The following is a 115,343-nucleotide window of genomic DNA, read 5'->3' as shown; positions in this document are numbered from 1 at the left end:
AGCGTAACCAGGAATCGAAGAACAATGAACCTGATGAGATCAAGATGCCAATGAGGAAACAGATACCCAAGTAACGAGCGGCTTGCTGCTGATGCTCGCTTTTCGACTTGTGAACCGTCAGATACTGAATCGCCGTAAATGCCCGTGAACCGATATATCCAACGAAGAAGGACAGGTAGTATTGGTCAAAATGAGTAGAAAGGCTCGCCGTCATGACCATAACGGACAGAAGCTGAAGGATGAGGAATATTCGATGGATCAGGATGTCTTGACCATAGCGGTTAATAAACAAGGTCTGACCGACCCATGCCCACCAAACAGGGATAAAAATAAGCACAAACTTCATTAAATATTCAAACGTAATTACTCCGTGTTCGGCATGCAATAAGACATGACCCGCTTTGGCGACCGCTGCTACAAAGAGCAGATCGTAAAACAGCTCCAGCCAGGTAACCTTTTTCTCCATCATCCTTCGTTGCTCCTTTAGGTTTTTCTCATAATCTAACGTCAGCTATATAAGTTGAACTAAAGATGATTCACACATACACTTCGATGACAGAATAACCCTCCAATCGCTGTTATCCCCAGATTTTTCGATTCCCTTTTCCCAAGGGAAAATCCGGGGATAGCATATGCTTCCGATGTAGCTTTCTTTCAGAAAGCTTTTAGGCGAACGCTTCGCTTTTTCAGGTTTTTTCTTAATTCGCAGCTGTAGCAGGTACGAGTGTTCTGACTTCGATCGGTTGCAGATTGTCCTCAATTTGAGGGCGGTATTTCTCAAACCACTCTGGCAGCATCAATTTTTGTCCAAGCGAATCAGCAGGTTCATCTTTGGCAAAGCCCGGAGGATCTGTAGCAATTTCAAACAGAATGCCGCCAGCTTCTCTGAAGTAGATTGCATTAAAGTACTGACGATCCCGAACTGGAGTCGGTTGGTAGCCATACTCGCGTACAGCTTCACTCCACTGTGCATGCTCCTCATCATCTTTGGCGCGCCATGCAATATGGTGCACGGTTCCTGCGCCGCCCATACCCAGAGCCATACGGGTTACTGGAACATCTACGACATTACCGATATCCCCACTGGACCGGAAACGAGCATACTCTTCATTTTCACTCACTCTGACAAATCCCATGATTTTCTCAAGAGCATCCATCGTTCTTTGCGGGTTAACACTGAACAGGACAGCACCACCGAAGCCTTTGATTGCTTTATCTGTTGGAATGCCTTCGTGCGCCCAAGTGCTGGTTGCTCCCTCTTCCCGTTCAACAAGCTCAAGCCGCAGGCCTTCGCCATCTTCGAATTGAAGCAGGTCTTCATTGAAGCGACTTGTTTTGGTTACCTCAATGTTATACTGTTCCAGCCGATTCTGCCAGAAGCCGATCGACCCAGGAGGAATGACATAGGATGTGATGCCGACCTGACCTCCGCCAATTTTGCCCCGTGGTGATCCAGCGGATGGGAAGAAGGTAATGATGGTACCTGGGCTTCCGTGTTCATCGCCAAAATACAGATGATATACATCAGGAGCATCGAAGTTGATTGTTTTTTTCACGAGACGAAGTCCCAGAACTCCGGCATAAAAATCAACGTTGGCCTGTGGATCTCCTGCGAAAGCTGTAATATGGTGAATACCTGCTGTTTGAATAGTCATGATTAATTCCTCCTTGGTTTGGTAAGCATGTTTTGAATTGAGTAGGTGTTTTAGATATTTGAGTTAGTTAAAGAGTCAGTTAATTGATTTATAGTAAGTTTGTATTATCTTTAAATTAAGATATATGATCTAGCGAATTATATTCTAGTTGTTATTTTGATTGGCCTGTTCTTGTTTCAATTTATCAGGAGTCACGTCATCGCCGTTTGGATCATAGATGGTTGCATTCAGCAGAATGTCGTTGACCGAACCGCGAAAAGTTTGCAGATATTCCTGGCGAAGACGAACCTGTTCCTCTTTCTCCATCTCCGTCAATCCGCCCTCTTTGGCTTTTCTTGAAAGTTCATTTATTCTGGTCAATGTTGGGATCATCATCTTGATCTCTCCTTGTGTAATGGATTAAAGATATTTGTTTTGGTTGTTATTTATATTTAAATTAAATATCTTAAGTTAAAGATAAGTGATTTGTGATCGGTTGTCAACACTTTTATCAAAATTAAATAATGAATCCAAACAAAAAAGGGCTAGCTCCGCAATAACTCAACCACTGCTGGACTAGCCCTACATGTATTTATTTGATTAGCCCAGTTTTTGACCACAATTCGGACAGAAGTTGGCTCCTTCATTTTTGGCTCCACAGTTCGGGCAGAAGTTTGGCTTCTTGTTGCCTTCTGTAGATGAAGAGTTACCTGAATCACCGTTGCTATTTCCCGCTGGTTTCTGGTCGTTATTTTGATTCTGAGACGAATTGGAATTATTGTTCTGGTTTTGGCCTTGATTCTGGTTCATGTTTTTCATCATTTCATTGGCCATGTTCATCCCCATCATCATACCAGCCATATCTGAGGCCGCGCCGCCGCCCTGTACTTTACCGGATGAGATACCGTCTGTCATACTCACCTGCTGATACTTTTGCAGATTACCAATCATCTCATGTGAGGCGGTCTTTGTAATCATATCCTGAATCTCTTTTGGATAATTGAAGCTCATCACCTGGAAACCGGTAATTCCAATGCCGATGTCCATCATCTGCATATCCAGATCTTCCTGAATCCCTTTGGCAATATCCGATGCATTGGCCTGCAGGTTGAACATATCCTTCCCTTCGCGGCTAATCCACTTCATTAGAAGCTGATCCAGCACAGAAGTGATTCGGATTTTGACATCCTCCACCAGATAACTCTGCTTGATGCCTGCAATCTTATCAATCAGGGTTACATAGTCACTTACTTTAAAATTAAATGTACCGTTGGCCCGAATCGGCATCCCGCCCGGGAGCTGTGGTGTTGGAATTAACACCGGACTTTGTGTGCCCCAGCGCACGGTGAACTCTTTAGTATTTACAAACAATACTTCGACCCGCATACCACTGTTGAATCCGAATTTGAATCCTTTTAGTGTAGAAAGGAATGGAATGATCTCGGAATCGATATTAAATGAGCCTTCGTCCTCGAAAATGCCTTCCACTTTACCGTTATTCAGGAAAATGGCGTCCTGACCCGAACGGATGATCAATTTACTCCCCTTCTTGATCTCCCGGTTGCTCCATTTCCAAAATATCATGTCATCTCTGAATTCTTCCCATTCCACCACATTCGAAAACTGATTTCTGAAAAATCCCATACTCGTTCCCATCCCTTCTATTAGTAAGCATTGTGTGTCATCATGCCTGGTTAAGTTATTGCGAGTGTCCGTGATGCTAGAAAGATCGGCTGCTACCGCTATGGGAATGGCCACCTCCGGTGGTTCCTCCACCGCCGCCTCCGCCACCATTGTTATTGTTCTTCTCGATCTTGCGCTTGGTGACCGTTGTACGAATGTACCGATCCTGACGATCAATTACACTAGAATTACTGGAATCCTCATACGTTGCACGATTGACAGTAACTCGCCCGCCAGAACGATGGGTCATGATACCAACTACAATTCCTCCGATTGCCACGGATACAGCAAGTTGAAACCACGTATTGAAGAGGATATTATCCGGGTTTACCCCGGGTTTAAGATCCATATATTCGTAGGAGAGCTCCAAATATTTTTCAAAAGCCAATCTATAATTTCCATCCGATACATCTGGGGCAATTTTGGCCGTAATTTTATCAGCTCTGCCATTATCGATGTACTCTTCCCCTTTGTAAAAACCAGCCAGATACATCTTCCGATTGTACATGTCTATTGTAAGAATAACTGCGTTGCCATGCGTTTTATCGTAACCAAATCCCTGATCGTCATAAAAGTCTTCGGTAAGCAGTATTTCACTTTTTTGCTCCTCGTTATTGGAGGTATAGATAACAAAGTCTGTCTGCCGTTCCGCGCCATACTGATTCGCAAGTAGATTCAATTCACTTTTCTCCTGCTCACTCAGCAGGTTGGCCTCATCGTAGATGAGATTTTTGCTCTCCGCTGCGGATGCCGATGACATGGGAATCAACGGAGCGACAAGGGTTATCATAAGTAAAATGAGCGCAGCCATCACGGCCAGAGGGGTTCTTTTTCTCATAAGAATCCACCTCCCATCATCCAGGAAACCAGCTTCAGTGACAACAACGAGACCGCAGAGACTCCTGCGAACCATCCTGCCACTTTGGCTTTGCTGATCGGTGGTTTGCCGACCACTTTACCTGTCTGACCATTCATGGCAAAGGTATACTGTGCCCGATTGTAGTCATAGTTGACCATCCACACCGGGAGCAGCACATAGTCTGCATTTTTGAGCGTGGTATCAATCTGTTTGTCCGTGTAGCTCACACTGCTATAACCAGATACGGTTGAAGCAATATAAGAATCAATGTAAGATCTCGTTTTATCCTTGGCTCTTGGAAAAAGTTCCTCGTCTGTATAACTGTATTTTTCCGCAATGTACCCTGCCAGATACGGGGTCTTGAACAATTTCAACTGATTATATGGAAAAGGCTCGAGCTTATCCATCAGTTCATCCTTCATTTTCTCCGATGCATCGATGGGCAGGTTCACGTAATTCAGCCGAATTCGGCGGTATATATCGAAATGCTGTGTTTCCGTGTAATGGTAGTCGCCCTGGGTGTAGGATCTGACCTTGGTGCCACGCCCATGCACTTCGATTTTGTTATGTAACTCATACAACCAGAACGGCACGTACATGCCGGTAATGCTTTGAATCCGATCGGCGGACATGAAGCCACTTGGCGTTAAGAGGCCATTTTTGCACCACTTTTTGAAAGCCTGCTTGGCTTGATCCTTGTTGATCGAAAAGGGAATCACCATCGCGGGGGCCAGATTGCCCGTCAGCCGATCACTGAGTACAACCGCTGCACCGCAGAAACTGCATGTCGTCGCACTAGTCTCCGGCTCCGTCACGATGTCAGCTCCACAGCTGTTACAGTGGTATTCCTTGACCTCATTTTCGGTGAATACTTGTCTCTTCAAGGGATCGGGGATCTGCTCTATGTTGTCCTGACGGCCGCAGCTGGGACAGGATAATGCACCTGACACACTGTCAAAGATCATGCCACTGCCGCAGTTTGGACATTTATATTCAATAACCGGCATCTGCTCACCTCAATGTTAACGAAATGGTATAACGTATTACTTATTCTTCAGCTTCTCCTGAATCGCTGCGAGTTCTTCCTCCGCATTTGGCGACACATTCTCATTATTACCCGCATCTGCGTTCATGTCCCTCTCCAACTGGGCAATTAATTCGTCCAAATCATCTTCCTGTGTCCCAGCACGAAGTTCTGCCAAAGCCTCTGCTTCGTTCAGCGCCTGATTCGCCTTGTCTTCCATGGCCTTAAATGCAGCATCAGCTCTGCCCGCAGATGCATTCCGTTCATTAGCCTGTTGCTGCGCCTTTGCATCTGCCATGCGACCTTTCAGTTCTGCATGCCGCGCTTCCAGTTGTCCCAGATCTGCAACCAATTTATCATTCATATGCTTCATCATCTTCGCTTTGGCAGAAGCACGTTCATAGGCAACCTGTAATTCGTTCAATTTGTCAGCCAGCTTCACTTTCTTCTCCAGAAAACCGCGTGCCTTATCTTCGTCTCCCGACTCCGCTGATTTTTCCGCATACCGCTGTAACTTCTTAACCTCGGCGCTGCACTCATCGAATGCTCGCTTCGCACGGCTCTCATCTGACAGCAACGCTGCCGTCTCAGCCTTCACCTGGCCCAGATCACTGCTCAGGCTGCGCATATATTCATTCACACTCTTCTCCGGGTCTTCCGCCCGCGACAACATGTGGTTCACATTCGCCTTCATCACGTCTCTAAACCTCGATAAGATTCCCATTACTTGTTCCTCCTCCGAAAAGTTCATATGTATACTATAATACATGAATACGCCCACATACGTTTCACATTTCACGATGGCATGTGGGAGATACAACAATCCAAATCCGTACTATAACAACGCAATATAAGAAAAGACGAGCACTTATAGTGTCGCCTCATGATCCAAAAATTTTCTCATAATTATCAGTATCATTCTTCCTCAATCACAGTTCATTAATGAATTGCATACTTCATCTGTGATCCGATCTCGATCGGTATTAAGGTTTTAATTTTGCTCCCATTCTACAAATCCCTAACTAACTACGGTTCAACCGGAAGGCTCTCCATCGCTGTAAAAAACACATCCAATAGCTCAACGTTGTATGTGATGCGGACGTATTCGGTTATTAATGCCATATCCTCTTCCCTCTGATACTCCAGACATGGACGGCCCTCACTCCAGAGCACCCTGCACGGGTACTTCCCGACAACATCCTTAATGATCTGATCCGGCTCAGCTACTTTATGAATGTCTCCCATATGAAATCTCCTCATTTCTCTACACTTATCGTGTGCAATTATGCATTAATTTTGAAATACATAACGATTGGATTCAGTGTACTTCATCACATTCCACTCGGAGAGTTATGGATGCATATCACACGGGCATTTTGCAGACACAACAGGGCTGCTTCCCCCATAGGTGCCATTCCTTCGCAAGTTGGCTATAATAAGGGGATCAAAGTTTTCTATAAAGGCAGGAAAAATATGCGTACACGAGTTCACTTTATTGCTCCCTACGAATCAATGATTCCTATTATACAAGAGTGCATTCCTCGCTTTCCCCAGTTAGCCATTCAGACGGACGTGGGCGACTTGGCGAACGGTGTGGAATTAGCAACCCAAGCTGAGAAAAACGGTGCAGAGATTATCATCAGCCGCGGCGGAACCGCCCAACTCATTAAAAAAGCAGTGACCATTCCCGTCATTGATGTGCAGTTATCGGGCTATGATATGATTCGTTCACTTACACTGGCAAGCCAGTTTAACGGCCAGACAGCCATTGTTGGCTTCTCCAACATCACCTCTGGTGCACAATCGATTATTGATCTGTTGGATCTGCCCCTCAAGGTCTATACCATACATAGCTCGGAAGATGTCGCCCGATTACTCTTGGAGTTGAAAGCTTCCGGGTACCGACAGATTGTCGGAGATGTGATCACCGTCAACACCGCGAAGACCTATGGTCTGGAGGGGTTGTTAATCCAATCCGGCCAGGAATCCATCCTTAGAGCGATGGAGGATGCACAGCTGGTCTACCGTTATTTGAGCAAAAATCATGCGATATCGATCATCCTGAATGACCTGGTTACACGGGAACATCCCAATTTACTTATTTTAAATGAACGGAATGAAGTTGTATTCGAGAATCTGACCGATTTTGAGAAAAATCCGCTGACCGATAATCACATATATCTGACCAACACCAGTCTGGAATTCCATCAATCCCAGATCCAAAATGTGTTCATGGTGGACGATTACCAGCTCACGGTTAACGCCTATGAAACGACCCTGGACAACAAGAACTACAAGGTGTATATGCTGGAAAAAGGACAACCCTATGCCTTTGCACAATTCGGCATAACAACGTTCACGGACGCATCGATGGAGCCCATTGTTGCTGATTCCCCTGCCATGCAGGCGGTATTGAAGAACATTCGAGCACTTTACGAGAATCATGAACCGATCTATTTGCAGGGTGAAGCGGATTCCGGTAAATCTTTTCTGGTCAAACACATTCATCAGATGTACTCCGGTGGCGGACTGTTATTACAGATGAATCTCCCGCAAGTTCCGCCCGGTCATTTGCACAAGATACCACTCACCAAGGTTAGAAATGTAGAGATTAACCACATGGAAACACGTATGGAAGATCCGGAGTTGCTCGCCTTTATCCAGAGTTGCCTTCAAAACCAGATAGGGGTGTTTATACTCGGAGAACAGATATTAAACCCGCATTGGTCACTTGATCTGGAGCTTAATACAATCATGATGCCAAATCTTGCAGATAGATCGGAGGATCTGGCTCCATTGATGCAGCACTTCCTGACAGATTACTACCAGAAATATGGAACTACTGCGGTGAGGATAAAAGAAGATGCACTACAGCTGATCCGGGATCAGATCACGAATATGAACGTCAACCAGTTGAAACATCTGATCAAGCAGGCTGCACTCAATGAACAGGATTATGTAATTACCACGGCTACCTTGTCCCGCTTGCTGGATCAGCAACCTTCTTCAAGCCCAATGAAGTTGAACGGTACGCTGAAGGAGATTGAGAAAGAAGTTATTCAGTTCGTGCTTCAGGAGGAAAATAACAATCAATCGAAGGCAGCAGAGCGTCTGGGGATTAACCGGGCCACATTATGGCGTAAACTTAAAGATTAACTTTAAGTTTGCGTCTTTTTTATCGCTTCTATGTGTTGCATTTTTAAACAGTTAATCGAGTATTTAAAATTTACAATAATTTATTGTTGCTATATTAAACGATATGGGATAATATAATCCCTGCAAGCGCTTCATAAAAACGATTACTTCATAAGGAGCTACTACTATGAACATTAAAGCAACTTTAGATCGCATCCCTGGCGGTATGATGGTCGTTCCCCTGTTACTTGGTGCAACCATCAATACATTCTTCCCGAATGCCCTGCGCATCGGTGGATTCACGGAAGCTCTCTTCGTTAACAGTTCCAGTACTTTGATCGCGCTGTTCCTGTTGATTGCGGGTACACAGATTACGTTCAAAACAGCGGGTTCATCCGTCGGCAAGGGCGTCACCTTGCTGGTCGTCAAGTGGGCGATCGGTGCAGCACTCGGTCTCGTTGCCATTCTATTTGCTGATTCAAGTGGATTATTCCTGGGTCTTGCCCCACTGGCCATTATTGCAGCAATGACCAACTCGAACGGCGGTTTGTACATTGCACTCGCTGGTCAATACGGCAAAGAAGATGACAAAGCAGCCTATCCATTTCTCGCACTTAGCGATGGTCCATTCCTAACCATGGTAGCGCTCTCCATCTTCGGTGCGATGGGCTTTGCCAACGGCATGTTCTCTCCTATGGCATTCGTTGCTGTATTGCTTCCGCTCATCGTTGGTGTCATTATTGGTAATCTGGACCGCAATCTGGCGGAGTGGCTGCACAAAGGCAGCGACAAACTTGTTCCGTTCTTTGCCTTCTCACTGGGTATGGGAATCAACTTCTCGTCGATCATCCAAGGTGGACTTGGTGGAATTATGCTTGGCGTTCTGACTGTTCTTCTCACAGGTGGAATTGGATTTCTATTGTTCAAAGCTATTGGCTGGAATCCCATCGTTGGTGCTTCCGAAGGTTCAACAGCTGGGAATGCCGTAGGTACACCTGCTGCCATCGTGGCTGCTAATGCTTCATTTGGCCCGATTGCCGAGATTGCTACGGTGCAAATTGCGGCGAGCGTTGTAACAACAGCCATCCTGTTGCCAATCTTCATCGGGTTCCTCTCCAAACGACTGGAGAAATCAGGTGGAGTCGAGAAATACAATCAACGACCAACCACATAAATGGGTATCAACTGATTTAATGTGCTTAATCTGTGCTTAATGGATGATCTGAACGGACTTTTTATTAAATTGTGCTTATAAGGAGGGATGACTGCATGAAATTAGCCATTATTGCAGATGATTTGACCGGTGCCAATGACAGCGGGGTGCAGCTTGCCCGTCATGGCTTAAAGACCAGTGTTCTTTTTAATATGGATGAAGGCCCTCTTACACGTTACGATGCCGTCGTCTTTGATACAGATAGTCGTTCCATATCCTCGCAGGAAGCGTATGACCGTGTATATCAGGCTGCTGAATTGCTGACGAACAACGGATTTGAGACGATTTTCAAAAAAATGGACTCCACCATGCGCGGTAATATCGGTATCGAGATTGATGCTGTATATGATGTCGTAAAGCCGGACTTTATGATGATTGCCCCGGGTTATCCAAAAAATAACCGGACGATATTGGAAGGAATTCATTACCTGAACGGCGTTCCGCTGGCAGATACTGAAATTGCCCATGATCCGAAGACACCTGTAACAATTTCCTACCTTCCGGACTTGTTGAAACAACAGACCAAGTACGAAGTTGGCGAGATCACCGTCGCCGATCTGGAAGCCGGGCAGAATCATATTCGCACCAAGCTAGAGCAGTTGAAAACAAATAATATCCCGTATGTAATGGTGGACTCCACCGAAGAAAGACATCTGGAACTGATTCTGCAGATGACTCGCGAGTTGGAGTATACCTTTACTTGGGCAGGTTCGGCGGGCATTGCCAATTACCTCCCCGCACATTACGAGTTGGAATCCAGAGCTGCGTCACTTGATATCCCGGAGAATCCCGGTCCAATCCTAACGGTGGTTGGCAGCGTGAACAAAAACTCCCGAGAGCAGCTGCATCGCTTGATGCGCAAGTCCCGCGTAGCTTCAGTCTCCTTCCATTCTTTCAAAGCGGTATCCGCAACCGCAGACCGCGCGGAAGAGATGGAACGTGTCTATAACGAGGTTCGAGACAAAGCGCTGGAAGGACAAGATGTTGTCCTCTACTCCACCGCAGAACAAGTGGATATCGAACTGGCACGGGCGACCGGCGAAGTTCGTGGTCTCAATCACACGGAAGTCAGCAACGAGATTGTACTTGCGATGGGTGAGATCTGTGCCAGACTGCTGGAAGAGGGACTGTTCAAAGGGGTATCCATGACTGGCGGCGATACGGCAAAACAAATCTGTCTGAAATGGAATATTAGCGGCTTCGAGCTGCTGGATGAGCTTGAAATCGGCGTGCCGATCTCCAAGTTTATCGGGATTGATGATCTGCATGTGATTACCAAAGCAGGCGGATTCGGTAAACCGGATGTCTTTATCCATGCGATTCAAAAATTAAAAGGGGGTATTCTCGTATGAAACCTACAATCGGAATTACGATGGGCGACGCAGCAGGTATTGGACCGGAGATTATTATGAAAGCACTGGGTCATCAAGAAATGTACGATCAGTGCAATCCACTCGTTATCGGTGATGCAAAGATTCTGGAGCGTGTGTTGCCAGTCATCGGTTCAAGTCTGAACGTTAATGCGATTCAAGAGCCTTCTGAAGCCAAGTATGAATTCGGTACTGTGGATGTGATTGATCTGAACCTCGTTCCTGCGGATCTGGAATATGGTAAAGTATCTGCCGTGGCTGGGGATGCCGCATTCCAGTTTCTCGCCAAAGCCATTGATCTTGCTAAAAAACAGCAGATTCACTCCATCTGCACCGCGCCTTTGAACAAAGAAGCTCTGCATCAGGGCGGGCACCTGTATCCGGGGCACACCGAGATTCTGGCTGACCTGACGGATACGCAGGACTTCTCGATGATGCTGACCACGCCAAATCTGCGCGTTATTCACCTGACAACACACATGGGTCTGATCGATGCCATTGCGAGTATTAACCCGGAAAGAACCTACACCGTCGTGAAGCTTGCTCATGATACGTTGAAAAAAGCAGGCTTTGAGAATCCGCGTGTTGCCGTATGCGGAATCAACCCTCATGCCGGAGAGAACGGCTTGTTCGGTAACGGTGAAGAAGAAGAGAAACTGCAGCCCGGCATTGAGCGTGCGCAGCAGGAAGGCATTAACGTCGTTGGTCCACTGCCGGCGGACACACTCTTCTTCCGCGCTGGTCGCGGTGACTTCGATATCGTTGTAGCCTGCTACCACGACCAAGGCCATGCGCCGATCAAGGTAATGGGCATCGAGGAAGGCGTGAACATCACCGTTGGCCTGAAAGGTGGCATCATCCGTACATCCGTTGACCACGGTACGGCATTTGATATCGCCGGCAAAAATATCGCCGATGATAAAAGCATGCTGGCTGCCATCCGCTCTGCTATTGAGCTGGCACCAAAGGATCAATTTTAAGAGTAGCTTTATATAGAAGGAGAAGGCAAACCCTCTGTAACTTAGAGGGTTTGTCTTCTTTGTATATGGTCCCCAAGTTTATAATTAAGCGAAAAGTGATTGGCTTGAGCAACCCGATTACAATATGACCTTCCCAATCGCTGGTATACCGGATTTTTCAATTGGATTAACACCCATTATTAAGACAGCTGGTCTGTTTTGTAGGATGCCTATCAAACATATGCTAAACTGGTCATAGTAAACTAAAGAAGCGCAGTACTTCTTCATTAACAACACTCATCGATCGCCTGAAATTTACACATAGATTTTAAACGATAAAAAGGAAGAGATTTTATGGGAAGAAAACAATCTTTTACTGAGACAGAGCTACTGGACACAACAAAAAAATTAATACTTGAGCATGGCTACGACGGTTTTCATCTCAAGCTACTCTCACAGCATCTGTCTGGAGCCCGGAGCACGATATATCAATATTACGCTAATAAAGAAGAGATTGTTGCTGCTTGTATGAAGCGCTCCATATCAACCGTATTAGAGAATTCATTAGCCATTGATGAGACAGATCCAATGGATGCTCTCGAACAATTGCTCCTCATTTACGCAGAAGAATCTACGCTCCATCAACTTTTGGGAGATGCCAGTAAAATTAATACGACTAATTCTTCCGCAGCAGCGAGAGATATTGAATTTATTGAGAAAGCACATATGACTCTTAAAATTCAATTATCACGCTTGTTTGAACGCGCTCAGCAGGATCAAGCCCTGCGACAAGATATTCCTCTACCTGTACTTATTGGTGTTTTCTTCAACTTAATTAATACGCCTAATATGCTAAATATCCCTACGCCTGATTGGGGAAAGCTGCTCTTCCAAATGTGGATCGGAGGAGCCAAGAGCTAACTTTATTCTTGGATTAAATTTGACATATGTGTCATTTATATCGTTTAATTATACAAACCACGTTGCCACACCTCTAATTTGACACATGTGTCAATAAAAACGAAAGAAGGAGTTGAACAGATCATGTTTTTAGCTATGAAGGAATTAATGCATAGTAAAATAAAATTCCTAATGATTATTATTATTTTCGTACTAATGGCTTGGTTAGTCTTTATTTTATCCGGTCTGGGGAATGGATTATCTACGCTAGCTGCCTCAACATTCAAGACCATGAAGGCTGATTATGTCATCTTTGAAGAAGGGTCACAGTCTTCAATGAGCAAGTCGCTGCTGTCAGATCAATTGGTTGCTGAGGCAGAAAAGCTGCCAAATGTGGATGCTGCTGCACCCATGGGAAGTACGATGGCAACGGCACTGAAAGAGAATAACACCAAGAATGAAGATAAGGTAGATATAGCGATTATAGGAATTGACCCAGGAAGCTTTTTGGAACCAGCTATTGTAGAAGGTGAAAGCCTGTCTTCCGAGAACCCTACGGGTGTCGTGGTGAATTCAACCATGAAAGATGAGGGCTATCAAATTGGGGACACGTTTCAACTGGATGGAACGACTGAATCATTGACAATTATCGGATATGTGGAGAATCAGACCTATAACCACGTCGCATCCGTATTTACTCCAATGGATGAATGGCGGAAGATTACCTTCGCGGCTCCAGGTTCGGATAAAGGAGTTACAGGACCCGTGAATGCGATCATGTTACAAGGCAAGGATATCGAGCCAAATGTAATTAATAACATGCTATCAGGTACGGATACGGTTACCCGAGCGGCAGCCGTTCAAGGTATGCCAGGGTACAAAGAAGAGAACGGTACAATACTAATGATGCTTGCATTTTTGCTTGCGATCTCCGCATTTGTGCTTGGGGTATTCTTTTATGTCATCACGATGCAAAAGACCAATCAGTTCGGCATTATGAAAGCGATCGGTGCCAGTAACCGATTCTTGGGGAAAACCATTATCTCGCAAGTGTTTGTACTTTCACTGACTAGCATTGTTATTGGAATCTTGCTGACCTATGGGACAGCAGCGATCATGCCAAAAGGTATGCCATTCAAGCTGGAAACCAGTCTTGTTGTCACGTATTCTGTTATCCTGCTCATTATCGCTATGTTAAGTTCGATGGTTTCTGTTCGTAAAATTACAAAGATTGATCCGCTCAAGGCGCTCGGGAGGGTTGAATAATGGTTAAGGGATTGCACATGAATGAAGTCACCATGTATTATGCCGAAGGAAACAATCAAATCACTGCACTCGATCATGTATCCATATCAGTAGAGCCGGGAGAATTTGTTGCTGTGGTTGGACCTTCCGGTTCTGGTAAAAGTACGTTCTTATCTATTGCTGGAGCCATGCTTAAAGCCTCTGAAGGAGAGGTTCAACTAAATGGGAATAACATCTCTGCACTTACTGAGAAAGAACTGTCTAATATTAGGTTACAAGAAATTGGGTTTATTATGCAATCTTCGAATTTGGTTCCCTATTTAAATGTTCTTGATCAATTGCTCGTGGTAAAAAGAATGTCTGGCAAGGTTGGAAGGCAGGATAAGGAATTTGCCTCTAAGCTGTTAGAGGAACTGGGTCTGGGTTTGAAGTTGAACAGTTTCCCAGAAGAGCTATCAGGTGGTGAGAAGCAACGGACAGCAATAGCTCGTGCTTTAATGAATAATCCCAACATCATTTTGGCGGATGAACCGACAGCAAGTTTAGATACCAAACGAGCACATGAAGTGGTCAGTCTAATTGCACACGAGGTGAAATCACGCCAAAAAGCAGCCATTATGGTTACCCATGATGAGCGCATGCTTGAATATTGCGATAAAGTATATCGGATGAGTGATGGAGGATTATCCCTGGCAGAATCATGAATATATGGACCAAACAATATACCATTTCTCTTCTCTATTCTTTCTTTTATAAAAAGCTTCTATTCAGAAAAGAGTAACATGTTAAGTAGATTTTAGGTCTGTCCATCACTTTCCTCGTCCCTCTCACTCTAGGCTCCCAAGTGGTTCGGGTCTCTCACCCACAAGCATAACTTCACGCTCTCTCTGCGAATGTCTGCTTCGGCGATATGCACTTGGTGACATTCCGTTCTGTTTGTTGAAGATGCGATTGAACTGGGAAAAGCTTGTGAACCCACACTGTGCAGCAATATCTGTGATTTTCTCACTCGAATTCAGCAGCAATTGCTGGGCATTCCGAATACGGGTCATCTGCACATACTCCGTGAAGGTGAAGCCGGTAACCTTATTGAATTGGCGAGACAAGTGATGGGCACTTACATAAAAACGCCTGGATACCTCGTCCAAAGATAAATCCTGTTGATAATGGCTGTGAATATAAGAGGCAATGGCATACATGCGCCTGGACATCGTTGATCCAGTCTCTTCACGCACATACCCGTTCTCTGGTGAGTAACGATGAAGAGCACAGAGAAACTCCACGAACTTGCTATGAATCATAACCGATTGAAGGACAGAAGGCTGCTGCGATATAGCAAAAATATCATTGATCGGCGCGAGGACTTCCTTGCGTCTTTCTTCTGTAAATCGGAATATCGGGACCGGTTTATTAAAAATCGAAAACAGCTCTGTGTAACCGCTCTCAAGACCAGGTGTATTACGTGGCATGGCAAAGGTGATCATCAATCGTTTCGGCGGAGCACCCTTCGGATATTGCGTTTTATGCAGCAATGAAGGCCGCAACAGAACGATATCCAGAGGCTGGATCTCATATAAACTGCCTTCAATGATGTGCGCAGCCGTGCGATCGAGAAGGATACAGATTTCATAGAAATCATGGAAATGCTGAAATTCCATATTCAGTTCATGGGAGCGCTCGTCATAATCCAGATGATAAAAAAGTGAATCTCCAGGCTGGTTCACATGGATCGCATATCCTTGCTCGTATGCCAAAACCGATGGTGTCATGGACATGCCCCCTATCCTGATTCTAATGATTTTATTTTAGCATGAAATGCAATAAAAAGACGTTATTTTCAGCATACAATACATAGTTTCGCCCATTTCTCTTTTGTTATGATAGAGTTGATATGTTAGCGCTTGCAGTATTATCACTCCAACAACGACTACAGCCTGTACTTACTACAAACCAAGGTGGGAAACCAACATGAAAATGAATTCCTTGTATACTCGAATCCATACCATTGTGAAACACTTGGAACGTGCACGACTAACCTCAAAGACATATATCCCTGAGCTTTATCATAAAGAAAGTGGTTACCACTCCTGGGAACTGGTGCATGAGGACCCTTCCTCCTGGAACGTATTCCGTAAGGGTGATGGCTGGGGTGGCAAAGATGTACACAGCTGCTTTAAAACCCGCATTCGAATCCCGGATCAAATGGAAGGAAAAAAGGTCGTGTGTGCCATCGTCACCGGTGCTGACGACATCTGGAATTATGACAATCCGCAATTCTTAGCATTCCTCAATGGGGAATTGATCTGCGGTCTGGATGTTAACCATACGGAGATTGACTTGACTTCATCCGCGGTGAAGGGCGAAGAGTTTGAGTTGGCATTATATGCGTATTGCAGTACGTCTGCCGCGGATGTTTTTCTAAATGTATATATCGCCGAGCATCATCAGCAAGTCTCCGATTTGTATTATGATCTCAAGGCTGCGCTGGATGCTGCGGATCTGCTGCGTGAGGATGATCTGGAGCGGCTGAAGTTGGTCGAACATCTGAATAAAGCCGTGAATCTGCTGGATTTGCGCCAGGAAAACAGCTCAGAATTCCATGCGTCGGTACTGGAAGCCCGCCTATATCTGCAAGATCATGTCTATGGTGATATCCGCCCTGCCGGTGATCACATCCCTACCGTGCACTGTATCGGACACACGCATATCGATGTGGCATGGCTGTGGACGTTGGATCAGACTCGCGAGAAGGTCATTCGCAGCTTCGCGAGTGTATTGTATCTAATGGACAAGTTTCCAGAATACACGTTCATGTCTTCTCAGCCCCAGCTGTATGCATACCTGAAAGCAGACTACCCGTCCCTATATGAAAAAATCAAAGAAAAGGTGGCCGAAGGCCGCTGGGAAGCGGAAGGTTCAATGTGGCTGGAAGCCGATTGTAACCTGATCTCGGGTGAATCCATGATCCGTCAGATTATATATGGGAAACGTTTCTTCAAGGAAGAGTTCGGTGTGGAGAACCGTGTGCTCTGGTTGCCGGATGTATTTGGTTATAGTGCAGCGATGCCGCAGATTATGCGCAAGAGCGGCATTGATTATTTTATGACAACCAAAATTGCCTGGAATGATACAAACCAGATTCCAAACGACACGATGTACTGGCGAGGAATCGACGGATCAGAAGTCCTGACCCATTTCATCACAGCAACAGACTATGACAAACATCCTGATTTCAGGCAGCGCCGCTTCGAAACGACCTATAATGGACGATTTAATGCTTCGCAAGTGAAAGGCACGTGGCAGCGATACCAGAACAAAAACATCAATGCAGATGTCCTGCAATGTTTCGGATTTGGAGATGGCGGCGGTGGACCAACTGAAGAGATGCTGGAGCATGGCAGACGGCTTGATGTTGGATTGCCGGGTGTACCCGCGGTGAAACGTACTTTTGTACGCGAGTTTTTTGAGAAGCTGGAGCAAAATCTGGCTGATGTTCCTTCTGTTCCCCGCTGGTCGGGTGAACTGTATCTGGAGTATCACCGGGGTACCTACACGTCCATGGCGCGCAACAAACGGTACAACCGTCATAGCGAATTTGCACTGGCCGATGCCGAGCTGTATGCCATGATTCATCGTCAGGCGAATGTACAGGCGGCCTATCCAACCGATGCGCTGGAGCAGGCATGGAAGCTGACGATGCTGAACCAGTTCCATGATATTCTCCCGGGCAGCTCCATTGAGCAGGTATATGTGGATTCCAAGGAGCAATATGAAGAAGTACTGCGTGTCACAGATGAGCTAAAAGACAGTGCACTTAACGGCATCACAAGCCGAATTACATCTGATGGGGAAGCCATTGCGGTATTTAACACGACCGGATTTGTACGGACGGATGTGGTTGAGCTGCCTGCTTTTGCGAGAAAGGTAACCGTCTACGATGGAGATCACCCTGTACCAAGCCAGCGGACTCCCGAGGGAGGCCTCGTGTTCCTTGCAGAGAACGTGCCTGCATCCGGGTATAAATCTTTCCGAATCACACCAGATCTAACAGACGAGCTTGTCGCGGGAGTTTCGGTTGCACAGTGGGAAGCAGATCGGCGCCACATCCATACACCTTGGTACGATATTCACCTGAATGAAAGTGCCGAATTCACATCCGTATGGGACAAGCTGGAGGGCCGTGAGCTGCTTCAGTCTGGCAAGCGTGGTAACGTGCTGCAAGTGTTCGAGGATCGACCTGCGGAATACGAGGCATGGAACATTGACGATTATTATGAACAGCATATGTGGGAGATTAACGACCTGCAGTCGCTGGAGTGGGTTGAAAGCGGGCCGGTACGTTCCGTGCTTCAAGTGAAGCGACAGTTCCTAGATTCGGTCATTGAGCAAACAATCATCTTCTACGCGCATACACGCCGGATTGATTTCCGTACGTTTGTGAATTGGAAGCAGGAGCATTTGCTGCTGAAAGCCGCCTTCCCGCTCGATATCTGGAGTGAGAAGGCAGTCTACGAAATCCAGTACGGCAACGTTGAGCGTGCTACCCACCGTAATACGAGCTGGGATCAAGCCCGGTTTGAAGTATGCGGGCAGAAGTGGGCCGATCTGGCGGAGAACGGGTACGGTGCTGCTCTGCTGAACGACTGCAAATATGGATATGACATTCATAACTCGGTGATGCGACTGTCGCTGATCAAGAGCGCAACGTACCCGAATGAAAATGCCGACAAAGAGCAGCACGTATTCACCTACGCGCTCTATCCGCATCAGGGCGACTTCCGTGAGGGACGTGTCATCCAAGCCGCTTATGATCTCAACCGTCCGCTGGTTGCCCGTGAAGTAAGTCCGCAAACCGGTACCTTGCCGGGAACATGGTCACTTGCATCGGTCGATCAGGATAATGTCGTGCTGGAGGTTATCAAAAAAGCCGAGAACAACGATGATATGATCATCCGTCTCTATGAAGCACACGGCCGTCGCAGCCGTGCTTCCCTGCAATTGCCTGAAGGAGCAGGTGCTACGGCGTACGCTTGTGATTTGCTCGAGAACAACGAAGTAGAATGCGCCGTGGAAAATGGTCGAATTACTTTTGATATCAAACCGTATGAGATTCTAACTTTCCGGATTTCGAAAGCGTAGCGGGCACATTTCACAAGTAAATATGTTGCCGTAACCGTTCATATTATGAGTGCTTCTTGTCATTACTGACAATGGCACTCTTTTTCTTTTTTACCATGTCCTCTATTCCTCTGCACACCAAAACACCCCCGGAATATCATCGATAGAGCCTGCAGGCTTTACCATGTTTATTCACAGGGGTTTTTGATATCTTTAAAATTCTTCGTACTCGCTTGGGTCCTGATCCCACAACCGTCCATCCGGACGATTAAATGCAGAGATGAGCTGCATCTCTTCTGTGCTCAACTCAAAATCGAATATATCGATATTTTCCTGCTGATGCTGCAAGGAGCCGGCTTTCGGAATTGGAATGGAACCCAGCTGAACATGCCAGCGCAGAATGATCTGGGTTGGCGTTTTGCCATGCGTTTCCGCGATCCGAAGAATATTCTCATCCTTCAGAATATCCTGTACGGCATCATTGCCACGTCCAATCGGACTCCAGGATTCGTTCACGATGCCATGCTTCGTATCCTGTTCCCGCTGATCGGCTTGGTCGAAGAATGGATGCAGCTCAATCTGATTCAGACTCGGCGCTATCCCCGTTTCCTTAATCAGCCGTTCATTGTGTTCAGGCAGGAAGTTGCTAACTCCAATGGATCGGATATATCCACGTTTTTTGGCTTCGATCAGCGCTTGCCATGCCTCGACATACATGTCCTTCTTCGGATTGGGCCAGTGAATCAGATACAGGTCGTAATAATCCAGATCCGCTCTGTACAGGGATTCCTGGATCGCCACAAGTGCTTTATCATGAGCGTGATAACGCCCCGGCAACTTCGAGGAAATGAGTAGATCTTCTCTGACGATGGAGCTTTGTTTGATTGCTCTGCCCACCGTTGCCTCATTCTCATAGTTATACGCCGTATCAATTAATCGATAACCCGCATCCATTGCGGACGCGATTGATTTAACACCTTCTTCACCTTTTAAACTATAGGTACCAAATCCAATTGCAGGTACTTTCAAGCCATCGTTCAATGTGTATTCAGGGATTGTATGATTCATGTGGGAACTCTCCTTTGTGAAAGGTATACGAACATTATGGTAAAAATAATGCCCCTCTCCGTTTATCTACCCCTCCATACGCGCTTGAATCAATTGGAAGTTAACACTCCGTTTTAGTCGGGTGACGGCTTTCTCGTCTTGCTCTCAGGAAAGGCAGTCTCCTTTTCATTCAAACGAAGAGATGGGCGTGGCCGATAACGGTTGATTGCCTATAAAGTTCTTAATGGCCATAGCAGCCTGCTTATACCCGCCAGCATCGCGTAACGTTTTCCCAATAACCCCTGCCTGTTCCCTGTAGGAGGCATTGCCGAGCACTTCTAATACTGCGTTTCTAAGCACATCGGGTGTAAGGTTATTTTTGTCCACGATGACACCTGCTCCCAACTCCTCTACCCGACCTGCTACACGCGGCTGATCCGATGTTAACGGGAGCATGATTAATGGTACATTGTAATACAAAGCTTCGCTGGTACTGTTCATGCCTGCATGTGTCAGAAAAGCATCTACACACTGCAACACTTCCAGTTGAGGGACATAGGGTCTTATGATGAAATTGTCAGGAATGAGATCAGCAATAGGCTCTATATCGGTATCCTTCCCAGAAGATAATATAAACTGCACAGGCAAATTACGAAAGGCCGTAAAGCAAAGCTTATAAAAATCGAGATCTTTATTTAAAATGGTTCCCATCGAAATATAAACGACCTGCTTATAAAGAGCATGCAGAGATTCATTTGCAAAAGCTGGCGCATCCTTACGAGGAATAATGGACGGGCCAGTGAACACAAAGCTGTCGTCCAGCTTGTCCCCCATGGGTTGAAAATAACGACTTGTATACACAATCTTCAGTTGTCCTGAATGCCCTGAAAGTTCCGCCAGGGAAGGTACAGCCACATCGAACTGGGAAGCTATTTGCTGGGACATTTCCACGATGCTGTTATATAACTCCTTGACCTCCTCCGTATCATCTTTCAGTTGATTGTCTGATCCAAGAGGCTCCACAAAAACAAAGGTGCTGGTTGAGCATACCGTTGGTATACCTAGCTTCTCACCTAGAATTTGTCCTCCCCAGCCTATGATGGAGTCAAAAATGATATAATCGTAGGTTTCATGTTCGATCAGATTCAGAACATCTGGTATAAAGCGTTGAATCACTTTATTCAATATCATATATAAAAATTGGTAAGGATGCTTGAGTTCAAATGGCTTCATACCAGGGTTGTTGAGCAGGGTTGCCTCGTTGAAGGAGTAGGCCTTAAATTGTGCGCCTAACGCTTCAATCTTCGTCCGGTATTTTTCGGTACAACAGTAGACCACTTCATCACCGTTCTCTACCAGTTCCTTGATTAATCCAAGCGACGGATTGATATGGCCTTCTGCAGGGATCATCACAACTAATACACGTGCCACGGCACTCACCTCCATTAAATTTTCCAATGAACTCAAGTGGGGGATATGGTAACCCATTCTTCCAGACCATTGGCTTGAATAAATAAAACTCTACTACCTCATTGAGGCGGTAGAGTTCCTATTCATGAGACGGAAGCATTAAAGTCTATGATACCTAACGTTGTTTTACTCTCACGAGCTGGTCACGGCACCCAGACATCCCTTTTATAAAAGGTTACGCTGTAAGCATCGGTATCGCTGTATCGTCCATCTTTGCTTACCACTTTAAAATATACATTATTGTAGTCGACAAGAACGGTATCCGCTCCTGACGTATTCGTAGAAGAAGCAACCAAATTTCCAGCGCTGTCATAGGCGTACAAATCGTAATCATAGCCGGAAGGAGAACCAAGCACGTCTGATTTGCCATGCCCTCTGAATGTAAAGTAGTCTACATCTGTCGGGGAAGATAGATAAGACCAAGCACTTCCACCCCAGTATGCCGGACCGTAGGGAGTGGCCACCGTTTGCGTTGGGATTTTATACGCGCTGCTCAAAGTGTCATTCGACTCGTAATTATCCGCCAAGGCCGTACCCACAATCGATCCTGATAAAAGCGTCATCATAATAACAGAATACAATGTTTTCTTCATTTCATTCTCCCTCCATTTCTTTTGAAAAGTTAGCACGCCAAAGAGACTCCATGCTTTTCCCTAGTTCATAGACACACCTGATCAGAAAAAGCTCCAAATCACCCCTTTCAAAATATGGAATTAATTATAATATAATGAAAAATATATGTATTATCCACTTATATTTACAGTATCTCTGTTTTTCTAACTGCATTTGAACACGATTCCAGAACTGTGACGTGTTCTCACCCATGGCCGAATTGGAGGTGCATCCAAACGTAAAAAAGACCACCAATATGGTGGCCGTCACATCTATTTTGATAAATCTTCTTAATACTCTCGCGCATATTGCTTATCCTCTTTCAGCTGCACAATGTCATGTCCGGTTGGATTCTGGAAGGCCCGTAGTCCAAATGTTGACGCCACCGCGAAGATATGGTCAAAGATATCCGCCTGAACGTTCTCATATACACCCCAGTTGATATCATTGCTGAATGCATAGATTTCCAGAGGCAGCCCGCGATCTTCCGGTGCTAATTGTCGCACAATCATCGTCATATCTTTATTGATTTTTGGATGATTCCTCAAATATTGATGGATATATTCCCGGAATACACCGACGTTTGTCAGTTGTCTGCCATTCACGTTGCTTTCGGTATTCACCTGGTGCTCCATGTTGTAAGCCTGAATTTCTTTCAATTTCGCCGTGACATAATCAGTCAGGTAGTGGATTTTCTCAAATTCAGCCACCATCTCTTCCGTACAAAAACGGATACTGCTGATATCAATATAGATACTCCGCTTAATCCTTCTGCCACCGGACACCTGCATCCCTCTCCAGTTACGGAACGAATCCGAAATGAGGGCGTAGCTTGGAATCATCGTAATCGTTTTATCAAAATTCATAACCTTTACCGTATTCAAAGTAATGTCGATGACGTCACCGTCCGCATTATACTTTGGCATCTCGATCCAGTCACCAACACGCACCATATCGTTCGACGATAGCTGTACACCAGCCACGAGGCCCAAGATCGAGTCTTTGAATACCAGCATTAATACTGCCGATAACGCCCCCAGTCCACTGAGGATAATGAGCGGGTTCTGTCCGATCAGGCTGGAGATGACGATAATGCCCCCGATAATGAACAGGACAATCTTGGCTACCTGAATGTAACTCTTGATTGGGCGAATCTTCGACACCTCATAGGTACGATAGATATCATCGAACACATTCAGCAGAGCATTCAGAACCGTAATCATGATGACAATCATGTAGGTCATTGCTGATTTTTCAATTATGGCCTGATAGGGCGAGAAAATATAAGCAGAATAATAGATTATAATGGCTGGTACAAGATGCGACAGTTTCTGAAATAAATTTTTTTGAACCACAATATGGCCCCACTTGAAACGGTTGTTACTTACGATACGATGAACCGTCTTCAGTACCACTCGCTTAGCAATCACATTTGCCAATATCGAGATCACTGCTATAAAAATAATCATAATGATGTTTGAAAGATAACCAATGGAGGGTCCACTCATGCCGAGTTCTTCTAGTTGATTTCTGATAAAGTCCATTGTTTCCTCCTGACATAATCTAGTTTAGCCTATTATTATAAAGTAGTTTGAGAGGGCAAGCAAAGTTTGATCTCCCGCTCCGTTCTTCCTATGCATTATATATATTAAAAAAGGACCCTGTCATTCAAAGAATGATGGGCCCACTTGATTATGTCGTCTTTGCATCATGCTCACTAGAAATGTCTAACAGCTCACTCACCGTCACCATACGGTACCCTTCCGTGACCAGTTCCTCCACCAGCACACGAACCGCCTCCACCGTCTGGGAACGATCCCCGTACCCGTCATGAAATATGAGCACGCTACCAGGTTTCACCGCAGACCGGGTGTGCTCCAGAATGTGCTCAACACCGGGATTGTCCCAATCCCTCGCATCACCGTTCACCGCACCAATCGTGCGATATCCACGCTCCGCTGCCAGAGACAATATATCATCGTTTACGCCAAAATACGGCGGTCGGAAGCTGCGGGCAGGTTGCCCCGTAACTTCTTGAACAAGATTTTCTGCGCGTTGTAGCTCCTCCCCGGCTTCCTCCAGCGTCAACTTGGTCAGATCCGGATGCGTGTACGTATGGTTAGCGATCTCATGCCCTTCCCGGTGCACCTCCGCCGCAATCTCCGGGTGGTTCTCCATCTCTTGGCCAATCATGAAAAACGTCGCCCGCCCACCCGCACGGCGGAATATCTCAAGCACTTGAGGTGTATACACCGGATGTGGCCCATCATCAAACGTGAACGCCACAACTTTTTCCCGAACAGACTCCTGCACTACCATCGCGGTATTGACCATACTATAATGACCCCTCTCTGCAACTGCCTGGCTACATACCCCTTATTATTCCATGACCATAGGCTCCGGTCTAGTCCAGAGATCACACCTTGCGAAATCCCGAATCAAATCGATATCTACCAGAAAGAGAGTACAAGCGAGCGAGCATCGAGCCTTCTACCGCCACGCCCTCCAGTGCAGCCTCTAGCTAACCTTTGATCGCACCTGCAATCATACTCTTCTGCACCTGTTTGTTCAGCAGCAAATAGATGACCACCGTTGGCACCGTCGTAATCATCAGTCCCGCACCAATGATACCCCATTGCGTGATGTACGTTCCCACCATCGACATCATACCCACCGTCAACGTCTGGTAAGCCGTGTTATTGATAAACGTGACCGCAAACATCAGCTCATTCCAGCAGGACAGAAATGTGAAGATGGCTACCGTTGATATAGCCGGGGTTACCAGAGGCAGAATAATAGAGAAAAACGTCCGGTATATGCCGCAGCCGTCAATAACCGCCGACTCCTCCATTTCTCTTGGGATACCTTTGAAAAAACTGCCCAGAATGAATACCGCCATCGGAATGCCAAATGCCACATAAGGAATGATCAGAGACCAGTAGCTGTTGAGCAGGCTCAGATTCTTCAAAATAATAAACAATGGCAGCAACGCCGCATGAATCGGCACCATCATGCCCAGCAAAATGATCGTCATCGTCAACCCGCTGAGCTTCCAATTCATTCTCGTGATTGCGTATCCCGTCATGGAGGACAGGATCAGTACCAAGACAATGGAGGCCGCAGTAACCAGCACACTATTCATAAAATAGGTCAGCACATGGCCTTCGGACATTGCTTTGGTGTAGTTGCTCCACAGAAATGCTTTGGGCAACCCGGCTACATCACCGCTGAAAATCTCACTGTTATCCTTCAAGGAAAACAGCGTCAGCCAGATGAGCGGGTAGATCTGCACAATCGCGACGAGGATCAGAAACGCTTGCAGGAACACTTTCCCGATCGGTCCGGAGATGGACCTCGGCTTGGGCTTTTTTTGCAACATGACTTCTACGGTACTCATGCCTTTTGCCTCCCTCTACTCCGTTTTGAACAATGAATTAATGAGGATCGTACACACCAAACACTCCACAATGATAAAGACCGAGATCGCACTGCCATATCCGTACCGGAACGTATCAAAAATGGTAGCGTACATCAGCGTGCTCGGCACTTCAGTGGTGTAGAACGGCCCGCCTCCAGTCAGCACATAGATCAGGTCAAACACCTTGAATGCGCCGATGACCGAAAAAACAAGGCTTACCTTCAGAATGGGTTTCATCAGCGGGATCATAATGGACCACGCCGTGCGAATACGGGAAGCACCATCCATTCGAGCAGCTTCGAGCACATCCTGAGACACGGACTTCGCTCCTGCATACATCAGCAGCATGTGATACCCTACGTACTGCCACAAGGTCGGAATAAACGATGCCGCCAGCGCGGTGTCCTTCTGCCCCAGCCAGTCCTGTGCCAGGCTGGATAAGCCGATACTTTGCAGCAGCACATTCAGCAGGCCGTAATCGGCATTGTAGATTTTTGACCACAACTGGGCAATAACCACCGTTGAGATCAACACCGGGATAAAATACACGGTCCGGTAGAAACCTTCCCCCTTGACATTGGACGCCAGAATTAGTGCGAGCACCAGCGAGATCGGCAGTTGAATGAACACCGAAGCACCCGCGAATAACAGGGAGTTCTTGATCGAATTCAGCACACGGGTATCCTTAAACATCTCTACATAGTTGTCCAGACCAATAAATGTACCCCTGCCTACGCCGTTCCAGTCCAGCAGACTGTAATAACTGGAGACAAAGATTGGAATGAGCACAATGCCACAGAACAGAATCAGGGTGGGCAGTACAAAGACAGCTATCGTGCCTTTATTGGAAAATACAGAGTTCATTGTTGTTCTCCTCTCAAAGGCGTGACCGGATATTCCGGACCACGCCTTGTTTGGGTTCATCTTCATTGTTAACAGGCTTCAGCTTGGCAAGCTCACGAGCGTACACATGTAAGGATTACGGTTGCGCACATATTAACCTGCGCGACCTACAGGCTCAGCTCTGTTGGTTTGAGCTGTGCCATCTGTTTGCAGAACTCCTCCGGTGTTACATCGCCGGCAAGCAGCTGGGCAATCAGGTTTTTGTGCGCTTCGGCAGACTCCGCTGGCAGAATGTTATCCCACCACGCAATGAATGAGGTCGCCGTTTTCATAATATCTGCCGCAGACAGATCAAGGGAGGACAGGCTGGACGTGTCGAGTGCATCTGTTTTCCAGCTTGGCAGACCCGCTCCAGCCAGGAAACCTTGTGTACCAAGTTGCTCGCTCAAATACATGAGGAATTCCACGGCTTCCTTCGAATGTTTGGTATTCTGGTTGATGTAGAAACCATCGACGGCTCCGCCGAAGATTTCGGTACTTGTGCCTTTGCCATCTTCAAATACCGGGAATGGAATCACTTTCACTTTGCCTTTGACTGCGGAGGACGGGTCCTCAATTCCTGCATTTACCCAGTTGGCCTGGAACATCATTGCCCCGTTGCCTGCATTAAATGCCCCAAGCATCTCGTCATAGCTCATGCTGAACATACTGCTGTTGAACGCCCCTGCTTGCGCAAGCTGCTGCATTTTGGTCGCGGCGGCTACAAAGTCGGGCGAATCCCATTTCGACGGATCTTTAAAGGCTTCCATCACCGCAGCATTGCCTGCCTGACGCATCGCAATAACGTCGTACCAGTACATGCCCGGCCAGCGGTCCTTTTCCCCAATCACAGCCGGGGTGATCCCCGCCGCTTTCAGCTTGGAGACTGCATCCAGCAGTTCGTTATAGGTGGTCGGAATCTTGGCACCCGCCTGCTCGAACAGTTCCGTATTCACGTAAAGGTTGGCGATATGTGTGTACACGGGCAATGTGTAGATTTTGCCGTCCATATTGATCGCCTCAGCCATACCCGGACCCATTCGTTCTTTGATATCGTCCGTCAGGTAACTTGAGATTTCCAGTACATTGCCGGATTTAATATATGGCTGCATAAAGCTGCCACCACCCATGCCGTAGAACAGGTCTGGCGCTTCACCAGCTGCAATCGATGTTTTGACTTTGGTTTTGTACTGTTCTCCTGTCGTGCCCGTACGTTCAACCTGGATGTCCGGATGCTCGCTGTTCCATTTCTCAACAATCTCGGGCAGCAGTTTGGCCGAAGGATCGGTATTGCCGACCGATTGATCCCATAGCGTCAGCTTAATCTTGCCATCGCTCTCCCCCTGTGTACCACCGGACGAACCGGATGAACATGCCGCCAGACTGCTTACAATTCCCAGAGTCAGAATTAGACTTGCTGATTTTTTTAATAGCGCTTTCATCTCTATGGACCTCCCTATGTGTTTTAGTTGGTTCTAGCCCATATTTTAGGCGAACCGTGCGTTGTTCTCCATTTAGAAAACAGGCATCGATTTGTAATATTCGAGCATATGTGAAATCGGAAGTGAGGGTGCGCTCACACCTTCTCTACACTCCCGGGTTTACATCTCGTTTTTCAGGTTTTTACATTCCGATATTCGTTCATGGACCGACCGATATGTTTTTTAAACAAGACGCTGAAATAATGTGGGTCCGGGATGCCTACCTGTTGCCCGATCTCATACCCCTTTAAATCGGTCTGCTTCAGCAACGTTTCGGCCTTTCTCATACGAAGCTGCGTCATATATTCCACAAACGTCTGCCCGGTCTCTTTTTTCATCAGCCGCCCCAGATGGCCCGAACTTACGTAAAAAGCAGCCGCGGTGCTGGAAAGCCCCACTTCCGCATTGCCCATGTTCTCTTCAAGATAAGCCATCACCCGGTCGATCAGATTGCCTTCTTTGGCCTGTCGCTTAGCTTGTATGGCATCCGATACCGTGCGGACATGCTGCTCCAGCATGCTTTTTAGTTCAGGCAGATGACCTGCTGTAAAAATGGCCGCAACGGCCTCTTTGTTCAATGCGTGTTCTCCCTCAAGTTGCTGCTCTATGGCAGCACGCTGGCACTCCGTAACCACATCCATGGCAGCCATCCGAAACTGTGAAACGTCCGAGAACGGCACAGACAGCATACGCTCCAGCAACAATACGGCTTCTTCCCCCGCACCAACACTGACGTAAAATTGCAGTTGTTGGAGCAGCTGAGCATCCGAGTGGTACCGCCTTTTTCCGCCTTCGATGACCAGATCCTCGAAGCAAATAACCTGATTTTTCCCCACAAACGCCTGATAATCGAGTGCACGACAAGCTTCCCGGTATCCCACACAGGCCCTTCCCCATCCTGATTGCCATTGCCCAATCCCTACGGTCACATCAACTTCACACCCTTCGAGCTTAAGTGTATGTTGAAGTTCTTCCTGAAGCTGCTGTACCTGAACGGCAAATTCCGTATCCGCACCAAGCGAGAGTACAACTATCCGGTTATGTGGGTCCATGACGATAATGGTTTGCGAATCCTGCGGATAAAATGCCTGCACCTGCTTCATGCCTACCATTCGCAGCAGAATATGTATTTCCTCGGCAGTATGTGGATGACCTTCTGTCTGATGCTGGCTTAATTGGGACTGACCGTGTTGTTGTTGAGGCCCTCGTTGTGCTTGGTGTGTTTGGTGATATGATTCGGACAGATGTGGATATACCTCTGGTGCAGCTATCTTAGCTTGCGGTACAGCAACCTCCACCTCCATTACTGCGATGCGTGATCCTGGTTCACCAGACGAGATAGGAATACCGAAGAAACGCGCCTTCTCTTGTAGTTCATCCTCAGGTATCACGTTACTTAACCATTGATTTACAAACCTCTCCCTGAGATAAGGCAAGCTCTGCTTCATCTCCTCCCGCAGCTTCATCAGCTCGTACTCACGCCCCATCTCCTGCTCGATTGCCACTCGTAGCTTCGTCGTAACCTGTAATAATTCAGAAGCACGGATGGGTTTCAAAATAAAATCGGATATGCCCAGCTTCACACTCTGACGAGCATATTCAAATTCATCATGTCCCGTCACTACCACGATTTTTATGTTTGGGTAACGCTCCATGAGGATGCCGCTCAGTTCAATGCCGTCCATCTTGGGCATGTATATGTCCGTGAACACAATGTCTGGACGCAACAGCTCAACCTGATTCAAAGCCTCTTCAGCATCGGAGGCCTCACCAATGATGCTCATGCCTTGCTGCTCCCAATCGATACGCATGCGCAGCAGATTTCGGATGAGGTACTCATCATCCACAATCAATACCTTTAATGGTTCCACAGTGAATTCCATGATTCATCGGCTCCCTTCGGGATCGTTATGATAATGGTGGTTCCTTTTCCAACCTCGCTCTGCAGCTTAAGTCCATCTTCTCTGTCATAAAAAATCCGAAGCCGCTCCATCGTCCCCCATAAGCCAAAGCTTGGATTGTATTTAGCGTTATAGGTAGGATTAGAAGTATCAGAAGAGTTAGAAGAGTTAGATGGGTTAGATGGGTTAGATGGGTTAGATGGGTTAGATGAGTTCGAGCGATTAGACCTGTTCATTTCTGTGCGTTGAACCTGTTGTACTTCTTCCTCGGACATGCCGACTCCGTCGTCAGTGATCGTTAGAAGTACTCCCTCTTTGGATCGACGAGCTTGAATACGTATCGTGCCTGGGCTGCCTTTGGGACGAATACCATGATAAAGAGAATTTTCCACCAGCGGCTGGAGTACAAGCTTGGGAATCATCACTCGTTCACAGTCTGAATCGATATCGTACTGCACCTCAAATACACCGGGATATCGCACCTGCTGGATCGTCAGATAATTGCGTACAATCTCAACCTCCTCGTGCAGCGTAATCAGTTCGCGCCCTTTGCTGACACTCAGCCGATAGTAACTTCCAAGCGCTTCTAACAGCTCACATACCTTATCGTTCATGCCGGACATCGCCAGGGAGGTAATGGAATCAAGTGTGTTATATAGAAAATGCGGCTTGATCTGCGCCTGAAGTGTATTCAGTTCTGCTCGGCGGATCGTCTGCTGCTCCTGAATGATGCGTTTCAGCATCTGCTCAATCTGCTCAATCATCTGGTTGTATCCTCCATATAGCTGTGCGAACTCGTAACTGTTCAGCTCAACCGTCACTTTGCGGAAGTTGCCACTTGGCGCTTTTTGCATGGAACGAAGCAGCTTATGAATCGGCTTAATGACGCTGCGCGAGATGATGAATGAACTGACGAAAAAGACCGTTCCGTTCACTGCCAGTAGAATCAACGCAAGCAGCACCATGGATTTATTACGGGTATCCGTATCCCGGTATGGGCTCATGCTGATGAATTTCCACTGATCATCACCAGCCGAACGATAGGTCACAGCATATTCCTGACCACCCGATTGCAAGGTGATGAAGCCGGAAGATTGCTCTTGAAATGTTTGTTTTAACTTGGCCTGATTGGCCTCTAATATCTCGTGCATCCCTTCCTGTCCAGAAGCGGCAGACATGGATGAGTCGGATACAGTAGGCACGGCCTTCTTTCCATCGGTTACGTTCGTTGCGATCACCCGCTGATGCTCATCCAGGATGGCCACCTGAAATGAATCCGGTGCAGACAGGTTGGCATAGGCTTGAGCAATGGATTTTCCCTTGATGTTCATGACCAGAAATCCAAGTGGAGACGTATCATCCAAATCTCGAATGAGGCGAATAAACGAGACCACCTCTTGCCGATCATTCTCCCCCGTTGCCGAGACTCCGCTGTCGTTGTTGCCACCATTCAGCCTGAGCAGATATCTTCCGTTATGTTTCAGTGCCTGTTCGTACCAAGGCGCTTCCTTCACATTCGCTTCCATAAACGTGGGCCATTCCTGTGTACCAACCGAGAATCGGTGCCCCGAATTATCGTAAATATATACTGAATCGATAATTGGAACCGCTTGCATAAGATTAGTCAAATACGCGCTGACCTTGGACTGTGTTTGTAAATTGGAGTACACATTGCCCTGCCGCAGCAGGTTCTGCAAGTTGGGATCGGAGAAAATCATTTTCGAATAATTGTTCACGTTCTCAATCATCAGATTAACGTTGGTCTCAATAGATGTAATTGTCTGCAATGATGCTTCATTGATCTTTCGCTGCGTATCATTTTCCGAGATACGACTCAGTACCAACGCACTGAACGCCACCGTTAGCAGAATAATGATAAAGTAGGCAAATGGGATTTTAAAAGCGAGTGTCTTGGGCTTGCGTTGAATATACTCTTTGAAACGGGGAGTCCAATTCTTCTTCATTGCACTGGTGTTTGCTTTTGTATTTGCGTTTACTTCTGCATCGGTCTCAACATCTGATTGAGCTGTTGCTTTCACTTCTATTTTTCATCTCCTTCTGTTGTTGCTCCTGCATCTGTTGTTGTATCTTTTGCTCTGTGTTTCACTGTGACCCTCCCTTGGTTCCGATGTGTGATGGGTTTATCCGATGTGATCGGATGACCTATTGTGATATCCACCACTCTCTCGGATTTTATACAATTGTATATTATAGAACTGTGCATGGAGGAGGCTCAACTCTTTTTATCGCATACGGATGGCTTGACTGAGTGAAGTAGAATGAGGCTTTGGAAAGACGATTGCTGTGAACGCTGTGGGTGAGGCCCCGTAATTGGAGCCGCAAGGAGTACTGCCTTATAAAATGTTGGAGGTACAGATAATAAGTTGTGGTTTGTGCCAGATGGAGAGTGATGTGGGAGAGGCGGAGGATCTGAATACACAAAAGACGATGATAAACGTCTACCTTGATATGGCATACTTTTGAGCAAGATTACGATATCTACGGGCATCATTCTTACTACTGGCAGTGTGTTGATCGAGTGGATAAGGTTGGGAAGTCCAATTATCGTTTTCTCATATGATGAATTTAAGTGGGGCAAATGTTGGGGGCAAACTGCCCTCGGGCAGGACAAGTACAGAGTTCGTTATGATATGAATCAGCGAATCGTGATCAAAGCGAGAATACGGTAACGCCTTTTTTGGAGGCATACTTCAGCGTGTAGCTTCCTTCTGTGCCATATGGCATTGTAGCGATTTGGATGCGGGTGTAATCCAACCGACTCTCTCTCAGCACTTTTTTAACTAGCGCTATGCTCCGATCCTCGTCCGTGACCACACAGAAAATGTTCATTACATATTCCTTCGGATCAGCCACACGGCTGCCCAGGTCACATCCATCCACCTCTCCCAACTCCGCCTGGGTCAGAACGGTTTCCAGATATTCCATCACCTTTTCCTTCAACCAATGATCTCGTTTGCTACCCTGCGCGCTCTTCAGCGGATATTGCACCACAAGCCAGTATTTTTCACTCATTTAGGCTTCACCAACCAATCTTTATAGAATAGGCATTACGTTATGTGTGAGCACTTGAACGATAAGAATGCATGTGTCAGCCTTTATTTCTCCAGTTCCAAATGGGTTAGATAATTGACCTTACTGCTTTTTGGAATTGTACTGCCCTTCCATTTGCAGGATGAGGAACATGGTGATGTTTAATGAAATGGGAGCTTAACGTGTCTGCTGACTTCCTGCCAATAGCCACGATCTGAGCATCAGGATTCAGTTGCATAAGCTGTCTGGCAAACGGCAAACCATCCTCCAACTCTGCCAAAGTCGGCGTTCGATTCGTCATCCTGTTTTCAGAAGATTGATAAGGATGAAAGGGATAGATGTTCCAAAATATAAAGTCCGTTGGTTTCCACCTTGAACTGGATAACACTTCGCCCCATATGATGGATGCTGTCGGTTCTGCGAATCCATACAGTGCCTGACTCCGGTTAGGTTTGGCGATATTGGGCAGGCTAGTTCGGACACCCGGCTCACCTGCAAAAATCATCTGGTGATTCACCAGCGAGTGATTCCCGGTAACCATTCGCTCGGACGTCAAGGGTACGCCGGAGAACCTCGCCCCTTGATATCCCACAGCTTCAGCAATAAAAATGTACCGAGCCTTGGACATTCGTGGCCCCAAATACCTGACCAAATGTTCAGAACGAATCTTCACCGCTTCGGGGCCGATATCATAGCCTTTCACATAATCTTTCCAAGGATTAATCACATTTACTGGCGAGACGTATGCTTGTACCCCTGCAACAAACTCGCGGATCTGTTGCTGCGTTTCGCTCATGCTTTTTTGCCTCCTTTGGGAGATTACAGAGTATATCGGGCTTACATCAGCTTATTTTACAAATATTATAGCATAAACAGAAAAACCACCAACCAGACCGCTGGTTGATGGCTTTTGACTCTAATGGAGGCGAGGGGCATCGCCCCCTATTTGGTACTTAATATTTAGACCATCACAAAAATGATTTAAAAACAAATAAAGACCAGTCAATTGACCGGTCTCTTCCTATTATATATGGCATACTCAGGACACGACTTTAAATGCTTGCTTTTATAATCTCCTCTATTCTTGACCAACTGTAGTCCTCTTCTCCCCGTACAAGTTTGATTCTCCTATTTGGTTTATCAATAGCTGTGACAACACCCCGCAGCTCCTCGTCATCAAACGGGTTGAACACTGTGAGGGTAATTGATTTGCATTCCTGGTACGATTCAAAAATCGCTTCCTCGATGAGCAGCATTTCTTGTTCGTCCAAGACAGGCTTCCCGCGCCGCCTTTGTAACGCTTCTTGAGCCAGGTATGCTTCACGATGTTCAGGTAAAATGATACGAGATCCCTCGTATACGCCGTTCGCCGTCAATTTGCTTGCCACGTTGCATTCCTCCTTAATATTGAGTCCAGTAACTTAAATCATTCTGCTGTTCCAGTGGAGGTGCCTTGGGAAGCTTAGGCTTTTCCTCTTCTCGTTCCCAGCCTTCCAGAATAACAAGATTGCTGGTGTCTGATTTATCTTCCCAATTTATGTACTCTGCTTTGATTAGACCTTCCAGAGCAGCATAACATCGGTTTTACCCTTACCTGTTTTAACCGTCAGTTCATGGATCGTTGGTAAGCGTCTGCGGCCGCTACTGTAATTAAACAAGATCCTTAGTACTTTCCGTTCGTAATCAGTCAACATGTTTATGCCCCCTGTGCTGTCGTCATGATCGGATGACATGCCAGTAAACCGGATTCCTTAAATGTCCGTGGCTGCCCCGACAATAGATCATCAGCTTTGATCATTCCGGACCGAATGCTTTTGACCTGAATACGTCGCTTTGTGATCTTTCCGCTTTGGTCCTCGTAAATAATCTCCACCAACCAACCCAAGTATTTCACTGGCATGTTTATCCCTCCAATAAGAACGTTTGTTTGTATTATATGCGAACAAACGTTCTTTATACAACAAGAAAAAAACCCCATTAGCAATTCAATTGCCAATAGGGGCTAATACTTTCTTTGACGTTTATAGTCAATATTTTTATTGTTTATTTTACACCTGTGGCATTTCAATCCACGCACTACACTGGTCTTATTTAGCTGTCGGATAGTCCTTAACTCCAAGCCGTTCTTTCAAAGCATGCTGTAATACTTGTGAGAAATTAAGCTGTTCACGAGCTGCTTCTTTTTCAAGCCAGCGTGGGATAGTTACGTTTTTCGTTACAGATTTATTCATCATTTCATCCCGGATCGCACCCAATCTTATTTCAATCATTGTCAGAAATGACAGCGCTGGGACAACAATAGTTGCGGGATCTGAAGCAATCGGTAATTCTTCATCGTCCTCTTCCATTCCGTACAGATGTAGTTCTAAACATTCTCTTGCCATCCGCAACGCTTCTTCCATGTCGTCACCCTCAGTAATTGCACCAGGTAGATCAGGAAATGTGACTACATAACCTTTGATTTCACCCTTCTCAAATATTGCCGGGTAGATGTACTTATCGTTCATTTATATTATAACCTCCTTTGAGGAAGGGCTATGAAAGCCCCGCCTGCTTGAGAATTGACTTCGCTGTTTTAGGGTCTAGTTCTTTCCTCGGATGAGGAATTGTTACGCGACCCTTTTTTGTTGGATGTTTATACTGTTGATGACTTGTTCCATTGTGACTTACTAAGTACCACCCATCAACTCCGATGATCTTAGCCATCTCACGTGATGAGTATATTTTCAAAAGTATTTCCTCCTCTCTTATTATATTATAACATGCATAAATTATGCACGTCAATAAATAACGCGCATGATTTATGCGCACCAAATCCTTGTATACACATTTGAATGGCAAACTGATTTCCACTAAAGCTAACCTAAATAAGTGGATAGATTACGCTACAGGTAAAAAATAAAAAAAGGGGCACTTCCGGCGTTATGCCAGCAGTGCCTCTCTACAGATGCAGATAAGTATTATCAAGTGGTCCGGATTGTCAGAAGGCTACTGGGCCGCAAGGCTACCGCTGAGCTTCAGACAAATAAGAATCGGACACGATGTTTAATTAAATTATATATGTAAGCAAAAAGTAACCTCAATATCAAAAGCTGTTGGGGTTACTTTTTAGTTACATTCTATTTATTTTTGATTTCAAAGGATAGATTCTCTCAATCACAACGAAAAGAATGTAACCTAATCCACTACCTAGCATATTAAGGATTACATCGTCTACATCTGCAATACCGAGACATGTTATAAATTGTGTTATCTCGATACATAAGATTATAGCCAGAGAAATTAATGCCACTCTAATCATTGAATTCTTTTCTAATTTTAAAGCCAATAAATACCCCAGAGGTACAAAACATAGAATATTTGCGATGAATAGTTTTATCGCAAGTCCTAAACTTGGATCTTGTTTATATGAGCTTATCGCAGTAGAAATTGTGCTAAAAAACTTAAATGAATAATTCCAAGTTCCAAAAAATTTTCTTTGTTCTAGAACACCATTAATTCTTCCAATTATTGAGTCGAAGTCTCCAAAAAATTTAACAACTACAAAATTAATTAAGCAAAATATATAGATGTAAAATATATAGTTTACTATTTTTTTGTTTAACAAACGTCTCATAATACTCCTTTCAAAAATTAATAGGGCTACGGACAAAGTCCATAGCCTTTTTACATTAATATAAAATATTATTTTACTGAGGATATAGCGCCGTTAAAGGAGTAGGTATTATCATTTCCAGTATCTACAGAGAATTTAACGTAATATTTAGTGCTTTTGTTCAGGCCAGTAAATGTATGGGAAAGAGTATTATTAGGATTAATTTGTTTATTCGCAACTAAACCATTTGCACTATAAACAGAAATAATTAGTTTATTGGTTGCCCCACCACCATTATTTACCAAAGCCCAATTGAGTACTTGAACTTTAATTGAAGTAGCACCTGTAAGCCACTTGTCAGTAAAAACCTCATATCCAACTTTTTGTACCTGATAGTTATAGCTACTTACAGATAAATCATGTGTAGAAGCACTAGTACCTGGTTTATCTTGACCAAATGGTACAATTACATTTGTGTTGTTTACAGGAGCTACACTGGGAAGATTATGTACGCTTGAATCAGCTGATGCTACCCCTGCTGTTAGTGAAAGTAACAAAGCTCCTGCTATTAAACCACTTGCTAGTTTTTTCATTTTATTTCCTCCTAATTACATTTTAGATACACAATATACCATTTAAATATTTTTATGTATATAAACACCCATATAATATGAAACATATATAAAATAATACAAAAAAAAGGCACTGCCAGCGTTATGCCAGCAGCACCTTTATCGATGTAGAAATTATACCAAAGCTTTTCCAAGGAGCTTATTGCGAAACTTAGAAATTTCTTGTGCTCTATCAAACAAAACAGTTACTTCATTATCCTCAAATGCGATCAATTTCAGTAATTTATCGTCTTTGTCAAAGTAGTAGTTAAAATAAGCTTTCGCATTATCTTCACCAATAAAGCAAGCACATTCTACAATTAGACCATCTGGGCCAGTGTTAAATTTTACGTATTCATAATTAGGCAACTTTGCATTTGCAATTAATTCTGAAGGAAAAATAATATGCCCGTGCTCCAAATCATAAAGAGATTTGAAATTTACTTCCATCTTTTTCACTCCCCGATTATTTCTTGAATTCGGAATCTAATATTGATTTGACTAGATCAAACAGTTCTTCAACATGTACTAATGCTGACTCATATTCTGGTGGTGACCATGAATTCCTGTCACTATTACCAACAAGTTCATTTACTCTGTGTTCGAGATAAGCTGCTATCATACCTGCATTATTTGGAATTCTAACGGGCATCCACTGATACTTCCTATTCTTAAACAAGGAAGAACCTCTTAGATCTAATCCATCCATCGGAATATTATAATTCAAAATAAGTTCTGGAACCATTTCTTTTTTTATTCTGTCATCAAGGCTCCTTTTCTGTCTATACAAGAATTTATCCGGTCGTAGAATTCTCGCTGAAGGACTACCTTCCTCTTGTCTGCGTACTATTTGAAGTAATGCATCATCAGGTATATCAGGGAGCAAACCCTTAAGCTGACGAACTTTTTCAGCTTCTTCGGCCTGTCGTCTCTCTCTTTCTTTTATCAATTCAGTATCAATAAAATGATCTTTTTCCAATAGTCCGTTGCCTTCTTCGTAGGCATTACCCGTAGCTTTTTCTACCTTCTTACGTGGGGCTTTTTCCGTGATTAGATCATCTTCAGTCCCTATATATTTTATAACTTCGCTTTTCTCTTTTTCTTCTTTGTAAAACTTCCAGAGATCTTCAAGACCGAGCTCCTTATGATGTACTACACAAGCTATGTTATCTTCGGGAGAACGAACCTCATTCGGGTCTATAGATCGAAGTACTCTTCCTACAAACTGCTCATAGGGAAGCTTATTTCTAAATGGTCTAAATATTGCAGCAACAGACAAATACTTATGGTCATACCCTTCACCCAGTTTTGCAACATGAACTACTACTTGCACGCTATGATTCTCAATCATCTTCAGTCGTCTACTTAATTCGTCTTTGGACACTTTACTATGAATCAAAGCAACGCTCTGTCCCCGGTCTTCGTAAAGTTTCTGTATTTCTTCAGCGTGAAATATACTACATGCAACAGCAATTATCTTATGAGGTACACCCGTGGATCTTTTCTCTTCAAGAATACTCAGACTCTCATCAATCACCTTTACATTGCATTCTTCTGAGAAGGCAACAGATAGTGATATCCAGTCCTCATCCTTTAAATTCATTGCACGAATCTGGTCCAAGGAATAAAGTGTTTCATTTTTTTTATTTATAGTAAAGAACAGTTGATCTGGCACATAGGTGATTCTTTCTAAGCTTTTCACATAATTATTGGCCATAGCCTGACTCAAAGGATACTTATATTTAACCACTCCTTTGATTTCTTCTCCGTCAGTTCTATAAGGCGTTCCGGTCACCTTAATAACTTTTGCTTCGGAGAAGTAATTCATACTATTCTCCCATGTTGGTGCAGTAGAATGATGGGCTTCATCAATTATAATCATGTCAAAAAAATCTGTTTCCACCTTATTGATTAAAGAACTATCTAATCTCTCCTGTAATTTTTGGACGTTTAGAATGACAATATTTGATTGTTCTAACGCCCACATACTTGTCTTTGAGTCATATTCAATAACAGAAGGTAAATCATTATAATCATCAAACACATTTCGAGTGAGCCAAAAATTCTTAGGGTGTTCTGGATCTAGTGAATCCAATACGGCATCTTTAATAACTAGCTGGGGTGTTACAATTAATACCCTACCAAAAGAGATTCCAAAAGGTAATATCCCCATTAATCCGGTTTTTCCGACCCCGGTTGGAAGAACAACTATCGCATGCTCCCTGCTCTTATCCACTACAAAATGTTCAACCAACTTCTGATACGCTAAAACTTGAGGTTCCCTTAACTCTGGGTTATTCTCAATTTTCGGGATTGACTCAATAAAATAATTAAGATTCACAAGAATTGTCTCCCTTAATATGTATATTTTTATAACTATAAAAAAAAGATCCGCCAACCGAAGTTAGCGGATCTTTTCTACCGATGCTATCGGATTTAGTCTTATAATAACCCATTTCTACAATTTTGTAAATTGTTTCAAAATAATCTAGAAACATTTTCCTAGGTCTGATAGACTACAAAATGGACACACACTAAGAAGGGAAGAAAATAAAAATATGTCTATGATGAAGAATCTAAAAAAATCAGTATATAAAGTATTCTTTTATTGTATTAAAGTCATTTTCCTACTTCTCATTTTTTTAACAGGCTACAATCTTATTGGCTTCCCAATAGCTGAAGAAGAGTTTATGAGAATACTACCTTCATTAATTACAATTACATCAGTACTTCTCGTTTTCTATAATGTAAATAGGACACAACAAAAAAACTTTGAAAATGAGAATAAAAAGTTTAGGAGAGATGCAAGAATAAAGGTAGCCGATGAATTTATTGATTGCTTTTCTGGTATTGATGATTTTATGTACAATGTGAATACTCAACTAAACAAAGACAGCTACAATAAAGAAGCGGCAGAATTATTAAGAGAGACTTTTCATGAACACTATAAAAAAATAAGATCCATTATGTATAAGCGAAAAGAAATAATTGAATACTGCGATTCTATTTATGAAAACAAGACCGATAAATTTTTCTTAACTTACAATCTAATGAGTACACTTGACAAAATTTTAATGAAATTGATCACAATAGAATTTGATAAAGAACAATGGAGTCCTGGGTTAAAAGAAGTAGACCGAATGATAAAAGAGGATATTCTCAAACACAGAGAAGAGGTCGCAAAATCTCTCTATGGGACAACATTTAAAAACCAAACCTTCGACGATTTGAGTATCATTGGGAAGTTGAAGTATTCAACAGGTTCATCAGACATGATATTATACTTCTTTCCAATTGGTTTTTTACTAAGCTTGGCACTACTCTTTAAAGATCACTTTTTACATCTGTTTATAAAATAAAACATACTCGGTAGCGTCAATACCGGGTATGTTTTATTTCTATATCAACCAATTATCCCTTTTTTTCAACATGTTTCAATAGCCGGTCAGTTACAATAGCCATTTCTTCCCGGGTAATCGGCGCACCTGGACGCGAACCATCAAAGAAACCTTTTTTCGTTAATTCCTCCCACGTTGCTGCTGCCCACTTGCTCGGCACATTGATATCCTTTACCGTCACTGGCTTGTCCTCCTTAACGGGCGTTTGCCCATAATAGCTAATTAAGTATTGTGTAGGCTCAACAACGCCCGCTTCTGTGGCCGTGTAACCAAACTGAGGTGTGCAAGCTTTACGCACTTCATAATGAAGGTGTGCCCCACTACTAATGCCGGTACTGCCCTGCTTGCCGATCAGTTGACCACGTTTGACTTGTTGGCCAACTTTTACGCCTGCAGCTGATAGATGAGCGTACACGTGCAGAAAACCCTTGTCGTCCTTAATGGCCACAACGTTTCCATAATTACCGAAGCCGGATCCGGACACGCCCATTTTAGCGTGAATAACCTCACCTGCTACAAATGCATAGATTGGCCCGTCTACAGGAGATACAACCAGGTCAATTCCCCTGTGAAACTTATTAATGCCACTCACTGGATGCTTACGCATACCGAATGGACTTGTGAGCCGGTACCCTTCAAATGGATTACTCATGTCTTTCTCCTTCCCATATCGTGCCTTCAGATCTGATAGGCTGCCGTTGAATTCGTTCAGATCCACGTTGCCGGCAATGCCTGGTACCTTACCTGAATCGCTGTATTGCCAAATGGTCCAGGTCTTCCATGCGGGCTGATCATCCGGAATACGAGTGTTGCTGTAACGTGCGATCCAGAGATCATAACCGGATAAGCTAGTATCAAAATTGGCGGCGAACGAGTTGCCCGTATAAATGATCGGTTTGATCCCTGTCAGTCGTTCCAGCTCAGTTAAAAACACTTTGGCCACAATGTTGATCTGTGCCTTGCTGATCCCGTCAGGATTGTTCTCGTAGTCCATCACAGGCGGTAACTGCAATGCTTTTGCCCCACCGATCTCCTCGAGGGATTTCGCGTAATGGACTGCTTCGGCCTTTGCTGCAGCTGCTGTTGTTGCCTTCAGGAAATGATACGTTCCAACCAACAAGCCCGCCGACAAAGCACCCTTAACGTTGGCCACAAAATTCGGATCAGTGTATGTCTGACCTTCAGTAGCTTTGATAAATACGAATTCCCGCTTGTCTGCCTTCACCTGAAGCCAGTCAATCTTGCCTTGGTAACGGGAAACATCGATCCCTTGAACGTTACTGTCATTTCTTTGTTGCATCGTAATCACTCCTTAAACTGCAGGCTTTTGAGTCGTTGCATCTGGGTCTTCTTTCGGTGGATCTGGGAGGTTTGGATTCTCAGGAACAGCACTTTTAGATTCGAAAATTTTCACAGCATTACGAAGTACGTCAGGCATAGGTACACCCATACGTCCCAAGTTCTCAGTGATGGACAAAAGCTCGTTTGCTAAATAGAAGAATATAACAGCATCTTGGATGATCCCTGTACCTCCGGTCACGATAATATCCACAAAATGCGAAATGGTAACCACAAGAAAAATAGCCGCTTTCCGTGCAATACCTTCAAAGCCTACACGGCTTCGCAACTCATGTTTGATACAGGCTGCCGCCCATCCAGTCAACCAATCTACAACAACAAAAATCAGTAGTATATTAATCAAAATTCCCCAACCTCCATAGAGGTACCCAGCGCCAGCCCCCACAGCTGCGGATACCATTTTAATGACACCAGACATCCCCTCGTTCATGTCTTTTCCTCATCTCTTTATAATGTGAAATCCACTGACCACTCCAAACACAAATAAACACGATCCGAATTCGGATGTGCTGAAATCAATATATTCATTTGACTTATATTACACCTCTCACAATGTCACACCCTTTCCCCTTCTATATCTATCTAAGCAGAAGTGACCCTAAAGTATTGCATGTACAAACTACCACTTGCAGTACCAGTGTTACCTCTAATGCAATGTGCCAGCGTCATTGGACCTGCTTCGGGATCGAATGACGCTGGTTTTGAGAAGGAAGCCACTTCCCACGCCCTACTGCTACCAGCGTTATAGTTACCCAATGTCCACCAACAAAATGAACTTGTGGCTAAGTGTACACTGATTTGCATAAAACTTATGTTTGCTTGCGATGGGGTTGCTGAAACTCCGCACAAGTCCCACATAACACCTTTCGCATCAACCAAACCGATAAATTGTTGGACACCAGTTGCGCCGACCGATAAGTTTACGCTTAACCTAGCAGACAATAATGTGGGTGAAATATTTAAAACCCTTGTCCCGGCTGGTATGGTGGCTATAACAATACCAGCCGTGTTTGATCCGCTGCTCCAACTGGAACCAGCGGGTGTAAGTGATGGTGTAGACTCGAAGGGTTCAACAGATTTAAACCCACCCAATTCGTAATTGTCCAGCAAGTAATTATCTATTAAAGGCATGAATTCACCACATTTCATTAGAATATGCCCTCCAGTTGATCAGAGGGCATAAAAATAGCGCTCCGATTTCGGAACGCTTGTTACGCGATATTGCCGTTTTGGTCCATTCCTGTAGCTTCGAGAGCCGCTTTCACTTTGTCACGATTGCCTCCAGCAGTAGGTACATCGTCAATTTTGATTACACCTTTATGAATCATAGCCACGTATATAGCCAACATATTCTCACCCCCCTTCATGATCTTTCTAGCCAGGCGGATCAGCAACCAAGCAATACTACTTCGCATTGCCTTCATCCGGGAGCGTTGACAACAACATCGCATGCAGCTCCATCAGTGCGATTTGATTGAGTGTGTTTTCCTCGGCCAGCTTTTCATTACGAGCGTCTGATTCTGCCAAACTTTGTTTCAAGGCATTAATTTGACTTTCTAATGAGATCGTTGGCGGCTTGGGCTCTTCATCTTCCTTGACAGGATAGTTGAACAATGGTTCCAATGTTTCGAGATCAACACGAGCAATCTCTCCACCTTCGAACCGATCAAACATATACGCTCCGTGTTCAAGTTGAATAAAGTCAACCTCTTCTGGCACTTTTTCTGCCAATGCTTTGTACAATTTAAAGTCTTGTTCCTTTGTCGTTTCAACGGCAACACCAGCAAATTCAGGAGTAATGACAATGACGTTTCCTGAATTTACATCATAGTAAACTTTCATTCCGATTAACATTTATTGCACCACCTTTTCTAAGATTATAGTAACGTAAACGTTATTGGTCGCTCGATAAGATAAATCGTAGATTGAGGGAAGAAGAGCATTGATATTTGGAATGATTAGTGTTTCCTTAGGGTTTAGAGATTTTTGTGGTATAAAAGTCCATGGCATGAGTACTGTCACTTCAGCGACAGTATTGGTACTTACGTTGTGAATGATAATAGACTTTATCATCATATCTGACGTCCTACCTGGGATAGCAGTTAAACTGGTAGTTGTCACAGCATTTATTGTCGTGTACGGATAGTTGCTTTTGATATAATCTTTTTCTACGCCAGAAATATACATTACACATGAACCTGTACTAGCTTGTGTTACGATTGTTTGTGCAGGCAATAATGGAATACATAAATCATCTATAATCAATGTGCCTTTTCCTTTTAATGTGCGATTACTAGCAATGTATGTCCCTCCAATATTAAGGCTATATGTCAAGTCAGCACTACTTCCGTTAGAAATGATTATTGACTTAACGACAGTGTATTTACCAGTAGGCACAGTATAGGAAATATTTGATGTTGTCGAAATAAGAGGATAAACTAACTGCTTAATTTGTTCATTCTTCATTCTATCGGCCCCCAAATATTTCGTTTATTTCTTTGCTGCAGCAGCTCACGTACTACGTCGTTTAAAGACGTCTCCGTCTCGGATACACGCGCTACACTTTGCTGTACGGATTCGTTCAGATCATTAAGCAACGTCTTTTCGTTTTCAGCTACCGATCCGACAAATGGAGCAATTGCTGTTTTGTCTAACATGAAGTACGTTACGTAGTAAGTTGATAAGCTATCGAACAATTCAGCAGGAAAATATGCACGTTCATAACCGTAGCTAAGGTTGTCTTTAATTATTGACCATGCATCTGGGCGATTGTTTTTATAAACAGTCCTAATCTTTTTAGCTTTGTAGTTTAACGGATTAGCTGCAAGACCAGAAGAATTTATTGAGTTTATGTCATAGGTGCTCCATAGGTTTGAAAATACAGGCTTTGTTTCTTCGTGCACAACCACTCCTGTACCTACTTCAATCTGATTACTTCCTTCGATTAACGTCAATTGACCCTCTGACATGATCGGTTCGACGACTGGCGTTGCGAGTTGGTAAAGGAGTTGGTATGGTGTGTAGTTAGGTGCTTGTGTCGTTGGTAAAACCGTCGTTCGGCTTGCCCCAGCTGTGCCAACCTCGCTAATTTTGATCCAAGCTTTTACAGATCCAGCGGCACCAGTGAATTGACTTACCCCGTTATGATCCCCCCCTGTAGTTCCATCCCAGTTAAACATCTTCCATCCCAAAAAATACGCCTTAATCTCATCGGCCGATAAGTTTGTATAACTGTCTCCCCATCCACTATCTACGTTTGCGATAGAGACGTTAAAGTCCGTTAAATCAGCAGTCAAAAAATATGCATTATCAGGCCCTGTCATAGTCGAAGCTTTGGTTAGTAAATCCGCGTTATACTTACATACAAATAATTTATTAAATGCTGGTGCTGCTTCTTTCATTTTACTTCCAACTATTTTGTAACCCGTTTTGTTTTGTATAGATCGATAAACCAAAGACCCATCCAACGCTAAGCCTCGCCACTTCGCCAGTTTGTAATACTGCCCGTCCTTCTCGAACACTTCGTCAGCATTAGTTCCGGTTAATGGATCAGCGTATAATTCCGTTTGTAGCGCGAGCATAGGGTCTTCACGCGGTTTAAACGGTAAAGCAGTACTCCCAATATTAAGCATTGGATTTTTTATAATCTGAGTCTTGTCCTCCGTGGTATGAGTAACGTCCATATCTACGTATAATTGAATTTGCCTTGCGTCATTAGGTGCAACGTGAGTTCCTTTGTACTTACGAGTTGTTGGTTCTTCTCCGGGGAGCCTATTACCATCTGCTCCAATCCAATAGAAGAATAACGCGTCAGTTATAGTAGTTGGGTTCTTGTCGATTTCGGCACTCAGCGTGTAAGTTATCCCAGGAATAACAGGGATTAGTACATCATTGTTGACGTAAGAGGATAAGTCTTTGCCATATTGATATAATTCATAAGGAGATAACAACTCTGCCCTCCCCGTTCCAATCTTGCCGTATTCCCACTCATAAAACGGAGGTACTAAGTTCTCTCCATATCGAATCGCATACGGATTCTTTACAGGCTGCAAGCTGTCAACGTAAGGGTACATAGTTGCGGCTTGTTCAGGTGTCACGGTGTCGAGTGCATCATATTCGGTTTGCGTCAATTCATACAATCGAAGTTCGTCGAAGTTAGCGTATTGAGTCGTAATTGGAACTCCGTTTACGCCCATCGAGATACTTACAGTCGTATCAGCGGAAGGTTTGTATTTGACAGCTATTGCATTGAACTTTGTTGTATTCGTAACAAGCGCTGAATCAGCAAGTCCTGCAAATGAAATTTGTCCTCCATTGTCCGTATTTCCGTTCTTAATCATTCCAATTAATACGTAACATTTGTTAGCGAGTAACTTTACGTTCGGAATAGAAACAGTACCAGATGATTGATTCGAAGGAATTACAACTCTTAAGCTTGATGTTCCTCCTGCGTGAAAGGTAGTATCAATGACTGCAGTCATTCCATTCGAATAAGTGTAAGTTCCTAATGTTTCGAAGTTGCCCATTCTTCCAAGTAAGTTAATCAAGGTACGTCCTTTAATACTTGAAAGGTTAAAGGGTGCGTTCTTCTTACCTTGAATGACCTGAAGTCCAGGTTGCAACGTAACCTCACTTCGTTCTGAAGTGTCTAACCTACTCTCTACGTAATCTTTAACTGCATTAGCCTTTTCCTGAGATCCAGTTTTAGTTTCACCGTCCACTCGAACAAACTTCGCATCAGCACCCGTCATGAGACCGCTAGCCCCGCCTGTTACAGCATCCTCAATATTAATATCTTTTATTTTCTTCAAGATCTCTTCCATGCTAATATTCACACGGTGATCCGTAGTTGAAATAACCCCGCTCGTATCAGTCGCCACATAGAATATCATTAATCCCTTTTTGGCTGTTGTTTGAGAAGTCGTTTTTTTGACCACTCCATCGATGTCCACGTACAAGTATTGTCCTTGAGTTGGATTCAGTGGCATTTCACCTGCAGCTACCTGATAACGGCGACCGCTCACATAAGCTATCCCTGTCGTCCATGTCGCTTTAAGACCTTGTGCGTTACATAGCAACCCCATAGTCCCATCAATAGGCACTACAAAGTTGCCGCCCAGTTCCTTAGCTAATTGCTCGACCAATGTATGAGCTGCTTCAATGCCACCTTCCATCGTGTTAAGGCGGCTTGAAGTTATTCGGGTACCAACTTGAACCAGCTCAAACAACGGTCGCCCCGTTTGTGGGTCTGTCTTCTGTTTCCCTGATGCGTCATAGATGGGCTTTGTCATGTCGGGAATCTCGTCCAACCACGTTTGTTTGTTATACAATTGCCTTCACCTCCAACTTAATCGTAAATTCGAATCCGATCAGAAAGCCCCGATCGTTCTTAACAACATTCAACGGCTGATTAGCAAGCGTCCGGCCTTGATTATCCATAAGCGAAGCACCAAGGATCTGTTTCCCGATGACTTCAGTATCGTTCAGAAACACGTACTTGCGGATCGATCTTCCGGAGATGATGGTATTGTGTATCGGATATTTCACCAGCTCACCACTGACATTTACCAAGGCGTGGTCAAAATGTGAATCCGCATCGGTCACTGCATAATCAAGCATTAAAGGTTGAATAACATCTGCCATTATGGTGTCCCTCCTTGCATGGGTATTTCAAATCCTGTAATCGGACTGTCAATCCGAGTGTGTGATGTCACTGCGCCCACCGTGACGTTCTGAGTAGCCAATACGCCACTCGTACCCAACTCTAGGGGCATTTCTAATCCGCAGATTGGGAAATCAACTGAATGCGAGTACCCTTTCCCTGTCATTGTTATCGCTGGTGCTGTTGTTTTGGCCACCGGCACAGCTCTATTGATATGAACTGGCCGAATATATTCAAAATCAGTAAATAGCCCCGCCATATTAATGGGGGAGCTACCTTCATATTCGAAGTGGATCTCTTTGGCCAAAAACTCTTCTTTCACCTGCAGGAGTTTTCCGTATTGTGCGCCAAGCTGCCGAAGGATTGGAAGCTTGAACGGCTTTTTGGCCAGTCGCTTCCTTCGGATCGCTTCTCGACGGTTTGCCAATGGACCTACCTGTTCCGTCCGGAAGTAGATCCATTCCCACAGGTCCAAGCCCCAGGTTGACCGCTGCAGTAAAAATTGATTCACGAGTTCGCTCATTTTCTCTGCTCGCAGATCAATTTCTTCTTCCATCACGCCAAAGTGCCAGCCTGCTACCTCGTTCTCATACCAGTACGGCGCAAGTACCTCGCGGTACCGAACGGGAATCATAACAGCATCACCTCAACCTGCAGGAACGAGACAGGCGGCACATCAATGTCCTCAACATCATCATTAAGGGTAAAGTCACTGTAATTCTCCACGCCTGGTACAAGCAGGAGAGCCGCGATATAGTTGTACAACAACTTGCTGCGACCGTTGGCGTACGCTGTCACACGCTGACGGATCAGTTCGGCCAGCTGCTGCAGATCTTCCGTTGTTTCCAACGTGGCTTTTACAGTCACTAGGAAGATCGGAGCCGGATGCACAGCCAAGTCATGGCCAGCAATACGGTAATCCTCCCACATTAAGGTTTTGACTGTCTCCGCAAACTCAGCCGTAATAGGTTGACCGTTCATGTCTGTCAGATACAGATCGATAGAGTTGTCATGATGTTCCTTTTCTACTGCGACAGCACCACCCACGCCCTGGATCTCTTTAGCCCAGATTTCATAATCTTTACGACGGCCATTACCTTCTTCTGTGAAGGCCCTGTCCAAGATACGCAGCCGATAATCATCGTTGGATTCTCCATCTTTCCGGACCATCCCATCAGCCCATCCATGAGCATCCAAGAATTCATCATCTGCCCAGATCGGTGTGGACTGCAGCACACCATAGCCCCACAATTCTTGCTGTTCAGCGATCTCCTGAGCGATGGGGTACCAAAGGTCATAAAAATATTCCCCTTCGCCCACAGGAGGCGGTGGCAGCCCTCTTTCGTTGGCCATCGTAATAGCCCGGTTAACCCATCGTTGATAAATCATATCCGGGGTTTCTTCAAGTACAGGGACAACAGGGAATTTAGGCAAATCATTAATCGTTAAGCTCATGTATAGATCACCTCATTGAGTTCGGCCACGCCTACAAGACCCGTAATTTGGATGGTCAAATCCATGCCCCGATCAACACGTGTCATTGACGTAACCTCGGCTTGCTCAATCTCCGGGTGAGCCGTTAATGCTTCTTCAATATCTCGAATAATTTCAGTGTCTTCCCAACCTGGCCACTCAGATTTTTCAACGCCCATGTCAGCGCCGTATACAACATATTGGAATCGCTCGGTGCAAAGGATCTTCATAGCGGTTTCAACAAGAAATTCCTCATAACTGGTTGTCCGGACTGGACGCCCCGACTCATCCAGGACAGCCCTGCGGTTACGATAATCTATTTTGTATGTCCATTTAGTCGCTGAAGGGATGTTATCCATCAGGTCTGTGACATCGACCTCTTCCAACTCCATTTCAGGGAATAACGTTTCATCTTCTTCCATGGATCAACGCTCCTTTCCCAACACGTAATAACGTTGTCCTGTCATACGCGATACCAGGAGTCGATCACCCACCTGCAGGGGACTTGGAATGATTATTTTGCCTTTCAATACCGAAGGTTCTGGTTCCAAGACATCAAAGGTGACTTCAATTTCTTGTTCCTGCAGGTAATCCGCAAAAACTAAACTTGCCGACTCATAGGGATGAGGATCTCCATCCACCTCAATCTTGGCAGTTGGCCAGCTTAGAAGGGTAGCACGTTCGGTATCCCGTGCATCGATGTGCCCCGCCACTTTCTCTTTTAATAGCTTGATAGCATCACCCATCATCACGCTTCCCTCCTTTCCAAAACCATCTTGACCGTGAATATCCCATTACTCCAGCTTGTGTCGGCACTCTCCACGATCCATTTAGTGACGACGGTTGTCTTGATCAGCACGAGCCACCCAGCCCGTAGTCCCGACAAAGTATGATCCTCATGACGAACAGTGATCTTCTTAATCTGCTTGGGCTTGGCCATCGCCTTCAACCTTTGAGTTGCAACTGTCGTCGGGTTCTCTTCTTCTTCAACTTCGATGATTTCTTCCATGCGGCCGAACGTTTTCAGGGCGCTGGCATCCGTTTTGGTGACAGATGCTGATAGTTTGTCATCCTTGTACTTCTGGGCTGTGACAACGGTGTAAGTGTCTTCCATGTTGTATCCTGCGCTGCTGGCTTCCATTTGTTCAGGAACAAAAATGGGTACCCGCTCGTTCGTCCCTTCACGAACGACCTGCAGGTAAAAATTTGTTTCCGTCCGGATAGCATCCACATGGTACCTGTAGCCGCTACGCTCATATGCCTTTTGCAACACATCCAAAATGACTTCTGAATGCGCCATCGTCCCATATCGTTCATCCAGGGTAAGGCCAAGTTTCGGGCAACGGAAGTCAACACCAGTCGTCTGAATGTACTTCTGCAACTCAGATCCTGCTTCGCCCTTTAGGTATGGTCGCACACCTTTATTCTTCGCAAGGTACCATCCAATTTCTCGGGCCTTGATCTCCCATACACCTGAAAACTCGTCTTTCTCATAGTCAATGATTGGACCATGAAAGAACTGATTTTTGTGATGAAGGAGTGCCTTGCCGATCCGGTGGGAAAAGCACATCAGCATACCGGCCACACTAACCGTAGGGATATCACGCAACCGCACAGTCATGCTTCGCGCGATTTCGTCCCTTTGGGATGACCAAGAAATGTCGGTTATAGCAGGAGTCAAGGCAGACCTGGCATCCTGTTTACCGTATATGACTGCAAATTTATCCATGACCGCCCTCCTTACTTCGCTTTGTTTACTGCTGCAGATATTTTGTTTTTTTGCCCTGTATAGTCAAATGCACCTGTTGCATTATCGGCAGCATCTTTGGCTGCAGCAGTACTTTGCTTTTTATCCTCTGACTTCTTCTTATCTTTCGACTTCTTCGTTTTATCCTTTTTGTCTTTCTTGCTGGTCGTATTGGGCCTACTCTTACTAGACTTAGTGATGATCACGCCAGGCTTCAGGAGTTGCTTCGTGTTACTATATGAAATAATTTTGACAGGTTTATGCTCTACCAAGCTTATTGTGATGTGAATATTACCTTGGCCATCTTTATAAACGATCTCCATGTTCTCAATCAACATAGTCTGGGAAAATAATTCTTCAAAGTTGATCACGACTGGCTTAGGCTTCCACTTCTCCATCAATTGCCACGTGGTTTCTGGCCGTTTGTAAGTGACGGTCTGTTTCTTGTCCGTTTCCCACAGTTCGCGCCACTCGCGGGGCAAAATAGCCGTAAAAGAAACCCGCTGCAACTTGGCAGTGGGTTTCCCTGTCCGCTCTTGTCCGGTAATGACGTTGAATGTGTCCACGTCATTACCGGTTGTAATTTGTACTTCGGCCGGAGTGATCGGGAAAGTTAACCGGATCGCCCCTTGAGACATTGCAAGCATGAATTAACCCCCTGTCTCCAATGCTTTGTATATTTCTTCACCTGCTACATCACGGATCAGTGCGCGCCCTTCAGGGCTTGTCAGAGCCTTGGCAAAGGATTGGAAGTCAGTTATGCCCGCTGCAATCCCTCCGAGATCAATTGTGACATTGCCAATCGTCACAGACTTATTTCCACTGGATGCCTGGGCAGACAGTGAAGTGGTACGGACAGGAATGTTGCCTCCGGATAATTCTGGACCTTCAATGCCTTCTACACCATCACGCATCGTCCCCGCGATCAAATTCATGCGTTGTTTAATAGAGTCCGGCCGTAATCCATCCGAAAACATGGATACGAAGTTTCCTGCCCATCGATCTGACTTACTGGCAGGACCTTCTTTGGTTGGGGAACTAAAACCCAGGTAATCCTTGATCACACCTGCAGCTTTGGAAACGATACTTGTCAATGTCGGGAATTTACTTTGCATTCCCGCCGCCATCATACTGATTAGATTGCTACCCCAGGTGCTTCCTTTGCTTGAGACAGTTGAGAGCGATTCAAGATGTTGGCGAGTAAGATCAATCGCACTTTTGGCCGATGAGCTCACACCACTAAAACTCAAAGCAGCCTGGCCGTTGCCGCTGATAATATCCCTGGTACTATTCTTTGTTGTAACGCCCAGATCCTTGGCTTTCTGTTCGGTTTCCTTGGCTGCTGTCCCAACAGCCTTGACATTATTCTCAGCTTCTTTGGACTCAGAACCCTTGAACATACCCACTAACTTATCCTTAATATGATCTGCGGCTTGAGTGATGCCGCTCTCGTTCATTGCATCTGTAAGGCCTTGCTTCAGTCCGCTTTTCTGAACATTAGAAACGACACTTTCCATCGTTTCCTTGATTTTTTGCTCGCCTTCCTTGGTTGTAGAAGCCGTTGTAGTGACAAACGCTTCTTTGGGTAACTGAGGCATAACCGGCTTAGCCTCTTCTTTTGGACCAAAACCCATCCAACCCTTGATAGAGTCTGTAAGAGATGAAACACCATCCACGATGTCACGAGTAATACCGCTTGAATCAGCAAGTGCACCAAGCTTCTCTCCTGCCCAGTTCCCAAAGTAAGCACCTGCAGCAGTTCCGAGCGGACCGGCTAATGATCCGACAATACCGCCCAACGTACCTCCAATGGCGCCACCTGCAACTGAACCACCTGACGAAGATATGGCTTCCTTCCACCCGGTTTCCTTGGCTGTCTGGTATAAGTCATATGCTCCGAAACCCAATGATGTGGCAGCCCCAATAATTCCGCCAGCTTTCAACATTTTCGCATTCGATTTAATGAAGTTCCCTATCTTACCCCCGTTTGGCACGTCAGGAGTTGGTGGAGGGGTTGGAGGATTTGGCCGACGCACCCGATATGGATTTTCACGCGATCCGCGCCTGTTCGGGTCACGTATATCAGGAGAATTGTTTCTATTGCGGTTACGATCTCCCCCTGAACCTCGGTTATTCCCGCCGCCTCTTCTATTTCCACGGTTTCGACCATTACCTCTACCACCTGATGTAGATCCATACACATTCACCCGATTTGCATTAATTGTCATCGTTGATGAGCTACGAACTCCACCCAGTGGGTTACCTGAGTTGTTTCGATTACGACCTAAGTCACCCCTGATTCGACGGTCACCTACTTGATTACGAATACGATTAGCACGTTCGGCAGGTGTTTCCACCGTCGGCTCAGGTGGTCCGGATGATCTGCCCCGAATGCGATCCCAGCCGTTTTTAAGCCCTTGACCCGCCCCGGTTACGATATTCTTACCTTTTTGTCCTGCCCATCCAACAGCTCCGGCAAGATCTGAATTGAGTTGACGCACACCCTGGCCAAAAGAAACCAGTCCTTTTATCACAAGCACACTAGCCAACCCAATCAATGCTGCATTAATTAAACCAGCGTTTTCCTTATAAACATTGGTCACTTTCGTAATTGCATTTACAACACCTACACCAAAAGCTTCGATGCTGTCTTTGTTCTCAGTGATCAAGGAGTTAAATTCTTTAAGCGCCGGCAATGAAGCCTGCATGATATTTCCGCCGATGTCTTGCATCTGCATTTGCATTTGAGCTTGGATCTGGTTGTATTCAGTCATTGGGTTAGCTTGTTGTTGAGTTGCAACCAATCGATCAGTGGTTCCGGTCATATCCGGTGCTTTTTCGAAAGGTAGACTATACGTACTCAGAATCGAATCTGAATTATCCTCGGCAGCAGCTGAACCAAGAGTTACAAGCGATTGCTTTAAATCACTTCGACTTTGACTGGCTAAATCAGCAACTAATGCGGCTATAGCACCCTGTGCTTTTTGCTTATCCCCAGAGTTAATGTCTTCTGTGAATGCTTGAGCTTGACTAGCTGCATCTTTTTTACCTGAACCCCTGCTAACGAAATAATTAGCCATGTCATCAGCATTTAGGGCTTTTACTCCAAATGTTTCTTTAAAGAAATCACCAGGCTTGTCGAAATTGAAGGCTCCACCTTCGACCGTTTTTGATAAAAAATTACTCATCTGAGCAGAATCCGTACCGCTACTAGCAAAATAAGGACTATATTCCCAGAATGTATCGAACAAATCTTGCTGACGATCGCCCACACTTTGATAGGCATACATCATGCTATCTGCGATCTGAGTAGGCGTTTCCTTAAATGCATTACTAGCTTGAGCTAATGCACGGTTGACTTCCTCAGCTCCAGCATCAGGACGAATGTATTGAATCTTTGATGAAGCCGTGATTGCTTCCCCGATCATAGATTTATCAGGGAACATCGGTGCAATGTCGGCCAGATTCCCCGCACCAGTTGCACGGTCTGGAATGATCCCTTGAGATACGAGATCATCATTTATTGCGAGTGCTTTTTGCCGTTCCTGAGCAGGGATATAAGGTGCGCTGCGCGCTGCTTCCGAGTAATAGTCTGTTACACCACCAAACAGCGCATCTGACATTCCACCGCCAAGCACAAGCCCCCCAGCTACAGTCGCCAAAGCTGCAATCTTGGCAGATATGCCGTCTACTAATGGGCTAATCTCATCATTTGCTCTGAGTCGGACATGAGCATCACTTATCCCGCGGATCTCGGCATCGGCACGACTTGCAGACCGCCTTAAATCATCGGCCCCAGCTCGCGAACGACGAAAAATATCATCCAGTTGGACACGGTTGAAATCTCGTACTTCATCCGCTGCACCATGTATTCGCCTACCCAAATCATCGGCTGCATCTCTAGCCCTGCGACTGCTGGAAACTATATCATCGCCCATGCTACCCGCAATGCGTCGAAACTCTTTCACGTCATCTGTGGCTCTTTGAATCAAACTGCGCATATTTCGTACAGCACCAGATATTAAATCTTTAGCTTCAAACGGGACGGTCACCCGACTTGTGGCTGCGATATTGTTCACCCCCTTCCCATGCTACTTGTTAAGCTTCTTCATCTCTTCCTCAGCCAGCATCGATGCGGCAAGACAGAAATGATATTGTCTGTTCCGATTTACTTCATATGGCAAGACTTCGGCAGGTAGCTTCTTTTGATTAATCCAAAAGGATGCTATCCAGCTTGCTTCGCCGTCTCGCCGGATGAGTTTTTTGCTTCTTTAAGCAACGCATCCTTTGTTTCCTGAAATTTCCGAACAGCCTTGGACAATACCGCATAGTGATCAGGATCGTTCAGTAAACGGGGTGGCAGTTCGTTTTTGTTCGTACACTTGTAAGCCAGCAACAATTCTTTGTTATTCCATGGGAAATCATGTTCTGTTGCACGTACAATCATGGCATCGATCTCGTTGAATGTTTCCTTTGCGGTTCCATCGTCGTTGAACGCCACATCATAACACCGACGAATATCAATCGTGGTCAGCCGGCGAACGGACCATTTTTCTCCGTCTACTGGCACTTCAATCTGTTCCGGTTTGGCCGCTTCTGTACCTGCCGCAAGATATTTTTGTAATTTGTCGCTCATTGTTATTCCTCCAATAATTTAATTTTTTGGAAACGAAAAAGACCGCCATATAAATGACGGTCAGCATTGAAACTTTATAATAATGACGTTTTAACAAGTATAAATAAACAAAATATCCCGATTACAAAAAAAATTATCGCTGAATAGCGGTAATCCTTCCAAATTCGAATCCCATTAGCAATAGTAAGGATAAGCATTGCAATGGCATTTAATGCAGTGGAATACCCTTGAACCGTGTTAACAATAAGCAAAATCATTACCACTACCCAGGCAAACCAGAACCAGAGTGGAAACTTCTGAAAAAACTCTCTCATCGTGATTTTCTCCTTATGGCTTTTATTCTGTCTGTAGTAGGGTTTCTTCAACTTATATCAAATTCCTTTATTTGGATCATAATTCGCTACTAAATTAATATTAAGCCATGTAATCAGGGAACTGTTCTACAAAATCGAAATCTGTAGCCGTTCCTTCAAGTGTGATATCAATACCTGTATTGCTGTCGATCTGAGCAACCAAAATATCCATATTCCCGTGGATATGAATCCCTGTCAGAAGGACCCGTTCTGTATTGCCTGTCTGCATATCTTCCAAGGAACCTGTGATGCGATCGAGGAACATGGTTTTACCTGCTTTAAAGTCTGTCAACAGACGATAACGCAACCTGGATTCCAATTTAGACATAACAATTTTAACTGGAATCTCATATCCCACGATTTGTTTGGTCTTGGCCATTCTACGAGCTCGGACAACATCCAATGTTTCAGGATTCAGTGTGACTTCAATTTCCTTGATAGTCTGAACTGCATCCCCGTTATCGTCTTCAACCGAGAGATTTCGGCCAATTAGTTCGCGTTCCATTTATTAAGCCACCTCCCAAGTAATATAGAATGCTTCGATGGCATCAAGCGGTTTGGCGAATAGTTTGAAATAAGCGTAGTCGAAGTCACTCACATTGTTCGGATCTTCCGTGAAGGTATAACCTTCATCAATCGCTTTTTGGCTCCTGCGGATTGCCAGATATTCAAGCACAGCCGCAATAAACATACCCCGACCATCCTTGTCATTGTCCAGTTTAGCCTTCCACTTCTTCGCCGTGGAATAGATGTCGTTCAGGACTTGGTCGATCGTCATAGAAACACGAATCTTACCAAAGTCCTCACGTTCACCTGCACCCATCGTTGTCAACGTATTGACCGCTGACTCAATGATATAGTCGTAACCGTCTCGTGTAGCCATCAGAGTTCCTTCAGCCAGCCCTTTGATAACTTCGCTGTGGCTCCAATCGATGGCAGCCTGTGTCATTGGTACCTTAGCCCCTGTAAAGGACTTATTCGCAGGTGTACCAGCCATCAGGCCAGCCACCCATGCTCCCCATTGCACCGAGTTGTACGTTTTCCCGTTGGTGTGTGTCCCAGCTAGTGAACAGTTGACGATGTACCGCGCGTTCATAGCGCGGCTACGGGCATTATGCTTATCAATGTCGGTATCATCGAGTGGAAGCCCAGCAACGACCAACTGAGCGAGTCTGCGGGCCTTCATGCGGCGATCAAGCAACCATTGTTTTGCCGCAGCTTGGACGGCCGCTTCCGTTGAAGGTAAATAGAACACATCGAAGGTCAGACCGTCCACCCGGTTAAAGATCCGACTCCAGTCTGACGCCGTGATTGTCGCTGAACCAGATACTGCTCCCGTGAGCGCCGTGTATGCCACGTCCGCCCAAGCAACAACCCCTGTCGATTTGAACCGGACCATATTTGACTTCTTCAGGGCTTCTTCTGCAGAAGCCTTATCGGACACTGTGAACGTCTCTGTGTCATAAATTCCTTTGGTATCGCGGACGATGATTTCCTTTTTGGTGGCATCGACCAAGCTGGCACGAATCATGTATTCAAAATCATTACCGCGTAATCCTGGATAACGTGCCTCAATCATGTAACTGTCCGTAACAGATACGGAAGCAACCTTTTCCAAGCCACTGGTGACACGGTAACCGACCACCGTTGCCCCCGTTTCCGAAGCCAGCTCCAATTCATCAACCTGCAGGCCGCTTTCCTTCAAGCGTTCGGACGTGTCGGCCATATCAATAGCTTGGTTGGCCGCCCCCCATTCCGCTTGGTAAGGGATCAGTACGCGGCCTGTCACTGGCACGACTCTAGCCTTGGCCAAAGCGATCAACTCAACATATCCCCCTGGTCTAACCCTCTGAATCGACATTCAGCGATTCCTCCTTTTGTACCGCTGGTTGCAAATATGCTTCCAGTCGGTTTTGTACTTCCTGCTGGGATAGCAGGGTATCTGCTTTGCAATCAAAAAGGGCGCCCGCCACCTCAAAGCGTTCATGCTTCAAGGCAACTGCACCCTCAATCCATTCTTGCTTGGTACGCTTGTTCAGATCCTCCTGGACAGCGGCAACAAGCCTTTCCTTGCGTGGTGTACTCATGGTGTGATCTCCTTTCCATATCCAATGTGGAATTCATTGATCTTCGGTACCGGAACCTTCGGCACTGCCAGAAGATACGAATACCTGCAGGTGACTTCAATCCGATCCTTTTCGGGTCGGTTACGCGGTGGTTCCATCACCAATGCCACACCGAAGCGTTTTGAAGCGTAACAAAACCTTTGTTGCCGTAAGAATGTGAACAACGGCGCCAGATCAAAGGGGATTGGTTCCCCCTCGTCTTCTTCCGTTACTCGCTCCTTATCAAAATGGAACACAAGTCCCACATCCTCTACGATCCGGTCAGCACGGGGGGTATGGGTCTTATCAGACACAAGATCCGTTTCAATAAAAACGGAAGGCGTATCAAAATTCCCTGCCAGCCATTGCGTCCGGTCCCGCAAAATCGTCAGATCAGGGTAAACGTGTCGCACAATCTCAGCCCATGCTTTTAATCCTGCATCCATCAGCGCAACACCCTTTCCAATTCTCTGTCCAGGCGTTGTATGATGAGCCTATTCATTCCACCTTCAAACTGAGATACAGCAATGTCAAAGTATCGGCGGCCAATGAAACTACGCGGTTTTGCCATGAAGCCAGTTTTGGCATTTCTGTCATATACAAATGATCCACCACTGTTCCAATAACCTGGTACCCAATGGGCTTTGTGAATCGTGTAACCGTCATTAATCAAACGTGGGTATCCCCATGCTCCCTGATCGTTTGAACCGGACCCAAGATCAGATCCGACTTCCAATGTGATAGAGTTCCGGTCCACGTCCCATTCCCATACGTTTCCGTCACCACCACGAGTAAAGGAGTTCCACATCAAACCTGTATCAATAAGACCTTGCCGATCGATCTCGTCAATGATGTGGTTTAACAACGTTTCGCCCAAGGCTTCGGCAATGTTGGTCAGGACCCGCTTCATCCCTTGATCAGCCAGTTTTCTAAATCTACGTGCCAATCCATCAAAGTCATTAACGATCATTGCCTTTCACCTCACATGTCATCAGCAGCTCCATCCAATAGCGCCGAGGATTCGCATCGATGACGAGATAACGACGACCGAACAATACAATTTCATCGCTGATTCTCACATCAGCCGTTTTGGCCACGCCGATCGTTTTCTTCACGATGTACATCACGGGTTTTGCATCAGCCTTGTCGGATGTCTCCGTCTTGATGACATGACACTTGAGATCGCCAACCTTACCCGTCTTCCGATCGTTGAACAGATCGTCACCGTCTCGCTTGCTGCCAACCCGATACACAGCAAGTGGCGTTTTAAATCGGTGGTTCACAACAAATAGGCCGTGATGTTGCCATCGTCCGGCCCTCCCTGTTGTTTCTTGACCCAAAGGAACAAGATTGCGTCCACGTCCGGGTTACCCGTGGTCATGCCTGCAATGGCTTGTCGGGTGTATGTCCAAGCCCCATCGCTCTCTGAAGCATAGTTCCGAGCGACAGCAGCCAGATATTCCTCACTGTCCTGTAAGGCAAGCCCTTCAGCCAGCTTCACCCATGCGAGCATGAGCTGCCGATCCACAATTTCAGGGAAAGGAATGGGTAAATACAACTCAATACGCACTTGGGCGTCATCGATGTACTGTTCCAACTGTTCCGTTTCAGCTTCTTGGATTGGAGAGACGCGGCTACGAGTTTTAAGAAGTTGGGGCGTTAGCATAAGGATCATCCTTCTGCGGTAGAGCTGCCAAAGCATCAATCAAATCGGGTTTGTTCATCGTCGAAAAACCTTTAATGCCTGCCGCCTTGGCTTGCTCCTTCAGTTCCTGAAGGGAAGGACCATCATCTTTCCCGTTATCGTCAGCCGCAGGAGCAGGTTCATCATGATTGTCTTCAACCGTGAAATCCTGCTCCTGTGCCAGTTTATCTGCAATCTCATCAGCAATCATGAGAGGCTTGCCCGGTTCGAAACGATGGCCATATTTGGATACAGACGTGTTTTTGCCTGTGAAGGTTACTTTTTGCATTAGAACGTCACCCCTTCTGCAATCGATACTGCGCCTGGTTCTTCAAAGATAGAGTCGTAGTCGGAATGGATGGCGTAGAATCGTTTATCCGCGTAGATGGCTTCTTTACCCTCTGTTGTCTTACGGATCTGCATCTCATATGTGTTTACCAAAACAAAGTTATCGTGATACGTGAAAATCACGACACCTTCAGGCATATGCGCGACTTCTTCAACGTCGTACGAGTTAATTGTCTTTTGAGCACCCATGATTTGAATTTGGATAGAAGCGCTAGTATCTTTTTCAGCCAGTTTTTGCAGACGTTCAGAGAACGTGTTGGGATGCATGAAATATTTGAATTTACCTGCAGCGCGTAAGCGTGTCGGCACAGCTCGTTCCAATTCAAAGAAGATACCGACTTTCTTCTCAACCGGCAGTGTATCCCAGTCGATAAGATTCCCCTCTTCTTTCGCCTTTTTCAACCAGCCGTTGTTGATTTTCAAGAAATCATAGTCCGGATCAGTGCTTGGTGTTGCTGTATCCCCGTTAAAGCCCAAGTCTTGCATATTATCACCGTAGTTCTTCGTCATAGCAGCCATGATGATACTCTCAGCATCCTGTCCGCGGACACGTTGCGTTTGACGGATAAACTCTTCCGTAATCTCGAATGCCAAGACAACAGGCGCTACTGCATATGGCACTTGTGGGAATGTTGGTCCTGTGATTTTGCTGGCCATGTTGTTTTCCACTTTGCCGCGGAGGTTCCGTCCAGTCACCCCGATTTTATCAATCGTGCCTTTTGCACTTGTACGAGTGATTGTACGAATGCCTTTTAAGAAAGTGGTGGATTCATACGCCATGGTCAAAAAGGCGTCAACTTGTTGATAATTAAGTGCTGGTTGGTCCATTGGTGTTAAGGTGGTCGATTTAATTACTTGTCCATTGGTTTTCATAAGTTTAATAGTCTCCCTTCAAATTTTGACTACAACAAGCCGCCGAAGCTCACAGATCCATCTGACTTGTGAATATTTTCATCATGAATATCACCTTGAGCAGATCCACCACGGCTATTTTTAACGATCTGTACATCAGCTGCCAACGTGCTCATTTGCTCAGTCAACGGGGCCAATGCTTTGGCAATGGCATCAGTAACCGCATTGGCTTCAGGATCGGAACCATTGCCCGAATCCGGTGTTCCCGCGTCAAGATCAACGCCACCATCCTGTTTCTTCAGTTCAGTGACATCAGCTGCCAGTCCCTCCATTTGCTGAACAATAGGTCCAACAGCAGCTTGAACGGCTTTTGCAATATCTTCTGCTTTCAAATCGTCTTCCTCCTGGGGCTCTTCTTCGGGAGCTGTTTTATTTTTAAGGTCGGTCAATGTAGCAATCGCATCATCAATGTGCTGCAGGTTGCTGGCAGAAATCTTTTTGCCAGCTTTGACAATGGCTTCCGGCGGCTTGCCTATGGCCTTCACGATATCTTCTTGGACCAATACGTCTTGGGCAATCTCAACAAAATCTTGCAAGGCCTCGCGTATAACTTCGGGATCTGTTTCCATTCCCGAATCCCACGAGTCCCAACGGAAAAGAACATCGTTTAAGGCATCTTGAGCCGCCCAAAACTCACGTTTCTTGCGATTTTTGTTGTACTTATCGGCAACAACGCCTTTAACAATCGGTGACACTGCTGCGTTGATTGCTTTTTTGATGTGATGCATGAGACCTTTGGATACTTCTTCATCCTCGACTTCCTCACGCTTACCCACGCCAAACATTGAAAAGCCTGTGATGTCACCCTTTTGGATTTCTTCCCAGGCATCGTCGTCAGTGACCTTCACACCAGCAACCCACGATCCTTTTGCAATCACTTGGTCGCCAATCTCCATATCACACGGGGCAATATAAGATTCAACAACGTATCCTTTATCAGCATCCAAGTCGTGTTGCTTATCGATGTTGTAGGTGTGCTGGTTCTCCATGAACAGGTGCGCTGCCTTTTCAATCTCTACTGCATCCATCATGTCACCATGGACATCTTCGACATCTGGCTGATATACCACACCAATAACGATGTGTTGAGTGTCATCCACCTTGGCGATTTGGACTTGCTTTTGAATAGCGTTTTTCCCAGCAGCTTTAATAATGGCGAATGGCACACCATTAGCGCCCTTATCCACGAGCGACAAGTGCGTAATCTTTGCGTCCTTCATTTTGTAGGTCATTTCTTCTCTCACCTCCTCTCATGTATAACTCCATAGCAAACAGGCATGACCACAACAGCACCATACCAACATTTCTCATATACAATTCACCTCGCTTAATCAAGTACCAGTTGCATAGTGCAACGGCAGTTAATGATTTCCTCTGCTTCACCTGAAGGATCACCGGGATACATCAGCTTGCTTTTGCCGACCTTAAACGGTTTGTCCAAATCAACCACTTGACCATTTGCCTTGCGGTGAGTCTTCCGCGTCCTACTGCCGGCTGCAGAACGCCATTTCTTACCCTTGGCAATCTCGGACTGCTTCCAACCTTCAAGCTTACCTCCATTGGCTGCTGCCGTGCTCATCGTTCGTGATACTCGTTGAGCTCGCTCCATGCTGAAAGGTCCATCTTCACCCGTAGCGGCAAGAGCGCTGATCTCCTGAACAAGCAAAGCCCGCTCTGAAGGCGTGTTCCCTTCATCAATCGCCTTTTCGAAGCTTCGCAAGAGTGTATCCGTTGAAGACTGGTTCATATCGGGTACCAGGCTGCGGATCTCCTTAACAAATTTCTTGGCGGCCTTATTCTTAGTGCTCCACACCTTTTCATCATCAAGCTCAAGCAGCTCAGACTCTCCCGCCAGATTGAACAAAGGTTCGAATGCATCCTGTACCGCCTGTTCAAACAGATCCCCGAAGACTTCGGATGTGTGTAAAGCAATCATGACCTTTCCCAACTCGCCGATATCACCAAGTGACTCCTCGCTCAGTTCAGCGATAGCATCCTGAAGGGCTTCTCCCTGAAGCTCAAGGATCTCCATGATCCGATCTTCACCCTGCTTGTACAACTCTTCAAGCAACTTGCGCTCCACATATGTCAGCTCAAGACTATCAAGAAACTCATCGTCATCAGCTTTGACAATCAGTTCCCAGCAGGCTTCACACATGAGCGCCCACCTCAGCTGATCCTTTTCGCAGTAAACGCTTAGCGATGATCGAAACACGCTCCTGCAGGTCGTCAGCATCGCCGTTCCCTTCCGGATCAAGAATAGCCGGTTGGCTTCCTGCTAATTGTGCAATCGGCGTATCTAGGTATTTCGGACTGAACTTACTTTCATCAATCGTCGTACCCAAAACATCCTCAGCAATCGGGATCAGGTCACGGACCAACATAATACCGCGGTCAGCAATAAAGTCCAACATTGCCTTGCGGTCTTCTGGATCAATGATGCTCGGTGCTCGAAGCACTGCTTTCACTCGGAAGATTCCCATGGCTGGGAACAACCGCTTGTTGAAAATCTCGTTCATGATCCACTTGCGGTAAGGTTCAAATACTTGTTCTTCAGCGAATGCCAACGCTGCTTGAGCTGTCGCCCGGTTATAGTCTGAGCTTTGGCCAACAAGAATCGGCGGTAAGCGGAAGGATGACAAGATATCAGCTTTCTTTTCCTTTCCATAATCAAGGAAGAGCGCATCTTGTTGCAGAAGGTCATTGAGCTTGTCCATCTGGATAGATACTTTCTCGACCTTCTCGTCTAATGGTCCGCCTGTTTCTTGCCCTTTGGCTTCAAGGTAAAGAATACCCCCTTGGGATTGAGATCCTTTGACCTTACTCAATAGCTCCATGGATTGTTGAGTGAGTCGTCCATTCGTCACAGTCAGGATCATGGAAAGCATTCGACCATTTGAGAAATAGGATACGTTCAATTCCTCAGCTTCACGAGAGCCGACTACACCAGGCGCGTTCCCAAACCAGCGAGGTTCACCATAGGCGCCGTCATTGCCAACCTTCAACGGAATGACCTGATTCTCGGTACCATCAGTACCGAACAATCGAAACCAAACTACCGATGTCCCGCGCTTCATTGCATATCGACGTGCATAGATTTGTTGAGTGAATTCCTCAACTTCTCGGGTAGAGCTGATCCGTCGTTTGCGTTTAAATGTCGCAAGTTTGCTTTCCTTGGTGTATCGTACATACTTCGGGTCCATCCGGAAGATCGTTGGGAACTCACTCCCGCTCGGCCAAGCAACTTCCATGTTGGCCATCCCCGTGCTTTCCAAATCCTCAATAAGTTGGCCTATGATCTCTTCAGGATTATCTTCGAGGTTGCAAGTCTCCAAAAATCGTTCAGCACGGTTCCATTCTTCCTTGGCCGATTTGTCATCTTCACCAGACACATATTCCAAAGCAATACCGTGGCCAGCAATGTTCCGCTTATATGCCTCGATGCACTGAGGAATGATATTGCTGTTTTTGACAAGCAACCTGCAGGAAGTAGGATCGTTGCCTGATTCAAATGGTAACAGCCCGTGATGATCGTATAAGCTGTCGAATACATCGGGAAGTTGGGCACTGGATGGAATGTGCTTACCTTCTTCTTTCGCAAATGGAACCCATGATGCATTGCCTTCACTCAATTAAATCCACCCCGCTCCCCCATTGTTTTCTTCATGCTTCGATTCCTCCCGTTGCTGTTGTTTTTTCTTAAACCATTGGAACCACTTATCGGCTACCTGACGCACCTGCAAGGCGATTGAATAAGCCATGATTCGGTCATCGTGGCAACCACTGTCTGCTTCTGCCTTGCCCTTGTTATCAATGAAAGTCATACACTCGCCGTACAGATCAGGACAGTAAATATCATAAAGCTCATCACGAATGGCTTCTTTGAAATCACTGATCATTACAGGGCGGGTTGCCTTATTGGTTTCCCATCCAAGCTTGCCCTTCTTATGAAGGAATAGCAGCGGGTAATGACATGTGTTGAACAACGTATTGAGAACAGATTCCCCGGTGTTGTTGTTTTCCACTGCCAGCAATGCTGTGTTGTAATACAAGCCCAACGTGTTCAGCTTTTTCCCGAACAAGTCAGTGTCCCACTTGCCATGAAGAGCGGCGCACATTTCACCTGTACGCGCATCGATCACATAAGCAGCGTCATAGTCGCCATCTTCGGTACCCTTTGCTGTATCTGCAGATAAAATATATCGCTTCCCTTGCTCTGGAAAATGATAGATGACCAGTTCCCCCGCATGAGCCGGGACAACTTGTTCTTTAACAAAATCAATTTCATGAATAGCACCTTTCAGTTTAATTGCTTCCTTCAGGCGCTTAATGAATTTGTTATCAAAGATGCTTTCCCCAGATAACAGGAACGCTTCATCAGGTTCAGAAGGATACTCCTGTTCGAATTGCCGTGAATCGCCACCGCAATCGTTCCGGATGGTGTACCGTCGCCATTGCAACTGTTCATCATCCAGCCCGTATTTTCCCTTCAGCTCCAGCTCATCTTCCGTCAGTTCAAAACCAGGAGGAACAGGCTTGCGATAGTCCGGCATTTCGAACCATGCAAAAAAGAGCGGAGAAAAATCATTCTCGCCCTTCACGGCTGCATCCCATATTTGCTTGAACTCTTCCATCCCGTTCGCTGTGGATTCGATAATTCCGATGCTTCCCGGTTCCTTGGATAATGCGGCCAACAACGACAGCAGATGCCGCTTCTTCTTCTTGGCTGGCCAGAAGGCAACCTCCGACGCATGAAGATAATGAATCGTATCAGAACGGGCAAGAACTCGGCTTTCAGCTGTCTGAACAGTGATCTTTGATTTAAGTCCCGGACTCCTTCGGCGGTCTGCCGTCCGGATCGCTGGGTTCTCAAAAGTCAGTTTCTTGGCGTTGTTCTTGCGAGTCATCGGCTGAATAACTGATGGCACGCGTTCATAGTAAAGCTGGAACATATCGAACAAGTTACTGGAAGCATCTGAAGACTGAGCAACAATAAAAGCGTTCTTCGCTTCCTGAAGGGAAGTGAAATAATAGATCAGCGCCTCTGTCACCGTTGAAAATCCCATTTGCCGAGCTTTCAGAATGATGATCCGAACGGGCTTCCCTGCTTCCAGATCCTCAAATACCTTTGCAGCATAACGCCGTTGGGCATCATTGAGGATCAACCTTACCATAGCACCGGACTTGTCCTTGATCTTGAGCATCCGGTAACAAAACTGTTCGAAGTCTAACAAGATCGCTTTTAACTCAGTGAGCTTGTCCGGTCGTTGTTGCAGCCTACGCTTGATTCGACGACGGTGTTCCTTAGCCAGTGCAATTACCAATCTAAATCATCCCCATCATCATCTTCATCGTCTACATCATTTCCGCCCCCGCTTTCATCCCCATGGCCCAACGCCTTGTATTTATCCAGCTCAAGACGTTCACGGGCGATTCTTAATTTCTCTTCTTCTTGCTGCAAGCTGGCGATCAAATTGATGACCCGAAGCTTCTTATCCCGTGTTTTGACCAAGGCTTCCTCTTGTTGGAGTATCTTGTCCAGCTTGGACGTGACTACGGTCGTAATCTCGGTGACCTTCATCCCTTCGGTGGTAAGTGGTACCGTGATTGCCTTTCCCGTCTTAGGGCTCAACATAGAAACTTTGTCCTGCCGCTGCATGAGCTCTTGCTTTGTCTTACGCTCTTCATCAGTAAGACCGGATTCAAGAAGCTTAACTCGCTTCATGTGTCGTCGCTCCTGCAGGGACAACATGATCAACTGTTCATTGAGCTGCGCAAGGGGGTCAGTATCGATCTGATCCATCATATCCTGTTCATCAGGCTCCAACGTATCAAGGAAGATCGTTTCATACATCCCTGTCTTGAGCGCATGCTTGTTGCGATATGGACCACCATCGCCACCGCGGTTACCCACAGCATTCTGGTTACCCGGTGGAGCACCGCCCCGATTGCCAAATGCATTTTTGTTGCCCTTGGGCGCTCCCCTTGATTTCGAAACGCTCCCATTCGCCCCATTTGGAACGTTCCCTTTGGGAGATCCCTCAGCGCTCCCATTGAATTGTACTTCCCAACGATCCATGGACTTCCATTTGCGTACCCTGGATTCGGGAACAGAAAGAGCGGCGGCGATGTCCTTTAGCATCATCTTTCCGCCGCTCTCTATCCACATAAGTTTAGCCTTGTCCCGCTCAGGACTTCTCTCTCTGGCCATTACATTACCACCACCCCCAACAAATAAAAAACGAGCGCCATCAGCACGCTCGTCTTCTTAAGTTCCTTTAATGAGTAGTCTCGACTACCTTCGGATAATACTGTGATGCAAACTCCTTATCCATTTCAGAAAGATTTGTATTCCACCCTACTTGATATTCTCCAATTGTCAACTCATTTGGAATTGCATAAAGCATGATGGATTTATCATCAAAAGGAGAGAACACTGCTTCCTTCGGCTCATACCTATTAAATATATTGTAATCAATCATCTCTTTAGTCCAGTTATTTGGTGGTCCCATATAATAATCATATACCTTTTCTTTGTCCCAAGGAATATCGACTTCAGGATTGAGATGCTCATGACCAAACCCTAATGCATGACCAAATTCGTGTAAAGTTGTTCTTCTAAATTCCTCATCCTGAGTGTTTTCATCAAACCAACCATAGTTCATTGTCGGTATAGTTTGATCCGATATGGACAAACAGTGTTTTCCTAAGTAGGACCATGATCCTGATAATTTAAAGGATATGCGTATTTCAGCTTCTTCGTGATTCCCGAAATCAAATTTAATATTCACATATTCTTCCCATACTTGTGCATATTGTTCAACTTTACTTTTAACAAAATCAGTTCCATCTAAGAACTTAACTCTGATAATTTGACCATTTCTCCACTTAAGAGTCTTAGGAGTTGGTGCGACTAAACTATCTTCCATAGCCTCATTATGCATATCCCTTGGTTTAAATTCGACACACATTTGTATTTTACTCATATCACAACACCTTTTCTTTAATATTTTTTTATCCAGACTTTAGGATGTTCAAAAGATCATTTATTATGCATTGCTAATAATCACTCTTTTGAAGCTTGATATCCAACTCGATGAGACGTTCCAGATCCTGAACAGTCTGCATCTTTATATTTCCAGCCTGCAGGTCTTTCACCCACTGGGCAATGCCTGCCTTGACGATCTTCCTGTACTGCTCTTTACTCTCCAGGATACCTTCCATTACAGCGAGCTCATGTTGCAATAAATCTTCATCTGGTGTTCTCATGCATACCCCTCAGCTTTCCGTTATGATGGAATGCGAGATAGCGGATGTCTGCAAAATGCCACGCGTGGCGGGCCGCTATCTCAGCCGGGGGATACCCTGGAGGAATGGGAGGACGTTACTGCGTCCTCCTTTTTATCATGTCATGGGAACTACACGATGAATAAGTACAGGCTCGATGCCGGTGGACTCCTGGTACCGCTGCTTGATTACATCGCAGAACTTTGGGTCAATTTCCATCGTCCTACATACCCGATCCATCTGATCACAAGTCATCAGCGTGGACCCGCTGCCTCCGAAGAGATCCACAACGGTATTCCCTGGTCGACTGCTGTTCTTAATCGGTATGGCCAATAGTTCGAGCGGCTTTTGGGTTGGATGAACATACTTGCCAACATCCCCGCGTGATACCTCCCATATCGTAGACGGTTCAGCCTCTTCAACGGGTAGACCAGCCCGCCAAACCGTAGTTTGCCGGCGATCACCATACCAAGCAGGAGCTTTTCCTTTTATGTGACCATAGAACACAGGTTCATGCTGCCAGCGATACTGCGACCAACCGAATGAAGCTGCGTTCTTCACCCAAACACACTGACTGCGGACGACAATGCTTGCAGCGTTCATAGCGTCCTCGAATTCTCGTTGATAAGAGGAAGGGTGAAATACGTATATACCAGCCGTTCGGTCCATAACTCTTGAATATCTTTCAAAAACAGCATGCAAAAAGCCCGCAAATTCCTCTGCAGGCATGTCGTCGTTCTGTATACTGCTCCGGCCATCTGCGGCCAAACGGGCTGAATCGCTCTCTATAGCAACATTGTAAGGTGGGTCCGTCACTACCAGGTCGGCCAGCACCCCGTCCATCAGGCAACAGACATCTTCTTCGTTAGTAGAATCCCCGCACATTAGACGGTGTGGGCCGAGCTGCCAAATGTCTCCCAGTTGTGTCTCAGGCTCGCTGATATTGTCCAATGCACCTTGAACGTCAAAATCATCCTCAGTGACTGGAACTTCAATTTCCGTATCAGGTATAGTACCGAACTCTGCAATTAAGTCCTCAAATTCCTCCTGGTCAAAGCCAGACAGTGTTAAATCTGCCCCGCTGTCCTGCAATTCGTCCAACAACTTGCCCAAAGCTTCATCATCCCAGCGTCCCGAAACCTTATTCAAAGCAATATTCAGGAGCCTTTCCTGCTGATCGTCCAGATCCACCACGGATACCTGCAGCTCAGTATGGCCAAGCTCATTGACCATGATCTTATACCGTTGATGGCCGCCGACCATGTTCCCTGTGCGTTCATTCCAGACAATCGGCTCAACATAGCCAAATTCCTCTATGCTACGGCGAAGCTTTTCATATTCTGGATCGCCAGGCTGAAGGTCAACCCGAGGGTTGTAGGCTGCTGCATTAATCTGATTAATCGGCACGATTCTGATGTTCATATCGGTTTACCCTCCTAAAAAAGAGGTGACTCACTCTATTGAGAGTCACCTCTGTAACGTCAAAATTTAGTCAAGCCATTTTGTATATGTGCTAGCTGGTGTTCCAGGTACTTTATCCTTATTGTCACGCATAACACACATACTTGCCTCACCAGCAAAATATGAAGTGTATATACCAGCAGGGTGTCGATATCCTACTCGATGGAGCCAAGCGTGGAATAGAGAACCTGCAAGCATCAATGTGCCTACAGCAGCATTACTCAATGCCCTGGGATTAACAGTTACTGTTAGCGAGTTTGTCTCAGGATTAGAGGCATTTAGACCTCGTATTGTAAAGTCTTGTCCCGTAGGTTCCTGATACTTTATATAAGCTTTGGCTGCTCTGTTAAATCCATTTGCTTGAATTTGAGTCGTAAAGCCAGCCATCTGAACATCGGCTGCGGCGCGGCCGTTAGCTAATTTTTCTGAGAACCAGACAGGGGCTAAATTAAAACGCGCATACTTATTAACGCATTTTGCATAGCTCGAAATCTCCCCGTCATTTATCTGCTCTTGATGTTGTCTCCAAACGACAAGTAGAGTACTAATCATTTGTCTTAAACGCATAACTTGAGCAGTAGTAAATCGAGTATCTACATAAAAAGTCATGGTTGGCGGCATTGGTTCTTCCGTTGGCGCATTAGGCACCGTAAGCGTTATGACCCTATACTCAGGATGTATGAAATCTGTTCCATCTTTAATTATGTCACCCATGCCCTACCTCCACTTTCATGATAGGCCATTGTATGTTGGTAGCAGAATTTCGGGCTGGGCAGCTGTGTTATTTGTGTTGAGTTGGTTTTTACGTTTGGGTGACCATCATATACATGCGTAGGCACTCAGCACCTGTTCTCCGCTCTTCAATGGACTGATCCTTGCAAACGGACGTTCTCATGTTAAGAAGCTCAGAACGACTCACATCTCGTCATATGAGAGCAAAAGAAAAAGCACCACAGCGGGTGCTTAAAATTCAAACTTTGCTTTATTCGGCTCTTTGACGTATACCAATACACGGATTTCGCCTGCAAATCCTCCTGATAAATATAAAAATTCTCTTGAGGTTACGATATATCGCTTTCCTTCAAGAAAGATACTATCACCGTTATTGGGAACCGGCACAAATTCAGTGTCATAAATCATGTCATGCTCGTTGATTCGATCTCCAGAATCATTCAAAAACTGCAACTCTAATTTCATATCATTCTACACCTCCTCTAACACTATCAAAACACGCTAGGGATATTTTACCTCTTTAGGACAAACAGGTCTACAACAGAACTGCTTCACTCCATCCCATCTCCCCCATACACAACCTTTGCATTTCTCCGGCTGCTTGTTAGGGCGAATGCGTATCTTCTTCCGTCTTCTGCTGATCACTTCAATTCCTCCAATGAAAAAAGCCGATCCAGTGAAGGAACGACTTTAATGTGATATGTATGATGTTGATGTTACGTCCTAAGAGCATGCGCCCGAAACGGTCGCCGCAAAAACGCTGCGCTCTTTGCTTTAAATGCATACGTACTATGTAACTATAGAAGAAGAACAAGACCATTTTACTGATGAAGCAAAGCCGGGGTCAAGCTCATCAAGTTTGATTCATGCCGAACTTTCCAATCAAACCTTGCACTTCCGAGAGATTACTCACTAATTTGAAGTTCGACACATTACTAATGAATAATAGCCACAGCTTTTTTCTATAAGAAGATATGAAAACAAATTGGTTTTCAAAGACTTCATAGAAGGGAGCGTGTATTTCATGAAATTATTCTATCTTATGGTAACACTCATTTCATTAGTAGTAGATCTGGTATCACTGATTATTGAGCTTTTCAACCTGTTCAGTTAATAACAGAAAAGGCGAGAAGAGGAACGCCCCGGTCATGTGCCGCGTTGTGCAGCTGTGCGTTTCATTCGCGCCTTTTTCTATGTTCCTAATGTATCACGGAAAAATGGTCATATGGGGTCCAACATTGTCTCAAAATAAGGTCAGGTTAGGTTCATGTTTGGGTCAAATATTTAAGTAACCTTATTCAGTGGGTAAGGCATCATTGAAACTTTCCACTTTGCTGGTAAAGTCATAAAACGACAAGCGAGCTCTTATTTTCGAATCATTGCTCCTTAAAGTCTGAGTAACAATATTTGATCTGCTATTGTCTCCGTTCAATTCAATTGGTTCCGAAATATCCTCAATTATTGCAATGAGACATAAATTCAAATCCTCAGATGCACCATTAAGATATTGAAATGTATTTGAGTAAACTTCCGATTGACTCCATTCTTTAGACATCCCTGATAACTCTTTTTTTATCTGATCCAACTCAGGAAGTAATGAATCAGCTTCGGAAACAGATATGTTTGAGGCATCTTCATTTATTCCCTCTGTTAAAGTGATTAGTTTCTCATATATGGGAACTGTAACTTCAATAAACCTCTTTTTTTCCGACTCATTATTTTCCCTCAGAAGCGCTTCTTCAGCCATTGTTTTTAAGGCCGCCGCATCTTTGCTATTAGGTTCTTCTATTAAAGCATTCTGTATGTACTCCAATGTTTCTTCATATTCGCCTTCCTTCATAGAATCTTTGGCTTTTATCATGTACCCTTCGTATTCATTGAACATTGTACAAGCTGAACAAACAAGCACTATAACCATTAAAGACAATATATTCTTTCGCATCGCTGATCTCCTTTATTAACAATAGAATAAGTGCAGTATTCAAATTATTATACCATCTACCAAATTAACTAAAATAGGAAAATGACCGGACACAAAGTAAAAAAGGGCGAAACTATTTCGCCCCTAAAACTCTGCATCATCCTGTTCAAAAAATCCGATAAGCTTCAAGGTATTTGCGACACTCTCCAGTCCCTCATCGATTTTGCGCTTGATCGTGCTGTCACTGAGTGCGCGCCGGAAGAAGAGTATCGTTTCTTTGCGTGAATAACCTTGAATGTATCTGTAATCAACTGCTTTACGGGCTTCTTCGTCTTTAATCAGCCGTTGCGCCCTTTCCAACTGGTGTGTATAGAAGTCATATCTTTTATACACCCAGCGCTGTTTATCTATAAGAATCGTAGCGTTTGCCGTCTTGTCTGCATGCAAATCTGTCTGATCGATGCGGCGAGCTGCTTCACCATCAATGCCCACTTGTTGCATATCCTGCTCGAATTGCTCAAAGTCTCTCATCAAGGAGACCATATCTGTATATTTATCGAGCAGGAATTTTGTCCGCTGGACTTCCTGTTTAGATGCTTTTGCAAAGAGTTCCCCTTGTCCCCATGCCATCGCCATTCCCCTCATTCCCCTTTATCCTGTGATATACTAATAAGAGGAAAGACGAAATATCAACCATCCTATCCCCCGCCTGGCCGCCAAGCTCGCGGGGGATATTTGTTATTCTGGAACACTGCAAAACTGTGCTACCGCCGATCGGGGCGCCTGTCAGTACGCTGGTTTTTTACTATATAAATCTTATAATTACATAAATTTTAGGGACAATGTTCAATTCTTTTATTAATTCATAAAATACACCATTACACTTAAGGAGTTGTTAATCCAATGTACCGTAATCCCCATTTTGTAAATTCTTATGTTCCCTCTACACCTACTGGTTGGGTCCATGCGAACACTTATTTTCCACAACAAAGAATGTCTGGAGAAGTAAATAGGGAAGTGCCGATTCGAGATGAAATGTTTGACCCTCTAGCAGCAGTTAGTGATGCTCATGGTCAAGGCTTTAAACTTTATAAGTGGACTTTTAGATTGAATCCCAATGAATATCTGGTTTGCCGTTTATCTGGGAAATCAAATGAAAGAGCAATCAGCGCAGGATTTGCAACTGATCAGGTAGCACCTGTATATGCTGTCGAAAATTTCCCCAGACATCCACATGTTTGGGTTCTAACTCTCCATAACACATCTTCAGTCAATTTAGATTTATATCTTTATTTAATTGTAAAAGTATAAGATTAGCTAAGGGTGCTCCGTCCGAATTTAATTAAATAGAATCATTCATTGGAATTTCCCTTTCGCCGTAAAGGTAAGATCTTATGTTCCATTTAATAAATACAGCTGGTTACCCTGGTCAAGAACGACCAGGGTGATGCTTCTATGTGAAGGAGCGCTTATGCTACTTTGCTACCTGTCATTTCTTCTTTACGGGCTCTTTATACTTGCTCAGTTTGCTACTGAACTGTCCAGAATTCAGCCCGACGCTATTAGCTATTTCACGCCATGTGACTCCTTGATCCACAATTCCGTTTTCACGCTTTTGTAATCCATCAGCAGATCCTCCCCGATTGAATTCCTTCCTGTAGATCCGAAAGCAAGTTATATACAGCTGCGTCATGAGTTTCTTCAATCCCTTGTTCAGATATCCATTTCAGAATACCTGATTGGGTCACGACCTTTGGCCGTTTGCCCTTCTTGGTCAACGCCAAGGTGCGAACTCCTCCTGCTGTATGTGTAAGGTATCCCTTTCGAATGAGTGTGTTAATGTGTGAATGAATAGTAGAAGATGACGACAACATGAGCGCTTCAGCAGTCTCCCTGATCGTAGGAGCATAACCGTTGTCTTCAATGAATAGTCGAATATAGTCATAGACTTCCTTCTGCCGACGGCTGAGAATCTTCTCTAATGTTGCTTTCGTTGCCACTGTGCTTCCTCTCCTTGTCTTTTGAATTTCGTACCCATGTGAATCCTCGGTACCGTTCTTCGATAAGATATGACTTACCCTGTGGCACAAAATTACTCGGCTCTACCCGCAACTTGCCAAAACCCGTTTCAACTGATCCTTGTTTTACCAGTTCCGTACCTGCAGCACATACCATTTTGATCTGATCGATGCGGCAACCGGACCGTATCAAAGTTGCAAGCTTCTGATCGATTAGCCGGATAACTTCCGTCGAAATTGCCATCTCATCAGCTCCTCAGAATAATTGCATTTGTCCGACTTTTCCGGCAGCGACCGGGTTTATCCAGAGGACTTCCTCCCTGATTGCCCCGCCCTCAGCCTTTGCACGGCGTGTCTCACGCTGCCAGTACTTTAAACGTTCGTCGTATAATGGATGAGCGTAACCACTGAGTAAAACCGGACCTGGATGATCGTCCAATACATCCAAAAGTTCTCCATGTTCTAGGTCCGTCATTTCGTACCGATAACTAGTTGTTGTCCGTGTGCTATGCATGTAAGGCGGATCAGCGTAAATCAATACGTCTGGACGTTGATATCTCAGTAGCAACTCTGCTGCAGGTTGGCACTCAATTTGCACCCCCTGTAGACGTTCAGCAATTGAGCTGATTTTGTTCGGGAACTCAATCCACTCTTTAGCTGGCATAGGACCATTCGGTTCAATCATGCTACGCCAGCCTGTCCGGTGTGCGGTTTTACCTCCCCTACCTTGCCAGAGTCTGACTACCAAACGGCGCGCACGTTCAAGGTCGTTTTCAGAGTCGTGATAACTCTCGTAATATTCCTGCCTCGAGTGTGGGGTCCATCGGATTGCATGTGCCAAGTCTTCCGGACGCTCTCGAATGATGCGGAACAAATTGACCACTTCACCGTCCAAATCATTCACCGTTTCTATTAAACTGCGATCCTTGCTGAACAAAACCGCACCAGAACCAAAGAATGGCTCCAAATATGTTGTATGCGGCGGCATCTGACTGATGATCCAATCTGCCATGCTCCACTTGCTGCCGGGATAGTGCAGGATGCGAGGTACCTTCATATATATCTCCTTTCAAATGCTCATTGCCTATAAGGCAAAAGCATGTAAAAATATATTAATTAAACGAATAGTAGGTGTTAGTTACATGACAGAATCAATAAGTATAGAATTAGCTAGAAGAGATTCCATGTGGAATCGTTTATTAAGCGAGAACGACCCCAACAATGTAGAACCTGGAGCACTTCACCAGCTTCGCTTCTTCTCAGGACAAGCTGGTATATATCGAGATGCCACAACCACTCAGAGTTACACCGAAGATAAAGCGGGAATAGCAGTTTCAATATTACATACAGGTAGGCACTATCCTGATGAAGTCTCTGAAAACGAAATAATATATCATTATCCAGTAACAGATAGACATAGCTCGTTTGATAAGAATGAGATTCAATCTGCTAAAAATGCCGCTATCTTAAACCTACCAATTTTCGTAATTTCTGAAGTAGGAAAGCTGAGGAAAGTGCAGCTGGGAAAAGTCGTTTCTTGGGATGATCTAGCTAAAAACTTCCTTATAGAATTGAATCCTCTAGACTTTTCGACTCAACCAAATGAGGTAGATCATCTGGATGATATTCCTTTTAACCCAACTGTTCCTCGTGCACCCTCCAGGACTATTACAGTGAGTAATAGAGCTGGTCAGCCAAGATTCAAATTTAATGTCATCAAACGTTATGGTCCATGTTGTGCGGTATGTGCTATGCAAGCATTGCCATTGCTTCAAGCCGCTCATATTATTCCAAAAAAATCAAATGGCTCTGATGATCCTCGTAACGGTCTTGTATTGTGTGGAAATCACCATTTGGCATATGATTCAGGAATGTTCTCTATTGACCCCTCGACAACAGAGATTCATATCTCGACTAAAACAACCATGCAGAACATACAAATCACACGTTCAGATTTGACGCATCTTCCGAAGCTACCTCATAATGAGGCTCTTAAACGGCACTGGAGACAGTGGCTCGCAGCAGAGAAGGAACGTAAGTAAGATGAATATAAAGAAGATATGGAAATGGATTCGTTTCATATATGCCTTGTTATTCATAATCTCAATCTTTCTTCTCATTGTTTTCTTAGCTCTTTTAATTTTAGGAATGCTCATAGATCAGAAAACACTTTTAAATGCAGCAATAATTAATTCTCTTACACTCATCATGGCTCTGATATCACTGCCTGGTATTCTAGTCCAACTTGTATCCCTACTTGAAATTAATGATAAGAAGACTTTTACAGTCACCACTAATTGTCCGAAATGCCGACATCTTGTTGATTTAAGAGTAAAAGAAGATTAAGACTGTGCCCCTAGTCAACCCGATTAGGGGTTACTTCTTTGAAGTGAATTTGCGTACCCTGCCGAGTTCATTTATTGCGTGCATGTAGACCGTCCAGCAAAACTTCACGGTGATTAACCAAGCGATAATCCCCATCGTAGTGTTCGATATGAGTCGCTACCCAACGTGGTGGGTCCGCATCGACGGCCAGAAACTCAATAGGAGATCCACTGAAAAGCTCGGTACCATTCAACTCGTACCGCCCGTTTGACTGCAAATATACATGTCCTTCGTCGCGGACATCCGCAAAAGCTTGAATCAACACACGCGCCGCATCATCCATCAGATCACCAGCTTTATAAAACATCCCACGCAGATACTGGTCGTCCGGATCGTGCCGGTCATAATGATTAGACCATTCGTCCTCCATGTTTTTAATTTGTTTGAAAACATGTTGCATACGAGGAGGCAATTCCTCCAACTCTGCTTGAATCTGATATTTCTTAACGGATTCTTTCATTGATATCGCCCTTTCTTGGTGAATTTGAGATCATACGTTCTGTTTGATGCATGCAGCTGGTCACCCCGGCAAACGATCGACCGGGGGATGCTGCCATATGAATGATGCTTAGACTGCTACGCCATCCTGCATCATCTTAGCAACTCTCTTTTTATATGCGTTGAACTTGGAGCTGATCTGTGAACTCGGGATGTTCATTTCTTTTGAGATCTCCAACCATGTCTTGCCCTCTACCTTCCGTTGCTGAAGGAGTGTAGGGAAATCAGCAGGACCATCAGCGAACTTGATATCATCAAAAATCGGCCGTTGATTAAGAATGAACATCTCAAGTTCTTCCTTACCGATCTCGGCAGGTGGATTGGCTTTATCACCTGCAGGCGGATCTTGTTGTGTTACGTGTTGGGGATCGCTTGGCGGTTGGTCACCTTCTGAATCACCAGAACTAAAGTCCATTTCCTTCGATCCGGACTGATCATCATCGATACCCTTCATCCAGTCTGGAATGTCATTGTTATCGTTATCACCGTAAGGATCATTTGGATCGATACCCGAATCATCGACGCCTGTCGGTGGAACAGTTGGCTGGGCATCACCATCGCCCGTTTCCTGACCGTCTCCAGTTGGTTGCTCTTGATCAATCGGCGCCTCAGCTGGTCCAAACAACTGAGCTTGATTCTCGTCCTGCTCAGGTTCAGAACCCGGCTTCTCGATCTGTGTTACTACACCTGACGCATCCGTCGTTACACGGCGACCGCTGTACCAAGTACGGTACATAGCGTCCCGTTCATCTTCTTCGAACTCAAATGCAGCTTGCGGATCTCCAAGGAACACATTGATTTTCTCACCTTGGTTAGTGGACAAGAACATGAAATTATCCTGAACAACTTTCAACGGCAAAGTAAGTTTAATCTCCACATCAGACTCGCCGACTTTGAATCCTTTTCCCATAGTTGCGCTGAATTTTGCAAAGTTTTTAATCATTCCAGTCATCTCCTCAAATTTTATAATTGTGATAATTCCTTGATTTTCACTTCAATACGTGGCCGAGCACTGTAACGCTTCCGGGCAAACACCTCAACAACCTGACTATCATCCTTCCAAATCACACCTTTCAGGGCATCTTTTACACCCTTCAGGTAATTGTCCACGTCCGGTTTGGTTGTTGGTACGATGTGACCAGCTTCAGCGAGCATCGCCTTCTTTGGGCTTTTGCTGATGGATTTTGGTATAGATCGGTAAACCGTCAACACCATGCCGATAGGTCCGAGTAACAAAGCATCAGGTGCGTGTTCACTGGCTGCCAGCTTCACGTAATCTTTGTAATCCTTAGACTTCTTCGGATCGTACATCTTCACAAAACCTGTTCTGGTCGAAGCTTTTGGACGCCCCTGTGCCACCGGCTCACCATATACTGTGAAAGTGATCATGTGCGTCGCCGTCCTTTCGTTCTTTCTCTACGCCGTTGACGTGCAGGTAGCATGTCCCGCTTAATGACAAACACCTCGGCCAGTTTACGGCCATCGTCCCCGCGCACAACGTAACTCAAATGTGTCTGATGGTGCGGATCAATCAGCTTTCGCACGTCGCACCTCCAGTTCCGACAATTGCATCAAACTCAGCGATCCCTTCGTGGAGCTCAGTTTGATCAATTCCCTCAAATTCCGCCTGCAGCTCATCCCGATCAGGAACTTGTCCCGTGTTCATGAATCGATGTCTCATGTACTCTGACACCGACCATCTGGTATAAGGACTGCCCATCAAGTACGTACCTTGTACGGCCGCAACATGCCATCGATCTTGTCCAGCAACCAGCGTTTCCCCGAATGCTTGTTCAGCAGTACAACACCTTCAGACGTTTCCCGCTCAGACAGCCAGTTTTCCAACGTTACGCCTGGTCTGGCCTTGAGCAGATCGATCTTTTGTTTCTTGGTGAGCCGTTTACCTTGCTTCATGTTCGTTCCCTCCTTACGCCCATTGGCGTTTTTCTATATCTTCAGGCTCCGGTGGAGTTGGGCCATAGTTATGCTTCCGCTCATAGTTCACGAATTTATTGAATTGTTTCAGGAAGACCAATTCAACAGTACCTACCGGACCATTACGTTGCTTACCGATGATGATCTCGATGATGTTCTTCTTCTCGGTCTCCTGGTTATAGTAGTCATCCCGGTACAGGAACGCTACGATGTCGGCATCTTGCTCGATCGAACCCGATTCCCGCAAGTCACTCATCATGGGACGTTTATCCTGGCGTTGTTCAACCGCTCGGCTGAGCTGGGACAATGCAACAACCGGAACATCCAATTCACGAGCCAATTGCTTCAAAGTCCTTGAAATCTCGGAAACTTCTTGCTGTCGATTCTCAGAGCCTTTTCCCTGACGACCTGCGATGAGCTGAAGATAGTCGATTACGATCATCCCCAGTCCTTCCTGCTTTTTAAGGCGGCGACACTTCGCGCGGATTTCGTGAACAGTAATACCCGGCGAATCGTCGATACGGATATTTGTTGCACCCAGGATTCCAACTGCTTCAGCAAACTTTGTCCAATCGTCTGAAGCAAAATCGCCCATCCTCATGTTGCTCGCGTCGATGTTCCCTTCGGCACACACCATCCGCTGAACAAGCTGAGCTGCTGACATCTCTAAACTGAATATGGCTACCGGTTCGGTATTCCGAATGGCCACGTTTTGGGCAATGTTCAGAGCGAAAGCCGTTTTACCTACTGATGGTCGAGCAGCAACAATAATCAAATCACTCTTTTGCAATCCGGCTGTGATACTATCCAAGTCAGTGAATCCGGTCTGAATTCCTGTGACTGTGCCATTCTTAAAGTTGTCAGAACGAATCTCGGCAGATTCCACAACATCAATCAACACATTTTCAATTCGCTTAAAATCCTGTTTAGGTGCTGCTCGATCTGTTAACTTGTTCTGTGCTTGTTGAGCACTGGACATTAACTGCGATATTTCCGTCCCTGCAGCTGCTTGTTGTATCAGAAGCATATTCGTCCGAATCAGATCCCTGCGAATTGCCATATCCTGAAGCTGTTCGAAGTAGTAACCGGCATTCGCGGCAGTTGGTACTCCCCCCGCCAACTTAGCAAGGTAACTCACTCCACCGATATCATTCAGTTCACCTTTGTCCTTCAGACTTTCCGTCACTGTAACAAGGTCGATTGGATTTTGACCTTCAGCCAATCCTGCAATCGTTGTGTAAATTAGGCTATGGGCCTTATCGTAAAAAGCGTCAACTGTGAGCATTTCGGCATGTTCCAATGCTTCATCTGGCTTTAGCAACAAGGCACCCAATGCTGCCTGTTCAAACTCCATGCTGTATGGCAGGTTATTTTCTATGTCGAAGCCGTTCAATTAAACCATCCTTCCAGCCTGGCGGAGGTGGGCAAGCCAATTCTGCGGCCGCTTCTCTCTTTGCAAAAAATTCAGCAGTTACAGCACGCATCCGATCACGTTCAAGCTGTTCACCCAACTGTCCGCGGATCTCAGCAATATTCGGTGGCCATTTGCCTGTCCGGACGTGCTCTTGAAGGTTTTGCTGTGCTGCTTCAAACGAGAAGTCATGCAGATACTTCATGTGACGATCCACATTTTCCTCACTCACGTCGAAATGGGGGTAGTTCTCCTTGATCTCGATCAGCAAGTCAAAAATTTCTGCTCTATCCACGCTTACGTTCCTCCTCCGCTCGCCGCCTTAGATCTGCGAGTTCCTGTTGCTGACGGCTTAATCTGCGCGGCTGAGTAGCCGCTGGCGCTTGTATGTTTGGAACCAAAGCAGGTTTAAATGGCTGTTGGTCCTTTGCTTGATGAATTTTCCAAGCTTGTTCAATGCCCTCGACATAATACAAAAAGCTCTTAGGCATTGTGAAACCCTCTCCTTCTCGAATCCGTTTTGCCTGAAGCAGGCTTGCCATAGTTTGGATGGTAAAAGGGTTAGGCGTACCTCCGGCGACCATCTTACCCATGGCTAAACGTTCGTTTTGAGAAACGTGAAATTCAAGCTTGTTGTGTATCTTGCAATAGGCATCCAATAATCCAATCATTCCATCGTCTCCCGAAGGAACTGGATTCAGAATGTCATCCCATGATTCACTAGTAGTAGCAGTAGTAATAGTAGTAGTACTATCTTTTAGATCGGACAGTTTTGTCCGATCACTATCCAAAATTGCTGTGTGATCGGACATTTCTGTCTGATCACTAGGCGACTGATCGGACAATATTGTCTGATCACCGTGATTGTGATCGGACATATTTGTCTTATCACTGACTTCATGATCGGACACTTTTGTCCGTTCACTTTCGACTGATCGGACATTTCTGTCTGATCTCTTTTTGGAATTTCGGACCTTCAGGATCAGTCCTCTTGGTGCCCTGGTAACATTGATGTACTGATGTTGTTCAAGTGCATCCATCCATCTGCTGACGGTCTTATCATTGACTCCGAAGTATCCAGCAATCTCAGACAGCTTCATTGGCTTGCCGCCGAGGACAACGCCCCAGACAGTTTCCTCCTCCTCAATCTCCTTCGTAGTTGAACTGATGCACCAGAGGAAAAGCCATATCGCGTTGCCTATGTTCTTGTAGTGGTCTGGCTCCAAGATGCCGGAGTAAATCGGAAACGGGTAACTGCCATCGGGCATGTTGCTCATCCCCTTTTTAATGCTATGAACTACTTACTGCGTAAACGGCGACATCGAACTTGCTTTCATTGCCTGTTATCTCACGAGTAATCGTCTGAATTCCACGACCGAAATGAGTAACTAAATCATTAATGGCTTGCGGCATATGAACCGGATCTGATGACGCTGCCGCCTGTGCCCCCAGTGAGAAAGCGACGTCTCTTAGATGGGACTGGAGAACCTCCGGACCTTCCATCGCGGCGTCTTCAAACATTTGTTGCAACTGGTTGAACACTGCCTTTCTGCTCTGTTTCGTATTCATACATCACGCCCCCTATTATCACGTAAATAAATGTGCGGGTACTTCGCACGAACAACCAGCCATCCAGGATAGCCTCGTGCGAAGTAATCCCGAACCTCTTTCTTGAAAAGCGCAGGATCTGAATCCATCATTCGCCATATCCGATCACCGATCATACTGCGTAGAAGCGGCTGATCGGTTATGGAATCTATTTGGCTCATTATTCAAATTCGACCTGTTCAGATCCACCATCGCCTTGTTGAGCAGGTGATGGATCGTCGGTACCTGCAGGTGGGGTGATATCGATGAACGGTTCATCCGAAGGTGTAATATCTTTTCTTGTGGTTTCGTCATGCGTTACAGCAGAAGCAATCTCCACGCTGATCGGCAACCATTTCCATCCGGAACGAACGACCGTCTTTTTGCACATTTCCGTATAATCCGTGACCCAGGGGCCGTTATTCGATGCCTTGGAACGTTTCCGGTGCGCCTCAATCTCGCTGATCGGCATGTAATGGATGAAATGACCGCCGTCATTGAACTTGGCGACCATGTAAGCTCCGACTACCTTACCTGACTCAGTTGGCTTTTCATCTTTCCGCAGGAACCAAGGAACGTGTTTCAGATTCTCTTCAAGACCATATATCAACTCTATGAAGTCATTTTCATAGACTTCATGCGCGGAAATGGATTGAATATTACCAGAACGCCGGGCCAGATCGATCATGCCTTTATAACCGATAATGAAAGTGGCTTCCTTGCCGTAAGGAATGATGTAGCAATGACCAATCAGTCCTGGCTCAAGTCCTAACTGAGCCGATTGCATAACCGCGGCCATGAGTGAAGGAATTGAACATTCCAACAGCTTTGGATTTGTCCGGATTGTAGTGAGCGCGATACGACTTAAACGCTCGATGTTCATATGCTTCGGCATTGCTTCAGCAATCTGAGATTCCATTTTCTTCAGATAAGCGGCGATGGTTTGCGATGGATTAACAGCAGGAGCTTTGTTCGCCCCCGCTGCCTTATCTTGTAATTTCCCTTCGAGTGATGCTCCGTTTGTTCGTGCCATGGGGCCTCCTTATTTCACCAAGAACCGTCTTGAAGACGAGGTGTTTGAGTATTTTTCATATAGATCAGGTTGCTCTTTCTTTAATCGTTTACTGTCAATTCGAGAAGTATCATTCGACTTCCAGGACAACAAAGTGTCACCGTTATGGATAGCCAGCTCATTCTCGCCCATGATTGATTTCAACTCGTTTTCGTATCGTTTGACCTGTTCCGTAGCAACGGCAGCGTCTTCCTTTGCCGCCTGAAGCTGACGAACGATTCCGGCTTGCTTATCATTCAAGACGACTTCGCTTGATGGCGCGGATATGGGGTAAAGCTGATTCAACAGATTTGCTGAAGCGTCACTCCCGTCAATCATTGGCGGAATGCCAGGCACGACATGCCGGTTCCAAAACTCGTCCTCGATCTGCACAAGTGAGTCAATGATCTTGTCATTGCGTTCGATCAGCTTGTATTGGAAACGTTGACCACCGATAAGAACCGCAAAGTACCCGTAATCCACGCCAAGAACAGCCATGTAATGCTGCAGTTGGATCGCGTACTCATCAGGAATCTGATCGTCTTCCCACTCACCGAGTTTGTAGGCGCTGGCCGTTTTACACTCCAGGATGCCGAGTCCACGACCACCTTTATCCAAGATCAAGCGGTCCACGTTACCAAGCATGAATTTATGTTCAGGATGCTGATAAAGCTTGTTGCTACGTTGAACCCGTAGTCCGGTTTGAATCGTGAACTCCCTTGCTACAATGTCTTCGAGCAAGTTGCCCCAGTAGGCGGCTTCTCCAGCTTCGTCAGGCTCGATTTGACCTGTCTTATCCAGAAACACTCCAACGGGTGATTTATAACGATTCAGGCCAGCGACAGCAGATGCATCCGAACCACCGATACCTCTCCGGCGGATCTTCAACCATTCCTCTCGTGCCATGTTCTTTGTACTGGCTGCAATAATCATTGCCATGATTGTTCCTCCCTTAAATGAAATCCTGAATGCTCATACCCCGATCAGCGAGTTCTTCGTAAATCGTGGGATAATCAGAACCATATTCATCTTCACAATCAGGTTCTCCCCAATGGGATTCTTCATTGTTGGACATGTGCATCCTCCTTGTTCGGAACGGCCACCCGTGGTAAGATGACCGTGTATCCATATTTAGTTTTCAATGTTCTGAGATAGCCTGTAGCCGCGGGCTATTTTTCGTTTGATGGAACAGGTCCGTCTTCCGCGATCGTCTTCCAATCAAGAATGACAGGAGCATTTTCAACACTTGTAATCAGTTGGCCATCACCATCCATTACATGAAATTCTGAATGGACATGATCTTCGTATTCAGCGCCAACTTGCTTGATCTCAATGACCTCGCGGCCTTCGATTTCGGTACCCACTTCAAAAACCCGAGTGGGATTGCTTACAACGGTAAGCCGATGAATAATTTGCACGTGTTGTCCTCCCTTCTTATGTATTGCGGTTTCCCGCGACCATCGCCCCAAGGGGCTAGGTTTCGTCCGCACCGCTGCGGACTCATCAGGCAGTTTAATTTGCTTTTAAAGTTTGCTTGGCCGCAATGACAGCTTTGATATCCCGAATCTTCGCTTCAGCCGCACGATCGCTCTGTACAATAGCTTCCAGGATTATTTCAAACAATTCCCCATTCCCTAAAGGTGAATCAATGAATTTATTGCGATAAAAATCGACTGTCTCATTAAACTTAAAGTCCTCTTGAGTTCTGTCCATATACCCTCCTGAGTTAAAGCCCTACGGCTGTTATTTGATCAATTGCTTGAATCGCTTGAAGTTTGAACTCCAGCGGCAATTCCTGAAGACTAAACTTCGCATTTTCCCAACGGATAAAGATATCCAACCGTTCGGATCTGTAAGTGTCCATTCCAGCGTCTGACGTTGGAAGCTTATTACTAGCCCTCAAAGCCAGCGTCGTTGTCACGTAGTTGTCGATGATTTGTCTTGCCAATTGTTCGCTCATACCGATTCCCCCTTGCGCTTTGACTCGGGAGACGATAAAATAAGCAGCACAAGAGACTTTAAACGTGTTCTCTTACCGAGTGTCCGCCCTGCCAGGCGGGCATTTTCTATTTCTACTTCCGCGAACCGGATCATCCGGTTGAGATATTCCTCTGCATTATTTATCTTCCCAGGCAACATTCTTTCAGGCTGCTTCCGAATCAGTTTCAAGTTATGTAAAGAATGTTTCCCAGCTTGCAACGCTTCGGCTGCCAATTGTTCACGAGACATACGTTTATCCCCCTATCAATCTTTGAATCATGCTGATCCCGTCCATGCCGTAAAGAAATGAGACAATCACTTCCCTTGCTCCGGTTACCTCAGCCCAGTGCATCATCGTGTTCATGTCGGGAATCTTATGATCCTTTTCGTATTTCGAAACACAAGCCTGTGTACGATGGAGCTTGTCCGCCAATTGCTCTTGGGTAAGACCAGCTCGTTCGCGACAAGCTCTCATGATTGACCCAAACTTCATTTCCAACCGTGTTCACCTCCCCCCTCGGATTATTCCAATTTGGAATGGGAATTCTATTAACAACGGGCTATGATTGTCTCATGAGCTTCCCCGCTCGTGATCCCTTCATTGCCCGCCAGCCGGTACAGCTCGGCGGGTTTCTTGTATCCTGCGAATCATTGCTTCAGCGTCCTTCTTGAGTCGCTTAAGCTCTTGTTGCGATATCAGATGTGGATTTTTACATTGAATTTCAAGTGACAGGGTGTAATCAATCGCTTGATCTACTGTCATCTTCTTGAGTTCAGACCGGGTAACGACTGCGGATATGAAGCATGCTCGTGATGTGGGCTTGATCCAATAAAATCGCATGATGTTCACCTCACTTGACTGATTTCTTGGAGCTGAGCTTTTCTTTATTAGCCTTGATTTCGCGACACGCTCTTTCGAGTAATTCGCGATCGAATACACCAGTATCAATAGTGACTTTGTTTGTGATCGGCTGTGTAGTGACTTTCATTAGCTCACTCCCTTTTCATTCAAACGTGCCAAGACTTCAGGAGAGATCTTTTCTCTATAAGCCGCTACTTTTAATTCAACTGGATCAACGGATAATACTTCAGCTAGCGCGTCGTTAAGTTTATCTCCTGCTGGAGGTAACTTACCGTTCTGGAGCTTGCTCAAGTGTGACTTTGTTGTTTTAAATCCTCTTTCATGAAGAAGATCACAAAGTTGAGATAAGGACAGTCCGGAATCTCGAACATAGTTCCTAAAAATTTCTGCATATTTCATTTTTTCACCCCACTCAAATGTTGTTATAAAAATGATTACTTTTGTTGCACTAAATATAACAACTTAATATATCTATGTCAACAAAAAGTTGTTATTAAAATGCTAACACATGATTCGTTGCTATTTTTATGACAACAAGCAATAATACTAATTGGAGGGATGATCTGTGAAATACAACGAACTGCTCCGTAGTTATATAAAAAAATCCGGATTAACTCTGGATAAAATTTCAGAGTTAATTCCGGAATATAATCAAACAGCTTCGAAACAATATTTGAGTAAATTACAAAATGGAAGAACCCCCCCTGCTTCTGAAGAATTGAACAGAGTGCTTGCAAAAATAACTGGAGGGGATGCTAATGAATTAATAAAAGCGGCCTATATTGTTAAAGCGCCCGCTAACGTTAAGGATTCTATCTATGCTGGAGACGTTTTAAAAAAGCTGAATGCTCAGATTTTATCTGACGGAATCGGTCATGGCGGTAATAATCCAATTTTATTAGAAGAATTGATAAAGTTAGCTGAAAAGAAAGATTTCGAAACCGCATTTAAAAAGACGAAAATGTATTCAGACCTATTCCTAGTTATAGGTTTTATAGTCGGGTATCTGGATAGATGCGCCAATAATCACACAGGCAATGATACTCAATTCGACTCAATTTATAACTACCTCGTTAAGATTGACGAAGAACACGGGTTGGGTTTGGAAATTACGCTGACTCCCGATAAACCCAAATGTGCACTTCAAATCATTTCTATACTGAAGGAAAAAGTTTTTCCTACGATTAATACATTTGAATTTGGAGGGACTGTGTTCAACTTTGCTGATTACTTAAATACTGATGGAAGTCCCAAATTCGATATTTTGATCAGTGAAAAAAGTGATGACTCAGACACAAATAGAAAGACAGAAGTCAATAATCAAGTAGAGGCACTTGATGATGATCTAAAGAAGAAAATGCATTTTTTCGAGAGTTTAGAACTCGATTTAGGGCTTGATCTTACTGATCCTGATGTTCAAAAAAAACTCAAACGCGCTGCAAAAATCATCTTCTCCGAGGAAGATTGATTCTAAATTTGAAACTATGTATCTCTTTTCTGGCTCATTTGAAGGCAACTCACTTAACTCCGATAATGTTTTTTCATTAGTATTGTTTTTCATGTTGCCACTTCCGTTCCTATTTCTCGGTTTTATAAGAACACATGTTCCTATATATAATACTAACATGTGCTCATATGATTGGTAAATCCTCAACAGTTATTTCTTGAGAATTATATCTAATGATCAGCACAGGAACGGTATTAATTGGCTCACACTGTAATGAAGATATACATCTGACGAATGGCTTTATCGAAATTAAATCTTACCATCACCTCGTATACCGTCTTTACGAAGTGATGTTTACATATACACACTAATGTACGAGTAAATTCCCCAACCGATGGGACAAAGAAAAGAGAAGGTATAGAAAGATGAAAAGAGTAGCTTTATTTACTATGGTTTTTGCACTTGTAGCAGTATTATCAGCATGCGGAGATACAAAGGAGAATTCTTCTTCGCAAGCCAGCCAAACAGATACCAAACAAACAGAAATTGAAGCAGAAAACCAGAAACTAAAGGAAGAAGCTGAAGCTTTGAAAAAAGAGTTGGCTGAAAAAGAAGCTTCCGAAGTTGAAACTGCAGCTACTGAGGTGAGCACAAAAACGCAAGAACAAGAACCAAAAAGTGCTGTTACTGCGGAAATGATGAGCTTAGTTGTTCCTAATCTTGTAGAGGGTGGCGCTGTTGACCAAAAAACCTATGACTATTTGGTAAAGCATGCTGACCTCTTCCCAGCTGTAACTGCAGACACAAAAAAGGCCGCTTCAAAGGAAGTAGATAGTAAGATCACTTCAAAACATCTATTTAAGAACATTACTCCTTATCTTGATAAGATGGTAAAAGTAACAGGTACTGTTATTCAAGTTCAAGAAGAAGAAACTGATTTTGGGACTGTAGCAACGGTACATATCATGGACGAAGCGGGAAACTCCTTGATCGGTTATTATAATAATTCAACAGGAGATATTCTTGACGGTGATGACGTGACAATGCGCGGTGTTCCTACAGCAGTGTATTCTTTTGACAATATTAGTGGTGGAACTACGAATGCTATTATGTTGGCCGTTTCTACAGTTCAAAAAGTCCAATAATTAACTAACAACAGATAAGCCCTTCGGGGCTTTTCTTTACCGCCAATAACCGAACATACATTCTCAAAAGGAGCGAGTAAGATGAAAGCAGCCCTATACATCCGCGTAAGTACAGACAGACAGAATGAAGAGGGATTCTCCATGGAAGCGCAACATGATTTACTTATGGAGCTGCTGGAGAAGAAAGGATTGGAGCTATACCGTGTCTATTCCGATCCAGGGATCAGTGGTAGAACAATTAAAAAGCGGCCAGGTATTCAAAGACTAATTGAAGATATGAAAGCTGGAAAGTTCGATGCTGTATTGATTCATAAGTTAGATCGACTCAGCCGCAACCTAGGGGACTTGTATGACTTTATTGCCATGATCAATAAGCTGAATAAGCGGTTCGTTGTAGCGTCTCTGGGGAGCGAGGAAATTGACACACAATCGCCAATGGGGAAAGCTTTCCTTTACTTTAACGGAATTTTTGCTGAGATCTATTCCGATAACCTTCGAGAAGAAACCTTAAAGGGACTCACAAAGAAAATGGAGAACGGTGGCTTGCATATGTCCAAGGCTCCGCTTGGATACGACATAGAGGTCATTGATGAAAAACGTCAGTTAGTCGTAAATGAATATGAGTCGGAGCTAATCAAAGAGGTATTCCGGCTGTACCTTGCTGGCAAAGGGGTTGTGTCCATAGCGAAACATATGAATGGGCACAGTCGTGGAAAAGAAGGTGGAGTGTGGGACAGCAAGTATGTAAGGATCGTACTGCAGAACCATACTTACACCGGTCATAATCACTTCAAGCCGGTACTGTGGGAAGAATCCAAAAGGATCATCAAACCTGGGGAACATGAAGCAATTATTTCTATGGAGGATTTTCTGAAGGTACGTAAGATGATGGAACGTCGTGGAGAGAATCACATGAGCAAGCATAGTTATGATTATCCTTATGGAGGAATTGTTAAGTGTGGATTGTGTGGAGCCACTTACATCGGTAATGCATCGAGACAGACACTTGCTGATAAAACAGTACGAGTATATAGAAGCTATCGTTGCCGAAATCAATATTCTAATAAAACTTGTGACGCTCCTGGAATCTCAGAACCTCACCTGCAGCAACTCATTTTCGAACGATTACAGATTACCAATAAAAAGCTTCAGGACAAAAAAACGAACGCTCAGGCCAAGAGTGACCAGCGCATGTTACAGAAAGAAATTGAGGTTTCCAATCGACGCAGGAAAAACTGGATGCTCGCCCTGGGTGATGGAAAACTGTCTCCTGATGATTATGCCAACTTGATTGATGACGAGGAAGCAAGAATGAAGGCAATCACTGCTCAGTACGAAGAAAAAGAGGATTATTACATCAATGAGCTGACAACCGAAGAAATAAAAGACATGATGGCCAACTTGAAAGAAAACTGGGTCCTCATCGAAGCGGAAACGCAAAAGCTGCTTGTGCAATCTATGTTTCGCCAAGTTGTAATAAAAAAAGAATCAGATCGGTGGACTATCATTCAGATGCTCACCGTCTGATTCTTTTTTTTGTTGATTTCAATTCACACGCTCCCAAGTAGATCGAGACAATAACAGATTATATAGTCTTTTTTGAAGAGACTTGTACTACGATTTTATTTCGGTAGCGAAATTATTAAGTGCATTTTTCGTTCTTTGTTCCAGTAATTGATTATCAATTTTATCTTGAATTTGTTTGAACACAATTAATATTGCCGTTTCTAACACAGGGAACATCGCTGAGGCTTCCTTTTCATCCAGTTCATGAATTCCCGCACTTAGAAGCCCATATATATTAGAATTATTATCTGTAAGGAAGGTCGGAAGATATTCTTTCAGTAAGTTTATTTTCTGTTTCATTTGCATATCTCTAAATTCTTTTTCGCTTTTCCCAACCGTTGTTTGAACGTCCTCAAAGACTCTAATTATTACCTTTTCAAACACTCTCCTCAGATATACGTATGCAGCAACTGCCATTCCACTAGCATTCATATTAGAAGCTTTTAGAAAGTCTTCGTGACAATCTAGCTTTCTCATTATTTTTTTGTATTTGTCTATCTCAGGTCTTGTAAATGCGCTCAAAGATGGAAATTGACCAATCTTCTGAAATTCCAACTCGCTCTTTACTTCGTCTAATTTCAACTTGTAAATAAATATAAACTCGTGATTGGAATCGTGTGTACATTTTATTACCTTTGTAAAAGTCTTATACTTTAATAACATTATTATTCTTATACGCATTGTTATTTCAACCATTGATACATCCGTGTCCCTATGTTTCAATTGATCTTCATTAACTGAATCTAACAGGCTCTCTGATAACTCTTCTGCCTCATCTATTTTAAATCCGAATCGATAAGGCTCTAAAGAGTTATTTCGCTTACAGTTAGGACAGTATCCAAAAAATTTGCCTTCCCAGTTCAGAAAATCCACAAGATGTTTGAAGTCATCAGAATAATGCCTTTCATGAACATTCATATAATTGTGAGGGTAGTCCCAAAGAGTCTGAGTTATCTTTTGTGTGAAGTTATTAGTGTTAATGCATATTTTCTGATATAAACCTAACTTGAAAAGTAGATCTTCAAATGAATATTCTTTAAAATTCCTTCTCACAACATCTTCCCCCTCTTTCTCATTCTTGAAAAACATTTTATATGTAAGTTATAAAAAAAGAATCAGATTGCTGATGTTCCAGCTACCTGATTCTTTTTCACTTGGAGTTACCTAAACGCCTTCAACATAGTACTTACTCATTAAGTACCATCTTGGAGGCGAGGGGAGTCGAACCCCTGTCCGAAGATAACGGCACATAAGCTTCTACGGGTGTAGTCACAGTTTTGATGTCACCCGAGTATCGCCCCGTAACCGGCTATACGTTGGGTCAGCCTGATTGTCTTCTTCAGCACACCCCAGGCGGAGATGTGACAGCGTATCCCACTACTTGTTAGCCCCTATCCCTGTCACATGGGCGATGCAGGGTAGAAGCACGCACACAGTTTCTTAGGCTGCGAAAGCGTAGTTTGTTTGTTGTTTGCCGTTTAATAGGCTTTAGCGTTGATAAAGCGGACGCGTCCCCACTACCCGCTACCCATGCTCGAACTATCCCCGTCGAATCCATAAACGCCCCCTCAATGAAGAAGGGCTCCAGGATTAATCCGTGAATACGGAGCAAAGGTGCTGCACATCTTTTTTCCTCCAAGGTAAAAAGATGCTTCTTTCAAACTCGGCATTCCTGTCTGCTACATGAGTAATCATAACATAGAGCAGCAAGCCGATATAGTACAGATTGTTGGAAAACGTTCCAACAGGCTGAGCACAGATACAAAGTTATCCAATATAACAGGCTCAATCGTCTACATATTATACCGCGTCACCAATCGGAAGTAAAGTTTACCATTTACCCAGATCGGATCACGAACAACGGCACCTAAGTATCTTACCCACGATTCAGTCAACTTACGCAACAGCTGATAATTTAGATTCATCACCGCACTAAGCTCCATGCTCCTAGCAGTTTTCTTAGTCACACATCAATAAAAATCAGCCCACTGCACACTTCAGCTATTCACATCACATCCCCTTTCTACTAATATAATAAAAAAGCCTCAATTTTGCCCATTGCAGGGCAAACCTTGGGACTCCTTAACTCATACATCAATCTTCCTAGCTCCATCACAAAAACTAACTTATACACCTAAAGTAAGGCTTTTCACGCACATCGTTCCACTTAACGTGCAACCTTCTGCTTCTCGCGCAGTACCCGTTGGATATCACGTTGAGCATCGCGCTTCGCGGCAGTTTCACGTTTGTCGTATTGCTTCTTACCTTTACCCAGTCCGAGCAAGAGCTTTGCGTAACCATTGCGGATATAGATTTTCAGCGGCACAATGCTGTACCCATCCTGTTTCGACAGCCCGAGCAGCTTGTGAATCTGCACTTTATGCATCAACAACTTGCGTGTACGTGTCGGATCGAGTGGATTATTTCGGTTCCCTTGTTCAAAAGGACTAATATGCATATTGTGAATATGAATCTCACCGTTTCGAATCGTGGCAAATGCGTCACCAATATTCGCACGGCCGTTACGAAGAGATTTGATCTCCGTTCCGGTAAGCACCATGCCCGCTTCATACGTATCTTCAATGAAGTAGTCATGGGAAGCCTTTTTATTCTGTGCAAGCACTTTACTCTGTCCATCATTCTTGCCCATGTCCTCACTCCTTCTCCGTAAAATAAGCCGGTACCATGCTCTATAGCAACGCACCCAATGTTGCACCAAGGTACCACGTGCCAGACCTTAATTGTAGCAAGTACGGCTGTTAAAATCAAGAAAGAGGCGACCTCTGCCGCCCCTCCTCATTACACCACTTTCAGACTGTGCGAAACAACACACCGGCTGAAGTGACTATTTTCTCCAACGCTTAACCTGGAGGAACGAATTGTAATCCATTTCTCCAAGTTACGTTAGCTTTATTTTTTCTTTTTCCGTACAAAAGCTGCCGTACCGTTACCAGCTGCACCTTTGCTCTTCTTCCGCTTGCGTCGTGGTGCTCCACCTTCCTGAGCGCCACCAGGAGTTGCATTCTCTCCAATAAATACGCCGCTCGGCGAAGTGTTTTTGCGTCCACTTCCGCCTTTGCCACCTTTACCGCCGCCCTTGCCGGACTTAAAGCTTCCTTCACCGCGACCGCTGCCGCTGTTCAGGCCACTTCCTTGTCCACCGGTTGAACTACTATCCGATCCACCCGATGTAGAGCTATATCCGCCTTTACCTGAGCCAAAACCAAAGCTCAACGCGCCTTTGCCCCGGCCAGTTGATCCACCAGCATCACCCGCACGACGCTCACCTTTAGGTTTGCCGCCTTTGCCTGCGTAGCCACCGGATGAGCCTGCGCCCGCACCTGCACTCGCTGCTCCACCGCGACCGCCACGTCCACCTTTGCTGCTCTCTTCCGTTGATCTGGCACCACGGTTGGCTCCAGCAGCAGATGAGCCTCCTTTGCCGTCACGTGAACCGCTGAAACCACCCGGTCCACCCTTGGCACCGCCGCGTCCGCCGCCGCTACTAGGACGTCCACCTTTACCGCCACGTCCGCCACCGAAGCCGCCAAGACGTTCACCGCGAGGTTTCATATCCACCATTTCAAAATCAATCGTATACTCTTCCATGCTTACACGTGCCACACGAATCTTCACTTCATCACCGATGCGGAAGACTTTCGAGGTACGTTCACCAATCAGAGCCATATGCTGATCGTCAAAATGGTAATAATCGTCCGTGAGCGCACTCAAGCGAATCAGACCTTCAACCGTGTTCTCCAGTTCAATGAACATACCAAAGCTGGTCACACTGCTGATCATACCTTCGAACTCTTCGCCTACTTTGTCGAGCATGTACTCGGCTTTTTTCATTTTCTCCGTATCCCGCTCAGCTTCTACCGCCACACGTTCACGTTCCGAAGACTGTTGCGCAATATCGGACATACGTGCTGCCAAATATTCCTGACGATTCTCCGGCAAAGCACCATTATTTTCAATGACTTCGCGAATCACCCGGTGAATGACGAGGTCGGGATATCGACGAATTGGAGACGTAAAGTGACTATAGAATTCTGCCGCGAGGCCAAAGTGACCTGACATTTCAGAATCATACTTCGCCTGTTTCATCGAACGGAGCATCATTGTACTAATCACGGTTTGTTCTTTCGTTTCTTTGATATCCTCAAGCAACGATTGAAGCGCCCGTGGATGAATCGCATTGCCACGTCCTTTGACCTGGTGTCCAAAATTCGCCGCAAAGGCGAGGAAATTTTGCAGTTTCTCCTGATCCGGGTCTTCGTGTACACGATAAATGAACGGAACCTTCAACCAGTGGAAATGCTCTGCCACTGTTTCGTTCGCTGCCAACATGAATTCCTCAATGATTTGCTCTGCAATCGAACGCTCCCGTTTTACGATATCTACCGGTTTGCACTCTGCGTCCACAATGATTTTCGATTCTTCAAAATCAAAGTCAACCGCACCACGGCGCATACGCATCGCACGCAACTTCAAAGCAATCTCTTTCATCAGATGGAAATCATCTACCAGATCCTTATAACGCTCGAGCAATTCCGGCTCTTCACCTTCAAGGATTTTACGGACATTGGAATACGTCATCCGCTCTTTGGTTTTGATTACACTTGTGAAAATGTCATGTTTCACAACCTTCATCTGGTCGTTAAACTCCATTTCACATGACAGTGTCAGGCGGTCTACCTGCGGGTTCAAACTACAGATCCCGTTGGACAAACGCTGTGGTAACATCGGAATAACCCGATCCACCAGATACACACTGCATCCACGGTTGTAAGCTTCCTGATCCAGCTTGGAATTCTCCTGCACATAATAGCCAACGTCAGCAATATGAACACCCAGACGATAGTTACCGTTAGGCAGCTTCTCTACGTTAACAGCATCATCCAGATCCTTGGCATCTTCGCCATCAATCGTGACAATGTTAAGTCCGCGCAGATCACGGCGACCCTGTTGTACGATCTCTTCATCCGTGATGGAGTCTGGTGCTTTCTCCGCTTCTTCTACCACTTCATCGGGGAAGGCTTCAGGCAACTGATGCTTGCGAATGACGGACAAAATATCAATACCCGGCTCATCCTTATGACCGAGAATCTCGATCACTTCACCCTCGGCCGCCGCACGACCCTCCGGATAGCTGACGATCTTTGCTACGACCTTCTGTCCATCAACCGCCCCAGCAAAGTTGGTACGCGGGATGAAAATATCGCGATTAATCCGTTTGTCATCCGGAATGACAAATCCGTACACTTCATGGCTTTGGAACACACCAACGACTTGTGTTACAGCACGAGTAACAATGCGAACGATCTCACCCTCCAGGCGACCGCCAGAAGGTCCTTGAGACGTGACTTTAACCAGTACCGTGTCACCATTCATCGCACTTTTCATATCATTGGCATGAATGTACACATCCGGGTGCTCCCGATCCTCGGGGATAAGGAAAGCAAAGCCTTTGGCGTGAGCCTGTAAACGTCCGCGTACCAAATCCATGCGCTCTGGCATGCCATAGCGATTGTTACGGGTCAGCAAAACTTTACCGGATTCCTCCAGCGTATTAAGCATAATCAAAAAGGCTTTGAAATCAGCTGCATCTTCAATAGCGAAGTGCTGTTCCAACTCCTGATAAGTCATGGGTTTATAAGCGGTTTCCCGCATGAAGTCGAGCAATTGTTGTTCTGTTATCATTAATATATTCACCTCGGGAAACATAAAAGTGTAAGCAATCTCATCTCTTTATGTATCGGAATTATTACCATTTTCATGCAATGCAATATCACTGTTGTAAAGAGCGTAGTAGTGCAACCATACTATCTCATACCCTAGTATACACGAATTCAATCCGGCCCATCCGTACCTCGCAAAAAAACCACAGTTTGCCAAGCGCTCCACTAAAATCGCGCTTTCACGTATCTCTACAGACATTTTATGCGATACACGTGCTGTGCGCATCTGGAAAAGGACGACATGCGAAAATTTTCTGTACACATGGCATTCATTATAGGGAGTGAGTTCGCGTAACGAATAAGCGAGGGACATACCATACATGATAGGGGTGTATTGCATATTAAGGAAGGAAAACCGAAACAGAAGTGAGAAGAAGACCGAAAATCATGGAGTCTATAGATTAGATTGTTGGAAAAGTTTGGACGCGTAAGAATTTATTAAAAAACCCCCGTTTCTTCACGAAACGAAGGTTCCTCAATTAAGCCATTAGCTTAAGCTATTCATTGAACAGCAGTTCCGAATCTTACTTGGAAACCACCGTAACAATAATAGACAAAATCATAAATCCTGCACCCAGTACCACCGTTGCACGTTGCAGGAAGAGATCCAATCCGCGCGCTTTCGTTTTACCGAAAAGATGTTCCGCACCACCGGAGATGGCACCCGCCAAACCAGCGCTTTTCCCGTGCTGCAGCAATACTACAGTGATTAGACCGATCGAGAAAACAACGAGCAGCAATTTCAAAGCAATATCCATTCTTTCCACCTCCTACCCATGTGGGCATAACATCTCACCATAAAAACAGTTACTTTAATTGTAACATAGCTATGGTTGTACTACAAGTAGTACAGTTTATACAATGCCCTAAATTTCACCATCTGCGTGATCCTTACGTTATATCATTACTCCGTCTTAATAAAAAAGACAAGCCGGTTACCCGGCTTGCCCGTAAAAGCTGTAGATCCAGCTTATTTTTTAAGGTTGTAGAATCCTTTAAGACCATTGTATTGAGCCAGTTCACCCAGTTGATCCTCAATGCGGAGCAATTGGTTGTACTTCGCAATACGGTCTGTACGGGAAGGAGCACCCGTTTTGATTTGACCAGCGTTAGTTGCAACAGCGATATCAGCGATTGTGCTGTCTTCGGACTCACCGGAACGGTGGGAGATTACAGCTGTGTATCCTGCGCGTTTAGCCATTTCGATTGCATCAAATGTTTCAGTCAATGTACCGATTTGGTTAACTTTGATCAGGATGGAGTTACCGATACCTTCGTCGATACCTCTGCCCAGACGCTCAGTGTTTGTTACGAACAGGTCATCACCAACGAGTTGTACTTTGTCGCCCAATTTCTCAGTGAGCAATTTCCAACCATCCCAGTCATCTTCAGACATACCGTCTTCGATTGTGATGATTGGGTATTTCTCAACCCATGAAGCCAGAAGGTCAACATACTCAGCGGAAGTGTAAGATTTACCTTCACCAGCAAGTGTGTACTTACCATCTTTGTAGAACTCAGTGGAAGCAACGTCCATACCCAGGAATACGTCAACGCCTGGTTTGTAACCAGCCTTTTCAATTGCTTCGATGATTGTAGTGATTGCTTCTTCGTTTGAACCAAGGTTCGGTGCGAAACCACCTTCGTCACCTACAGCTGTGTTCAAGCCTTTGGAGCTCAATACGGATTTCAGGTTGTGGAAGATCTCTGCGCCTACGCGAAGAGCTTCTTTGAAGCTTGGTGCTCCAACTGGAAGAACCATGAACTCTTGAACGTCGATGTTGTTGTCAGCATGCTCACCACCGTTGATGATGTTCATCATTGGTACTGGCAGTGCTTTAGCGTTGAATCCGCCCAGGTAAACGTACAATGGCAGGTCCAGAGCGTCAGCAGCTGCGCGAGCTACTGCCATGGATACAGCCAGGATTGCGTTAGCACCCAGTTTACCTTTGTTTGGCGTACCATCCAAAGTAATCATCAATTTGTCGATACCCAGTTGATCCAATGCATCCATACCGATAACTTCTGGAGCGATTGTTTCGTTTACGTTTTTAACAGCTTGCAGAACGCCTTTACCGAGGTAACGGGATTTGTCGCCATCGCGAAGCTCAACGGCTTCGTGGGCACCAGTGGATGCACCGGATGGAACGATTGCGCGTCCGATTGCGCCGGACTCCAGGTATACTTCAACTTCTACTGTAGGGTTACCGCGGGAGTCGAGGACTTCGCGAGCGTACACGTCAGAAATAATAGTCATTTGTGATAATCTCCTTTATAGTTGGGATTTAATTTTTTGGAGCAACTTGTGTTTGCCCTTTTTCACTACGTCAGCAGAATCGTCTTCTGATCGCTGTTATCGCCTGATTTCTTTGAACTTATTTTCATAAGTTGAAATCATGTGATAAAGGCGAACGCGTTGCTTCTTCAGACTATTTCTGCTGCCTTCGTTCAATGTGCAAACGCCAAGCCGCCCAATTATATATCTTGTTACGTAACTTATTTGCGGGTAGCGATGACGGATGTACCTGTCATCTCAGCTGGTTTAGGCAATTGCATCAGGTCAAGGATCGTTGGCGCAATATCCGCCAGGATTCCGCCTTCACGCAGGGTTACATTGGCATCCGTAACGATGAATGGAACCGGGTTCGTTGTATGAGCTGTGAACGGACGTCCTTTCTCATCGAACACCATATCCGCGTTACCATGATCCGCAGTGATCAGTACAACGCCGCCTTTGGCAAGTACTGCATCCACAACACGGCCCATGCACTCATCGGTTACTTCAACTGCTTTGATGGTAGGCTCCAGCATGCCGGAGTGTCCAACCATGTCAGGGTTAGCAAAGTTCAGAATGATGGCGTCATGTTTGTCTGCTTCGATCTCACGAACACATGCATCAGCCACTTCATACGCGCTCATCTCTGGTTGCAGATCATACGTTGCAACTTTTGGTGAGTTGATCAGTACGCGAGTTTCGCCCGGAAGCTCCACATCACGACCGCCGCTGAAGAAGAAGGTAACGTGCGGGTATTTCTCAGTTTCTGCAATACGCAGTTGTTTTTTATTGTTCTGTACCAGAACTTCACCCAGGGTGTTGTCGAGGTTCTTCGGCGAATAAGCCACATAACCTTCAACCGTCTCGCTGAACAAAGTCAAGCATACAAAGTGCAAGCCCACAGGGAACTTCGGACCACGATCGAAACCGCGGAAATCCTGGTTTGTGAATACTTGCGACAACTGGATCGCACGGTCAGGACGGAAGTTGAGGAAGATCACGGAATCGCCGCTCTCTACCAAACCTACCGGCTCACCATCCGCTTTGACGATAACCGTTGGTTCAACGAATTCATCAAATACGGACTTCTCATACGATTCTTCAACCGCTTTGAGTGGGTCAGTGTATTTTGGTCCATCTCCATAAACGATGGCGCGGTATGATTTCTCAACCCGTTCCCAACGTTTGTCACGGTCCATCGCGTAATAGCGCCCTTGAACCGTTGCGATTTTACCTACACCAACTTCTTCAATCTTAGCGATCAGCTTCTGCATGAAGTCTTTACCACTGTCTGGCATCACATCACGGCCATCCATGAAGGCATGAATATATACATCGTTCATTTCTTCTTTTTTGGCCAGATCCAGCATAGCAAACAGGTGGTCGATGTGACTATGTACGCCGCCATCGGACAACAAACCGTAGAGATGAAGCTTTTTGCCGCTTTGTTTTGCTTCGCGAACCGCTTTGACAAGTGTTTCATTGTCGTAGAACTCGCCGTCACGAATGGATTTGGAGATACGGGTCAAATCCTGGTATACGATCCGGCCGGCACCAATGTTCAGGTGACCTACCTCGGAATTTCCCATTTGCCCTTCTGGCAAACCTACAGCCTCACCGCAAGCAGTGAGCGTTGTATGTGGGAATTGGCTCATGAAACGGTCATAGTTAGGTTTCTTGGCTTGCGCTACCGCGTTGCCTTCCACCGTGTTACGAAGACCAAAGCCATCCATGATGATCAGTGCTACAGGTTTTGGAGCTGTCATCTTACTTCGCCCCCTCAACAAGCGCGATGAACGAAGCCGGCTGCAAGCTGGCACCGCCAACAAGTGCGCCGTCGATGTCGCTTTGTCCGAGGTATTCTGTTACGTTCTCTGGTTTAACACTGCCGCCGTATTGAATACGAACTGCATTCGCAACCGTCTCGTTGTACAGATCCTTCACCAGCGTACGAATGTAAGCAATAACTTCATTCGCATCTTGGGAAGTGGAGGATTTGCCTGTACCAATCGCCCAGATTGGCTCATAAGCGATAACAACTTGTGCCGCTTGCTCTGCAGACAGACCTGCAAAAGCAGCTACTGTTTGCACTTTGCATACGTCTTTTGTTTGGTTCACTTCACGCTCTTCAAGCGTCTCACCAAGGCAGAAGATTGGAGTCAATCCGTGACGGAATGCTGCATGCAACTTTTTATTGACAGTCTCATCGGTTTCCGCAAAATATTGACGGCGCTCCGAGTGACCAATAATGACATAATCCATACCCAGGTCTTTCAGCATCACGCCGCTGATTTCACCTGTGAATGCACCGTTATCTTCAAAATGAAGATTTTGTGCACCAATTTTGATGTTTGTGCCTTTAACAGCTTCTACCAGGGATGGCAGATTTGTAAACGGTGCGCAGATTACAGTTTCCACGCCTTCAACTTCCGCTTTTCCTTTAACTTCCTGAATGAAGTCATTGGACTCGGAAACCGTTTTGAACATTTTCCAGTTACCTGCGATAATCGGTGTTCTCATGGGTTTCAACTCCTTCATGCTATAGACTACTAAAACTTACTTGTCGTTCAATGCCACTACGCCTGGAAGTACTTTACCTTCCATGAACTCGAGCGATGCACCGCCACCTGTAGAGATGTGGTTCATTTTGTCAGCCAATTTGAACTTCTCAGCTGCTGCTGCGGAGTCACCGCCACCAATTACAGTGTAAGCTTCTGTCTCAGCGCAAGCTTCCGCTACTGCACGAGTACCGTGGGAGAATGGCTCGATTTCAAATACGCCCATTGGTCCGTTCCACACAACCAATTTGGAGTTTTTGATTACATCAGCATAGATCTCACGTGTTTTAGGACCGATGTCGATACCTTCCCAATCTGCTGGGATGCCATCGATGTCAACGATTTGTGTGTTTGCTTTCGCACTGAAATCGTCAGACACTACGATATCTACCGGCAGGTAGAAGTTTTTGCCCAATTTTTTCGCTTTTTCGATGAAACCGAGAGCAACATCAAGTTTGGAATCATCCAGCAAGGATTGTCCAATTTCATGTCCTTGTGCTTTGAAGAACGTGTAAGTCAGACCGCCACCGATGATTACGTTGTCTGCAATGTTCAGCAAGTTGTCGATTACATCGATTTTGTCCTTAACTTTGGATCCACCAATGATAGCTGTGAAAGGACGCTCAGGGTTGGAGATTGCTTTACCCAACACTTCAAGTTCTTTCTCCATCAACAAACCGGACACTGCTGGAAGCAAGTGAGCGATTCCTTCAGTCGAAGCGTGTGCTCTGTGAGCCGCGCCAAACGCATCGTTAACGAAAACGTCAGCCAGTTCAGCAAATTGTTTTGCCAGTTCCGGATCGTTTTTCTCTTCGCCTGCGTGGAAACGAACGTTTTCAAGCAACAATACGTCGCCGTTGTTCAGTTCAGCGATTTGAGCTTTAACAGCGTCACCAACGGAATCGTCAGCTTTAACAACTGTTTTACCAAGCAATTCAGACAAACGCTCAGCTGCTGGAGTCAAACGCAAGGATTCAACCACTTCGCCGTTAGGACGACCCATGTGGCTTGCCAAAATGACTTTAGCGCCTTTTTCAATCAAGAAGTTGATTGTAGGAAGCGTTGCACGAATACGTTTGTCATCTGTAATTTTACCATCTTCGAGCGGCACATTGAAATCTACACGGACAAAAGCCCGTTTTCCTGTCAATTCGATATCGCGTACACTTTTTTTGTTCATCTGTATTTCCTCCGCACCCATGTATTTGGTGGACCAATCAAGAGCTAAAATCCCTTGTCAATCCTGGTGTTTTTGAGAAATTTGCAAAATGTAGATATATAAAGAGCGGAAACAATATAGCATCTGTTTCCGCTCTATGTTATTGCAGATTTTACTTAATCATTTTTGCAAAGTGCTCCAAAGTGCGAACCAATTGTGCAGTGTAGGACATTTCATTGTCATACCAAGCAACAGTTTTAACCAATTGTTGGTCGCCAACAGTCAGAACTTTAGTTTGAGTTGCATCAAACAGGGAACCGAAAGTGATTCCTTGGATATCGGAAGATACGATTTCGTCTTCTGTGTATCCGAAAGTTTCTGGATCGGAAGCTTCTTGCATAGCTGCGTTAACTTCTTCAGCTGTTACTTTTTTGTTCAGAACAGTTACGAGCTCAGTCAGGGAACCAGTAGCTACTGGTACACGTTGAGCTGCACCATCAAGGATGCCTTGCAGTTCTGGGATTACCAGACCGATTGCTTTAGCAGCACCAGTTGTGTTAGGGATGATGTTTTCAGCTGCTGCGCGAGCACGACGGAAGTCACCTTTAGGGTGTGGAGCATCCAACGTGTTTTGGTCGCCAGTGTAAGCGTGAATTGTAGTCATCAAACCTTGAACGATTCCGAATTTGTCTTGCAGTGTTTTTGCCATAGGTGCCAGGCAGTTTGTTGTGCAAGATGCGCCGGAGATTACAGTTTCAGTACCGTCGAGGATTTCATGGTTTACGTTGTAAACGATGGTTTTCATGTCGCCAGTAGCTGGTGCGGAGATAACAACTTTCTTAGCTCCACCTTTCAAGTGTTTCTCAGCAGCTTCTTTAGTTGTGAAGAAACCAGTACATTCCAGAACGATATCTACGCCCAGGTCGCCCCAAGGAAGTTCTTCCGGGTTACGGTTAGCCAATACTTTAACTTCTTTGCCGTTCACTTTGAAGAAGCCATCGTGTACTTCAACATCGCCATCGAAGCGACCTTGAGTTGTATCATATTTGAGCAAATGAGCGAGCATTTTAGCGTCAGTCAAGTCGTTGATTGCTACTACCTCGATGCCTGCTACATTTTGAATACGGCGGAATGCCAAGCGTCCAATACGTCCAAAACCGTTAATACCTACTTTAATCATGAGTAAGTTCCTCCCAAGTTTTGATTAATTTTTTATGAAACTTATATATTCAAGACAGACGGTGAAGTCCGTCAAGACAACAATGGTTGTGATGCAAAGTAAAACTTATTCCATTTCAGCAACGATGACTTCGGCAGCAGCCTCATCAATAATCAGAATATCTTCCTGACCAAATCGCAACACGGAATGTATAGCAGCAGCTTTGCTTTTGCCACCTGCAATTCCAATCACGACATCGGTTCGTTCAATATCCTGAAGTCGCATACCCAGTGTAAGCATGGTATGTACCACCTTGCCCTGATCATTAAAGTAATAACCGAAAGATTCAGATACTGCTCCTTGCTGCTGAAGTTCATCTATAATCTCCGTCGCAAGTTTACGTCTTGTAGCCATCTCCACGGCATCACCAATTCCATGAATAACAATCCGCGATTTCCGAATCAGCTGCAGAATCTCCTGAACACTGGGGTCCTGGATTAATGATTCATAGGCATGATCACTAAGCAAATCCGGTACATGCAGGAGTTTGTATTGCGCTCCTACCCGTTTTGCCATTGTGGATGCAATCGTATTTGCCTGAATTTCAAGGCTTTCTCCAAGTCCACCGCGTGCCGGTACGAACCAGACACCTTTGAGCGATGTTGGCGGAGTCAGTTGCTCTGCGACTTCGGCCGTTGTTGATCCGCCAGTAACGGCGACAACGTCGTTGTCACTCATGATATTGCCGAGAGCCTTCGCTCCGGCTCTGCCCAGTTCCCTTTTGGCAAACGGAGAAACGTCCGAATCACCAGGAACCACAACTACCTTTTGCAGACCGTAGGCTTGCTTGATGCGCTCTTCCAGCTCGGATAATCCGAACAACTCTTTGGCTACGGGCTCTAACTGCTGCAGCAAATCATACCCTGCCTCGCTGACCTTCATTCCTGCACTGTCAATTTCAATAAGTCCCTGAGCCTTTAACAGATCGGTCTCAGCCCTCAGAACCCGCTCGGTCATCTGCATGGAATTAGCTAACGTTCTCCGTCCGATCACATCCGATAACATGATCTGTTGCAGAATCGTATACCTCTTTTTCAAGATATCCATGAGATCAGGCAGAAGCTGCTTTTGTATTTCTAAAATCGTTCGCATGCTTTCCACTCCCGCAAGTTCTCGTTCTAAGCTCTCTTTCGTGGCCCTAAAACGTCCCGGGTTAACTTTTTAAGTCCCACGTCTATTCTACCTAAAACTGACGTGACATGCAAGTGTTTCAACGTGTTATTTCGACACGCATTCAGCGTTTGTACGCGCCTATTTTCACAATCTTAGACTTCCATGATCTAGGACTAGCTCACGCATACCATATATAGAAGAAACAAATGAATCCAATCTACATATCGCTCAGAATCACATTTCATACAGCATGTCCAAAACCTCTAATAGCATTTACTTAAATGCACTCTTTATCCACTCTTCTTCATCATGATCATTTTTAGGTTAATCCAAACCAATACCACAACGAACTGCTTGCAATTAAATATTTCATGAGCTATAATCATTATTGCTGTCACATAATGTGCGCCCGTGGTCCAATGGATATGACGTAGGCCTCCGAAGCCTGAGATCCAAGTTCGATTCTTGGCGGGCGCGCCATTTTTATTAACAGCTCATAACCCATTTAACCAATGAAACCGGAAAGGTTTCTTTTTTTTGCAAGTTAGTTTGACTTTCTTTGACTTTTTGTTTGGAATTGTTTATTATGTGGGTAATACGGTAACAGTTTAAGTATAAACACCAATAACATTTACATTCCAAGGAGGTTTTTCACGTGAGTTTTATTCCAATGGTCGTTGAACAGAGCAACCGGGGTGAGCGCGCCTACGACATCTACTCCAGATTGCTGAAGGATCGTATTATTTTCCTTGGTAGCGATGTTAATGACGTAGTGGCTAATGCCATTATGGCACAGATGTTGTTCCTGGCTGCGGAAGATCCGGAGAAAGACATTCACTTATACATCAACAGCCCAGGCGGATCGATTACAGCCGGTATGGCGATTTACGATACAATGCAATTCATCAAACCGGATGTATCTACCATCTGTGTAGGTATGGCGGCTTCCATGGGTGCATTCTTGTTGAATGCCGGTGCAAAAGGTAAACGTTTTGCATTACCAAACAGTGAGATTATGATTCACCAACCACTTGGTGGTGCACAAGGTCAGGCTTCTGACATCGAAATTCGTGCTCGCCGCATCCTGAAAATGCGTGATACCTTGAACCGCATCATCTCTGAGCGTTCAGGTCAACCGCTGGAGCGGATTGAGAAAGATACAGATCGTGACTACTTCATGAGTGCTGCTGAAGCCGCCGATTACGGTATCATTGATAAAGTTATCGAAAACGTAGGATCACAAGGCATCTAAGTGTGACGTAGACCACGGTCTATGCGTTAACATAATCAACACCTAACGTAATCAGCAACATATAATTGTGTTGTCTATACGAGAAGAAGCCCTCATCATGATCATGATGAGGGCTTCTTTTTTTCATTTTATAAGGAATAAGGAAGATAACTTAAGAGTGCATAATAATGATTTCTTTATTTGGTTTTAGATACATTACTGAAAGGTTCTGTGCCTTTAGGGAGAAGCTCTTTGTACGTAAATGGCATTTCAGGGAATCCTTCTGCGTACGCCGTATACTCATACAACTGGAAGAACACAACTAGACCCGTTGGTGTCACATAGAAATCTTGATCTTTATTCAACCCTTTGTAACCGTCGAGGTACCCACCGCGGGCTTTCAGTTGTTCACCCACTTTTTTACTCAACGTCTCGCGCATGGTTTTGTTATTTTGCAGCACATCATCCAATGTAAGCTCCTTGCCTGTGTCCAGTGCAAAGGTGTGGCCCGTACGGTATGTCATCCCATGAGCGCCAGCATAATCCTCGTATCGTTGTGTAATGAGTCCCAGCACGCCTTTTTCGTTGTACGTCACGACATAAGAGCTCTCAAATGCATATGGACGGTTGGCTGTTGCACCGCCGAATTCAGATGTCTGTTTCTTGAAGTCAGCTACATAAGCATCCACTTCATCTTTCAGCACTTTGTTAATCGCCGCTTCAGCTTCTTTGCTGGCAAGTCCACTCACCTGCGGATATTGAACATCTACTTCGGCATTTTTCACAGTGACATTAACTGTTGCCGCTTTAATTTTAACGTTATTTTGTTTCACCTTGCTGAGTGTCAACGTTTTGGTTTTGCCATCCCAGTTCCCCTGTACACCCAGATAATCTCTCATTGCTGAGAATGGAATATACAATCTGCCGTTGATAAGCTTTGCGTCCACTTGAGGATAATAGTTGTTAATTCGAACACTCGGTTCGCCATCCGATAGGCTGATCGTCATCGTGTTATTGGCTGCTGTCAAAGTGTACTCTTTGGTTTTCGCATCATATTTCAGCGTTCCACCTGCCACATCTTTAACTGCCGTAAGAGATACCCAAGTTGAGCCACCTTGAAGAAGTCCTTTTTGAGTCAGTGTTTTCCCACCCGATTTCAGAGTTACCTCAGCCGGGGTTGTCACTTTAGAGGATACCGATGCTGCCTGAACCGAACTGTCCTGCCATACCGAACCGCTACCTACAATAATTCCTGCCGCAAGCAATGCACTTGTCCATTTTTTCCATGATGTCATATATAAAACTCCTCTCTGAATTCACAATTAGGGATCATTGCGTATGTACTCATGACCTGATCGCATATCTCATACGCTCACCTCTCTATTATAATTAACCCGATTTCGGAAAGGTTTACAGCTCGAGTTACAATGTTGATGAATATCAGGCGGAAAATATATGGGGATATGACCTTTTTGTCACGAACAACTATACAAAAAAGATACCAATATACAGCATTTCATGTTGCTTCAAAAAGGTACCCTCCTATCTAACTTCATGAAAGTTTGCTTTTCCAACAAAAAAGACTCTGTCCACAGGACAAAGTCTTTGTCATTATTTCGTTGTACCCTTCAAATGACACTTGAAAAGGTTACTTGAGCTTACAATCCTAGTTGCCTCTTGTTTATTTCATTTCATACGTGATATTCAGGATTGTGCTTACTTTAACCTGGCCTGTTTCAATCTCAGTGCCACCTGCTGTATCTTGTGCTTTGGACATCAACGCCTCACTTGCATAGAACACAGGCACATTGGCATCACCTTGGCTAACGGAAAGAACAGCACCCAGTTGACGTTTAACTGCTTTTGCAATGGCGCCAGCTTTCACATCTGCATTGGCAACAGCTTTCTCAATCACTTGGGACTCATAACTTTCCGGGTTTTCTACAGTAAAGCGCACATTTTCAATATTGTTGGCACCCGCACCCGAAGCAGCATCGAGCAACTCGCCGATCTTGTCCATCTCACGGTATGTGACAGTCAGCGTATGATGCGCTGTATATCCTTTAATTTGTTGTCCGTCTTTTTCGCTATACGTATAGTTGGGTTGTACAGAGAACTGACTCGTTTGAATGTCGTCTGTACTGATCTTCCACGTATTCTTTAGCAAGTTGGATACCTTTTGAACTTTGGCAGCATTCGCTTTTTGAGCAGATGCAGCTGTCTCTGCAGTACTGTTCACACCAATGGACAGATACGCGATATCAGGCTTCACTTGAATCTCACCTTTACCCACAACATTAATCACATTCTGTTGTACTCCCTGAACCTCTGCAGCGTAAGCAGAGTTACCTGGTGCAACCCATGCCGTTCCTCCAACAAGCAACGTACTTGCCACCAGCACCGCACCAAACGGTTTCATCCATTGTTTACCCATCACGATAGCCTCCTTATGTGTTAACATCTCAAACTTTAAACGATTTGATACCTTAACAGACGGGACAAATTCCATAATGTTGCACTTGACGATAGCATAAACGTGAAAAACGCAAAAAAGCCCCTTTCGGGACTTCTTCATTGGATTGATCATATCTTATTGGTTTTCGAGCTCTTCCTTGCTTACCAGACTAACTAAAGCGTTTACAGCCTGTTCGGCATCCGCGCCTTCTGCACTAATCTGGATTTCCGTACCTGTGCTAATCGCAAGGCTCATGATCCCCATGATACTTTTTGCATTAACTTTTTTGTCGTCCTTCTCGACGAACACTTCAGACGAGTACTTATTCGCTTCTTGAACGAACAGTGCCGCAGGTCTGGCATGGAGACCCGTTTTCAAACGGACAACTACCGGGTGCTTTGTCATGGAAACTTACCCCCTATTATGAAATCTGGACATTAAATACACAATTATATTTATACAACATTATACCATTAACCCGTGCAGGACACTAGAAGAAAAAACTCAGGGTGCTTTGATGGACATTATCTTGCCCTATTTCATCTTGTGCACAGCGCATCCAATGTCCTAAATAAGTCCTCTAGACCTTTAACGGTTGAATTTCCCGACCTTTCTGTTCAGCAGAAACAGCCGACCTTGTTACTTTACCCTACTCCGTCTTAACCATAACGTTCTGTGCGTACTTTCTCAGCCAGCTCATCAATTTTACGAAGCCGATGGTTCACTCCTGACTTGCTAACTGTACCTTTAAGGAGTTCGCCCACTTCCTTCAAATTGATATCTGGATGAGCCAGTCGAACCTCCGCCACTTCGCGAAGCTTCTCAGGCAGCGACTCCAGACCAACTTCCTTTTGCAATAACCGTATATTATCGATTTGTCTTACCGCCGCTCCAATGGTTTTGTTCAGGTTGGCGGTCTCACAATTGACAATTCGGTTAACGGAGTTACGCATGTCTCGCATAATTCGTACATCTTCAAACTTGAACAAGGCCTGATGAGCACCAATGATGCTGAGCAGCTCAATGATTTTCTCGCCTTCCTTAATGTATAGGATGAATCCTTTTTTCCGTTCTATACACCGGGCATTCAGATGAAATTCATTGGCCAGGTCAACGAGTGCCTGACAGTGCTCTTCATACATGGACGCAATCTCCAGATGGTACGAGGAGCCTTCCGGATTATTAACCGATCCACCGGCCAGAAATGCACCGCGAAGATAGGCCCGTTTACAACAGTTCTGCTGAAACAACTCCGTATTAATTCCTGGCGTAAACAGAAAACCTTCCGATACAATATGAAGACTGTTGAGAATCTCCTGTACCATGGTTGGAATACGAACAATATATACATTGTTCTTTTTCAGCCGCATTTTTTTGCGGACCAGTAATTCCGTATGCACTTGAAAATGCTTTTTAAGCAGAGAGTATGCCCGTCTTGCAATGGCGGCATTCTCCGTCGAAATATCCAAGATCACTTTTTTATTCGATAACTGCACTGCACCAAGCATACGGATGAGGGCTGAAAGTTCCGCCTTTTCGCAGCACGGTTCGCTCTCGATCATGGTTAACTCTTTTTTGGTCTGTGCTGCAAACGACATGGGACTTCACCTCTTCCGTAACATCCAATTTTGTACCAGTTGGTAGATGTGATGACTCAACTTGTCGGCATCATGACGCAGATAGGTTTTGAACAGAACAAGGGTATCTGCAACCACCTGATAGCCGGCACTTTCGAGTACATTCATATCCAGTACAACCGGTTTTGCTCCTTTTTCCGCATACTTATTCTGCACTTGCAGCGGAATATCACCATTATTTACGATAACATAGTCGAAGAGCTGATGACCTATATGCTCGTGTACCGCCTTAAGGTGGTCACTTACCGTATAGTTATCTGTTTCTCCCGGCTGTGTCATAACATTACAGATAAACATCTTCACCGCATCAGCCTCTACCACAGCCTCAGCCAGCTTAGGTACGAGCAGATTGGGAAGGATGCTTGTATAGAGGCTTCCTGGCCCGATTAGAATGGCGTCAGCTTGACGAATGGCCTCTACTGCCTCTGGCAACGGCTCCACGTGATCCGGTTCAAGGAACACACGTTTGATGCGTCCACCCGCCTCAGGGATTTTGGACTCACCTGTAATAATTGTCCCATCTTCCATCTCCGCATGCAACACAACGGCCTGACCGGCTGCTGGCAATACCTCACCTCGAACGGCAAACACGCGGCTAAGCTCCCGCACTGCGGTCACAAAGTCGCCCGAAATATCCGTCATTGCAGCCAAAATCAAATTCCCCAAGCTGTGGCCTGCAAGCCCCGCGCCTGTGTTGAAACGATACTTTAACATATCTGAAAGCAATGGTTCTACATCAGCCAGTGCCGTAAGCACGTTGCGAATGTCGCCCGGAGGCGGCATCTGTAGCTCATTGCGCAGGATGCCTGAACTTCCACCGTCATCTGCAACTGTGACGATGGCCGTGATATCCAGCGGCTTTTCTTTCAAACCGCGCAACATCACGGATAATCCGGTTCCGCCGCCCATTACAACTATTCTCGGACGTTCTCTTCGTGGTCCGGCCTCTTTCATCCCTTCACCCTCTTCAATGACGGTCCCGGTCAGCGTCGCGATGGCTCACGGTGACAGCTTCTGTCTCGCTGCTTCCCAACATCTTGCCCAAATATTCCGATATTGCTACCGAACGATGCTTGCCTCCGGTACAGCCGATTCCAATAATAACCTGGCTTTTGCCTTCCTTCCGGTATTGCGGAATCAGGAAATGCAGCATATCCAGCAGTTTCGTCAGAAAGGCCTGTGTCTCTGGCCATTTCATGACATATTCATAGACATCACTATTCTGCCCCGTATTCGGACGCAAATGATCAATATAATGCGGATTCGGTAAAAAACGTACATCAAACACCAGATCAGCATCAATCGGAATGCCATATTTGAATCCAAACGACGTAATATTCACCGACAGCATTTGGCTTTCCAGATGAGAAAAGCGGGATATGATGCGTTCTTTCAGTTGAGCAGGTTTCATTGTGCTTGTATTCAGTACCTGAGTCGCAGAGTTTTTGAGTTCCTCCAACATCTTGCGTTCCAGTCGGATGCCGTCCAGCGGCATGCCCTCAGGAGCCAGTGGATGTCTGCGCCTACTTTCTTTGTAACGCTGAACAAGTACAGAATCTGTAGCATCCAGGAATAAAATCTCGCAATGAATGGTAAAATGATCTTTAATATAGTTCAAAGACTCGGACAGAGCCGTAAAGAATTCACGCCCGCGCAGATCGATAACCAATGCAACCTTACCAATCTTGCCGTTTGACTGTTCAATTAGTTCCGCAAATTTCGGAATCAATACCGGCGGCAGATTATCCACACAGAAGAAACCCAGATCCTCCAGGCTTTGTACTGCAATGGTTTTACCTGCTCCGGACATACCCGTAATGATAATGAGCGTGGCGCCTGTGCCTGGTGAGCCTTCACCTTCAAGCATAAATGTCCCCTCCTTATCATATTGCTGTCTTCATATATTGTTACGAGGTCACTAGGAACGCAAGAGAAGACCTGCTGCACCTACAATACCTGCATTATTACCAAGTGTAGCTTCCAGAATCTGAACCCCTTCTTGGAGTGGTTCCGGTGTCAACTTAGCAAATACGGTACGGATTTCATCGAACAAGAAATTACCTGCTTTGGATACGCCACCACCAATGATGAACATCTCCGGGTTAATGACAGCCGCTACAGTAGCCATGGACTTGCCCAGGTAGAAGGCCGCACGATTCACAATGCGCTGTGCCACTTCATCGCCTGCCTTGGCAGCATCAAATACTTCTTTGGCTGCAATCTTGTCGACGAGAGCCAGTGACGTATGATCACCACGTTCTACTGCATCCTTTGCCATACGGATAATACCCGTTGCAGACGATACTGTTTCTACACATCCCATTTTACCACAACCGCACTTGATGGCCTCCAGATCAGGTACAACACTGATATGACCCAGTTCTCCCGCCATACCGGAGAAACCCTGATAGATGTTGCCATTCAAGATCAAGCCTCCGCCAACACCCGTACCGAGTGTATAACATACGCAGTTGTCTACGCCTTTGCCAGCACCTGCCCATACTTCACCCAGTGCAGCCACGTTTGCATCGTTATCTATTTTGATTGGCTTGCCCAGACGTTCTTCCAGAATCGAACGAATGGCCACATTCCGAAATCCGATGTTAGGGGCATGAACGATAATTCCCTCGCGTACATTCGTGAAACCGGCCACTCCAGCACCTACACCCTCAAGCTGTTCCCAGCTGTACGGTGATTCGGCTACGATATGTCGGACATACTTCTCGATGTTGGCGATGACCGTGTCTACGCCCTTATCCACTTCAGTCGGTCCTTCATACGTATGCATTAGCTGACCTTGTTCATCGCATATACCGACCTTGATTGCTGTTCCGCCGAGATCGACCCCAACGTAGATTTTCTCAGACATGCTGCAAGCCACCTTTATCTATCTAAAATAGTTTAAGTCCTACGTACCAACTATAATTGAAGGATACGCCTGGGTCAAGACGATAAGAGCTTGTATACATCATGCTTCACCAGGGTTGTGAACCACATCACATAGCATTTTTGAATACGCATACATCCTCATTACCTTCATTTATAAACGCACGCTTTATTCCTTCCTCCATAACAGAGGAAGCCTCAACTCATGATATTGCATCTTCACTCGTTCCATTCATAAAAGATCAACATCGTCCCTCATATAGGGTGACTCGTCTTATGCACCCCGCCACCTGTCATTCTCATGCAGAAAGTTATCTAATGACGATATTGCCAACAAAAAAGTGCCTTCTACATATAGAAGGCACCCTTACTTTATGAAAATTCTGAAGTTGTAGAATTGGGGTTAAACTCAGTTGATTTTTCTGCGTTATAACTTCGTTTCCACACGTACCGGCTCTTCTGTCTTCTCCATCTTGTTCACATCCAGAATATCGAGCAGGAAGACAAAGATCGGAATACCAATGATCAGTCCCCAGATCCCCAGGAAGTGTTGCGACAGAATTAGTACGATAAAGGTGTAGAACATTGGCAATTTGGTCTTGTGTGCCATCAGTTTAGGATTCAGGAAGTACGTCTCCAAAGCATGAATAACAATAATCATGATGATTACAATAATGCTTAATTTCAGTCCACCCATCTGATACCCGATCAGACAGAGCGGTACAAGTGAGATGATAACTCCCGCAACGGGAACCAGACTGAGCATGAACACCAGAATAGTCAGAGCGAACAGATACGGGAAGCCCAGAATCCATAAGCCCAGTATCGTCAGCACCGTATTAAACACCGCAATAAGAAGCTGTGCCTCAATGACTTTACCAAAAGAAGACACGAATTTGTCTCCCAGATAAGCCACTTCATTGTAGAACCATCCGATTTTACTTGTTTTAAACTTGGACGTGAACTTGGATATCTCCTGCTTCTGCAACAAGAAGAACAGACTCAGAATGATGACAAGCAGAATAAACTCCAGCCATTTGCTCAAAGCGAAAATATATTTCAATGCATCATTGGTGTAATTTTTAATATCGAAGGATTGAAGATAACCCGCAATTTTGGATGCAAAATTATCACCGTCTGCACTATCCAGAAATTTCATAATCTCGTTGGTCAACTGAACGACCTGATCCACGATCCGTGGTGAATATCTGGATATACCAAGCACAATCACTGCGATCACAATCATATAGAGCAGGATGACCACAACTTTATAATTGATCGGAAACAATCGATTCAGACCACCTGTAATGAAATGCTGTAACCTGTTCATGACATATGTCACCAGGAACAACAGCAGAATCATGTGCAGCATACTCCCCATACTGAACAAAATTAAACAGAACAAGAGCAAGATCAAAAACCGTCTCACTGTCGCATTCTGTAACCAATCTTTTATCATTTCCCCCAAAATCTTCACCTCACAGCTAATATGCCCTATATGTATACGAACTCATGCCCACTGTAGTTTCAAAAAAAGAGAAGCCTTCCGGCTTCTCTCATTTCATGAGACTTCCCGTTGTCTCTTATTCCTAACATATGCCTAACCTCACGCATGTAATGCTTATTTATCCAACGTTTCGCTCCAATCATGGACAATGCTTCCTTCAAGGAACTTCTCACAATCCATCGCGGCCATACATCCTGATCCTGCAGCCGTAATAGCTTGACGATACTTCGTATCTTGAACATCACCACAGGCGAATACACCCGGAATATTGGTCTCCGTTGTTCCCGGTTTAACGACAACATAGCCATGTTCGTCCAGTGTGATCGCATTCCCCAGGAATCCTGTATTCGGTGTGTGACCAATGGCAACGAATACGCCATCTGCTTCGAGCAACTCTTCCTGCCCCGTCTCGTTGTTGCGCACCTTCAATCCTTTGACACCCAAAGCTTCTGGTACGACCTCGAGTGGAGTACGGTTCAGCGCCCACTTCACCTTTTCATTGCTGCGTGCCCGATCCTGCATAATCTTGGATGCACGCAATTCATCCCGGCGGTGAACCAATGTCACGTCTGTTGCAAAACGAGTCAGGAAACTCGCTTCCTCCATCGCGGAGTCTCCGCCGCCCACGACCACGATTTTTTTGCCTCGGAAGAAGAAGCCGTCACATGTCGCACATGTACTTACACCACGTCCCACATTTTCCTGCTCACCCGGAATACCGAGATAACGAGCGGAAGCACCTGTGGAGATAATGATCGATTCAGCTTCCAGTTCACCAATTCCTCCAACTTTTACCTTGAAGGGTGGTTTGCTGAAATCAACCTCTTCTACCCAACCGTTTTTGAATTCTGCTCCAAAACGTTCAGCTTGCTTACGCATGTTGTCCATCAGTTCCGGACCCATGATACCTTGCGGAAAACCGGGGAAATTCTCAACTTCCGTTGTCGTCGTCAATTGACCACCCGGCTGAAGACCTTCGATAACCAGTGGTTTCAGATTAGCACGAGCCAGATATATCGCTGCTGTCAGACCCGCAGGTCCCGTTCCGATCACAATCGTTCTGTATTTAGACATATAGATACAGCCTCCTTAATTAAGGTGAGAATGTGTTGTACTAGCGATGAACTTGCCAAGATGATATCCTACAGGCGTTTACGAGGCCCATTCGTTAAGTTTACCCGTTTTCCCGGTTGTTGTATCCTTCACCTGATGATGTCTTTCTGAAAACGAGTTAAAGCGAACTTTTTCTATACAAGTGGTGGCTTGCTGTTACAAACCGAATGAATCTGTTTAGCATACTTGCTAACCGTTGATGCCGATATCCCATACCGCTCAGCAATGCTTTGATAGGTAACGGGCCGACTGTGATTCTTCGCTGCCAAATATTCAAG

The 115,343-nt window shown here is 45.2% G+C and carries 126 protein-coding genes, 1 tRNA gene and 1 other RNA gene (2 of these 128 running past the window's edge); 16 read left to right on the top strand and 112 right to left on the bottom strand.

Going from position 1 to position 115,343, the window contains the following annotated elements:
* From MHB43_RS01480 to MHB43_RS01445, 8 genes are all read right to left on the bottom strand, one after another.
* A protein-coding gene (locus tag MHB43_RS01480) for a low temperature requirement protein A (RefSeq protein ID WP_076210224.1) crosses the window boundary here: on the bottom strand, positions 1–469 show its 5' portion. It extends 620 nt beyond the left edge of the window; the window shows 469 of its 1,089 coding nt (coding positions 1–469); the start codon lies at positions 467–469; the stop codon falls past the left edge of the window.
* Positions 470–698: 229 nt separating this feature from the next.
* The gene (locus MHB43_RS01475) at positions 699–1,655 is read right to left on the bottom strand and encodes a ring-cleaving dioxygenase (RefSeq protein WP_405131185.1); all 957 of its coding nucleotides are present in this window, start codon (positions 1,653–1,655) and stop codon (positions 699–701) included.
* Positions 1,656–1,799: 144 nt separating this feature from the next.
* On the bottom strand, positions 1,800–2,027 hold the full coding sequence (locus MHB43_RS01470) for a DUF896 domain-containing protein (RefSeq protein WP_076254330.1): 228 nt from the start codon (positions 2,025–2,027) through the stop codon (positions 1,800–1,802).
* 207 nt (positions 2,028–2,234) lie between these two features.
* Entirely contained in the window at positions 2,235–3,278 is a 1,044-nt protein-coding gene (locus MHB43_RS01465) for an SPFH domain-containing protein (protein ID WP_036674710.1), read from the bottom strand.
* A 76-nt stretch (positions 3,279–3,354) separates the two neighbouring features.
* Positions 3,355–4,155 (bottom strand): TPM domain-containing protein, encoded by an 801-nt coding sequence (locus tag MHB43_RS01460; RefSeq protein WP_405131184.1) that lies wholly within the window; start codon positions 4,153–4,155, stop codon positions 3,355–3,357.
* Positions 4,152–5,183, bottom strand: a complete 1,032-nt coding sequence (locus MHB43_RS01455; RefSeq protein ID WP_047841485.1) for a hypothetical protein — start codon at positions 5,181–5,183, stop codon at positions 4,152–4,154. Before MHB43_RS01455 ends, MHB43_RS01460 begins: the two co-directional genes overlap by 4 nt.
* A 36-nt stretch (positions 5,184–5,219) precedes the next feature.
* Entirely contained in the window at positions 5,220–5,924 is a 705-nt protein-coding gene (locus MHB43_RS01450; RefSeq protein ID WP_405131183.1) for a PspA/IM30 family protein, read from the bottom strand.
* Between the two features lie 302 nt (positions 5,925–6,226).
* On the bottom strand, positions 6,227–6,445 hold the full coding sequence (locus MHB43_RS01445; RefSeq protein ID WP_405131182.1) for a hypothetical protein: 219 nt from the start codon (positions 6,443–6,445) through the stop codon (positions 6,227–6,229).
* 228 nt (positions 6,446–6,673) lie between these two features.
* On the opposite strand from MHB43_RS01445, the gene MHB43_RS01440 reads away from it, so the two are divergent.
* The 7 genes from MHB43_RS01440 to MHB43_RS01410 all read left to right on the top strand — a co-directional run bounded on the left by MHB43_RS01440 (position 6,674) and on the right by MHB43_RS01410 (position 14,726).
* The gene (locus tag MHB43_RS01440) at positions 6,674–8,356 is read left to right on the top strand and encodes a PrpR N-terminal domain-containing protein (protein ID WP_405131181.1); all 1,683 of its coding nucleotides are present in this window, start codon (positions 6,674–6,676) and stop codon (positions 8,354–8,356) included.
* A gap of 166 nt (positions 8,357–8,522) precedes the next feature.
* Entirely contained in the window at positions 8,523–9,509 is a 987-nt protein-coding gene (locus tag MHB43_RS01435) for a 2-keto-3-deoxygluconate permease (protein WP_169482134.1), read from the top strand.
* A gap of 95 nt (positions 9,510–9,604) precedes the next feature.
* The gene (locus MHB43_RS01430; protein ID WP_405131180.1) at positions 9,605–10,900 is read left to right on the top strand and encodes a four-carbon acid sugar kinase family protein; all 1,296 of its coding nucleotides are present in this window, start codon (positions 9,605–9,607) and stop codon (positions 10,898–10,900) included.
* Positions 10,897–11,898 carry a 4-hydroxythreonine-4-phosphate dehydrogenase PdxA gene (pdxA, locus tag MHB43_RS01425; protein ID WP_237178320.1) on the top strand — a complete coding sequence of 334 codons (1,002 nt, stop codon included), beginning with the start codon at positions 10,897–10,899 and terminating at the stop codon, positions 11,896–11,898. The genes MHB43_RS01430 and pdxA overlap by 4 nt, the downstream gene beginning before the upstream one ends.
* A gap of 333 nt (positions 11,899–12,231) precedes the next feature.
* Positions 12,232–12,798 (top strand): TetR/AcrR family transcriptional regulator, encoded by a 567-nt coding sequence (locus MHB43_RS01420; protein ID WP_221822311.1) that lies wholly within the window; start codon positions 12,232–12,234, stop codon positions 12,796–12,798.
* A gap of 123 nt (positions 12,799–12,921) precedes the next feature.
* Positions 12,922–14,043, top strand: a complete 1,122-nt coding sequence (locus MHB43_RS01415; protein ID WP_339181166.1) for an ABC transporter permease — start codon at positions 12,922–12,924, stop codon at positions 14,041–14,043.
* Entirely contained in the window at positions 14,043–14,726 is a 684-nt protein-coding gene (locus MHB43_RS01410; protein ID WP_221822313.1) for an ABC transporter ATP-binding protein, read from the top strand. Before MHB43_RS01415 ends, MHB43_RS01410 begins: the two co-directional genes overlap by 1 nt.
* A gap of 123 nt (positions 14,727–14,849) precedes the next feature.
* Here the strand turns inward: MHB43_RS01410 and MHB43_RS01405 are convergent, their stop codons facing one another.
* Entirely contained in the window at positions 14,850–15,791 is a 942-nt protein-coding gene (locus MHB43_RS01405) for an AraC family transcriptional regulator (protein ID WP_221822314.1), read from the bottom strand.
* Positions 15,792–15,990: 199 nt separating this feature from the next.
* Between MHB43_RS01405 and MHB43_RS01400 the strand changes: the two genes are divergently transcribed.
* Positions 15,991–19,161, top strand: coding sequence for an alpha-mannosidase (locus MHB43_RS01400; RefSeq protein WP_339181160.1), 3,171 nt, complete (start codon positions 15,991–15,993; stop codon positions 19,159–19,161).
* 192 nt (positions 19,162–19,353) lie between these two features.
* On the opposite strand, the gene MHB43_RS01395 is transcribed toward MHB43_RS01400, so the two are convergent.
* The 21 genes from MHB43_RS01395 to MHB43_RS01295 form a co-directional block, all read right to left on the bottom strand.
* Positions 19,354–20,208, bottom strand: a complete 855-nt coding sequence (locus MHB43_RS01395; RefSeq protein WP_339181158.1) for an aldo/keto reductase — start codon at positions 20,206–20,208, stop codon at positions 19,354–19,356.
* 165 nt (positions 20,209–20,373) lie between these two features.
* On the bottom strand, positions 20,374–21,618 hold the full coding sequence (locus MHB43_RS01390) for a macrolide family glycosyltransferase (protein WP_339181155.1): 1,245 nt from the start codon (positions 21,616–21,618) through the stop codon (positions 20,374–20,376).
* A gap of 182 nt (positions 21,619–21,800) precedes the next feature.
* Positions 21,801–22,250 (bottom strand): hypothetical protein, encoded by a 450-nt coding sequence (locus MHB43_RS01385; RefSeq protein ID WP_339181153.1) that lies wholly within the window; start codon positions 22,248–22,250, stop codon positions 21,801–21,803.
* A gap of 309 nt (positions 22,251–22,559) precedes the next feature.
* The gene (locus MHB43_RS01380; RefSeq protein WP_221822323.1) at positions 22,560–23,813 is read right to left on the bottom strand and encodes a mechanosensitive ion channel family protein; all 1,254 of its coding nucleotides are present in this window, start codon (positions 23,811–23,813) and stop codon (positions 22,560–22,562) included.
* Positions 23,814–23,961: 148 nt separating this feature from the next.
* Positions 23,962–24,603 (bottom strand): polysaccharide deacetylase family protein, encoded by a 642-nt coding sequence (locus tag MHB43_RS01375; protein WP_221822325.1) that lies wholly within the window; start codon positions 24,601–24,603, stop codon positions 23,962–23,964.
* A gap of 187 nt (positions 24,604–24,790) precedes the next feature.
* Positions 24,791–25,666, bottom strand: a complete 876-nt coding sequence (locus MHB43_RS01370; protein ID WP_405131179.1) for a carbohydrate ABC transporter permease — start codon at positions 25,664–25,666, stop codon at positions 24,791–24,793.
* Positions 25,667–25,681: 15 nt separating this feature from the next.
* Entirely contained in the window at positions 25,682–26,551 is an 870-nt protein-coding gene (locus MHB43_RS01365; protein WP_076210184.1) for a carbohydrate ABC transporter permease, read from the bottom strand.
* A gap of 146 nt (positions 26,552–26,697) precedes the next feature.
* Positions 26,698–28,011 carry an extracellular solute-binding protein gene (locus tag MHB43_RS01360; protein WP_221822329.1) on the bottom strand — a complete coding sequence of 438 codons (1,314 nt, stop codon included), beginning with the start codon at positions 28,009–28,011 and terminating at the stop codon, positions 26,698–26,700.
* A gap of 173 nt (positions 28,012–28,184) precedes the next feature.
* A complete protein-coding gene (locus tag MHB43_RS01355) occupies positions 28,185–29,933 on the bottom strand; it encodes a response regulator (RefSeq protein WP_221822332.1) in 1,749 nt (582 codons plus the stop codon).
* Entirely contained in the window at positions 29,909–31,990 is a 2,082-nt protein-coding gene (locus tag MHB43_RS01350; protein WP_405131178.1) for a sensor histidine kinase, read from the bottom strand. Before MHB43_RS01350 ends, MHB43_RS01355 begins: the two co-directional genes overlap by 25 nt.
* 631 nt (positions 31,991–32,621) lie before the next feature.
* Entirely contained in the window at positions 32,622–32,984 is a 363-nt protein-coding gene (locus tag MHB43_RS01345; protein ID WP_221822337.1) for a hypothetical protein, read from the bottom strand.
* A gap of 106 nt (positions 32,985–33,090) precedes the next feature.
* Positions 33,091–33,798: a uracil-DNA glycosylase gene (locus MHB43_RS01340; RefSeq protein ID WP_221822338.1), complete on the bottom strand. Its 708-nt coding sequence runs from the start codon at positions 33,796–33,798 to the stop codon at positions 33,091–33,093.
* A 256-nt stretch (positions 33,799–34,054) separates the two neighbouring features.
* The gene (locus MHB43_RS01335; RefSeq protein ID WP_405131177.1) at positions 34,055–34,390 is read right to left on the bottom strand and encodes a YolD-like family protein; all 336 of its coding nucleotides are present in this window, start codon (positions 34,388–34,390) and stop codon (positions 34,055–34,057) included.
* 165 nt (positions 34,391–34,555) lie between these two features.
* Positions 34,556–34,696: a hypothetical protein gene (locus MHB43_RS01330; protein WP_405131176.1), complete on the bottom strand. Its 141-nt coding sequence runs from the start codon at positions 34,694–34,696 to the stop codon at positions 34,556–34,558.
* A gap of 2 nt (positions 34,697–34,698) precedes the next feature.
* Entirely contained in the window at positions 34,699–34,902 is a 204-nt protein-coding gene (locus tag MHB43_RS01325) for a hypothetical protein (protein WP_211085462.1), read from the bottom strand.
* 187 nt (positions 34,903–35,089) lie between these two features.
* A complete protein-coding gene (locus MHB43_RS01320) occupies positions 35,090–35,509 on the bottom strand; it encodes a type II toxin-antitoxin system HicB family antitoxin (protein ID WP_405131175.1) in 420 nt (139 codons plus the stop codon).
* Positions 35,510–35,537: 28 nt separating this feature from the next.
* Positions 35,538–35,708 (bottom strand): type II toxin-antitoxin system HicA family toxin, encoded by a 171-nt coding sequence (locus MHB43_RS01315; protein ID WP_405132373.1) that lies wholly within the window; start codon positions 35,706–35,708, stop codon positions 35,538–35,540.
* 406 nt (positions 35,709–36,114) lie between these two features.
* Entirely contained in the window at positions 36,115–36,609 is a 495-nt protein-coding gene (locus MHB43_RS01310; RefSeq protein WP_405131174.1) for a VanZ family protein, read from the bottom strand.
* A gap of 77 nt (positions 36,610–36,686) precedes the next feature.
* Entirely contained in the window at positions 36,687–37,190 is a 504-nt protein-coding gene (locus MHB43_RS01305) for a hypothetical protein (protein ID WP_405131173.1), read from the bottom strand.
* A gap of 153 nt (positions 37,191–37,343) precedes the next feature.
* A complete protein-coding gene (locus MHB43_RS01300) occupies positions 37,344–37,658 on the bottom strand; it encodes a hypothetical protein (RefSeq protein ID WP_405131172.1) in 315 nt (104 codons plus the stop codon).
* A gap of 16 nt (positions 37,659–37,674) precedes the next feature.
* Complete coding sequence (locus MHB43_RS01295) at positions 37,675–39,549, bottom strand: DEAD/DEAH box helicase (protein WP_405131171.1); 1,875 nt, start codon at positions 39,547–39,549, stop codon at positions 37,675–37,677.
* Between the two features lie 217 nt (positions 39,550–39,766).
* On the opposite strand from MHB43_RS01295, the gene MHB43_RS01290 reads away from it, so the two are divergent.
* A complete protein-coding gene (locus MHB43_RS01290; protein WP_405131170.1) occupies positions 39,767–40,567 on the top strand; it encodes a hypothetical protein in 801 nt (266 codons plus the stop codon).
* 52 nt (positions 40,568–40,619) lie between these two features.
* On the opposite strand, the gene MHB43_RS01285 is transcribed toward MHB43_RS01290, so the two are convergent.
* From MHB43_RS01285 to MHB43_RS01105, 37 genes are all read right to left on the bottom strand, one after another.
* Positions 40,620–41,906, bottom strand: a complete 1,287-nt coding sequence (locus tag MHB43_RS01285) for a GH25 family lysozyme (protein WP_405131169.1) — start codon at positions 41,904–41,906, stop codon at positions 40,620–40,622.
* A gap of 12 nt (positions 41,907–41,918) precedes the next feature.
* On the bottom strand, positions 41,919–42,395 hold the full coding sequence (locus tag MHB43_RS01280; protein WP_405131168.1) for a holin family protein: 477 nt from the start codon (positions 42,393–42,395) through the stop codon (positions 41,919–41,921).
* Positions 42,396–42,547: 152 nt separating this feature from the next.
* The gene (locus MHB43_RS01275; RefSeq protein ID WP_405131167.1) at positions 42,548–43,114 is read right to left on the bottom strand and encodes a hypothetical protein; all 567 of its coding nucleotides are present in this window, start codon (positions 43,112–43,114) and stop codon (positions 42,548–42,550) included.
* 62 nt (positions 43,115–43,176) lie between these two features.
* Positions 43,177–43,314 (bottom strand): hypothetical protein, encoded by a 138-nt coding sequence (locus MHB43_RS01270; RefSeq protein ID WP_405131166.1) that lies wholly within the window; start codon positions 43,312–43,314, stop codon positions 43,177–43,179.
* Positions 43,315–43,369: 55 nt separating this feature from the next.
* Complete coding sequence (locus tag MHB43_RS01265; RefSeq protein WP_405131165.1) at positions 43,370–43,819, bottom strand: hypothetical protein; 450 nt, start codon at positions 43,817–43,819, stop codon at positions 43,370–43,372.
* Positions 43,820–44,431 (bottom strand): hypothetical protein, encoded by a 612-nt coding sequence (locus tag MHB43_RS01260; RefSeq protein ID WP_405131164.1) that lies wholly within the window; start codon positions 44,429–44,431, stop codon positions 43,820–43,822.
* On the bottom strand, positions 44,428–47,295 hold the full coding sequence (locus tag MHB43_RS01255) for a hypothetical protein (RefSeq protein ID WP_405131163.1): 2,868 nt from the start codon (positions 47,293–47,295) through the stop codon (positions 44,428–44,430). The genes MHB43_RS01260 and MHB43_RS01255 overlap by 4 nt, the downstream gene beginning before the upstream one ends.
* The gene (locus tag MHB43_RS01250) at positions 47,288–47,608 is read right to left on the bottom strand and encodes a hypothetical protein (RefSeq protein ID WP_211085476.1); all 321 of its coding nucleotides are present in this window, start codon (positions 47,606–47,608) and stop codon (positions 47,288–47,290) included. The genes MHB43_RS01255 and MHB43_RS01250 overlap by 8 nt, the downstream gene beginning before the upstream one ends.
* Positions 47,608–48,261, bottom strand: a complete 654-nt coding sequence (locus MHB43_RS01245; protein WP_405131162.1) for a hypothetical protein — start codon at positions 48,259–48,261, stop codon at positions 47,608–47,610. The genes MHB43_RS01250 and MHB43_RS01245 overlap by 1 nt, the downstream gene beginning before the upstream one ends.
* Positions 48,258–49,082, bottom strand: a complete 825-nt coding sequence (locus MHB43_RS01240) for a baseplate J/gp47 family protein (RefSeq protein WP_211085478.1) — start codon at positions 49,080–49,082, stop codon at positions 48,258–48,260. The genes MHB43_RS01245 and MHB43_RS01240 overlap by 4 nt, the downstream gene beginning before the upstream one ends.
* Complete coding sequence (locus MHB43_RS01235) at positions 49,079–49,522, bottom strand: DUF2634 domain-containing protein (RefSeq protein WP_405131161.1); 444 nt, start codon at positions 49,520–49,522, stop codon at positions 49,079–49,081. The genes MHB43_RS01240 and MHB43_RS01235 overlap by 4 nt, the downstream gene beginning before the upstream one ends.
* A 3-nt stretch (positions 49,523–49,525) precedes the next feature.
* Positions 49,526–49,849: a DUF2577 family protein gene (locus MHB43_RS01230; RefSeq protein WP_211085480.1), complete on the bottom strand. Its 324-nt coding sequence runs from the start codon at positions 49,847–49,849 to the stop codon at positions 49,526–49,528.
* Entirely contained in the window at positions 49,849–50,829 is a 981-nt protein-coding gene (locus tag MHB43_RS01225) for a hypothetical protein (protein WP_405131160.1), read from the bottom strand. The genes MHB43_RS01230 and MHB43_RS01225 overlap by 1 nt, the downstream gene beginning before the upstream one ends.
* A gap of 11 nt (positions 50,830–50,840) precedes the next feature.
* Positions 50,841–51,494 (bottom strand): hypothetical protein, encoded by a 654-nt coding sequence (locus MHB43_RS01220; RefSeq protein ID WP_405131159.1) that lies wholly within the window; start codon positions 51,492–51,494, stop codon positions 50,841–50,843.
* A gap of 3 nt (positions 51,495–51,497) precedes the next feature.
* Positions 51,498–54,926, bottom strand: coding sequence for a tail tape measure protein (locus MHB43_RS01215; RefSeq protein ID WP_405131158.1), 3,429 nt, complete (start codon positions 54,924–54,926; stop codon positions 51,498–51,500).
* Between the two features lie 146 nt (positions 54,927–55,072).
* On the bottom strand, positions 55,073–55,483 hold the full coding sequence (locus tag MHB43_RS01210; RefSeq protein ID WP_405131157.1) for a hypothetical protein: 411 nt from the start codon (positions 55,481–55,483) through the stop codon (positions 55,073–55,075).
* A 414-nt stretch (positions 55,484–55,897) separates the two neighbouring features.
* Positions 55,898–56,341: a phage tail tube protein gene (locus MHB43_RS01205; RefSeq protein WP_127550629.1), complete on the bottom strand. Its 444-nt coding sequence runs from the start codon at positions 56,339–56,341 to the stop codon at positions 55,898–55,900.
* 3 nt (positions 56,342–56,344) lie between these two features.
* Positions 56,345–57,697 carry a phage tail sheath subtilisin-like domain-containing protein gene (locus MHB43_RS01200; protein ID WP_405131156.1) on the bottom strand — a complete coding sequence of 451 codons (1,353 nt, stop codon included), beginning with the start codon at positions 57,695–57,697 and terminating at the stop codon, positions 56,345–56,347.
* Complete coding sequence (locus tag MHB43_RS01195; protein ID WP_405131155.1) at positions 57,678–57,923, bottom strand: hypothetical protein; 246 nt, start codon at positions 57,921–57,923, stop codon at positions 57,678–57,680. The genes MHB43_RS01200 and MHB43_RS01195 overlap by 20 nt, the downstream gene beginning before the upstream one ends.
* Positions 57,920–58,387 carry a hypothetical protein gene (locus tag MHB43_RS01190; protein WP_405131154.1) on the bottom strand — a complete coding sequence of 156 codons (468 nt, stop codon included), beginning with the start codon at positions 58,385–58,387 and terminating at the stop codon, positions 57,920–57,922. The genes MHB43_RS01195 and MHB43_RS01190 overlap by 4 nt, the downstream gene beginning before the upstream one ends.
* Positions 58,387–58,911 (bottom strand): HK97 gp10 family phage protein, encoded by a 525-nt coding sequence (locus MHB43_RS01185; protein WP_405131153.1) that lies wholly within the window; start codon positions 58,909–58,911, stop codon positions 58,387–58,389. Before MHB43_RS01185 ends, MHB43_RS01190 begins: the two co-directional genes overlap by 1 nt.
* Positions 58,901–59,224, bottom strand: coding sequence for a hypothetical protein (locus MHB43_RS01180; protein ID WP_405131152.1), 324 nt, complete (start codon positions 59,222–59,224; stop codon positions 58,901–58,903). The genes MHB43_RS01185 and MHB43_RS01180 overlap by 11 nt, the downstream gene beginning before the upstream one ends.
* Entirely contained in the window at positions 59,221–59,607 is a 387-nt protein-coding gene (locus tag MHB43_RS01175) for a hypothetical protein (RefSeq protein ID WP_405131151.1), read from the bottom strand. Before MHB43_RS01175 ends, MHB43_RS01180 begins: the two co-directional genes overlap by 4 nt.
* Positions 59,585–59,914: a Rho termination factor N-terminal domain-containing protein gene (locus tag MHB43_RS01170; RefSeq protein ID WP_405131150.1), complete on the bottom strand. Its 330-nt coding sequence runs from the start codon at positions 59,912–59,914 to the stop codon at positions 59,585–59,587. The genes MHB43_RS01175 and MHB43_RS01170 overlap by 23 nt, the downstream gene beginning before the upstream one ends.
* Positions 59,914–60,846 (bottom strand): major capsid protein, encoded by a 933-nt coding sequence (locus MHB43_RS01165; RefSeq protein ID WP_405131149.1) that lies wholly within the window; start codon positions 60,844–60,846, stop codon positions 59,914–59,916. The genes MHB43_RS01170 and MHB43_RS01165 overlap by 1 nt, the downstream gene beginning before the upstream one ends.
* Positions 60,847–60,875: 29 nt before the next feature.
* Entirely contained in the window at positions 60,876–62,117 is a 1,242-nt protein-coding gene (locus MHB43_RS01160; protein ID WP_405131147.1) for an XkdF-like putative serine protease domain-containing protein, read from the bottom strand.
* A gap of 95 nt (positions 62,118–62,212) precedes the next feature.
* Entirely contained in the window at positions 62,213–63,043 is an 831-nt protein-coding gene (locus MHB43_RS01155; RefSeq protein WP_405131146.1) for a phage minor head protein, read from the bottom strand.
* A complete protein-coding gene (locus MHB43_RS01150; RefSeq protein ID WP_405131145.1) occupies positions 63,036–64,517 on the bottom strand; it encodes a phage portal protein in 1,482 nt (493 codons plus the stop codon). Before MHB43_RS01150 ends, MHB43_RS01155 begins: the two co-directional genes overlap by 8 nt.
* Entirely contained in the window at positions 64,518–66,209 is a 1,692-nt protein-coding gene (locus MHB43_RS01145; RefSeq protein WP_405131144.1) for a DNA packaging protein, read from the bottom strand.
* The gene (gene terS / locus MHB43_RS01140) at positions 66,203–67,096 is read right to left on the bottom strand and encodes a phage terminase small subunit (protein WP_405131143.1); all 894 of its coding nucleotides are present in this window, start codon (positions 67,094–67,096) and stop codon (positions 66,203–66,205) included. Before terS ends, MHB43_RS01145 begins: the two co-directional genes overlap by 7 nt.
* A 67-nt stretch (positions 67,097–67,163) precedes the next feature.
* A complete protein-coding gene (locus MHB43_RS01135) occupies positions 67,164–67,871 on the bottom strand; it encodes a M12 family metallopeptidase (RefSeq protein WP_405131142.1) in 708 nt (235 codons plus the stop codon).
* 73 nt (positions 67,872–67,944) lie between these two features.
* Positions 67,945–68,154: a hypothetical protein gene (locus tag MHB43_RS01130; protein WP_405131141.1), complete on the bottom strand. Its 210-nt coding sequence runs from the start codon at positions 68,152–68,154 to the stop codon at positions 67,945–67,947.
* A gap of 135 nt (positions 68,155–68,289) precedes the next feature.
* Entirely contained in the window at positions 68,290–69,594 is a 1,305-nt protein-coding gene (locus tag MHB43_RS01125) for a site-specific DNA-methyltransferase (protein WP_405131140.1), read from the bottom strand.
* A 66-nt stretch (positions 69,595–69,660) separates the two neighbouring features.
* Positions 69,661–70,347 carry a hypothetical protein gene (locus MHB43_RS01120; protein ID WP_405131139.1) on the bottom strand — a complete coding sequence of 229 codons (687 nt, stop codon included), beginning with the start codon at positions 70,345–70,347 and terminating at the stop codon, positions 69,661–69,663.
* Positions 70,348–70,596: 249 nt separating this feature from the next.
* A complete protein-coding gene (locus MHB43_RS01115; RefSeq protein WP_405131138.1) occupies positions 70,597–70,830 on the bottom strand; it encodes a hypothetical protein in 234 nt (77 codons plus the stop codon).
* Positions 70,831–71,659: 829 nt separating this feature from the next.
* Entirely contained in the window at positions 71,660–72,307 is a 648-nt protein-coding gene (locus MHB43_RS01110; protein ID WP_405131137.1) for a hypothetical protein, read from the bottom strand.
* 123 nt (positions 72,308–72,430) lie between these two features.
* Positions 72,431–72,922, bottom strand: a complete 492-nt coding sequence (locus MHB43_RS01105) for a hypothetical protein (RefSeq protein ID WP_405131136.1) — start codon at positions 72,920–72,922, stop codon at positions 72,431–72,433.
* A 267-nt stretch (positions 72,923–73,189) separates the two neighbouring features.
* Here MHB43_RS01105 and MHB43_RS01100 point away from each other — a divergent pair, with 267 nt between their 5' ends.
* Complete coding sequence (locus MHB43_RS01100; RefSeq protein WP_405131135.1) at positions 73,190–73,597, top strand: hypothetical protein; 408 nt, start codon at positions 73,190–73,192, stop codon at positions 73,595–73,597.
* 314 nt (positions 73,598–73,911) lie between these two features.
* On the opposite strand, the gene MHB43_RS01095 is transcribed toward MHB43_RS01100, so the two are convergent.
* The 3 genes from MHB43_RS01095 to MHB43_RS01085 are packed head-to-tail and all read right to left on the bottom strand — an operon-like array spanning position 73,912 to position 75,361.
* Positions 73,912–74,286, bottom strand: a complete 375-nt coding sequence (locus tag MHB43_RS01095) for a hypothetical protein (protein WP_405131134.1) — start codon at positions 74,284–74,286, stop codon at positions 73,912–73,914.
* Entirely contained in the window at positions 74,228–74,548 is a 321-nt protein-coding gene (locus MHB43_RS01090) for a hypothetical protein (protein ID WP_405131133.1), read from the bottom strand. Before MHB43_RS01090 ends, MHB43_RS01095 begins: the two co-directional genes overlap by 59 nt.
* 12 nt (positions 74,549–74,560) lie before the next feature.
* Complete coding sequence (locus tag MHB43_RS01085) at positions 74,561–75,361, bottom strand: DNA adenine methylase (protein WP_405131132.1); 801 nt, start codon at positions 75,359–75,361, stop codon at positions 74,561–74,563.
* 85 nt (positions 75,362–75,446) lie between these two features.
* On the opposite strand from MHB43_RS01085, the gene MHB43_RS01080 reads away from it, so the two are divergent.
* The gene (locus MHB43_RS01080) at positions 75,447–76,346 is read left to right on the top strand and encodes an HNH endonuclease (protein ID WP_405131131.1); all 900 of its coding nucleotides are present in this window, start codon (positions 75,447–75,449) and stop codon (positions 76,344–76,346) included.
* 371 nt (positions 76,347–76,717) lie between these two features.
* On the opposite strand, the gene MHB43_RS01075 is transcribed toward MHB43_RS01080, so the two are convergent.
* From MHB43_RS01075 to MHB43_RS00975, 21 genes are all read right to left on the bottom strand, one after another.
* A complete protein-coding gene (locus tag MHB43_RS01075; RefSeq protein WP_405131130.1) occupies positions 76,718–77,149 on the bottom strand; it encodes a DUF5348 domain-containing protein in 432 nt (143 codons plus the stop codon).
* A 108-nt stretch (positions 77,150–77,257) separates the two neighbouring features.
* Complete coding sequence (locus MHB43_RS01070; RefSeq protein ID WP_405131129.1) at positions 77,258–78,130, bottom strand: hypothetical protein; 873 nt, start codon at positions 78,128–78,130, stop codon at positions 77,258–77,260.
* Positions 78,131–78,150: 20 nt separating this feature from the next.
* Entirely contained in the window at positions 78,151–78,576 is a 426-nt protein-coding gene (locus tag MHB43_RS01065) for a RusA family crossover junction endodeoxyribonuclease (RefSeq protein WP_074092993.1), read from the bottom strand.
* Entirely contained in the window at positions 78,573–78,731 is a 159-nt protein-coding gene (locus MHB43_RS01060; protein ID WP_175623651.1) for a hypothetical protein, read from the bottom strand. Before MHB43_RS01060 ends, MHB43_RS01065 begins: the two co-directional genes overlap by 4 nt.
* Positions 78,719–78,853, bottom strand: a complete 135-nt coding sequence (locus MHB43_RS01055; RefSeq protein ID WP_405131128.1) for a hypothetical protein — start codon at positions 78,851–78,853, stop codon at positions 78,719–78,721. The genes MHB43_RS01060 and MHB43_RS01055 overlap by 13 nt, the downstream gene beginning before the upstream one ends.
* 53 nt (positions 78,854–78,906) lie before the next feature.
* Positions 78,907–79,101: a DUF6906 family protein gene (locus MHB43_RS01050; RefSeq protein WP_074092991.1), complete on the bottom strand. Its 195-nt coding sequence runs from the start codon at positions 79,099–79,101 to the stop codon at positions 78,907–78,909.
* 13 nt (positions 79,102–79,114) lie between these two features.
* Positions 79,115–80,476: a replicative DNA helicase gene (dnaB, locus tag MHB43_RS01045; RefSeq protein ID WP_405132372.1), complete on the bottom strand. Its 1,362-nt coding sequence runs from the start codon at positions 80,474–80,476 to the stop codon at positions 79,115–79,117.
* Between the two features lie 13 nt (positions 80,477–80,489).
* The gene (locus MHB43_RS01040; protein ID WP_076330419.1) at positions 80,490–80,828 is read right to left on the bottom strand and encodes a replicative helicase loader/inhibitor; all 339 of its coding nucleotides are present in this window, start codon (positions 80,826–80,828) and stop codon (positions 80,490–80,492) included.
* Positions 80,821–81,801, bottom strand: coding sequence for a hypothetical protein (locus MHB43_RS01035; protein ID WP_405131127.1), 981 nt, complete (start codon positions 81,799–81,801; stop codon positions 80,821–80,823). The genes MHB43_RS01040 and MHB43_RS01035 overlap by 8 nt, the downstream gene beginning before the upstream one ends.
* 22 nt (positions 81,802–81,823) lie before the next feature.
* Positions 81,824–82,102, bottom strand: a complete 279-nt coding sequence (locus tag MHB43_RS01030) for a hypothetical protein (protein ID WP_249912414.1) — start codon at positions 82,100–82,102, stop codon at positions 81,824–81,826.
* A complete protein-coding gene (locus MHB43_RS01025; RefSeq protein WP_405131126.1) occupies positions 82,099–82,302 on the bottom strand; it encodes a hypothetical protein in 204 nt (67 codons plus the stop codon). Before MHB43_RS01025 ends, MHB43_RS01030 begins: the two co-directional genes overlap by 4 nt.
* The gene (recT, locus tag MHB43_RS01020; RefSeq protein WP_405131125.1) at positions 82,302–83,153 is read right to left on the bottom strand and encodes a recombination protein RecT; all 852 of its coding nucleotides are present in this window, start codon (positions 83,151–83,153) and stop codon (positions 82,302–82,304) included. The genes MHB43_RS01025 and recT overlap by 1 nt, the downstream gene beginning before the upstream one ends.
* 9 nt (positions 83,154–83,162) lie before the next feature.
* Positions 83,163–84,110 (bottom strand): YqaJ viral recombinase family protein, encoded by a 948-nt coding sequence (locus tag MHB43_RS01015; RefSeq protein ID WP_405131124.1) that lies wholly within the window; start codon positions 84,108–84,110, stop codon positions 83,163–83,165.
* 13 nt (positions 84,111–84,123) lie between these two features.
* The gene (locus MHB43_RS01010; RefSeq protein ID WP_405131123.1) at positions 84,124–84,246 is read right to left on the bottom strand and encodes a hypothetical protein; all 123 of its coding nucleotides are present in this window, start codon (positions 84,244–84,246) and stop codon (positions 84,124–84,126) included.
* A 94-nt stretch (positions 84,247–84,340) separates the two neighbouring features.
* Positions 84,341–84,589, bottom strand: coding sequence for a hypothetical protein (locus tag MHB43_RS01005; protein WP_405131122.1), 249 nt, complete (start codon positions 84,587–84,589; stop codon positions 84,341–84,343).
* Positions 84,590–84,683: 94 nt separating this feature from the next.
* On the bottom strand, positions 84,684–84,884 hold the full coding sequence (locus MHB43_RS01000) for a hypothetical protein (protein ID WP_405131121.1): 201 nt from the start codon (positions 84,882–84,884) through the stop codon (positions 84,684–84,686).
* A 13-nt stretch (positions 84,885–84,897) separates the two neighbouring features.
* Complete coding sequence (locus MHB43_RS00995; RefSeq protein WP_405131120.1) at positions 84,898–85,131, bottom strand: hypothetical protein; 234 nt, start codon at positions 85,129–85,131, stop codon at positions 84,898–84,900.
* On the bottom strand, positions 85,128–85,400 hold the full coding sequence (locus MHB43_RS00990; protein ID WP_405131119.1) for a hypothetical protein: 273 nt from the start codon (positions 85,398–85,400) through the stop codon (positions 85,128–85,130). Before MHB43_RS00990 ends, MHB43_RS00995 begins: the two co-directional genes overlap by 4 nt.
* 4 nt (positions 85,401–85,404) lie before the next feature.
* Positions 85,405–85,644 carry a helix-turn-helix domain-containing protein gene (locus MHB43_RS00985; RefSeq protein WP_405132371.1) on the bottom strand — a complete coding sequence of 80 codons (240 nt, stop codon included), beginning with the start codon at positions 85,642–85,644 and terminating at the stop codon, positions 85,405–85,407.
* 105 nt (positions 85,645–85,749) lie between these two features.
* Entirely contained in the window at positions 85,750–85,992 is a 243-nt protein-coding gene (locus MHB43_RS00980) for a hypothetical protein (protein ID WP_405131118.1), read from the bottom strand.
* A 147-nt stretch (positions 85,993–86,139) separates the two neighbouring features.
* Positions 86,140–86,412 (bottom strand): XRE family transcriptional regulator, encoded by a 273-nt coding sequence (locus MHB43_RS00975; protein WP_405131117.1) that lies wholly within the window; start codon positions 86,410–86,412, stop codon positions 86,140–86,142.
* Between the two features lie 166 nt (positions 86,413–86,578).
* Between MHB43_RS00975 and MHB43_RS00970 the strand changes: the two genes are divergently transcribed.
* The 3 genes from MHB43_RS00970 (at position 86,579) to MHB43_RS00960 (ending at position 90,132) form a co-directional block, all read left to right on the top strand.
* Complete coding sequence (locus tag MHB43_RS00970; protein ID WP_405131116.1) at positions 86,579–87,481, top strand: hypothetical protein; 903 nt, start codon at positions 86,579–86,581, stop codon at positions 87,479–87,481.
* A gap of 404 nt (positions 87,482–87,885) precedes the next feature.
* A complete protein-coding gene (locus tag MHB43_RS00965; protein WP_405131115.1) occupies positions 87,886–88,605 on the top strand; it encodes a hypothetical protein in 720 nt (239 codons plus the stop codon).
* Between the two features lie 81 nt (positions 88,606–88,686).
* Entirely contained in the window at positions 88,687–90,132 is a 1,446-nt protein-coding gene (locus MHB43_RS00960) for a recombinase family protein (RefSeq protein WP_405131114.1), read from the top strand.
* A gap of 87 nt (positions 90,133–90,219) precedes the next feature.
* Here MHB43_RS00960 and MHB43_RS00955 read toward each other — a convergent pair whose 3' ends face one another.
* The 11 genes from MHB43_RS00955 to MHB43_RS00905 form a co-directional block, all read right to left on the bottom strand.
* Positions 90,220–91,224 (bottom strand): hypothetical protein, encoded by a 1,005-nt coding sequence (locus tag MHB43_RS00955; RefSeq protein ID WP_405131113.1) that lies wholly within the window; start codon positions 91,222–91,224, stop codon positions 90,220–90,222.
* Between the two features lie 152 nt (positions 91,225–91,376).
* Positions 91,377–91,739: a transfer-messenger RNA gene (gene ssrA, locus MHB43_RS00950) on the bottom strand.
* A gap of 599 nt (positions 91,740–92,338) precedes the next feature.
* Positions 92,339–92,821 carry an SsrA-binding protein SmpB gene (smpB, locus tag MHB43_RS00945; RefSeq protein WP_036674736.1) on the bottom strand — a complete coding sequence of 161 codons (483 nt, stop codon included), beginning with the start codon at positions 92,819–92,821 and terminating at the stop codon, positions 92,339–92,341.
* 260 nt (positions 92,822–93,081) lie between these two features.
* Entirely contained in the window at positions 93,082–95,874 is a 2,793-nt protein-coding gene (gene rnr / locus MHB43_RS00940; RefSeq protein WP_339181129.1) for a ribonuclease R, read from the bottom strand.
* A 562-nt stretch (positions 95,875–96,436) separates the two neighbouring features.
* A complete protein-coding gene (gene secG / locus MHB43_RS00935; protein ID WP_062837740.1) occupies positions 96,437–96,670 on the bottom strand; it encodes a preprotein translocase subunit SecG in 234 nt (77 codons plus the stop codon).
* Positions 96,671–96,882: 212 nt separating this feature from the next.
* Positions 96,883–98,169 carry a phosphopyruvate hydratase gene (gene eno / locus MHB43_RS00930; protein WP_062837741.1) on the bottom strand — a complete coding sequence of 429 codons (1,287 nt, stop codon included), beginning with the start codon at positions 98,167–98,169 and terminating at the stop codon, positions 96,883–96,885.
* A 239-nt stretch (positions 98,170–98,408) separates the two neighbouring features.
* Positions 98,409–99,953 (bottom strand): 2,3-bisphosphoglycerate-independent phosphoglycerate mutase, encoded by a 1,545-nt coding sequence (gpmI, locus tag MHB43_RS00925; RefSeq protein ID WP_047841461.1) that lies wholly within the window; start codon positions 99,951–99,953, stop codon positions 98,409–98,411.
* A gap of 1 nt (position 99,954) precedes the next feature.
* The gene (gene tpiA, locus MHB43_RS00920; protein WP_405131112.1) at positions 99,955–100,707 is read right to left on the bottom strand and encodes a triose-phosphate isomerase; all 753 of its coding nucleotides are present in this window, start codon (positions 100,705–100,707) and stop codon (positions 99,955–99,957) included.
* A gap of 36 nt (positions 100,708–100,743) precedes the next feature.
* Positions 100,744–101,925, bottom strand: a complete 1,182-nt coding sequence (locus MHB43_RS00915) for a phosphoglycerate kinase (RefSeq protein WP_036674741.1) — start codon at positions 101,923–101,925, stop codon at positions 100,744–100,746.
* A gap of 151 nt (positions 101,926–102,076) precedes the next feature.
* On the bottom strand, positions 102,077–103,084 hold the full coding sequence (gap, locus tag MHB43_RS00910) for a type I glyceraldehyde-3-phosphate dehydrogenase (RefSeq protein WP_017691243.1): 1,008 nt from the start codon (positions 103,082–103,084) through the stop codon (positions 102,077–102,079).
* A gap of 105 nt (positions 103,085–103,189) precedes the next feature.
* Positions 103,190–104,215 carry a sugar-binding transcriptional regulator gene (locus MHB43_RS00905; RefSeq protein WP_405131111.1) on the bottom strand — a complete coding sequence of 342 codons (1,026 nt, stop codon included), beginning with the start codon at positions 104,213–104,215 and terminating at the stop codon, positions 103,190–103,192.
* 426 nt (positions 104,216–104,641) lie between these two features.
* On the opposite strand from MHB43_RS00905, the gene MHB43_RS00900 reads away from it, so the two are divergent.
* Positions 104,642–104,716, top strand: a tRNA-Arg gene (locus MHB43_RS00900).
* A gap of 175 nt (positions 104,717–104,891) precedes the next feature.
* Positions 104,892–105,488, top strand: coding sequence for an ATP-dependent Clp endopeptidase proteolytic subunit ClpP (gene clpP, locus MHB43_RS00895; protein ID WP_017691245.1), 597 nt, complete (start codon positions 104,892–104,894; stop codon positions 105,486–105,488).
* A gap of 176 nt (positions 105,489–105,664) precedes the next feature.
* Here the strand turns inward: clpP and MHB43_RS00890 are convergent, their stop codons facing one another.
* The 10 genes from MHB43_RS00890 to MHB43_RS00845 form a co-directional block, all read right to left on the bottom strand.
* Entirely contained in the window at positions 105,665–106,762 is a 1,098-nt protein-coding gene (locus MHB43_RS00890; RefSeq protein ID WP_405131110.1) for a stalk domain-containing protein, read from the bottom strand.
* Between the two features lie 386 nt (positions 106,763–107,148).
* Positions 107,149–107,901, bottom strand: a complete 753-nt coding sequence (locus MHB43_RS00885; protein WP_405131109.1) for an SIMPL domain-containing protein — start codon at positions 107,899–107,901, stop codon at positions 107,149–107,151.
* A 156-nt stretch (positions 107,902–108,057) separates the two neighbouring features.
* Positions 108,058–108,327: an HPr family phosphocarrier protein gene (locus tag MHB43_RS00880; protein WP_017691248.1), complete on the bottom strand. Its 270-nt coding sequence runs from the start codon at positions 108,325–108,327 to the stop codon at positions 108,058–108,060.
* Between the two features lie 254 nt (positions 108,328–108,581).
* Positions 108,582–109,520: a DNA-binding protein WhiA gene (gene whiA, locus MHB43_RS00875; protein ID WP_091038642.1), complete on the bottom strand. Its 939-nt coding sequence runs from the start codon at positions 109,518–109,520 to the stop codon at positions 108,582–108,584.
* A gap of 6 nt (positions 109,521–109,526) precedes the next feature.
* Positions 109,527–110,513, bottom strand: coding sequence for a YvcK family protein (gene yvcK, locus MHB43_RS00870; RefSeq protein ID WP_017691250.1), 987 nt, complete (start codon positions 110,511–110,513; stop codon positions 109,527–109,529).
* Between the two features lie 13 nt (positions 110,514–110,526).
* Positions 110,527–111,426 carry an RNase adapter RapZ gene (gene rapZ, locus MHB43_RS00865; protein WP_017691251.1) on the bottom strand — a complete coding sequence of 300 codons (900 nt, stop codon included), beginning with the start codon at positions 111,424–111,426 and terminating at the stop codon, positions 110,527–110,529.
* 51 nt (positions 111,427–111,477) lie between these two features.
* Positions 111,478–112,428 (bottom strand): ROK family glucokinase, encoded by a 951-nt coding sequence (locus tag MHB43_RS00860; protein ID WP_062837749.1) that lies wholly within the window; start codon positions 112,426–112,428, stop codon positions 111,478–111,480.
* Between the two features lie 444 nt (positions 112,429–112,872).
* On the bottom strand, positions 112,873–113,904 hold the full coding sequence (locus tag MHB43_RS00855; protein ID WP_036616412.1) for an AI-2E family transporter: 1,032 nt from the start codon (positions 113,902–113,904) through the stop codon (positions 112,873–112,875).
* 162 nt (positions 113,905–114,066) lie between these two features.
* Positions 114,067–115,026 carry a thioredoxin-disulfide reductase gene (trxB, locus tag MHB43_RS00850; RefSeq protein WP_091012024.1) on the bottom strand — a complete coding sequence of 320 codons (960 nt, stop codon included), beginning with the start codon at positions 115,024–115,026 and terminating at the stop codon, positions 114,067–114,069.
* 173 nt (positions 115,027–115,199) lie between these two features.
* Positions 115,200–115,343 carry the 3' end of a tetratricopeptide repeat protein gene (locus MHB43_RS00845; protein ID WP_405131108.1) on the bottom strand. It continues 1,590 nt past the right edge of the window, so only the last 144 of its 1,734 coding nucleotides appear in the window; its start codon lies off the right edge, out of view; the stop codon is at positions 115,200–115,202.

Source organism: Paenibacillus sp. FSL H8-0317 (assembly GCF_045040685.1).
In the GTDB taxonomy this organism is placed as follows: domain Bacteria; phylum Bacillota; class Bacilli; order Paenibacillales; family Paenibacillaceae; genus Paenibacillus.
This window is presented reverse-complemented; position numbering and strand designations above follow the sequence as displayed.

Bases quoted from the DNA above. Each gene is read 5' to 3' on its own strand.
- MHB43_RS01035 (WP_405131127.1), bottom strand. From the start codon at position 81,801: ATGCCCGATGGCAGTTACCCGTTTCCGATTTACTCCGGCATCTTGGAG.
- MHB43_RS01265 (WP_405131165.1), bottom strand. From the start codon at position 43,819: ATGTTAATCGGAATGAAAGTTTACTATGATGTAAATTCAGGAAACGTC.
- MHB43_RS01300 (WP_405131172.1), bottom strand. From the start codon at position 37,658: ATGGAAGTAAATTTCAAATCTCTTTATGATTTGGAGCACGGGCATATT.
- MHB43_RS01135 (WP_405131142.1), bottom strand. From the start codon at position 67,871: ATGAGTAAAATACAAATGTGTGTCGAATTTAAACCAAGGGATATGCAT.
- smpB (WP_036674736.1), bottom strand. From the start codon at position 92,821: ATGGGCAAGAATGATGGACAGAGTAAAGTGCTTGCACAGAATAAAAAG.
- whiA (WP_091038642.1), bottom strand. From the start codon at position 109,520: ATGTCGTTTGCAGCACAGACCAAAAAAGAGTTAACCATGATCGAGAGC.
- MHB43_RS01050 (WP_074092991.1), bottom strand. From the start codon at position 79,101: ATGAAGCAAGGTAAACGGCTCACCAAGAAACAAAAGATCGATCTGCTC.
- MHB43_RS01435 (WP_169482134.1), top strand. From the start codon at position 8,523: ATGAACATTAAAGCAACTTTAGATCGCATCCCTGGCGGTATGATGGTC.
- MHB43_RS01175 (WP_405131151.1), bottom strand. From the start codon at position 59,607: ATGCTAACGCCCCAACTTCTTAAAACTCGTAGCCGCGTCTCTCCAATC.
- MHB43_RS00990 (WP_405131119.1), bottom strand. From the start codon at position 85,400: ATGTCTCGTGAACAATTGGCAGCCGAAGCGTTGCAAGCTGGGAAACAT.
- MHB43_RS01240 (WP_211085478.1), bottom strand. From the start codon at position 49,082: ATGAGCTTAACGATTAATGATTTGCCTAAATTCCCTGTTGTCCCTGTA.
- MHB43_RS01475 (WP_405131185.1), bottom strand. From the start codon at position 1,655: ATGACTATTCAAACAGCAGGTATTCACCATATTACAGCTTTCGCAGGA.
- MHB43_RS01355 (WP_221822332.1), bottom strand. From the start codon at position 29,933: ATGGAATTCACTGTGGAACCATTAAAGGTATTGATTGTGGATGATGAG.
- MHB43_RS01380 (WP_221822323.1), bottom strand. From the start codon at position 23,813: ATGGACTTTATCAGAAATCAACTAGAAGAACTCGGCATGAGTGGACCC.
- MHB43_RS01285 (WP_405131169.1), bottom strand. From the start codon at position 41,906: ATGCAACAAAGAAATGACAGTAACGTTCAAGGGATCGATGTTTCCCGT.
- MHB43_RS01195 (WP_405131155.1), bottom strand. From the start codon at position 57,923: ATGAGTACACCACGCAAGGAAAGGCTTGTTGCCGCTGTCCAGGAGGAT.
- MHB43_RS01155 (WP_405131146.1), bottom strand. From the start codon at position 63,043: ATGTGTGAAGCCTGCTGGGAACTGATTGTCAAAGCTGATGACGATGAG.
- MHB43_RS00960 (WP_405131114.1), top strand. From the start codon at position 88,687: ATGAAAGCAGCCCTATACATCCGCGTAAGTACAGACAGACAGAATGAA.
- MHB43_RS01000 (WP_405131121.1), bottom strand. From the start codon at position 84,884: ATGGACAGAACTCAAGAGGACTTTAAGTTTAATGAGACAGTCGATTTT.
- MHB43_RS01320 (WP_405131175.1), bottom strand. From the start codon at position 35,509: ATGAACGATAAGTACATCTACCCGGCAATATTTGAGAAGGGTGAAATC.
- MHB43_RS01235 (WP_405131161.1), bottom strand. From the start codon at position 49,522: ATGGAAGAAGATGAAACGTTATTCCCTGAAATGGAGTTGGAAGAGGTC.
- MHB43_RS01075 (WP_405131130.1), bottom strand. From the start codon at position 77,149: ATGAAAGAATCCGTTAAGAAATATCAGATTCAAGCAGAGTTGGAGGAA.
- MHB43_RS01100 (WP_405131135.1), top strand. From the start codon at position 73,190: ATGTACCGTAATCCCCATTTTGTAAATTCTTATGTTCCCTCTACACCT.
- tpiA (WP_405131112.1), bottom strand. From the start codon at position 100,707: ATGAGAACACCGATTATCGCAGGTAACTGGAAAATGTTCAAAACGGTT.
- MHB43_RS01290 (WP_405131170.1), top strand. From the start codon at position 39,767: ATGTCTATGATGAAGAATCTAAAAAAATCAGTATATAAAGTATTCTTT.
- rapZ (WP_017691251.1), bottom strand. From the start codon at position 111,426: ATGCTTGAAGGTGAAGGCTCACCAGGCACAGGCGCCACGCTCATTATC.
- MHB43_RS01200 (WP_405131156.1), bottom strand. From the start codon at position 57,697: ATGTCGATTCAGAGGGTTAGACCAGGGGGATATGTTGAGTTGATCGCT.
- MHB43_RS01130 (WP_405131141.1), bottom strand. From the start codon at position 68,154: ATGAGAACACCAGATGAAGATTTATTGCAACATGAGCTCGCTGTAATG.
- MHB43_RS01105 (WP_405131136.1), bottom strand. From the start codon at position 72,922: ATGGCGATGGCATGGGGACAAGGGGAACTCTTTGCAAAAGCATCTAAA.
- MHB43_RS00985 (WP_405132371.1), bottom strand. From the start codon at position 85,644: ATGAAGTTTGGGTCAATCATGAGAGCTTGTCGCGAACGAGCTGGTCTT.
- MHB43_RS01245 (WP_405131162.1), bottom strand. From the start codon at position 48,261: ATGATTCCCGTTCGGTACCGCGAGGTACTTGCGCCGTACTGGTATGAG.
- MHB43_RS01450 (WP_405131183.1), bottom strand. From the start codon at position 5,924: ATGGGAATCTTATCGAGGTTTAGAGACGTGATGAAGGCGAATGTGAAC.
- MHB43_RS01185 (WP_405131153.1), bottom strand. From the start codon at position 58,911: ATGATCGTTAATGACTTTGATGGATTGGCACGTAGATTTAGAAAACTG.
- MHB43_RS01055 (WP_405131128.1), bottom strand. From the start codon at position 78,853: ATGAACACGGGACAAGTTCCTGATCGGGATGAGCTGCAGGCGGAATTT.
- MHB43_RS01405 (WP_221822314.1), bottom strand. From the start codon at position 15,791: ATGACACCATCGGTTTTGGCATACGAGCAAGGATATGCGATCCATGTG.
- MHB43_RS00975 (WP_405131117.1), bottom strand. From the start codon at position 86,412: ATGAAATATGCAGAAATTTTTAGGAACTATGTTCGAGATTCCGGACTG.
- MHB43_RS00885 (WP_405131109.1), bottom strand. From the start codon at position 107,901: ATGGGTAAACAATGGATGAAACCGTTTGGTGCGGTGCTGGTGGCAAGT.
- MHB43_RS01410 (WP_221822313.1), top strand. From the start codon at position 14,043: ATGGTTAAGGGATTGCACATGAATGAAGTCACCATGTATTATGCCGAA.
- MHB43_RS01120 (WP_405131139.1), bottom strand. From the start codon at position 70,347: ATGGGTGACATAATTAAAGATGGAACAGATTTCATACATCCTGAGTAT.
- MHB43_RS01415 (WP_339181166.1), top strand. From the start codon at position 12,922: ATGTTTTTAGCTATGAAGGAATTAATGCATAGTAAAATAAAATTCCTA.
- MHB43_RS01165 (WP_405131149.1), bottom strand. From the start codon at position 60,846: ATGAAAACCAATGGACAAGTAATTAAATCGACCACCTTAACACCAATG.
- MHB43_RS01225 (WP_405131160.1), bottom strand. From the start codon at position 50,829: ATGGATAAATTTGCAGTCATATACGGTAAACAGGATGCCAGGTCTGCC.
- MHB43_RS01365 (WP_076210184.1), bottom strand. From the start codon at position 26,551: ATGAACTCTGTATTTTCCAATAAAGGCACGATAGCTGTCTTTGTACTG.
- rnr (WP_339181129.1), bottom strand. From the start codon at position 95,874: ATGATAACAGAACAACAATTGCTCGACTTCATGCGGGAAACCGCTTAT.
- MHB43_RS01250 (WP_211085476.1), bottom strand. From the start codon at position 47,608: ATGGCAGATGTTATTCAACCTTTAATGCTTGATTATGCAGTGACCGAT.
- MHB43_RS01010 (WP_405131123.1), bottom strand. From the start codon at position 84,246: ATGTCCAACAATGAAGAATCCCATTGGGGAGAACCTGATTGTGAAGAT.
- MHB43_RS01395 (WP_339181158.1), bottom strand. From the start codon at position 20,208: ATGAATCATACAATCCCTGAATACACATTGAACGATGGCTTGAAAGTA.
- MHB43_RS01370 (WP_405131179.1), bottom strand. From the start codon at position 25,666: ATGAGTACCGTAGAAGTCATGTTGCAAAAAAAGCCCAAGCCGAGGTCC.
- MHB43_RS00855 (WP_036616412.1), bottom strand. From the start codon at position 113,904: ATGATAAAAGATTGGTTACAGAATGCGACAGTGAGACGGTTTTTGATC.
- MHB43_RS01080 (WP_405131131.1), top strand. From the start codon at position 75,447: ATGACAGAATCAATAAGTATAGAATTAGCTAGAAGAGATTCCATGTGG.
- gap (WP_017691243.1), bottom strand. From the start codon at position 103,084: ATGATTAAAGTAGGTATTAACGGTTTTGGACGTATTGGACGCTTGGCA.
- MHB43_RS01220 (WP_405131159.1), bottom strand. From the start codon at position 51,494: ATGCTTGCAATGTCTCAAGGGGCGATCCGGTTAACTTTCCCGATCACT.
- MHB43_RS01025 (WP_405131126.1), bottom strand. From the start codon at position 82,302: ATGAGCCAAATAGATTCCATAACCGATCAGCCGCTTCTACGCAGTATG.
- MHB43_RS01030 (WP_249912414.1), bottom strand. From the start codon at position 82,102: ATGAATACGAAACAGAGCAGAAAGGCAGTGTTCAACCAGTTGCAACAA.
- MHB43_RS01385 (WP_339181153.1), bottom strand. From the start codon at position 22,250: ATGAAGAAAACATTGTATTCTGTTATTATGATGACGCTTTTATCAGGA.
- MHB43_RS00995 (WP_405131120.1), bottom strand. From the start codon at position 85,131: ATGAGCGAACAATTGGCAAGACAAATCATCGACAACTACGTGACAACG.
- MHB43_RS01280 (WP_405131168.1), bottom strand. From the start codon at position 42,395: ATGAACGAGGGGATGTCTGGTGTCATTAAAATGGTATCCGCAGCTGTG.
- MHB43_RS01125 (WP_405131140.1), bottom strand. From the start codon at position 69,594: ATGAACATCAGAATCGTGCCGATTAATCAGATTAATGCAGCAGCCTAC.
- eno (WP_062837741.1), bottom strand. From the start codon at position 98,169: ATGACTATTATTTCTGACGTGTACGCTCGCGAAGTCCTCGACTCCCGC.
- MHB43_RS01115 (WP_405131138.1), bottom strand. From the start codon at position 70,830: ATGAAATTAGAGTTGCAGTTTTTGAATGATTCTGGAGATCGAATCAAC.
- MHB43_RS01070 (WP_405131129.1), bottom strand. From the start codon at position 78,130: ATGATTAAAAACTTTGCAAAATTCAGCGCAACTATGGGAAAAGGATTC.
- MHB43_RS01230 (WP_211085480.1), bottom strand. From the start codon at position 49,849: ATGATGGGTGATGCTATCAAGCTATTAAAAGAGAAAGTGGCGGGGCAC.
- secG (WP_062837740.1), bottom strand. From the start codon at position 96,670: ATGGATATTGCTTTGAAATTGCTGCTCGTTGTTTTCTCGATCGGTCTA.
- MHB43_RS01360 (WP_221822329.1), bottom strand. From the start codon at position 28,011: ATGAAAGCGCTATTAAAAAAATCAGCAAGTCTAATTCTGACTCTGGGA.
- MHB43_RS01085 (WP_405131132.1), bottom strand. From the start codon at position 75,361: ATGAAGGTACCTCGCATCCTGCACTATCCCGGCAGCAAGTGGAGCATG.
- MHB43_RS01190 (WP_405131154.1), bottom strand. From the start codon at position 58,387: ATGGATGCAGGATTAAAAGCATGGGCTGAGATTGTGCGACACGTTTAC.
- MHB43_RS00915 (WP_036674741.1), bottom strand. From the start codon at position 101,925: ATGAACAAAAAAAGTGTACGCGATATCGAATTGACAGGAAAACGGGCT.
- terS (WP_405131143.1), bottom strand. From the start codon at position 67,096: ATGGCCAGAGAGAGAAGTCCTGAGCGGGACAAGGCTAAACTTATGTGG.
- MHB43_RS01315 (WP_405132373.1), bottom strand. From the start codon at position 35,708: ATGGCTAAGATCATCGGAGTTGATGGGTGGTACTTAGTAAGTCACAAT.
- MHB43_RS00905 (WP_405131111.1), bottom strand. From the start codon at position 104,215: ATGCGAACGATTTTAGAAATACAAAAGCAGCTTCTGCCTGATCTCATG.
- MHB43_RS01305 (WP_405131173.1), bottom strand. From the start codon at position 37,190: ATGAAAAAACTAGCAAGTGGTTTAATAGCAGGAGCTTTGTTACTTTCA.
- MHB43_RS01465 (WP_036674710.1), bottom strand. From the start codon at position 3,278: ATGGGATTTTTCAGAAATCAGTTTTCGAATGTGGTGGAATGGGAAGAA.
- dnaB (WP_405132372.1), bottom strand. From the start codon at position 80,476: ATGGAGTTTGAACAGGCAGCATTGGGTGCCTTGTTGCTAAAGCCAGAT.
- MHB43_RS01340 (WP_221822338.1), bottom strand. From the start codon at position 33,798: ATGAGCGAAACGCAGCAACAGATCCGCGAGTTTGTTGCAGGGGTACAA.
- pdxA (WP_237178320.1), top strand. From the start codon at position 10,897: ATGAAACCTACAATCGGAATTACGATGGGCGACGCAGCAGGTATTGGA.
- MHB43_RS01015 (WP_405131124.1), bottom strand. From the start codon at position 84,110: ATGGCAATGATTATTGCAGCCAGTACAAAGAACATGGCACGAGAGGAA.
- MHB43_RS01170 (WP_405131150.1), bottom strand. From the start codon at position 59,914: ATGCAAAAAGTAACCTTCACAGGCAAAAACACGTCTGTATCCAAATAT.
- MHB43_RS01260 (WP_405131164.1), bottom strand. From the start codon at position 44,431: ATGAAGAATGAACAAATTAAGCAGTTAGTTTATCCTCTTATTTCGACA.
- yvcK (WP_017691250.1), bottom strand. From the start codon at position 110,513: ATGAAAGAGGCCGGACCACGAAGAGAACGTCCGAGAATAGTTGTAATG.
- MHB43_RS00980 (WP_405131118.1), bottom strand. From the start codon at position 85,992: ATGCGATTTTATTGGATCAAGCCCACATCACGAGCATGCTTCATATCC.
- MHB43_RS01110 (WP_405131137.1), bottom strand. From the start codon at position 72,307: ATGCGAAAGAATATATTGTCTTTAATGGTTATAGTGCTTGTTTGTTCA.
- MHB43_RS00860 (WP_062837749.1), bottom strand. From the start codon at position 112,428: ATGTCTGAGAAAATCTACGTTGGGGTCGATCTCGGCGGAACAGCAATC.
- MHB43_RS00890 (WP_405131110.1), bottom strand. From the start codon at position 106,762: ATGACATCATGGAAAAAATGGACAAGTGCATTGCTTGCGGCAGGAATT.
- MHB43_RS01420 (WP_221822311.1), top strand. From the start codon at position 12,232: ATGGGAAGAAAACAATCTTTTACTGAGACAGAGCTACTGGACACAACA.
- MHB43_RS01330 (WP_405131176.1), bottom strand. From the start codon at position 34,696: ATGTTGACTGATTACGAACGGAAAGTACTAAGGATCTTGTTTAATTAC.
- MHB43_RS01440 (WP_405131181.1), top strand. From the start codon at position 6,674: ATGCGTACACGAGTTCACTTTATTGCTCCCTACGAATCAATGATTCCT.
- MHB43_RS01325 (WP_211085462.1), bottom strand. From the start codon at position 34,902: ATGCCAGTGAAATACTTGGGTTGGTTGGTGGAGATTATTTACGAGGAC.
- MHB43_RS01430 (WP_405131180.1), top strand. From the start codon at position 9,605: ATGAAATTAGCCATTATTGCAGATGATTTGACCGGTGCCAATGACAGC.
- MHB43_RS01210 (WP_405131157.1), bottom strand. From the start codon at position 55,483: ATGAGCGACAAATTACAAAAATATCTTGCGGCAGGTACAGAAGCGGCC.
- MHB43_RS01205 (WP_127550629.1), bottom strand. From the start codon at position 56,341: ATGGAACGCGAACTAATTGGCCGAAATCTCTCGGTTGAAGACGATAAC.
- MHB43_RS01270 (WP_405131166.1), bottom strand. From the start codon at position 43,314: ATGTTGGCTATATACGTGGCTATGATTCATAAAGGTGTAATCAAAATT.
- MHB43_RS01090 (WP_405131133.1), bottom strand. From the start codon at position 74,548: ATGGCAATTTCGACGGAAGTTATCCGGCTAATCGATCAGAAGCTTGCA.
- MHB43_RS01400 (WP_339181160.1), top strand. From the start codon at position 15,991: ATGAAAATGAATTCCTTGTATACTCGAATCCATACCATTGTGAAACAC.
- MHB43_RS01275 (WP_405131167.1), bottom strand. From the start codon at position 43,114: ATGAAATGTGGTGAATTCATGCCTTTAATAGATAATTACTTGCTGGAC.
- MHB43_RS00880 (WP_017691248.1), bottom strand. From the start codon at position 108,327: ATGACAAAGCACCCGGTAGTTGTCCGTTTGAAAACGGGTCTCCATGCC.
- MHB43_RS00965 (WP_405131115.1), top strand. From the start codon at position 87,886: ATGAAAAGAGTAGCTTTATTTACTATGGTTTTTGCACTTGTAGCAGTA.
- MHB43_RS01375 (WP_221822325.1), bottom strand. From the start codon at position 24,603: ATGGTCAATACCGCGATGGTAGTGCAGGAGTCTGTTCGGGAAAAAGTT.
- MHB43_RS01460 (WP_405131184.1), bottom strand. From the start codon at position 4,155: ATGAGAAAAAGAACCCCTCTGGCCGTGATGGCTGCGCTCATTTTACTT.
- trxB (WP_091012024.1), bottom strand. From the start codon at position 115,026: ATGTCTAAATACAGAACGATTGTGATCGGAACGGGACCTGCGGGTCTG.
- MHB43_RS01160 (WP_405131147.1), bottom strand. From the start codon at position 62,117: ATGACCTACAAAATGAAGGACGCAAAGATTACGCACTTGTCGCTCGTG.
- MHB43_RS01445 (WP_405131182.1), bottom strand. From the start codon at position 6,445: ATGGGAGACATTCATAAAGTAGCTGAGCCGGATCAGATCATTAAGGAT.
- MHB43_RS01065 (WP_074092993.1), bottom strand. From the start codon at position 78,576: ATGATCACTTTCACAGTATATGGTGAGCCGGTGGCACAGGGGCGTCCA.
- MHB43_RS01345 (WP_221822337.1), bottom strand. From the start codon at position 32,984: ATGAGTGAAAAATACTGGCTTGTGGTGCAATATCCGCTGAAGAGCGCG.
- MHB43_RS01470 (WP_076254330.1), bottom strand. From the start codon at position 2,027: ATGATCCCAACATTGACCAGAATAAATGAACTTTCAAGAAAAGCCAAA.
- MHB43_RS01455 (WP_047841485.1), bottom strand. From the start codon at position 5,183: ATGCCGGTTATTGAATATAAATGTCCAAACTGCGGCAGTGGCATGATC.
- recT (WP_405131125.1), bottom strand. From the start codon at position 83,153: ATGGCACGAACAAACGGAGCATCACTCGAAGGGAAATTACAAGATAAG.
- gpmI (WP_047841461.1), bottom strand. From the start codon at position 99,953: ATGACAGCTCCAAAACCTGTAGCACTGATCATCATGGATGGCTTTGGT.